The sequence below is a fragment of the Rhizobium sp. P43 genome (assembly GCF_056730705.1).
Genome location: NZ_CM161539.1, coordinates 844,927 through 955,630 on the forward strand (window position 1 = coordinate 844,927; position 110,704 = coordinate 955,630).

Sequence of the window (110,704 nt, forward strand, 5' to 3'; positions counted from 1 at the left end):
GGTCGTCGGCGACGCGGACTTCGCCGCGCACGGGCAGGATATCTGGAATGCGGACGGAGCTGTCGCCGTCGTCGAGGCGGGCGGTGAGGCCACGGGTTTCCTCGCTGATGGGGACAAGCGTGTCCGTGGTCGAGATCATCGCGCGGAATTCGGGGGCGTCGACGGCGCCGACATGGACGAGGGTCGAGAAGTCGCCGTTGGTGACGGTGAAGAGGCCGGTCTCGGTCATCCGGCGCTCGCCGCGATAGAGGCCGGGCTGGATCTCATTCAGGTTCAGCGCAATGGTTTCGCCCGAGGGTGTGGTGATCGTGGCGGGGCCTGGGGCTTCGCCGATGGTCTGGCGCGTGACTTCCAGCGTGCGGCCGGTGGCGCGGGCCTTCAGTGCCTCTTCCTCGAGTTCCGGCTCCTTCATCAGCCAGTGGGCGATGCGGCGATAGAGCGAGACATGCGGCCCGCCGCCTTCAAAACCGCGCGCCCAGAGCCAGCCCTGGTCGGAGAGCAGCATGGCAACGCGGCCTTCATTGGCGCGGTTCAGCACGAGCAGCGGACGGTCGCCATCAGCGGTCATCACGGTTTCGCCGTCGGTCCGGCCCACTTCGACGCTGCGGAACCAGCGGCCCCATTGCGGCGGCTCGACGGTCGAGCCATCGAGGCCACGGGTGACCGGGTGGCGCTTGCCCTGGTCGGAGAGGCGCGGATAAAAGCCCGCCTGGTGCACATCGCCGGTCGGTGTTGCCGGCAGGACCGAGGAGAGCGGGGTGAGTGCAATCGAGTCCTGGCCGGCATGTTCGGGGCCGGCTGCGATGAGCAGGGCGCCGCCATTCCTCACATATTCGGCGATGTAATCGTAATAGAGGATCGGCAGGACGCCGCGATGCTGGTAGCGGTCGAAGATGATCAGGTCGAAATCATTGATCTTTTCGACGAAAAGCTCGCGGGTCGGGAAGGCGATCAGCGACAACTCGTTGATCGGCGTGCCGTCCTGCTTTTCCGGCGGGCGCAGGATGGTGAAATGCACGAGGTCGACGGAGGCATCCGATTTCAAGAGGTTGCGCCAGGCGCGCTCACCGGCATGCGGCTCGCCCGAGACGAGCAGCACGCGCAGGTTCTGGCGGATGCCCTCGATCAGATGGATGGCACGGTTGTTGACGTCGGTGACTTCGCCAGGAGTCGCGGCGACCGAGAACTCCAGCACATTGTTGCCGCCGCGCGGAACGCGGAAGGCAAACGAGGTCTCGGCGCCGGGGACGGCCGGGACGATGCCGAGGTCTTCGCCGTTGATCTTGACCGAAACATCTGCCGGCTGGTCGGAGGCTTCGCCGTCGTCGAAGACGCGGAAGGTGAGTTCCTGTTCCTCATCGACGATGCCGAAGCGCGGGGCGCGCAGGATTTCGATACGGCGGTCGAACTCGTCGGCCTTGCCGGTAACTAGGGAATGCACCGGTGCGTTGAAGGGCAGGGGCTGATTTTCGCCGGGGATGTCATGTACCTGACCGTCGGTTACGAAGATCGCACCGCCGACGCGGGCCGGGGGAACGTCCGTGGTCGCGGCGGCAAGGGCTTCGAAGAGCTTGGTGGAGGGCGCGTCGCTGTCGCCGGGGTCGGTGACTTCAACGATGCGCGGCTCGATATTGGCGAAACGACCGAGGCGGTCGCGGATGCCCTGCAGCGCCTCATCGGTCTGTTCGGCGCGGCCGGCGATCTGCTGGCTCTGGCTGCGGTCGACGATGACGGGCACGACGGTGGTCAGCGGATCGCGCTCTTCCTGCAGGAGGAGCGGGTTGGCAAGGGCTGCGAGTACGGCAATCGATGCGGCAAGACGGATGGCCGTGCCGCGCACGCCACGCAGGAAGCCGAGGGTGGAAAGACCGACTGCGAGCACAGCGAGAGCGGCGATAGCAATCCAGGGAATGAAGGGGGCGAATTCGAGCGTCATGGTCTCACTGCCCCAGTCTTTCGAGCAAAGCAGGCACATGGACCTGGTCTGCTTTGTAGTTGCCGGTCAGCATATACATCATGATGTTGACGCCGGAGCGGAAGGACATTTCGCGCTGCATCTCGTCGGCGGGCACGACGGGCAACACGCTTGCGCCATTGGCATCGATCGCCCAGGCACCCATCAGGTCGTTGCCGGTGATCATGATCGGGGTCACGCCATCGCCCGAAGAGGCGACACCGCTGTTGCTGTTGAGCGCTTCCTGGCGGGCTTCGACCCAGAGCGGGCTGCCGCTGTAGCGGCCGGGGAAGCCCTGCAGCAGGTAGAAAGCACGCGTCAGTACGTGATCGGAAGGGACGGGCTCCAGCGGCGGGATGTCGATATTGGCAAGGATCGCCTGCAGGCGTTCGCCGTTCGGTGAGGCGCCCACCTCATTTCCCAGCGTCGAGCCCTGGTCACGCGTGTCGAAGAGCACGGTGCCGCCTGATCGCATATAGGCGTCGATGCGGCTGATCGCGGCAGCCGAGGGCATCGGCGCGGAGGCAGAGATCGGCCAGAAGATGATCGGGTAGAAGGACAATTCGTCCTTGGAGATGTCGACCCCCACCGGCGGCTCCGGTTCGAGCGTCGTGCGATAAGTGAGGAAATCGGTGAGGCCGGTGAGGCCCTGTTCCGACAGGCGATCGACCTCAGGCTCGCCGGTGATGACATAGGCGAGATGGGTGTTGTCGAGGCGTTCGAGGATCTGCTCGTCGCCGGGCTTGGCATCCCGCGACTGGGCAAGCGCCTGACCCGGCGGTGCCACGCCGGCAAGGGCGACGATGAGCGCCAGGATGGAGGCGGCAGCAGCCGGCGCGCGCTTTGGCAGGCGGGAGAAGGCGCCGCCCATGAAGAGCACGATCAGGCTGTCGATCACCAGAAGCAGGAAGGCGATGGTCAGAAGGCTCGGCTTCAGCGGGGTCGCCGCCGTGCCGGCCATAGGGTCGCGGGCGACGGTGAGGCCTGCCGGCGAGGGAAGCGGACGAAGCGTGGCTTCCGCCGGCAGGAGGTTGAGTGCCGTGAAGCCGTCTTCGGTGCCGTAAAGTCCGGGCGGGTTGTCGAACGTCGCTGCTTCCGGACGATCCGGACCAAGCGACAGTGGCTTCGCCGCGCCGGCTTCGGCGGTGAGCGCGCCACGTTCTGTCAACAGGCGGAAGGGCGGCAGCGATGGCGCGGTCGCCTGGCCGGCCTGGGCGTCGGCTGCTCCGACGCGGGTCAGCTGGACGACGCGGCGGAGCATTTCAACGAAGGTGCCCGAGATCGGCAGGTCCGACCAGGTGGCCTCTGCGCTGACATGGAAGAGCACAATGCGGCCGGCGCCGGTTTCCTCGACCGTGACCAGCGGCGTGCCGTCGGCAAGGCTTGCCCATGTGCGGGCGGCGAGATCGGGTGTCGGTTCGGCGAGCACCTGGCGCTTGACGAGGATGCCTTCGGGGCGCGGCATGCCGGCGAACGGGCCAAAGCTCGGGAAATCGGCAAGCGGCTGCGGCTCGGCCCAGGATAGCGCACCGCCGAGAGCGCGTTCGCCCTGACGCAGGATGACCGGCACGAGCGGGTCGTCCGCTGGGGCGGCGGCGAGGCGCGGGCCGGCAAAGCGGATCAGCGTGCCGCCCCTGGCAATCCAGGCCTGCAGCGGATCATAGACATCGGCCGGCAGGCGGCCGACATCGGCTAGCACAAGCGCGGACGGGTTCTGGTTCAGTATTTCCGGGATCGCGACGGCAAGATCCGTCTGGCCTGGCTTGACCACGTCGGCATAGGGGCCGAGGGCGCGCTCGATGTAATAGAGCGGCGAGAGCAGCGGCTGGAAACCGTCGCCGCTGTCGCCGGAGACAAGCGCCACCTTGCGGCGACGGAAACCGTCGTCGAGCAGGTGCGTGGCGCCCGCCGAGGCGACGCCGGCAATCGAGAGGCGGGCGAAATCATTGCGCAGCTCGAAGGGCGCGGCGATCTCACCAGAGGCCTCGGTGCTGCCGGGGGCGAAATCGACCTGGCCGGAGGCGATCACACGGCCCTGACGGTCTTGGGCATCAACGATCAGGCTGCGGGCTTCGGATGCATTGAGGCGCGAGAGGGTGACCGTCAGCGCATCGGAGCCATTGTTGGCCCCGGTGATGGCGACGCTCGTTGCGCCATCGCCTTCGACGATGCGGAATTCGGCGGGCGAGAGGCTGGCGAGATCGGACAGGAACGGATCCTCCGGGTCGCGGGCGATGCCATCTGAGATATAGGCGAGCGTGCCGGGGCGTTCCGACGAAAAGGTGGTGCGCAGCGCTTCGATGGTGCGCGCACGATCCGGGCGCTGCGGATGGGGTGTGGCGGCGGCGAGCTTTTCGAGCGCGACGGCTGGCGTGCCGGGGATCGCGTCATGGGTCGGATCGGCGGTGAAGATGATCGAGACGGGCAGGCTGCGGTCAGCGGCATCGCCGATCAGCGCGGTCGCGGTCTCGACGCGGCGGTCCCAGTCGCCGACGGTTGCCCAGCCGTTGTCGACGACGAGCAGCAGCGGGCCATCGCCGGAGAGGGTGGCGTTGCGTGGGTTGAGCACGGGGTCGGCCAGCGCGAAGATGACGATCGCGGCCATCAGCATGCGCAGAAGCGTCAGCCACCAGGGGCTCTTCGAGGGCGTTTCCTCGCGCTTCAAGACGCCGGCCAGGATCTTCAGCGGCGGGAAGACCTCTGCCTTGGGGCGTGGTGGTGTGAGTTTCAGAAGCCACCAGATCAGCGGCAGCGCGAGCAGGGCACCGAGAATGGCGGGAGCACCGAAGGCCAGGGGTATACCGAACATCAGCCCGCACTCCTGTTGACGGCGGGCGGCATGCCCGACAGGTGCATGTGGACGGCGACGAGGGCCTCGGAAGCGAGGCGATCGGTGCGGTTGTGGGTGAAGCTCCAGCCCATGCGGCGGAGCTGATCCGACATCGAGTCACGCCTCGCGAGATAGGCCTGTTGGTAGTCGTCGCGCAGCGTCTCGGCGCGGCCGGAGGTGAGCTTTTCGCCGGTTTCGGGATCGGTGAACTCGGTGCGGCCGGTGTAGGGGAAGGTTTCCTCGGCGGGATCGGCGACTTCGACCACATGACCGCGCAGGCCGCGACGGGCAAGCGGCGTGATGCGCTCCATCACCCGGTCGGCATCATCGAGGAAATCGCCGATCAGGACGATGTCGCTCGATCCCCGGATCATGCGGGTGTCGGGCAGGCCTTCGGTGATGGGGGCATGCATGATGGCCGTTGCCAGCCGTTCGGCAGCGTTGCGGGCCGAGATCGGTTCCATGATGCCGGGGCAGCCGATGCGTTCGCCGGAGCGGGCGAGAATTTCGGCGAGCGCCAGCATCAGGACGAGGGCGCGGCTTTCCTTGGAGACTGAGGCGAGCGTCGACTTGTACATCATCGACGGCGACATGTCGGCCCAGAGCCAGACGGTGTGGGCCGCCTCCCATTCGCGGTCACGGATATACATGTGGTCGTCGCGGGCCGAGCGGCGCCAGTCGATGCGCGAGAAGCTCTCACCATCGGCATAGGGGCGGAACTGCCAGAAGTTCTCGCCGATGCCGCGCTTGCGGCGGCCATGCCAGCCGGCGATCACGGTGTTGGCGATGCGCTTTGCCTCGACCATGCAGTCCGGCACGAGCACGGCGCGCTGGCGGGCGCGCTTCAGCACTTCGCTTCCGGGTGTCTGCTCGACGATCTGGCCGATCGATGCCACGCGGTTAAAGCCTCCGTTACTTGCGCAGGTCGGAAACGAGGCCCGCGATCACGTCGCGGACGGTCATGCCCTCGGCGCGGGCCGGGAAGGTCAGCGCCATGCGGTGCTCGAGCACCGGTTCGGCGAGCGCATGCACGTCGTCGATTGAGGGAGCAAGGCGGCCTTCGTAGAGTGCGCGGGCACGGGCGCAGAGCATCAGGGCCTGGCCGGCGCGGGGGCCGGGCCCCCAGGCGACGTTCTTGTCGGTCGACGCATTGCCATGGCCGGGACGTGCGGAGCGGACGAGCGAGAGGATTGCGTCGACGACGGTGTCGGAGACCGGCATCTGGCGGATCAGCTTCTGGATTTCCATCAGCCGCTCGCTGTTGATGACGGCACTGGCGCGGCGGTCGCTGACCCCGGTGGTTTCCAGAAGGATCTGCCGCTCGGCGGCGAGTTCCGGATAGAGAACGTCAACCTGCAGCAGGAAGCGGTCGAGCTGGGCTTCCGGAAGCGGATAGGTGCCTTCCTGCTCCAGCGGGTTCTGGGTCGCGAGCACGTGGAAGGGGGCCGGCAGCTGGTAGGGCTGGCCGGCGATGGTGACGTGATATTCCTGCATAGACTGCAGAAGCGCCGACTGGGTGCGCGGGCTGGCGCGGTTGATCTCGTCGGCCATCAGCAGCTGGGCGAAGACGGGGCCCTTGACGAAGCGGAAGGAGCGGCGGCCGGTGTCGTCCTGATTCATGACTTCGGTGCCGAGAATATCCGAGGGCATAAGGTCGGGGGTAAACTGGATGCGGTTGGCATCAAGGCCGAGAACCGTGCCAAGGGTCGTAACGAGCTTGGTCTTGGCGAGACCCGGGACACCGACGAGCAGCGCATGGCCGCCGGAGAGGATTGCGAGCAGGGTGTTCTCGACGACCTTTTCCTGGCCGAAGATCACCTTGGCCACTTCCTGGCGGATCGTTGCGATATCGGCGAGCGCCTTTTCGGCCTGCTCAACGATCGCCTTCTCATCCAGTGCGACATCGGGATTTGGCATCATGCCCATGGTCTGCTCCAATTGGTGTTGGCCTGGTCCGGCGAATCGAACGGACGCGCGAGGGTGCATGTTACTGAAACTAACTTATTGGCGAGAGGACGGCTGACAAGGACGTTTCGAATGACTATCTCGTGACTGTTATGAACTAAAGACAAAACCGGGACGCAAAGATGACGGGTGAGACGCTGAAGGCGACGACAGATGCGGCAGGGCTTGCCGCGCTGATTTCGCGTGCGTCAGCGCAAACATCGGGTGGAAAGTCCTCGCTGCCGCCGGTGGAACGCTGGGAACCGCCGTTCTGCGGGGATCTCGACATGGAAATCAGGTCTGACGGTACCTGGTTCTACATGGGCACGCCTATCGGCCGGGCTCCCCTTGTCAGGCTGTTTTCGACCGTTTTGCGCAAGGACGAGGACGGCAAGACCTATCTCGTCACACCTGTGGAAAAGGTCGGCATCCGGGTTCAGGACGCGCATTTCGTCGCCGTCGAGATGAGCGTGACGGAAAATGCAGGTGAGTCGCTGCTGACGTTTCGCACCAATGTCGGCGATGTCGTCGAGGCGGGACCGGATCATCCGCTCAGATTCGAAATCGTCGGGGAAAACCACGAGCTGAAGCCCTATCTTGCGGTTCGCGGCCGGCTTGAGGCTCTCGTGTCGCGCGCTGTCATGTATGATCTCGTCGAACGCGGGGAGATCGTCGATATCGATGGCAGGGTCATGTTTGCCGTGCGGTCGGGCGGTGCGGTCTTTCCGATCATGCCCGCCGATGAACTCGACCGACTGTCGCGATGAACCGCATGAATTTTACCGCCGATGATTTCCGTCGCCGCGCGCTCGAACAGGTCGGCGCGCCGCTGGAACACGCCTGGCGCGACCATGGCGACCATGTGTTGAACCGCGACAGCATTCTGCAGATCGAGCAGTTGAAGCTGAGGGATGCGGCCGTTCTGATCGGCGTGATCGACGATTGCGAGGATGCGCGGATCATTCTCACGCAGCGTACCGACAAGCTGCGCAAGCATGCGGGCCAGATCGCCTTTCCCGGCGGCGGCATCGATGCGACGGATGCCTCGCCCGAAGAAGCGGCGCTGCGCGAGGCGGAAGAGGAGATCGGTCTGGACCGCCGCTTCGTCGAAACGGTCGGGCGGCTGCCGCAATATCTCTCGGGAACGGGTTTCCGCATCCAGCCGGTGCTGGCGGTGGTGCAGCCCGGTTTCTCACTGACGCTCAATCCGGACGAGGTGGACAGCGTCTTCGAGGTGCCCTTGTCCTTCCTGATGGACCCCGCCAATCATCGGCAGGACAGCCGGATGTGGCAGGGGACTGTCCGGCATTTCTACGTGATGCCCTATCGCGAGCGGCATATCTGGGGCATTACCGCCGGCATCATCCGGACGCTTTATGAAAGGCTCTATGCATGACCAATGTGGGCATGACCAATCTGGCCGATCGCGACTGGTTCCAGGCGCCCGCGCTTCAGCGGGTGATGACGCTCTTGAACAGCGGCGGGGCGGAAACGCGGGTGGTCGGCGGCGCGGTGCGCAACAGCCTGATGGGGCTTCCCGTGGGCGATATCGATCTTGCGACGACGCTTCTTCCGGAAGAGGTGAGCGGGCGGGCGGCGGCCAAGGGCATCAAGGCGGTGCCGACCGGGATCGAGCATGGCACGGTGACGTTGGTCGTCGACGGCAAGGGTTATGAGGTGACGACGCTGCGGCGTGATGTCGAAACCAACGGGCGGCATGCGCAGGTCTCCTTCGGCGCCACCTGGCAGGAGGATGCCGATCGGCGGGATCTGACGATCAATGCGCTTTATGCCAGGGCGGATGGCGAGGTGGTGGATCTGGTCGGCGGCTTGCCTGATATCGAGACCAAGACCGTGCGCTTCATCGGCAGTGCCGAGCAGCGGATCGCCGAGGATTATCTGAGGGTGCTGCGCTTCTTCCGCTTCTTTGCACATTATGGCAGCGGTCGGCCCGATGCCGAGGGGCTGAAAGCATGCGCCCGGGCGCGGACGCAACTGAAGACGCTCTCGGCCGAGCGGGTCTGGGCGGAAATGAAGAAGCTTCTGTCCGCGCGCGACCCGGGACGGGCGCTTCTATGGATGCGGCAGTCGGCCGTGCTCACAGAGATCCTGCCGGAGACGGAGAAATGGGGCATTGATGCGATCCCGGGGCTGATCGCGACCGAGCAGGCGCTCGGCTGGGAGCCGGATCCTCTCTTGAGGCTCTCGGCGATCGTGCCGAAGGATGCGGCGCGGCTGGTGACGCTGTCGGAACGGCTTCGGCTTTCGAATGCGGAAGCGCTGGCGCTCGACCGCTTTGCCCGGGCACCAAAGCCGCAGGAGACGGTGACCGATGTTGCCTTCGACCGCGATCTCTACCGCTTCGGCAAGGACGGGATGATTGCCATGCTGAAGCTTGAGCTTGCTGCGGCGCGGGCGCGCGCCGAGGGGGATCAGAAGGCGATGGCCCGCAGCGCCCGGCTGTTTTCGCTGCTCAGGCGGGCGGAAGGTTTCGTGCGGCCGGTGCTGCCGATCAAGGGGGCTGACGTGCTGGCTGCCGGCATTCGGGCAGGGCCGAAGGTCGGGGAGATCCTCGGCAAGCTGGAGGAGGGTTGGATCGCCTCGCAGTTCAATCTGAGCCGCGAGGATCTGCTTAATCGGTTGGAGACGCTGGCGAAGGCCTGACGTTTCTGCAGATCAAGGCAAGGCAATACGCCGGAATGCGGTTCCGGTTCATCCGATGTTCCTCAACAAAGAGTGTCCGTGCGGCTGCGATCCGGCAGGCGTTTCGCCAGCGTATCCCTTGCGGCTTCACTGGATCGACATGACGTCGTTCAGGCCTTTCCGAGGAGGGATTTTCATGAACCGCATCGCTCTTGCCTTCGCCGCCGCCGGCATCACGCTTGCTGCTTCTTCCGCCAATGCCAATAACATCGTCGAAACGGCCCAGCAGGCCGGCAGCTTCAAGACGCTGCTTGCCGCCGCAGAGGCTGCCGGTCTCGTCGACGCGCTGTCGGGCGGCGGGCCGCTGACCGTCTTCGCACCGACCGACGAAGCCTTTGCCGCATTGCCGGCCGGCACGGTCGAGAACCTGCTGAAGCCGGAGAACAAGGACCAGCTCGCGGCGATCCTGAGCTACCATGTGGTGGGTCGCGAACTGACCTCGACCATGCTGCCGGGCCGCACGATCCATGTCCGCACCATCAAGAGTGGTGGAGACCGGACGCTCGCCGTGTCGAAGTCCGGTGCCGGCGTGACCGTCGACGGCGCGAATGTCGTGAGCGCCGATATCCGCACGGACAATGGCGTCATTCATGTCATCGACAAGGTCATGCTGCCGAGCAGCTGAGCTTTTTCACCGCCACAGACGGAGCCCGCTCGTCGGGCTCCGTTTTCATGATCTGCGAGTGCGTTTTCTCAGGCCTTCGTGGGCTGATCGTCGCGGATCCGCTCCTTGATGTGATCGACCGTTGCCGGGCGGATCAGGTCTTCGCCATGGGTGACGCGCATGTGGTCGATGACGCGTCTGACCACCTCGGCTTCTTCTTCGGCGCGGGTGTGCCAATCGCAGCCGGGGACCAGGCTTCCACACTCGAAATGCTTCACGTCGTTCTCCTCCGTAGTCTGCTTCGACCGTACAAACGCATCGGGACGCGTCTTGTTCTCCAGGGTCGAAAAAAATGCCCGCACCAGGTGCGGGCAAGGGGACAATCGACGCGGTGGATTGTGTTCAATCGGGCATAGCCCAGGCGTGGAAAACCGAACGAGCCGGCTGGCGCTTGCCTCGATGGGCGCCACTTTCGATATCGTTGGCGGCGAGCCGGTCGGCGAGATCCTTGCCGGCCAGACCGAGCCGAACCTGTTCAACGAAGTAGGAATGGGGCAGGTCGACGTCACTCGACTGACGTAACTGCTCGGCCAGGCGATCGATCAGTTCTGGCGCTTCGATCGCACGGTCGATGGGCTGACTCACGCTGGACACGGATACTGTGCTGGACGGGGTCATCGCAATCTCCTCCTCGATACTGCGTGCGAGGGGGAGAATGAGCCGCGTCAATGCGGAGCGCAATGCAAACTGTCAAGTTTCCGACACACTTTGCCGTAACCAGCGGAAATCGCCGCCCATTCTTTTTTGTGAACGAGCGGGACATATCGGATGTCAGCGTTAACCTGATGGATCAGGGATAACGGACCAGCGGAGGCAGCGATGAGAGGATTGATTCGACGTTGCCGCCGGTCTTCAGACCGAAGATCGTTCCGCGGTCGTAGAGCAGGTTAAACTCGACATAACGGCCGCGTCTGACGAGCTGTTCCTCGCGGTCTTCCTCCGTCCAGGGATTGTTGAAATTGGCCCGGACGATCTTCGGATAGACCAGATTGAAGGCGCGACCGACATCCTGGACGAAGGCGAAATTGGCGGCCCAGCCGCCTTTTTCCTCGTCCGCCGTCAGCCAGTCGAAGAAGATGCCGCCGATCCCGCGCGGCTCGTTGCGGTGGGGCAGGAAGAAGTATTCGTCGCACCACTTCTTGTAGGTGGGATAATCCGCGACGCTCGTATGGCGCTCGCAGGTGACTTCCATGGCCCGATGGAAGAGGCGGGTGTCGGGGTCGTCCTGGGTGCGCCTGCGGTCGAGCACGGGGGTGAGGTCTGCGCCGCCACCAAACCACTGGCTGGAGGTGACGACCATGCGGGTGTTCATGTGCACGGTGGGGACGTTGGGATTGACCGGATGGGCGATCAGCGAAATGCCGGAGGCCCAGAAGCGCGGGTCTTCCTCGGCGCCCGGCATCTGTTTGCGGAACTCGGGTGAAAACTCGCCGTGGACGGTCGAGGTGTGCACGCCGACCTTCTCGAAGACGCGGCCATACATCATCGACATGCGGCCGCCGCCACCCTTGCCCTCTTCGCGCTGCCAGTCCTTGGCGGTGAAGCGGCCGGGCTCGCGGTCGGCCATGGGGCCGGTTACCTCGTCTTCCAAGGCCTCGAAGGAGGCGCAGATCATGTCGCGCAGGCTCTCGAACCAGGCGCGCGCCGCTTCCTTCTTCTCCTCGATATCCGCAGGCAGGCCTTTGGCCAGAACCGGTCGCTCCATGTCGTCCCCCTTTAACTCTCTCAGGGCAAACGAATATCAGGTGAAATCGCAGGCGACCATACGGGTATGGGGGTGTCCCCTTAAAATCGACTCGCCTTCCGGTTTTGGCTGGATTAAACTCTTGGGTATGCGAGGGATTTCATGATGAAGATGCCCGGGCCGCCGCCGTTTACAGGTCTCAAGAAGCGGATCGCCGACCACCGCGCCGGAACGGCCGGACGTGTGGGCGGGCAATTCGTGCGGGAAACCTATTGCCTGACACGTGAGGAAGCGCGGGCAAAGGCGCGTGAGTGGTTCGACGCCTTCCCCAAGGCTGCCTACTGGACAGAGGTAGAAAGCTGGCGGCAGCTCGATGGCGATCAGATCGAATTCACCATGCGGCGTCTGCCGTCTGCGGACTGATGCGTCCGGCCGCGTGGCAGCATCCGCTCAAATCGAAGCATTGCTAAAATTCTAGCGATCGCGGAAAGCCAAAAACAAAACCTGCTCGCTAATCTTGCCGATACACAGCTGGAATGATGCCGGCTTCGGATCGACATGACATGCGACACAAGGTTTTCTCATGAGTTCAGTCTGGCTCAACCCGTCCGTTGCCAATGCAGCGTCGATGGCCAGCGCGTCGACGTCCGCGCTTGATCGGGTGACCAAGCAGGCGGCGCCTGTTCCTGCCGCCGAAGCGGATCAGAACGCTTCCAGCTATTGGTCGATCTCCACCACGATGCGGGCCGGCAGTCTGTCTGCCAGCAGCGTGCAGGAGGCGAATGAAATTGCTGCGGCCGCAACCGACACGGCGGCGCTGGGGCTTGAGCAGGCAACTGACATCGTCGCGCGGATCCAGCAGAAACTCGTGCTTGCCAAGGCTGTTGGCGCAGATCGCAACGCGATCAACGCCGATATCACGCAGATGAAGGCCGAACTCGGGGCCATCGTCGGGGATAGTAGCTTCAATGGCGACAACTGGTTGCAGGTCGAGGCTGGAGGGCGACCCAAGGTCACCTCACTGCTGGCCTCCGTGACCACTGGCCGTGACGGCAGCCTTTCGATCAACATGGTGGATTTCGATACGGCGAAATCGACACTGGTGTCTCGCCAGGATGCGCGCGACGGCATGCTGACGCGTGCCTATGCGGGGACCAGCCTCGGCGGTACGCCCTACAACTACTACCTGATGGATGCCCAGTCCCGTGAGCCGGTTGAGGCCGGGGCCCGCGAGATCAGGATTGATGGACATACCGGGAGTGACGAGATCGACGGGATGATCTCCACCCTCAACCGTGTGCTGATCGATATGGTCGGCGCCGGCGCCGAGTTAAGTGCAACCCGTGGGCAGGTGACGGGCGGTGTCGTGCTTGCCCAGGGGCTGGACGGCGCGGCAGAACTGGGTGTGAGCCGCCTGGTGGACACCGAGTTGAACGAGCAAAGGGTGCGCCTGACGGCGGAAAAGGTGCAGGAGCAGCTGCAGTCGTCGGCGTTGAACATGGCCAATGTGTCCATGACGTCCTGGTTGAGGCTCTGACGGCAACTATCTGTTGTTAAAACGATAAAGGCCCGCTTAGTGCGGGCCTTTGTCGTGTTTTCAGCCAGATTTCCGCTCGTCGTCAGGTCTTGGCGCGGGTGCGTTTCGTCTTGCCGCGCGGCAGCGGAACCATGATCGGCGTGGCGGCCGTTTCCGTCAGCGGGGCCGATGCAGAGGCAGTCTCAGACACTGTCTCCACAGTTTCCGGCGCGGCGATTTCAGCTGTCGTCACGTCCGGCGGCAATGGCTCGGACAGGGCTTCGGCGGGTGGCGAAGTGTCGGCTTCGATCTCCGCCGGGTGGGGCAATTCCGCGACCTGCACGGGAAGGGCTGAAGTTTCCTCGGATGCGACCAGCGCGGCCGGCTCTGTCACCGTCTCGCCGATTTCGGGCAGGTTTGGTGACATTGTCGCCTGACCGCTCAGGATGTCGGCGAGGATCTTGGTGACCTTCAGGGCGCCCGGCATGTCGGTGTTGGTGGAGTGGCCGCAGAAGGGGACCTTGATGTCTGTGGCGATCTTGGGACGCGAGTTCAGCTCGCCGAACCAGTCGAGTTCCCCGACGACATCGATGACCTCCGTGAAGGCCTCCGGCATCTTGATGCGGCCGCCGAAGGTCACGATGCGGGCGGTGTTGGCCAAGGTCTCGATGCGGCCCGGGTCGCGCGCCTTCAAGGTATAGAGAGCGTCAGCGATCACCCGATTGCCGCGCGAATGGCCCGTGATCAGGGTGAAGGACAGGCTCGGATCCGCAAGCAGGGTGGAGACCGTGTCCGCGTCGAGACCGGTCTTGCGGTTGGCATCGGTCTCTTCGTCTCGGTTGCCATAGGCGCCGAGCTTTGGACGGCCGACGACATCGTCGATCACTTCGAGATTACTTCTGATATGGCCAAGCCATCCGAAGAGGAAGGCGCCGCCGATGGCTTCGTTGACGATATCGCCGAGACCATAGCCCGAGACGACGGCTGCGACCGGTGCGCCGATCGCGTCAGCCACGTTGCGGGCGAAGGCGGCGGCACCGATTGCCGAACCGCCGATCCCGGCCACCGCCATGGCGCGCACATCCCGGCCACCGCGCAGGCAGAACTCTTCAACGCTTTCGCAAAGGGTGAGCATGGGGCCGCCCGTTGGCGGAACGATCATGATCAGACCCTGCGAGGCAAGGCTGTCGCTGATGTAGAAGGTTTCCTCAGGCGTCAGCGCTTTGACGTCGTAGTAAAGGGCGTCCATGCCTGTGTTGCGGAGCCGCCAGGGCTCCAGGGCTGCATTGCGCATCGTGCGGTGCCGGACGCGCTCGGGGAAGCTCAAGGATCTTGCGAATTGCGTGAGACCCAGGGTGAATGCTGTCTCGAACATGACTCCATCTCCCGTTTGCTGCGATGCAACATAATGCTTTTCGGATGAATAGGCAATGCGCGAAAGACGCGCTCTTTGCGCGTTTGCGGCGAGGCAGAGGGTCGCTGAGCCACAACTTTGGTTGGAGTTGCAGGCTGTTTCTTCCCTCGCAGCAAGGAGGGGACGGTGCCCAAGGCTATCGATTTTCTAGGATGAAAAGCCGGTCTGGCGTAGTGCTTCGCCGGCAATCATGGCGGCTGACATGGCCACATTGATCGAACGCTGCCCTTCGACCATTGGGATGATCACGCGATGATCGGCACGATCATGCACATGGTCCGGCACGCCGGCGCTTTCCCGCCCGAAGAGGAGGATGTCATTCCTGGCGTAGTCGAAGGTGGTGTAGGGCAGGGCGGCTTTGGTGGAGGCGAGCACGAGGCGGCGGCCTTCCGCAACGCGCAAGGCGTCGAACTGCTCCCAGTTGACGTGGCGGGTCATCGCGACGCTGGCGAGATAATCCATGCCGGCACGCTTCAGGTTCTTGTCCGACAAAACGAAACCGGCGGGCTCGATGATATCGACCTTCATGCCAAGGCAGGCGGCGAGCCGGAGAATGGTGCCGGTATTGCCGGGGATGTCGGGTTGGTAAAGGGCGATGCGCAGGTCGGTCATCCAGGGGTGATAGGCGATGCCGTGTCGGCGCTCAAGCCACACCACGCTGGCGGGCGACGGCCTGTGGTCGCTCTGCAACAGTTGCGGCAGAATGTCTCGATCACGAGAAATGCCGGCTGGAAAATTCGAGCGCGCGCCGATAGAACATGGGTCTCCTGAAACACGTTAAGGGGAGGCCATCGATGGATCTATTCGGTATTTCGCGCCAGCCCCGATTTATGGCTGCCGCCTGAGCGCGTCACGCCCCGTGTCTTTTCCAAGCTGATTCATCCTGCGGCCACAAGTGGCCTCAATCATTGAATATTCGCGCGTTCGCGTCACCTTTTGTCCGGTGCCGTCCGCGCGTCATTTCTGGAGATTATCCATGTTCTCGTGGTTCGAAAACCGCCTGAATCCGTATCCGGCCGGTGAGCCGACCCTGCCGCCGAAGGGGCTCGTCGCCTTCTGCTGGCACTATACCAAGCCGGCAGGTTGGTGGCTGGTGCTGCTTGGCCTGTGCTCGGGGCTGATCGCGGTCGCCGAAGTGTTCCTTTATCAGTTCCTCGGCAATATCGTTGACTGGCTATCGACGGCCGAGCGTTCGACCTTCCTTCAGACGGAAGGTGGCACGCTTGCCTGGATGGCGGCCTTGCTGCTGATCGGTCTGCCGGTGCTCGGTGTGATGCATACGATCACCATGCATCAGGTTCTGGCCGGCAATTTCCCGATGATTGCCCGCTGGCAGATGCATCGCTTCCTGCTGCGTCACTCGATGACCTTCTTCGCCAACGAGTTCGCCGGTCGCGTCTCGACCAAGGTGATGCAGACGGCGCTGTCGATCCGCGAAAGCGTGATGAAGATCATCGACGTCTTCATCTATGCGACGACTTTCTTCGTCTCGATGCTGGCGCTGGTCGCGGCGGTCGATTGGCGTCTCGGCGTTCCGCTGGTGCTCTGGCTCGCCATCTATGCGCTGATCCTCAGGCACTTCATTCCGAAACTGCGGAAGCTTTCGAGCGAACAGGCCGATGCCCGTTCGATGATGACCGGCCGGATCGTCGACAGCTATACCAATATCGCGACGGTGAAGCTGTTCTCGCATGCGGGACGAGAAGAGGTCTATGCGCGTGAGGGCATGGATGCCTTCCTTGGCACGGTTCACCGGCAGATGCGGCAGATCTCGCTGCTCAACATCTGCGTCGACATCAACAACGTGCTCGTCCAGTTCTTCGTCGCCGGTCTCGGGATCTGGTTCTGGCTGAACGGCACGGTGACGGTCGGCGCGATTGCGGTTGCGATCGGGCTGTCGATGCGCATCAACGGCATGTCGCAATGGATCATGTGGGAAGTGGCAGCCCTCTTCGAAAACATCGGCACCGTCTATGACGGCATGGGCATGATGACCAAGCCGCATGACATCGTCGACAAGCCGGCTGCCAGGCAGCTTGCCGCGCCGAAGGGCGAGATCGTCTATGACGGCGTGCGCTTCCACTATGGCAAGCAGAAGGGCGTGATCGAGGACTTCTCGCTGACTATCAAGGCGGGTGAAAAGGTCGGTCTGGTCGGACGCTCGGGTGCGGGCAAGACGACGCTGATGAACCTGCTATTGCGCTTCTACGATCTTGAGAAGGGCACGATCCTTGTCGATGGCCAGGACATCTCGGCCGTCAGCCAGGACAGTCTGCGGGCTCTCGTCGGCGTCGTGACCCAGGATACTTCGCTGCTGCATCGTTCGATCCGCGACAACATCGCTTATGGCCGGCCGGATGCAACCGATGCCGAGGTGATCGAGGCGGCGAAGCGGGCCAATGCCTGGGACTTCATCCAGGGGCTTTCCGACATGCAGGGACGGACCGGGCTCGACGCGCATGTCGGTGAGCGTGGGGTGAAGCTGTCGGGTGGCCAGCGGCAGCGTATCGCGATCGCCCGCGTCTTCCTGAAGGACGCGCCGATCCTGATCCTCGACGAGGCGACCTCGGCGCTCGACTCGGAAGTCGAGGCGGCGATCCAGGAGAGCCTGTTCAAGCTCATCGAGGACAAGACGGTGATTGCAATCGCGCACCGGCTGTCGACCCTGACGCAGATGGACCGGCTGATCGTGCTCGACAAAGGTCGGATCGTCGAGGAAGGCACGCATCAGCAGCTGGTGGCCAATGGCGGCATCTATGCGGATCTGTGGAACCGCCAGTCGGGTGGCTTTCTGCCGGATCAGACAGATCCGGAGCAGGAGCAGGAAAAGAAGCGTCGCGCGGATGAAGAGGCCAAGGCGCTCGAAGAGTCGGCCGAAGAAGCCGCGGAGTGATGCCCCATAGGGTATCTCAATCGTTCGCATGTTAGCGGAGCGGGGCCCTGGAGCCCCGCTCTTCGTTTCCGCAGGGGAGGCGCATTCGCGGCACTGATTGGTGCATCAGCCGAATTGGCTTGTTCATGAAAGACGGTGGGGTTTATGCGCAGACCCGAAGCGTTCACATTTTGAAACGCCATCATCGCGCAGTGTCAGGAGTGATATGCTGAAATACATCGACTGGATCTGGGCGGTTCTCGCCGGGGCTCTGCTCGCCGTGATGGTGACCATCAACAGCGGGCTTGCGGCGCTGACGACACCGTTTACCGCCTCCTGGGTGGTGCATGGCGTGGGCGGCGTCGTGGCGTTTCTGCTGCTGATCGCCAACGGTGCGGTGGCGCGCCGGACCGGGCGTCTGCCGGCCCATGGAAAGGCGCCGCTCTGGTCCTATCTCGGCGGCGCGCCCGGTGCTTTTGCCGTGGCTCTCAGCTCGATTGCTGTGAACTCCGAGCTTGCTTTGGCCGGTGGTTTGTCGCTGCTGCTCGTCGGCCAGATCCTGTTCGGGCTTCTCTCCGACCAGTTCGGCCTGTTTGGCACGCCCAAGAGAATGCTCAACCGTTTCGATTTTCTCGCGACGATCTGCGTGATCAGCGGGAGTGCGCTTCTCATCTTCTCGAAGGGGGCGTGAATGCTGGGTGCTGTCTTGATCGCTCTCGCCGGCGGCGCGGCCGTCGGCATGAGCCGCTCGATCAACGGTCGTCTGACCATGGACCGCGGAGCCTTTGCGGCGTCGGCCTGGAACCACTGGATCGGCTTCCTGCTGTTGACCGTCTATGTGCTTCTCTTCCATCGGATCGGGTTGCCACTGATTGCGGATGTGCCGTTTTTCTACTTCACGGGCGGCGTGATCGGTGCCTTGTTCGTGGTGATCAGCTCCTATGTCTTCCCGAGGATCGGTGCGGCCCGCTCGGGCCTGCTGATCATCGGGGGGCAGATGATCACGGGGCTGCTCATTGATCTCGCGCGCGGCACTGCGGAATTCCACATCGGCCAGCCGGCCGGGGTGGCGCTGATTCTGCTCGGCATCTATCTGACCCGATATACGCGTTGAAGCATGAAGGTCTGGCTCTATGGTCCTGACATCCATCGCATTTTAGTGTTTTCCGAAATCATCGGTTTTGATTTCAGGCGTAGCGTGTTGGGATAGGAACACCCTCTGGAGGTGCATTCCATGACCCAATCGCTTCAGCATCCGGCTATTCATGCAAAAGAGGCGGATATCGTTGGTCGCAAGGCCTTCGATTTCCTGAGCAAGAACCACCTCGACCTCACACCCGGAAATTTCGAACTCATCCATGCGGTCCTGACCGGCCGCGACAAGGCGCTGCGGGAGGCCTTTCTCGCTTTGCAAAAGCCGATCGGTCAGCCAGCGCTCTCCCTGCTGTCGCATCGGTTCTTCGCCGGACGGGCGCAGCTCTCGACGCTGAAGAGGACCAGCGAGGAGACGCTCGGTCTGCTTGAGACGTTTCGCGCATCTCTGGAAGCCGGCACGGTCACCATCACGGCCTCTCCGACATCTCCAGAGGATCCGCTGACGGGGATGCAAACGCAGCTGCGCGCCTGCATTGATGCGCTCCAGGCCGTCTGCAAGCTGGTGACGACGGAGCCTGTCGAGGTTGTCGGGCAGGAGCATCTGACGGCACAGCTCAGTTTCGGTCTGCCCGGTTATGAAGGGCTTGAACAGCGCGTCGACGATATCTGCAGACAAGGGCTGCCGGAGGAGGGGCTCAGTTTGCTGCTCTGTCGTATCCAGGGACTGGAGCCGCTCAGCAGAAGCGGCCTCGCCAAAGTGGGTGACTATATGAAAAACACCCTGGCGCGCTTCACCCATCGCCTGATCGACAGAAACGATGCGGCCTTTTGGACCGCGCCGGATGAGCTCGGGCTGCTGGTTGGCGCCAGCAGCGAGACTTATCTTACGCAGCTTGGCGAGAAGGTGGGCCGTGTGGTGCTCGATGCCGAGACTATTGTGCGGAAATCGATCCCGTCGATGCCGAAGCTCACCTGTCGCTTTGGCTGTGCGCGAACCTACAGGCCGATTGCGGCGGCACAGCTCTGCGGCGCCGCGCGGCAGTCGCTGCAAAGGGCCGAACTGACGGAAAGCGTCGTTCCGGTCTTTACCGAAGTATCAGCAGACCCCGGGGCGCTGCGGCGTTACGAGGCGCTGTACGGGCGCGGCCGTCATGCCTGATAGAATTGCGGGACGACCGACCGGGGGCATCATGCGTCTGGGTAGCGTGACGAAAATGTAATGCGCCATGGTCACGTTTAAGCCTTTGCCGTCTCCGGCAATCGGCCTATATCGCTTGTCATGTTCCAAGCTGTTGCCCGCCTTTTCGAGAACTGGCTCGATCCTTTCGCCCGATCGGACAATCTGCGTCCGCCGGAAAACACCTGGGGTTTCGTCTGGTTCTATGTCAGCCAGGCGAAGATGGCCTTCTTCCTCATGGCGATCTTCGGCGGGGCGGTGGCGATGCTCGAAGCGGGCCTTTTCTGGTTCGTCGGGCGGCTGGTCGATTTGCTCGACACCGTGCCGAAGGAGGCGGGCTGGGATGGTCTGATCGCCGCCCATGGCGGTGAACTGCTGGCGATGGCGCTGATCGTGCTGATCGGTCGTTTCATCGTCGTGACGATCGGTGCGCTGGTCGAAGAACAGGTCATCGTTCTCAACTTCTTCAACCTTGTCCGCTGGCAGGCGCATGCGCATGTGGCGCGTCAATCGCTCTCCTTCTTCCAGAATGATTTCGCTGGCCGCATCGTGACCAAGGTCTGGTCCGCAGGGCAATCCACGGGTGACCTCTTGACCTCGCTCCTGCAGGTCGTCTGGTTCATGGTGATCTATACGATCTCGACAATGACTCTGGTCGCTCAGCTCGACTGGCGGCTCGCGGCCATCATCGGCGCCTGGGTGGCGATCTTCCTGATGCTGGCGCGCTATTTCGTGCCGAAGATCCGTTATCATGCCAGGCAGACGGCCGAAGCATCATCGATGCTGAACGGGCGGCTGGTCGACAGCTATTCGAACATCCAGACGCTCAAGCTCTTTGCCCGCGAGCGGCAGAACGATCATTATATCCGCGCGGGTTTTGACCGGTTTCAGGAGACGCTTCGTCCCTTTGCACGGCTTCTGACCGGTGTGCGCGCCTCGCTCGCCATCCTCTCCGGCGTAATGATCCTGATGGTGGCCCTGCTTTCCGTCGAACTCTGGTTTGCCGGGGCGGTCACGGCCGGTGGCGTGGCCTTCACGCTCGGCCTTGTCCTGCGTCTCAACATGCTGCTCGGCCGCATGATGACCCAGCTCAACGGCATCATGCGCAATATCGGCACGATCCAGAACTCCGCCGAATTGGTGGCCAAGCCGATCGGGCTCACGGATCGGCCGGACGCGGCGAAGCTTCAGGTCAATTCGCCGGAGATCCGCTTCGAGGATGTCACCTTTCACTACGGGCGCAAGAAAGGCGCGATCGATCACCTGTCGCTGACCATCGAGCCGGGTGAAAAGGTGGGCATTGTCGGGCGGTCGGGGGCCGGCAAGTCAACGCTCGTCAATTTGCTGTTGCGCTTCTACGACCTTGAAGGCGGGAAGATCCTGATCGATGGCCAGGACATATCGACCGTCACCCAGGAAAGCTTGAGATCGCAGATCGGCATGGTGACGCAGGATACGGCACTTCTGCACCGGTCCATTCGCGACAACATCCTCTTTGGTCGCGAGGATGCCAGCGAGGAGATGCTGCTGAAGGCTGCCGAACGGGCGGAAGCACTCGATTTCATCCAGCGTCTGGAGGACCAGCGCGGCCGCAAGGGTTTCGAAGCGCATGTTGGCGAGCGGGGCGTGAAGCTTTCCGGCGGGCAGCGGCAGCGCATCGCCATCGCACGCGTGATGCTCAAGGATGCCCCGATCCTGGTGCTCGACGAGGCGACTTCGGCACTCGACTCGGAAGTCGAGGCCGCGATCCAGTCGAATCTCGATCGGCTGATGCAGGGCAAGACGGTGCTCGCTATCGCGCATCGACTTTCGACGATCGCCGCCCTCGACCGTCTCGTGGTCATGGACAAGGGCCGCATCATTGAGCAGGGGACGCATCAGGAATTGGTGGCTCTGGGCGGGCTTTACTCGGAATTGTGGGCGCGCCAGTCGGGCGGTTTCCTGGATACACGCAGCGAGCTGGTCTCAGCATGACCCGCCGCAGCTTCGTATCTCGTGGCGAAGCGACTGCAATGCTTGATAAACTGCCTGTCACTCTTGCGTTAAATCAAGCAATTGGGGATGCTGTCCGGTAAATCCGCGACATCGTGGCTCCTTGCCTGCGGAAGACTGGACAGAATAGATTATCGGGCTTAGAACGCGCCAATCTGGCGGGGAATCTATGGCTGCTCAGTGGCCGAATTGTGATTCCCGCTGCGGGGGCAAATGCGGTGTGTCGCAGGATTGCGAGAGGAAAAGTGACCGTGAGCGAACACGAGACAACAACAAACCAAGCGGGCGAGCCGACGCGCCGCGACTTTCTCTACATGGTGACCGGCGTGGCCGGTGCGGTTGGTGCGGCTTCGTTCGCCTGGCCCTTCATCGACCAGATGCGCCCGGACGCATCGACGCTGGCGCTCGCTTCGATCGAAGTGGACGTGTCTGCGGTTGAGCCGGGCATGTCGCTGACCGTCAAATGGCGTGGCAAGCCGGTCTTCATCCGCAACCGTACCGACCAGGAAGTCCAGGAAGCACAGGCCGTTCAGCTGGCTGAGCTGAAGGACCCGGTCGCACGCAACGCCAATGTCGATGCGACAGCCGAGGCGACCGACCTGGCGCGTTCGGCCGGCGAGGGCAAGGAAAACTGGATCGTGATGATCGGCTCCTGCACCCATCTGGGCTGCGTGCCGCTCGGTCAGGCCGGTGATTTCGGTGGCTGGTTCTGTCCCTGCCATGGCTCGCACTACGATACGGCGGGCCGTATCCGCAAGGGTCCTGCGCCGACGAACCTGCCGGTGCCGACCTTCGCATTCACATCCGACACTGTCATCAAGATCGGCTGAGGGGATAAGACACAATGAGTGGCCAATCGAGTTACCAGCCGTCCACTGGCGTCGAGAAGTGGATCGATCAGCGTCTTCCGCTGCCGCGTCTGATGTATGACAGCTTCGTCGCGTATCCGGTTCCCCGCAACCTGAACTACGCTTACACCTTCGGTGGCATCCTGACTGTGATGCTGCTGGTGCAGATCCTGACCGGTGTCGTGCTTGCCATGCACTATGCGGCACACACGTCCGTCGCGTTCAATTCGGTCGAAAAGATCATGCGTGACGTGAACAATGGCTGGCTGCTGCGCTACATGCACCAGAACGGCGCGTCGTTCTTCTTCATCGCCGTCTATCTGCATATCGCCCGCGGTCTCTACTACGGCTCCTACAAGGCGCCGCGCGAAATCCTCTGGATCCTCGGCGTTGTAATCTTCCTGCTGATGATGGCGACCGCCTTCATGGGCTATGTTCTGCCCTGGGGCCAGATGTCCTTCTGGGGTGCGACCGTTATCACCGGCTTCTTCACTGCCTTCCCGTTCGTCGGTGAAACCATCCAGCAGTTCCTGCTCGGTGGCTTTGCGGTCGACAATCCGACGCTGAACCGCTTCTTCGCTCTGCACTACCTGCTGCCCTTCATGATCGCCGGTGTTGTCATCCTGCACATCTGGGCGCTGCATGTGACCGGTCAGACCAACCCGACCGGCGTTGAAGTGAAGTCGAAGACCGATACCGTTCCCTTCACGCCCTATGCGACGCTGAAGGATGCTCTTGGCCTTTCCGTCTTCCTGATGGTTTTCGCCTACTTCATCTTCTATATGCCGAACTATCTTGGCCACCCGGACAACTACATCCCGGCTGACTCCCTGAAGACGCCGGCTCACATCGTTCCGGAATGGTACTTCCTGCCGTTCTACGCGATGCTGCGTGCGATCACCTTCGACGTCCTGTTCATCGACTCCAAGCTCGGCGGCGTCCTCGTGATGTTCGGCGCGATCATCGTGCTGTTCTTCCTGCCGTGGCTCGACACCTCGAAGGTCCGTTCTGCCGTATACCGTCCGTGGTACAAGCTGTTCTTCTGGATCTTCGTTGCCAACTCGATCCTTCTTGGCTGGCTGGGATCGAAGCCGGCAGAAGGCGTGTACGTTATTCTCTCGCAGATCGGTACCGCCTACTACTTCGGTTTCTTCCTTGTGATCATGCCACTTCTCGGTCTGTTCGAAACGCCAAAGCGTGTGCCGAATTCGATTACGGAAGCCGTCCTCGAAAAGAGCGGCAAGTCAGCACCAGCGGCCGCCTAACGGACTGCGAGAGAGGGAATACGAACATGAAAAAGCTTGTTGCAAGCATCCTGTCGCTCGCAGTGGTTACAGGATTGGGACTGGGTTCGGCGGCCGTTGCCGCCGAATACCCGATCAACAAACCACGCAATATCGATTGGTCTTTCGCTGGCCCCTTCGGAACCTATGACAAGGCGCAGCTCCAGCGCGGTCTCAAGGTCTACACGGAAGCCTGCTCCGTCTGTCACTCGATGAAGCTGGTGGCTTTCCGTACGCTGACGGATCTTGGCTACACGGAAGCACAGGTTCGCGCCTTTGCGGCGAATTACGAAGTGCAGGACGGACCGAATGCTGACGGTGAAATGTTCACCCGTACGGCCGTACCGTCCGATCACTTCCCGCCGCCCTTCCCGAACCAGGAGGCCGCTGCTGCTGCCAATAACGGCGCGGCCCCTCCGGACTTTTCGCTGATTGCGAAGGCCCGTGGTGTCATCCGTGGCTTCCCGACATTCGTGTTTGATATCTTCACCCAGTATCAGCAGAGCGGCCCCGATTATATCTACTCGCTGCTCACCGGATATCAGGACCCGCCGGAAGGTCACGAAGTGACCGAAGGTACCTATTACAACCCTTACTTCATCTCCGGTTCTGCGCTTGCCATGTCACCGCCGCTCAGCGATGGCGTCGTGACCTATGACGACGGCTCGCCGGAAACCGTGGATCAGTATGCTCAGGACGTTGCCGCATTCCTGATGTGGGCCGCTGAGCCGCATCTGGAAGACCGCAAGCGTATGGGCTTCATGGTCATGGTCTTCCTCGCGATCTTCACCGCGCTGATCTACCTGACGAAGAAGTCGGTCTACGCGAACAAGGAACACTGATCGATCCGATCACGTTCTGCGAAAAGGCGGTCTTCGGGCCGCCTTTTTTTGTTGGGGGACCATACCAATCTTGGTACAGTCCCGCGCAACTTCCTTCCGCTCTCAATCGGATGATACATGACCAAGATTGCCCACGAACTCGCCGCTGCCATCCGCTCCATTCCCGACTATCCGAAGCCCGGCATCATCTTCCGCGACATCACCACGCTGCTCGGCGACGCGCGCGCCTTTCGTCGGGCGGTCGACGAGCTGGTGCAGCCCTATGTGGGGCTGAAGGTCGACAAGATCGCCGGCATGGAAGCCCGCGGCTTCATCCTGGGCGGCGCCGTCGCGCATCAGCTCTCTGCCGGCTTCGTGCCGATCCGCAAGAAGGGCAAGCTGCCGCATGAGACCGTGCGGATCGCCTATAGCCTCGAATACGGCGTGGACGAGATGGAAATCCACATGGATGCGGTGAAGCCCGGCGAGAAGGTAATCCTGGTCGACGACCTGATCGCCACCGGCGGCACGGCTGTCGGTGCGGTCCAGCTGCTGCGCCAGATCGGCGCTGACGTTGTATCTGCCTGCTTCGTCATCGACTTGCCGGAGCTTGGCGGGCGCAAGAAGCTCGAAGCGCTCGGCGTCGAGGTGCGCACGCTCGTTGAATTCGAGGGCCACTGAGCCCCTCCCGGCGACCGGGGCGTGCCCCGGTCGACCCCTTTGCCGGCGTTCTATCTTTGCGCCAGCGCCAGTTTGCCCGCCATCAGCAGAAAGCCTGCCGAGAGCAGCCGGTTAACGACACGCATCCTGTCCGGACGCGTGACGAGGCCCTGTCGCATGCTGGCGGCTGCAAGGCCGTAAAGTGCGAAGACGACGAACGTTACGGCCATGAAGACGAGGCTTAAGGCTGCCATTGTGGCGAGCGGACGGGCATCCGCCGGATCAACGAATTGCGGCAGGAAGGCCAGGAAGAAGAGCGAGAGCTTGGGGTTCAGAAGGTTGATCAGCACCGCCTTGCGGATGATGTGCGAAGCCCGCTGTTTCGGTTCGGTTGACGTATCCCCCGCCAGTCTGCTTCTCCAGAGGCCGATCGCCATCCAGACGAGATAGGCAATGCCGGCATAGCGGATCGCCTCGAAGAGGCGCGGCTCGGCGGCGACGAGCGCGGCGAGGCCGAGCGCTGCTGCCAGCATGTGAGGGATGATGCCGAGCGTGCAACCGAAGGCCGCGACAAGCGCATCACGCCGACCACCGCCGAGCGCTGCGGCCAGCGTGTAAAGCGCGCCGGTGCCCGGTGTGGCGACGATGATCAGGGTGGTCAGAAGGAAGTCGAGGGTCATGAGAGGTCTCCTGCGTTGGCAGGGTGACCATGGGCGGCTCAGGCGCGTCCGTCTTGTACAGGATTGCAGATGATCCGGGCGCTTCGGTAGGCACCGGGTGTCAGGCCAAAGCGGCGGCGGAATTCGCGGTGCATATGGCTCTGGTCGACATAACCGCAGGCGGCGGCCACCTCGGCCGGTGCAAGGCCGGTCGAAAGCAGGCTGCGGCTGAGAAGTGCCCGGCGCTGCATCAGATAGGCGTGCGGCGTCAGGCCGGTATGGCGCAGGAAAGCGCGGATCAACTGGAAGCGACTGAGACCGGCGTCGCGGGCGAGGTCCTTCAGGTCCGCCGGGCTTGCCGGGTCATCGTCGAGGCGCTGGCGCACCCGTTGAAGCGAGGCGGGCAGGGGAGCCGGCGCAACGGTACTGTGAGTGAGTGTCCTGCCGAGGAGGAGGATCAGGACCTCGCGGAAGCGTTCCGCATCCCGGTGCCCCTCAGCGGTCTCCAGACAACGGTGTAGCGATCCCAGCAGAGTCCGGACAGTGGGATCGCCGAAGACCGGGTGTTCGAATTCGAGATCGCCAACGGTCGAGACGAGATCACTCAGGCTCTCTGAAACGAGGGCCGGCGTCAGGTAGAGCATGTGCCAGCTGCGGGCTGTGCGACCGAGCGGCGCGCCGTCATGCACTTCGCCGGGATTGACGGTGATCAGCTGGCCGGCTTCGGCTTCCACCTGGCCACGGCCGGAGGCGGAGATCTGCCCGCCGGCGGAGAGAAAGCCGATGCCATAGGTGTCGTGCGTGTGTTTGGGAAAGACGTGGGCGCTTGTCGCGGAGACCGCTTCCAGGCCGGACAGGGGTGTCGGATGGAAGCGGAAGCCGGTCATGGTCGGTCAGCGGCCAAGCGCTGTGGTGATATCGGCCTCGAGATCGGCGGGAGCCGTTCGGGGCGAGTAACGGGCAATCGGCTTGCCGTCGCGGCCGACCAGGAACTTGGCGAAGTTCCAGCCGATCTCCTGACCCTTTTCGGCGCCGGGCGTCTCGGCCTTCAGATAGGCATAGAGTGGGTGGGTGCCGTCACCGTTGACCTCGATCTTCGAGAACATCGGGAAGGTCACGGCGAAGCGGGTTTCGCAGAAGAGTGCGATCTCCTTTTCCGTGCCCGGCTCCTGGGCGCCGAACTGATTGCAGGGGAAGCCGAGAACGACGAGATCGGCATGGGTCTCGTGCAGCTTTTCGAGGCCCGCATACTGGGGTGTCAGGCCGCAGGCGCTCGCGGTGTTGACGATCAGCAGGACCTTGCCGGCATAGTCCTTCAGGCTGCGCTCGGAGCCGTCTATCGCCGTCAGGGTGAAGTCGTGGACGCTCATGCGGACTGCTCCTCGTCAGGGAAGAATTCAATCATGTTGCTGTTGAACCGCAACACGGTTTCGCCGTGCTGGTTGACGCCTTCCGATATTGCCGAGTTCAGCATGTAGCGGCGCTTGCCGTTGACGACGCGGCTGTCGACGGGGGTCATGAAGTAGGTGATCGTGTCGCCGGCAAAGACTGGTTTGAGCCATTGCAGCTCGGAGAACCCGGGCGATGGGCCGATCCTGGGGGGCTCGATGCCCTCGGCCTTCAGGCGCTTCATTTCGCGACCGATGAAGGCGATGAAGCTCTTCATCCAGTTGGCGCAGGTGTGCCAGCCCGAGGCGCAGAGCGCGCCAAAGACGTAATGCCTGGCCGCTTCCGGATCGACGTGGAAGGGCTGGGGATCGAATTTCTCGGCAAAGCGGACGATGTCTTCGGCAGTGAAGGTGACGCTGCCGAGTTCAAGGCGGGTGCCTGCGGGATAGAGGTCGAACATCTTCATGCCGGGACCTCCGCAGTCTGGCGGCGGCGGATCATCACCGCGTTTCGAGCTTTCATGATCGTTTCGCCGCGCTGATTGCGGAGTTCATGGCGGAAGGTGACAATGCCGAGATGGGGGCGCGAGCGCATGGGACGGGCTTCCTCGACGACGGACTGGCCGGAGAGCGTATCACCTGCCAGCACCGGTTTGCGCCACTGCATGAATTCGATCCCGGGCGCGCCCTCGGAGGCTGCCTTCAGCACATAGGCATCGATCATCAGGCGCATGAAGAGGCTGGACGTATGCCAGCCGGAGGCGGACAGACCGCCGAGAATGCTGGCCTTGCCGGCTTCCTCCGAGAGATGCATGGGCTGGGGATCAAATTCCCGGGCGAATTCGATGATTTCCTCTGATGTCACCAGGCGCGGCCCGAGCGCAAAGCTTAGCCCCTCCGTGAAGTCCTCGTAGTGGAGCTTGTCATGCTGCATGCGGTCTGTTCTCCGAAGTCTCTTCTGCCGCTATGGTCATAAGCGGGAATCACGAGGTGGTCCATGGCGGGTTGGGCAGATCAGGCCGGCTTTCTGGCTGACATCGATGAGGGGGCGCGGCGGGAGCTGGAAGCCCTGAAGCCTGTGCATGTTCCTGCCCGCAGCACGCTGTTTCGCCCGGGCGATGCGGCCCAGAGTTTTGTCATTCTGCTGGCCGGACGGATCGGGGTTTACCTGACGGGCCGAAACGGCCGCGAATTGCTGCTTTATTCCGTCACGCCTGGCGAGACTTGTGTGCAGACAACGCTCGGCGTGCTCGGCGGGGCGCCCTATTCGGGCGAAGCAATTGCGGAAAGCGATCTGGTGGCGGTCATGGTGCCGCCTCCCGTCTTCGAACGGTTGATGGCCCATTCGCCGGCCTTTCGCAGCTTTGTCTTCAAGGCCTTTGCCGACCGTCTGACAGATTTGATGTTCGTACTCGAACAGGTCGCTTTCGTGAAAGTGGAGGAGCGGCTCGCCCATGCGCTTCTGGAGCGGATGGACGGGGAGGGGATCGTCGAACTCACCCATCAGGAACTCTCGGTGATCATCGGGACTGCCCGCGAGGTCGTTTCCCGCCGGCTGGAGGCTCTGGCTTCCAAAGGGCTGATCGAGAACGAGCGTGGGCATATCCGGCTTGTGCAGATCGATCAGCTCAAGCTCATGGCGGCGAGCCGCTAGATTCTGCCCAAACCTGTGACTTAGTCACGGAAGGATGATGCAGCCGGCGCTATTGTTGGTCATGCTCAATCCTGAGCCGTGAGGGAGATAAGCCATGTTTGCCAAGAATGTCGGATCTGTTGACCGCCTGTTGCGTATCGTTGCCGGTCTGGTTCTGCTGTCGCTGTTCTTCATCTATCCGGACGCCTCGTGGCGCTATTTTGCCCTGATCGGCATCGTGCCTCTGGCGACGGGACTGCTGTCGACCTGCCCGCTGTATTCGATCATCGGCATCAATACCTGCCCTGCGAAGAAGGCGTGACCCGACAACCACTGATGATGCGGGGTCGGCAGGTGCCGGCCCCTTTTTCTCGTTCTCCAATGCCGGATGAAGACAGATGACTGTGATTGAACCCACCCGTTCCGAAGCTGCCGTCAAAGAGGATGCGGGCTTGCATCACCTGCCGCTGCCGCTTTTCGCCGTGCCGATGGGTGTCGGCGGGCTGGGTATGGCGTGGCGCGAGGCTGCGGTTGTTCTCAGCGCACCGGCTCTCGTCGGTGAAGTGTTGATGGCGCTTGCCGCTGTCTTCTGGCTGATGATCACGGTGGCCCATCTGGTGCGCCTTATTCGCCATCCGGATGCGCTTGCCGGCGACCTTTCCCATCCGATCCGGGGCGCCTTTGCCGGTGCCATCTCGATCGGACTGATGATTGTTGCGGGAGGCCTTGTTCCTTACTCGGTTCAGACGGCCTCAGCGATCTGGCTTTTTGCCGTGGTGCTGCATCTGGCGATCGGGGTGTTCATCGTGCGTAGCCTGCTGCTTAGTCCGCGCGAGGCTGCGACCCTGACGCCGCCGCTGCTGATCCCGCTGGTCGGCAATATCCTTGCACCGGTTGTCGGAGCAAAGCTCGGCTTCATGACGCTGTCGTGGATGCTGTTCGGTCTTGGCGGCTTGCTCTGGATCCTCGTCCAGCCGCTGATCCTTTACCGGATTGCGACAGGACCGATCTTGCCGCAGCGCATGTGGCCGACGCTGGTCATCCTACTCGCCCCGCCTGCGGTCGGAAGCCTGGCTCTCTCGTTGCTGACTGCAGGCTTCGGGCCCGGGCCCCTTGCCATCTACGGGTTTGCGGTTCTGACGGCTGCCGTGCTTTTGAGCCTCATTCCGCGGTTTCGCAGTGTGCCCTTTGCCATGTCCTGGTGGGGCTACACCTTCCCGGGTGCTGCCTTCACAGCCGTAACGCTGAAGTTTGCCCATGCGCATCCCTTCGCGGGGGAGACTGTCTTGCTCTGGGCGCTCCTGATCGGAGTAACCGGGATTATTCTCACGGTGCTGGCCGCGACGCTGAAGGCCCTGTTTGCCGGCCATCTTTTCCGACCGGAGTGACATGACAAGAGAATGGCCGCGTCTGCCCGGGGCAGCGCGTCCTCTCCGTCCGGATATGATCCGGGATGATCAGGTGTTGAAACGGAAGTGGATGACGTCGCCGTCGTGCACGACGTATTCCTTGCCTTCGTCGCGGCCCTTGCCGGCTTCCTTGGCGCCGACTTCGCCCTTGTAGGCGATGTAGTCGTCATAGGCGATGGTGAAGGCGCGAATGAAACCGCGTTCGAAATCGGTGTGGATGACGCCGGCGGCCTGCGGGGCCTTGGTGCCTCGCACGATGGTCCAGGCGCGGGTCTCCTTCGGGCCGACGGTGAAGTAGGTGATCAGGTCGAGCAGGTGGTAACCGGCGCGGATCAGGCGGTCGAGGCCGGCTTCATCAAGGCCGAGTGCCGAGAGGAATTCGGTCGCTTCCTCTTCCGGCAGCTGGGCGACCTCGGCTTCGATCGCAGCCGAGATCACGACGCATTCGGCCCCCTGTTCGGCGGCCATCTTGGCCACGGCTTCGGTGTATTTGTTGCCGGTTGCGGCGTCACCTTCGGCGACGTTGCAGACATAGAGAACCGGATGCGAGGTCAGAAGGTTCAGCTGCTTGAGGATGACGATCTCGTCGGCTGCCAGCGTCTTTAGAAGAAGGCGGGCCGGCTTGCCGTCCTGCAGGAGCTTGACGACCTGCTCCATGATCGGCAGCTGGGCGCTGGCTTCCTTGTCCTTGCCGGTGGCGCGCTTGCGGGTCTGCTCGAGGCGGCGCTCCAGGCTTTCGAGGTCGGCGAGCATCAGCTCGGTCTCGATCGTGTCGGCGTCGCCGACCGGGTCGATACGGCCTTCGACATGGGTGATGTCGGTGTCTTCGAAGCAACGCAGGACGTGGACGATGGCGTCGACTTCGCGGATATTGGCGAGGAACTTGTTGCCGAGGCCTTCGCCCTTCGACGCGCCGCGCACGAGGCCGGCGATGTCGACGAAGGAGATGCGGGTCGGGATGATTTCCTTGGAGCCGGCGATGTCCGCGAGCTTCTTCATGCGCGGATCGGGAACGGCCACTTCACCGGTGTTCGGCTCGATCGTGCAGAAGGGATAGTTGGCTGCCTGGGCGGCGGCCGTCTTGGTCAGCGCGTTGAAGAGGGTGGACTTGCCGACATTCGGAAGCCCGACGATACCGCATTTGAAGCCCATGGCTCTGAATACCTGCTCGGGATGGATTTTCGTTGCCCCCGCCTATGGGGTATAGGAGGGTCATGGTCAAGTGTTGCGGCCCCTCTAGGGTCCGAAGTTGCCGGAGGAATGATGGCGAAGGATACGGTGCTGACGCCGAAGACGGTGACCAAGCCGAAGGTGGAGAAACCGCGACTCTACAAGGTGCTCCTGCACAATGACGATTACACGCCGCGCGAGTTCGTCACGATCGTGCTGAGGGTCGTCTTCCGGATGAGCGAGGAGACCGGTTACCGGGTGATGATGACCGCGCACAAGTTCGGCTCGGCAGTGGTCGTCGTCTGCACGCGTGAGATTGCGGAGACAAAGGTGACGGAAGCGATGGATCTGGCCAAGGAGGCGGGCATGCCGCTGCTCTTTACGGCAGAACCGGAGGAGTGAGGACCCTCGGGTTTGAAAACCAATTGATTACGTCTGCGGGCATAGACTTCGGCCATGAACCCTGACCTGCAGACACTCCCCGAAGCAGCTACCTGGCACTATGTCGTGGCGGTCGGGCTCTTTGCGATCATGGGCGCAATCGGCCATGTGCTGCGCGCCGTCTTCAATATCCTGCCCGATCGTCTGTCGGATCGGCCGATGATGGATCTTGCCATCAGCGACGGCTTCAGTTGGCACGACCTGATCTTCAAGACCGAATATGACGAAGCAGGCTACTATCGTCTCGACAGCCTGCACAATCTGCGGCTCGCGGTTGGCTGGGCTATGTTTAGCGGCTTTCTCATCCTGCTTTTGGGGCAGGATGCATCACGGATTGCGGCCTATTTCATAGACTGGGGGCTTGCCGCGCTCGTCGATCTCTTCTGGTATCGGGTCGAAACCTTCACCTGGTGAGGCTTGTGCCTCACTTGCCCTTCTTCGCCTTCACGCCGAGCGCTTCCGCCGAGATCCAGAACACCGCGTCCTCTTCCTCTGTCGTCTCGACCCAGAGGAAGTCGAGGTCGGGGAATTCGGCTTCGAGGATGTCGCGGCCGCGGCCGATTTCGCAGAGCATGCCGCCGCCGGGATTGAGGTGTTTTGGTGCTTCGGCGAGCAGCGTGCGCACGAGGTCGAGGCCGTCTTCGCCGCCGTCATGGGCCATGGCCGGTTCGGCGCGGTATTCGGCCGGGAAGGCGTCCAGGGCTTCGTGGTCGACATAGGGCGGATTGGTGATGATCAGGTCGAACTTGCGGCCAGCAAGCGGCGTGAAGAGGTCGCCCTGATGCAGCGTCAGCTGGTCTTCGAGGCCATAGGCCTGACGGTTCTTCTCGGCGACTTCAAGCGCATCGGTGGAGAGATCGACGGCGTCGACGGAGGCCAGCGGGAAGAACTTTGCGGCGAGGATCGCCAGGCAGCCGGATCCGGTGCAGATATCGACGACGCTTTCCACCGCGAAGGGATCGGGCAGGAAGGTCGAACCGAATTCGCCGCCATATTCGTTGAACAGGATCTCGCCGATATGCGAGCGCGGTACGATCACGCGCTCATCGACGAAGAAGCGCATGCCCTGGATATAGGAGCGGCCGGTGAGATAGGCCGAGGGCTTGCGGGTCGCCACGCGCGTCTCGATACGCTCGGCCAGAAGGTGGCGCTCTGATGGCAGCAGCTTTGCGTCGAGGAAGGGGTCGAGCGTGTCGATCGGCAGGTCGAGGCTGTCGAGTATGAGGAAGGCGGCATCGTCGACGGCGGTATGGGTGCCGTGGCCGTAGCTGAGTTCGGCGGCGTTGAAGCGGGAGATGGCATAACGCCAGTAGTCGCGCAGGGTGACGAGGTCGGTGGTGATGTCGTGGCTCATGGTCGTCTTCCGGTCGTTTCTGCGGCTATCGGTTTAAGGCGGGGCAGGGCGGTCGCCCGCCCGGATCCAGTCAGTCGCCCTTGGGGCCAAACATCTTCTTCAGCATCTCGGCCATGGGGCCGGTCTCGGGAAGCTTCTTCGGCTGGGCGGAATTGCGGGCCTGATGGATATGGGATTGGGCTGGCTTGGGAGGCTTCGGCGCTTTGGCGGGTTTGTCGTCCTCGACCTTGGCTCCGGTGGCCAATGCCAGCTTGTTCATCAGCTGCGAATCCTCACCACGCACCAGCATGTCGGCATTGTCGGCGAGTGCTTCGAGGAGCGGATCGAGCCATTCGGCATCCGCCTTGGCGAAGTCGCCGAGCACGTGGTTGTGAACCTTGGACTTGTCGCCGGGATGGCCGATGCCGAGGCGGAGCCGCCGGTAGTTCAGGCCGCAATGGGCGTCGAGCGACTTGATGCCGTTGTGGCCACCATGGCCGCCGCCGGTCTTGATGCGCGCCTTGCCTGGCAGGAGGTCGAGTTCGTCATAGATGGCGACGATGTCCTCGGGGCCCAGCTTGTAGAAGCGCATGGCCTCGCCGACGCTTTCGCCTGACAGGTTCATATAGGTCTGCGGCTTGATCAGCATGACCTTTTCGCCGGCCAGCGTGCCTTCGGCGATTTCCGCCTTGAACTTCTTCGACCATGGCGAAAAGCCGTGGCGGCGCTGGATCGCGTCGACAGCCATGAAGCCGATATTGTGCCGGTTCTTCTGGTATTGTGCACCGGGATTGCCGAGGCCGGCCAGGATGATCATGGGAGCTCCCGTCTATTCGTCCGGGTTCTCCCAACGCGAATTGACGGCGATGTCAAGGGTTGGCTGCGAGTTCCGGCAGTTCCGCCTTGTCGAGACCATAGCTTTTCAGGATCTCCGCCTGGGTGCCGTCGGCGATCAGCTTGTCGAGCGCGGCCTGCATCTTGAGCCTGATGTCCTCGGGGAAATTCTTGTTGCAGGCGATCGAGAAGGTCTGCTCGGTGAAGACGAACTTGACTTCGATCGGTTGGCCTTCCCGCTTCAGCGTCACGTAATGCTGTTCGTCGATCGGCATCAGGTCGATGCGGCCGCTTTCAAGCTTCTTCAGGGTGAGCTTCAGGTCGGTCGCCAGGTCGATTTTTGTGAAGCCTTCCTTTTCAAGGATCGTCTGGGTGTAGTCGTCGCGTTGCGTGCCGACAGTGAAGGCACGGGCCTCCTCGATGCTGCGCGCCGTGATATCGCCGCCCTTGCGCCCGATCATCAGGTTGCGGCCGATGGCCAGCGGCTCGACCCAGGTAAAGATTTTGTCACGCTCCGGAATATGGGCGGCGGTGAAGACGCAATGCATCGGTTCGCTTTCTGCCAATGCAATTGCGCGCGCCCAGGGCATCATCTCGATGGTGTAGGGGACATTGATCTCCTTCATCATCAGAAGGACCTGATCGTATCCGGCCCCACGGATCTCGCTCCCGACCCTATAGTTATAGGGTGGATAGTCTTCCGTGGTAAAACGGACGACATCTGCGGCGGCGACCGGGGCCGCCGCGAGTGAAAGCATGATGGTAAGTACTTTCATTGCGGTTCCCTCCTTCAAGAGCTGTCAGCCGGCGGAGACTTTCGGCATCCGGACCGACTGGCTGCTGGATTTCTCGATCAGTGCAGAAAGCGGCTGTGGGCGGGCAAAGTGGTAGCCCTGGCCATAGTCCACACCGAATTCTTCCAGAATCTGACGCTGCTCTTCCGTCTCGATGCCTTCAGCGACGACGGTGCACTCCATCTTGTGCGAGATCGCGGTGATGCCTTCGACCAGCATGCGGCTCTTGTGGCTCAGTTCCGGCTCGTCTTCGGTCAGCGAGCGGATGAAGGACTGGTCAATCTTAACAATATGGACGGGGAAGCGGTTCAGGTAACTCAGGGAAGAATAACCTGTGCCGAAATCGTCCAGCGCGATGCGATAGCCGTAGCGATTGAATTCGTCGAGGATCGTTCGGATCTGCGGATTGTCATGCAGCAGCGTCGCTTCGGTGATCTCGATCACGATGCGGTGCGGCGCGATGTCGTAATGGGCTGTCAGGGCGGCGAGGCGAACCGGCAGGGACGCATCAAACTGCAGAGGCGAGAAGTTGACCGCCAGATAGGCGTCGCCATCGCCCGTGGCGGCACTGAGGCGGGCCAGATTGGACAGCGCCTTCTCGAGAACCTGACCGCCCAAGCGATTGATGGCACCGGTTTCTTCGGCGACGCCGATCATCTCTGCCGGGGAGACGACTCCGCGATGCGGATGGACCAAGCGCATCAAGGCTTCGTAGCCGACCGTGCGACCGCTCGCAACCTCGACGATCGGCTGGAAGAAGGCGTCGAACCAGTCTTCCGCCAGGCCTTCCTCAATGTCGTGCTCGATTTCGGCGCGGCGGCGGGTGTGATCCTGGATCTCAGGATTGTAGAGCTGCGCGCCATTCTTGCCGTCGCGCTTCTTGCTGTACATGGCCATATCGGACTTTTGCAGCAGTTCGGCTGCATTGGTCGCATGGGTGGGATAAATGGCAATGCCGATGCTTGCGCTCAGCCGCACGGTCGAATCCTCGATCGTCATCGGATTGACGAAGATGTCGCAGAGCGCGTGACTGATCCTTTTCGCCAGCGGTTCGATCGATTGCCCACGCAGAAGAACTGCGAATTCGTCGCCGCCGAGGCGTGCGGCTATGGCACCCTTCGGAAGCTCATCCTGCATACGATCAACGAAACGGCGCAGGACGAGGTCGCCCGCCTGATGGCCCAGATTGTCGTTGATCCATTTGAAGCGGTCGAGGTCGACAAAGATACAGGCGAGTTCCTCGCCCGCCGCATCGGTGGCGGCAATCTCGCTGTCGAGGGCGGTCTCGAAGCCCTGTCGGTTGCGAAGCCCGGTCAGATGGTCGGTGATCGCCTGGCGGTGGTTGCGCTCTTCCGACTGTTTGAGGGCGGTCACATCCGTCATGACCGACAGCGACAGATCCTCATCCGCGCCCTCGATCTTGCGGTTGGCTTCGGCGATCAGGACATCCATGATGGTTCCGTCGGCGCAGACGAATTGCGTCGTCGCCTCCAGGACATCGGCGATGGAGCGGGTTTTCTTGCGGTCGTGATAGGTGGCCCGTGCCTCGGCGGGGACGAGTTCGATAAACTGGCGGCCAACGATCTGATGACGCTGGTAGCCGGTGGCCAACAGCCAGTAATCGCTGACGCCGGTAATCCGGTCTTCTTCGTCGAGCGAAAACAGCATGGCCGGGGTGGTGTTGTAGATATCTGTCGCGCGGCGGTGCGCAAGGCGAAGCTCGCCTTCCTCCTGCTCCAGCTTGATCTGCATGGCGTTGAAACTGCGCGCCAATCGCCCGATCTCGTCGTTCGACTGCCAGTCCACATGGTGGCGGGAACCGAGCCGGCGTGTGGCCTCGATGGCGGCCGTGAGCTTGAGGAGCGGCTTCATCACCATCAACCGGTTGCCGATGACGGCGGCGCCCACGACGCCCATGACCGCCAGCATGAAGATGCCGATCAGCATCACTTCTGCCTGGCGCAGAGATGAGAATATGTCGATCCGGCTGTAGTAAATGGTGATGGTGCCGACCAGTTTCGGGCCTTCGACGGCACGATAGAAGATTTCGCGCGTGATCGATTCCAGACCGTTTTTCGGCCATTTCGGTAGCGCGGGCATGGCGACGGAAATGCCGCCCGAGACATCTTTGACGCTGACGCGGCTTACCGGCCCGTTGGAGATGATCGTTGCCGTGATCTGTTCAACACTTTCCTCGTCGAAGTCCCAGAGAGGCTTGGCAAGCGCCTGGGCGTTGGCCGCGAGCAGGATATCGAGGTTCTGCTGAAGTTCATTGGAGGCGCGCTCGGTCGCGAGCGACAGGAAAAGCGCGAAGAGCGGCACGACCAGGATGAAGATCGTGATCCCCACGATGGCAAGGAAGCGGCTCTCGACCGAACGAGTCATCGGCGGGCCGCCTCTGGCAGGGCGGGATCATGCGGCATGATGCTTCGGGCTCCCTCACGCAGTCACTGAGAGCGGGAGGTTTTCACGAAATACTTTAAATCTAACTAAAGGAAGATGATTGGTTTCGACCTTCCGGCGCAGGCCGTGTCACGAAAAAACCCACCCTTTGCGGGGTGGGTTTCAATTGTTGGCGTGATCAGAGCGATCAGGCTTCGGCTTCTGCTTCCATGCCGCCGGCCGGAGCAACGATCGTGGCGATCGTGAAGTCGCGGTCGGTGATGACGGGGCTGGTGCCAGCCGGGAGCTTGACGGCCGAGATATGAACGCTGTCGCCGACCTTCAGGCCAGCCAGGTCAACCGTCAGGAATTCCGGAATGTCGGAAGCCGGGCAGTGCAGTTCAACTTCGTGACGAACGATGTTGAGAACGGCGCCGGTCTTGATGGCCGACTTCTCTTCGTTGATGAAGTGAACCGGAACTTCAACCGTGACCTTGCTGTCGGCCGAGATACGCAGGAAGTCGACATGCATCGTGAAGTCACGAACGACGTCGAGCTGGTAGTCCTTCGGCAGAACGCTGATCTTCTGGCCATCGATGTCGATGATGGCGACGGTGGTCATGAAACCGCCGGCGTGGATGCGCTTGGTGATCTCGTTGGTGTTGATCGAGATCGAAATCGGGGCCTGCTTGTCACCATAGATGACAGCCGGGATGAAACCGTTGCGGCGAAGTTCGCGGGAGGACCCCTTACCTACCCGTTCGCGTGCTACGGCCTTGAGCTCGTAAGAAGCGTGGCTCATGGCTTTACCTTTCAAGTTACTGGAGAGCCCTGGCGACGCATCTTGGTCATGCCAGAACCGGAGACCGTTGCCGGTCCCATCCACATTGCCTCCAAGGGTGTCTGTGCGGATCGGGCGCCTATAGACCAGATGATGCGGAATAGCAAGGTTCTCCGGGGCATCCCGTCCGATTACGCGTTTGTGATTGCAGGCCTCGCGTTTCAGTCGCCGATATCGATTTGCTAACCATTCCTTTCAAGCTCTTTGAAATTGACGACTGCTAAATGAGATCTCTCTTTATCAAGTGGTCTCATTCATGCTCGAAGTCCTTTCCTGCTTAGTTGTCGAACACGACCCGCTCTCTCTGATCGCTGCCGTGACCATCTGCGTCTTCGGGTCGCTTTTGACGATGCGGCTCTTCGGCAGGGTCCGCAACACGCGTGGGGTGGCCCGGTTGAGCTGGATCTCGCTGACCAGCGTGATTGGGGGCGCTGCGATCTGGACCACGCACTTCGTCGCGATGATGGGCTATGAGGCGGAAGTTCTTGCGGGTTACGAACCCACGGCGACCTTGATTTCACTCGTGCTCGCGATCACCGTCACCGGTATCGGCTTCATGATCGCCGCGGCGACCCAACGCAGTCTGCTGATCGAGGCAGGTGGTGCGATCGTCGGGGCAGGCATCGCCGCCATGCATTATGTCGGGATGTCCGGCTATCAGGTGCAGGGCCATATTGAGTGGAACTCGTCCTATGTCGGTGCCTCGCTGATTGCAGGTGCCATGTTCGGGGCGGTGGCGACAAGCCGCGTCGCTCGGCCTGTCACCCGCTTCTGCCGCTATGGCGGCGGTGTTGCGCTGGTGCTCGCGATTGCGCTCACCCATTTCATTGGCATGACCGCCGTCACGGTCGTGCCGGATGCGCAGGCGGCGTTGCCGGCGGACATGCTGCCGGAAAGCGTTCTGACCGTCGTGCTGATGCTGGTCACGGTGCTGATCCTGTCGATCGGATCGATGACCTATGTGATCGATCGCCAATCGACGAAATCCGCCGTGGAACGCTACCGCCAGCTGTCGCTGCATGATGCCCTTACAGGGCTGCCGAACCGTGCGGCCTTCGTCGAACGTCTCGGCCACATGATGGAGACGCTTACTGCGGCCTCCGGGCGTATCTACCTCCTGTCTTTCGACCTTGATCGCTTCAAGGAAATCAACGACGTGCATGGTCACGCCGCAGGCGATCACGTCTTGCGGGTTGCCGCCGAGCGCATGGGTCTGAGGTTGCGGGAAGGGGAATTCGTCGCCCGCATCGGCGGCGACGAGTTCATTGCCGTGACCTCGCGTGTGTTCACCCATTCCGAGGCTCAGCAAATGGCGGAGCGGATCATCGGCGATCTCGGCCAGCCGATCGCCTGGGAGGAGATGACGCTCAGCATCGGCACCAGCATCGGCATCTCGGTGTTTCCGGATGGCGCCGATACGATCGACGATCTGCTAGCGCAGGCTGACACGGCCATGTATCGCGCCAAATCCGCAGGCAGCAACCAGATCTGTTTCTATGACCAGTCGATGGACCAGGCGGCGCGCGAGCGCAGTGCGCTTGCCATGGACATGCGCTCCGGCCTGGAGCGAGGCGAATTCGAGCTGTATTTCCAGCGGCAGAACAACACCCAGAGCGGGCAGATCGTCGGCTTCGAGGTGCTGCTGCGCTGGCGCCATCCGAAGCGCGGCATGGTCTCGCCGATGGAGTTCATCCCGATCGCTGAGCGCACAGGCTTCATCATGGAACTGGGTGACTGGGTTCTGCGCCAGTCCTGTGTCGAGGCGGTGCAGTGGCGCAATCCCTTGCGGATTGCGGTCAATGTCGCGCCGAAGCAATTGGCCAATGCCAATTTCCCGCAGCGGGTGCGTGACATCCTGAAGGAAACCGGCCTGCCGCCCGAGCGGCTGGAGCTGGAAATCACCGAGTCCGGCATTATCGCGGACCAGCAGAACGCGCTGTCGATTATCCGCCAGCTCAAGGCGATCGGCGTCAAGATCGCGATGGACGATTACGGCACGGGTTACAGCTCGCTGTCGACACTGCAGCTCTTCCCCTTCGACAAGATCAAGATCGATCGCGGCTTCATCGACAGCGTGGCGGAGAACCGTCAGTCTGCCGCCATCGTGCGCTCAACGCTGATCTTGGCCCAGAGCCTCGATATTCCGGTTCTGGCGGAGGGCGTTGAGAATGCCGAGCATCTCCGCTTCCTGCAGGACGAGGGCTGCGAGCAGGTTCAGGGCTACTTCTATGGCAAGCCCCAGCCGCTGTCGGAATTACAGGACATCGTCAATCCGGTGATGGATGGCGAGACCGCGTCCTCCGACACTCGCAAGGCGACGGGCCTCGCGGCCTAAGCGGCTGCGGGGACTTTGGGCAGAAGTGTCGCAGTTTTGCGCCATTTTGGAGCCGGAAATGACAGGTGTTAATTTGCTGCATTGATGAGCGATTGCCACCCGGCTGAGAAGGCGCATACTGGTGCCCGTGCTTTGGGAGGAGCCGATGCGTGAGGACACCAGACATTCCGAACTTGTCTATTCGACGGCGCAAAAAGCGTCTGCGGCGGTGACCTCGCCGGTTGCTGCCTCCTGGAGCCGCTGCCTCAACCTCTATCATTTGCAGCCCGAACAGGCGCGCAAGCCCATCCAGGTGGATGAAGCTCTCTACCGCGAGGCGCGTGAACGCATGGAGCGGCTGATCGGCAGTTCGGCGGATGAGGTCGATCGCCTCTACCAGATGGTCGGACGATCCGGCTGCTGTATCATTCTGGCCGATCAGAATGGCATCGTCGTCGATAGGCGAGGGGCTGCAGGCGATGATGTCGAGTTTCGCTCACTCGGCCTTTGGGAGCAGACACTTTGGAGTGAGGCGAGTGTCGGTACCAACGGGATCGGGACGGCGCTGGCCGATGAAAGGGCCGTGGTCATTCATCGCGATCAGCATTTCATGAGTGCCAATATCGGCCTGTCCTGCGCAACGGCGCCGATTCGCGACCATCTCGGTCGCCTGACGGCAGCGCTTGATGTCTCCACCTGCCGCAACGACGTGTCCGACATGACGCTTGCGGTTCTTTCCCAGGCCGTTCGAGATGCTGCGGCTCGCGTCGAGAGTAACCTCTTCCGCCAAGCCTTTGCCGGTGCCCGCATCGTGGTGGTGCCGCAGGCCAATTCACTTTCGGCGCTGATTGCCGTCGATGGCGATGATCTCATCCTTGGCGCAACCAAGGCGGCTCGGATCGCCCTCAAGCTCGATGACGGCCTGATCGCCCAGGGCATGCCGGCTGCCGATGCGCTGCGCGAGACGCGCGGCGAAAAGACTGGTGATCTCGACGATGCCGAACGGGCGGCGCTGCGCCGCGTGCTGTCACGCGCCAATGGCAACGTCTCGCTGGCGGCGCAGATGCTCGGTATCAGCCGCGCGACGCTGCATCGGAAGATGAAGCGCTTCCAGCTGCACTAGAACTCCCATCGTGGCCTGTATTTTTCGGACCAGCGCCATGGCTCTCAAGGCGCTCTCAGCAGTGTTTATCCAAGATCTGATAGTTTATCTTGGTTTCTTCAGCCGCCCTTCGATGAGGCGGCTTTTTTATGCGCCAACCACTGCTGCAAGTGTCGCAAGACTGACACACTGTGCGATGCGGTACTGTTTCATGGGGCTATCCGCGAAAGAAGAACACGGCAATCATCCTGCCATCGGGACCCGAGGAGGGGTCCCTTCACAGGGAGGATGACAGATGAACATTCAGGTCCAGACCATCGCTGCTTCGCCGTTCAAGCTGAGATACGGCAACTTTATCGGCGGTGAATTCCGCGAGCCGGTCAATGGTCGCTATTTCTCGAACACGACGCCAGTCACCGGCGGCAAGCTCTGCGACATCGCCCGTTCGGATGAAGCCGACGTCAATCTGGCGCTCGATGCAGCGCATGCCGCAAAGGACAAGTGGGGCCGCACATCGACCACCGAGCGCGCCAATATCCTGAACCGGATCGCCGACCGCATGGAGGCCAATCTTGAGCTCCTGGCGCGTGCCGAGACCTGGGACAATGGCAAGCCGCTGCGCGAGACCATGGTTGCCGATATTCCGCTCGCCATCGACCACTTCCGTTATTTCGCCGCCTGCGTTCGCTCGCAGGAAGGCACGATCGGCGAAGTCGACCATGACACGATCGCCTATCACTTCCACGAGCCGCTCGGCGTCGTGGGCCAGATCATTCCGTGGAACTTCCCGATCCTGATGGCCGCCTGGAAGGTGGCGCCGGCGCTGGCTGCCGGCAACTGCGTGGTGCTGAAGCCGGCCGAGCAGACGCCGGCCTCGATCCTGGTGCTGGCCGAACTGATCGCCGATCTGCTTCCGCCTGGTGTGCTCAACATCGTCAACGGCTTTGGGCTTGAAGCCGGCAAGCCGCTTGCGACCAGCCCGAGGATCGCCAAGATCGCCTTTACCGGCGAGACCTCGACCGGCCGGTTGATCATGCAGTATGCCAGCCAGAACCTGATCCCGGTGACGCTCGAACTGGGCGGCAAATCGCCGAACATCTTCTTTGAAGACGTGATGCGCGAGGATGACGACTATCTCGACAAGGCGCTCGAAGGCTTTGCGATGTTCGCCCTCAATCAGGGCGAGGTCTGCACCTGCCCGAGCCGCGCGCTGGTGCATGAGAAGATCTATGATCGCTTCATGGAAAAGGCGATCAAGCGCGTCGAGGCCGTCATCCAGGGCGATCCGCTTGCCATGTCGACGATGATCGGGGCGCAGGCCTCTTCCGAACAGCTCGAAAAGATCCTGTCCTATATCGACATCGGCAAACAGGAAGGTGCCGAGGTTCTTACGGGCGGCTATCGTAACCAGCTGCCGGGCGAATTGTCGGGCGGCTATTACGTCAAGCCGACCGTGTTCCGTGGCCACAACAAGATGCGCATCTTCCAGGAAGAGATCTTCGGACCCGTCGTCTCGGTCACGACCTTCAAGGACGAGGCGGAAGCGCTGGAAATCGCCAATGACACGCTCTATGGCCTCGGTGCCGGCGTGTGGAGCCGCGATGCCAATACTTGCTACCACTTCGGCCGCAGCATCCAGGCCGGTCGCGTCTGGACCAATTGCTACCACGCCTATCCGGCGCATGCGGCCTTCGGTGGCTACAAGCAGTCGGGTATCGGTCGCGAGACGCACAAGATGATGCTCGACCACTATCAGCAGACCAAGAACATGCTGGTGTCCTATAGCCCTAAGGCCTTGGGTTTCTTCTGAGAGCCTCCCCAGGGGCGGTGTTCCGCCAATGCCGCCCCTCGATGCCCCCTCTTCCTGTTCTTGACCAGGAGGAGGGGTTCTTTCGTTCTGAAACCAGGAGGGCAGACAATGACCAGCGGAGATCAGCCGCGCGTGGTGGCGACCGAGGCCGCACTCGCGTTTCTCGCCGAGATCAGACAAGATCACCCCGACATCCTCTTCCATCAGTCCGGCGGATGCTGCGATGGGTCTTCGCCGATGTGTTATCCGGCGAGCGAATACCGGGTGGGCGAGACGGATGTGAAGCTAGGCGAGATCGGCGGCGTGCCGTTCTATATCAGCGGCAGTCAGTATGCCGTCTGGGCGCATACGCAGCTGATCATCGACGTTGTGCCCGGCAGGGGCGGGATGTTCTCGCTCGACAATGGCCGCGAGCGGCGGTTCCTCACGCGGTCACGACTGTTTTCGGGTGGCGAGGCCTGCAGTCTTCCCGCTTGAGGTGACCGTGAACGCAAGACCCGCCGGCTGGAGCCGGCGGGCTTTGTCTTCGCGAGGATTGTATTTGCGGCTTTTCAGGCGGCGCGACGGGCAGATCCGCTGTGCTGGCCAATCGTGAAGCGCGCGACCTGCTCGGTCAGTCCATCCGCTTCCTGGGCCAGCGCGAAGGCTGCTGCCGTCGTTTCCTCGACCATGGCCGCATTCTGCTGGGTCATCTGGTCGAGTTCATTGACCGAGGCATTGATCTCGGAGAGACGCGCGGACTGTTCTCTTGAGGCACCGGCGATGGCGCCGATCTGATCGTTGATGGCGGCGATGTTGTCTTCGATCGTGTGCAGGCGATCTCCGGTCTGCAGCACCAGAGTGACGCCATCCGAGACATTGCTCGTCGAAGCATTGATCAAAGCGTTGATGTCGCGCGCTGCTGCCGAGGAACGCTGCGCAAGCTCTCGCACTTCCTGGGCAACGACTGCAAAACCCTTGCCAGCTTCACCCGCACGCGCGGCCTCGACACCGGCGTTGAGCGCCAGAAGATTGGTCTGGAAGGCGATCTGGTCGATGACGTCGATGATCTGCTGGATCTTTGAGGAGGATTCCTCGATCCGCTGCATCGCGGCGATGGCCTGGTTGACGACGTCCGACGATGCCTTGGCGCCCTTCAGAGCATCTGCCGAAACCTGGACTGCGGTCTCGCAGCGGCGCAGGGCATCGTGGACGCTGCCGGTCATCTCGCCAAGGGCGGCGGCGGCTTCCTCCAGCGAGGATGCCTGGCGTTCCGTCCGATGCGCGAGGTTGGCCGAGGCGCCCTTGAGGTCGTTCGAGCCGCCGCGAATGGTGTCGGCGCTGGCCATGATGGCGCGGATCGTTTCCTCAAGCTTGTCGAGAGATTCATTGAAATCGACGCGCAGATGGTCGAGTTCCGGCACGAAGCGGGTTTCGATGCGCAGGTGCAGCTTGTCGTTGGAGAGGTTCTTCAGGCCGGCAGCCAGGGCGTTGACGGCTTCCTGAAGCTCCTGGGCGCTGCGCTGCTTTTCTGCCTCGCGCTCGCGCCGCTCGGCATTCATCTGAAGATCACGGCTTTCCGCTTCCTTCTCGATGCGCTCCTTTTCGAGGGCGTTCGTGCGGAAACTGTCGAGTGCCCGGGCCATCAAGCCGATCTCATCACGGCGTCCTGTGCCGTCGATTTCAATCGCCGTGTCGCCGTTGTTCAGGCGGTTCATTAAGCTGGCGAGCTGGCTCAACGGGCGTGTGAGGCTGGAGGACACGGCGACACCTACTCCGCCCATGACGACGAGGACAGCGACAGTGGCCAGCAAGGCCCATTTTGCCAGGTCGTCAGAGGAGGCGAGGATACCGCGTTCATTCTGGCCGATCGCCAAGAGGTTCTTCTGGCCGAAGAGCGTGACCGGCATGAAACTGTAAAAGAGGTTTCGATCGCCGGAGGCGGCGAAGTCCGATCCCTTGCTGCCGCTACGCGCTGCCGCTACGAGGGCTTCCGCTACAGTCGCATTGGCGCCACCCGAGATGGTTCCTGCGCGCAGGCTGCCGTCCTCGGCAAGCAGGAAGCTGTCGTCAATGCTCTGTCCCAATCCGTCCGGTGCTAGCGAAGCCGCGAGGCGGTTCGCGCCCACGCGGATGACGATGACGCCCTTGCGGACGATTTCGCCCCAGACCGAAACCGCGAGGGGTTGCGCGACCAGTGCCGAATGCGTGTCGTCGGCAGCCCGCATTTCGCTGAAGCCGATGGAATGCACCTGGGTCACATCGCCAGCCTGGGCGGCATCGAATGCCGCCTTCAGCGCCGCATTGGCGGGATCGGCGACATTGGTGAGGAAAGCTTCGCCCTTGGTGACGGAATAGATGATCTGCCCACTGTTATCGATGACATAGATGTCGCTGACATTGGTGTTCTGCCGCGTGCTGGCGATGGTGCCGTGAACGGCGGCGTGGCGTACGCCGTAGAGCAGTTTCAGGCCGGATCCATCAATCGACGCCCGTTCCTCCGGGCTCTTGGCTGGATCCTGGAAAACCTCGCGGATTTTCGCTTCCTCGATTTTGATAACAGCTGCCACTGTTTCGGCCGCTTCGCCAAGCGCCGAATTCTGGGCGAGTTCGCCGAGCGCCTGCTGAATGCGGATTTCATAGGCGCTCAAAGCCTTTGCCTGGGTTGAGGCGACGCTTTCCAGACGCAACTTGCTGGCCTCGATCAACCCGTTCTTGCCGACCTGGTAACTCAGGAGCCCGACTGCCATGCAGGAGACGAGGGTCGCGCCGACCACCAGTCCTGCGAATTTTGCCTTTACCGACAAGAGCGCGCTCGAACGCGCAAGCGTTTCCTTGGAACCAACCACAATCATCCCCCCGACCAGATCCTGGCGGGAAAATTAGTCTGATTTATTTACCGTTGGGTTAAGGTCGGAAGGCGCTATGTCGCTCATCAACGCAGTCCCACTTTCTCGCAGGCGGCGTCGATGATCGACAGTTTGTGGGCTTGGGTGGTGTGATATTCGCGCAGGAATTGCTGCGTAATCCACATGGTCGAACGGCCCCTGCTGCCTTCCCAGCCGATGCTGCCGATCAATTCGGCCTCGCGTAGCTTTCGGTTCAGGTGCGTGCGCGAGAGGCGGAAGCTTTCGGCCAGTTCCGGGACGGACCGCAATTGCGTCGGGACGCGCTGGACGGATGGATCGACCGGATCAACGCCGACCATCAACCAGTCCATGACGATGCCGCCATTGTTCAGCCAGGTGAAGAGAGACCAGGTCTTTGGCGGGCTTCGCAGATGCGGCGAAATCATCGACCGGGTGGAAATTTCAGGATGCAGGTATGCCATGACGTTTTCATCGGCCTCGAAGGCATCGAGGCGATGCCCACCATCCAGACGGTCCAGACTGGACAGGTGGATGGAGACCCACCGCCTTGTGGCGGCAATGGTTTGCGGAGCTGGGAGGACCGGGCGATTGCGTCGGTCAGAGGTTTGACCAGCTTGCGCGACGCCGTAGACCAGCATTTCCTTCATAAAGGCATCCGCTGTGTTCACAGAGGAGATGCCGAGCGTTTTCACCTGTTCCAGGTAGCGTGCCATCAGCACCACGGGTTCGGGATTGCCGCGCGCGACTTCCGAGAAATAAATGCCCATTGCCAGATGCCCGAGCAACCAGCGCTGTTGTGTCCCGAAGACAGCCGCCAGGCGCGGGCTCTCCTCATGCACGCGCAGCAGCGCTCTTGACTGGTCGCGGATCGTTTCGTGAAAATCAAAATGAGCAAGCAAGTGTTCGACGGTGAGCGACATTAAATCACACGTGTCTAACTGGAAATTATCTTAAAACGAAAATACCGGACGAACATCTATGCAAAGTAAAATGAGGGCGCAAGGGGTTGTGACGTCGCTCACAAAGGATTGCGTCGCCTTATCCCAAATCGATCGAGGTTGAGGTCAGTCGAACAGGCTGGAGACCGATTCTTCCTGGCTGGTGCGGTTGATCGCCTCGCCGAGCAGCGTCGCTGTCGACAGAACGCGGATATTGTGGGCCGACTGTACCGCCGTTGTCGGCTGGATCGAGTCGGTGATCACGAGTTCGCGCAGCTTCGAGGAGGAGACGCGGGTGACCGCGCCGCCCGACAGGACGCCATGGGTGATATAGGCGGTGACGCTGGTGGCGCCGTTCTTCAGCAGGGCTTCGGCCGCGTTGCAGAGCGTGCCGCCGGAATCGACGATGTCGTCGATCAGAATGCAGTCCTTGCCGGCGACTTCACCGATGACGTTCATGACTTCGGACTCGCCCGGACGGTCGCGACGCTTGTCGACGATGGCGAGAAGACAGTCGAGGCGCTTGGCGAGCGAACGGGCGCGCACGACGCCGCCGACGTCGGGGGACACGACCATGACGTTGTTGGTGTCATAGTGTTCCTTGATGTCGCGCGCCAGAAGCGGTACCGCATAAAGGTTGTCCGTGGGTATGTCGAAGAAGCCCTGAATCTGGCCTGCATGCAGGTCGAGCGTCAGCACGCGGTCGGCGCCGGCTTCGGTGATCAGGTTGGCAACGAGCTTGGCCGAGATCGGCGTGCGGGGGCCAGGTTTACGGTCCTGGCGGGCATAGCCGAAATAGGGAAGGACGGCCGTGATGCGGCGAGCAGAGGATCGACGGAAGGCGTCGATCATGATCAGCAGTTCCATCAGGTGGTCATTCGTCGGGAAGGACGTCGACTGAACGACGAACACGTCTTCACCACGAACGTTTTCCTGGATCTCTACGAAGATTTCCTGGTCTGCGAAACGGCGGACGCTGGCCTTGCCGAGTGGTACGTTGAGATAGGAGCAGATCGCTTCGGCCAGTTGCCGGTTCGAATTACCTGCGAAAACCTTCATCTTGGCCCGCCTGTTACCATGCTGAGATGCGGGCTTTTTAGCGCCCTTCCCCCTGAATGCAAGAGGTTTGGACAGCTCGGCCCATATTTTCGGTTGATGCGCCAAATGGGGCGCAGGATTTGCGGTTTTCGAAGGCGGATGTCGCGCACCGGTCAACCGCCGCGACTGTTCCGCCATGATACATATTCGGCCATGCTCTTGGTGGCGATCTGCTGCATCACCGAGGCCGGAACGGCGGCCCACGGATCCTGGGCGCCTGAGGGCACGACTTCCTGGCCCTGGATACGGTGCAGGCGTCCGCCGCTGCCATCCAGGATGTCCCAGACATAGGTGATCGTCACATTGCCTCCATCGGAAAAGGCGGAGAAATAGCCTTTGAGGATATGCTCGCTCGATGCGTCACTGGCACTCTTGATGGTGAGGCCGCGGGCGCGGGCCTCGGCGCCTAGCTGCCGGGAGAGAGGCGTAACGGCTTGCACCGGTGCGCCGATGATCGGCAGGAAGCGGATGCTGCCGGTGGTTTGTGCGGCAGGGGGAAGGGCGGCCTGCTGTGCCGCTGGCGGCGGGCTCGTCTGTGCGGCGGTCTGCGCCACCTGCCTTGCCGGCTGCTGCTGCTGCGGGGTCTCGGGGAACGACTGGCCTTCCATGCCATCGAGCGGTGCGGAGGCGACGGGATTGCTGCCGCCCTGTGCGAGGGCCGCCGCCTGGGCCTCCAGCGTGTTCTGGGGGCCGCGCGCGGTATCTGCAAAGCCGGGCTCCGCAAGCGGTGCGCTCTCGACAGGCTGGCGTGCGGATGCGGGCGCTGCAAGTTCCTGCTGGTAGGCGGGGGGAAGGCTTCCCATGCCGCTGCCGACATCTGCGCGTGGCGTCAAGACATCGGGGCTGTTGCATCCCGAAAGAAGCAGCAACAGGCCGACGGTTCCGGCCAGTGTCCTGGTCATCATGCGGGAACGTCTCACCACGGCCGGTCCTTCCGCTTCGATCCTGTCACAATTAATGTGACTAGCATGCTTAACCTGTCAATTGGCTGAATGGACAGGCAAAACCGCGTTACCTCTGCCCTATACTGCCCAAGAGCTGGTCTCAGACACTGATCAGATCGAGCGGGTGACGTGACAGAGTCTGCGGGGCGGTCTCTGTCGTGAGGTATGTGTGGCCAATGGTCATCGCCGCCTCGCGGTCACTGTCCATGATGATCATGTGCACGAAGAGGCTCATGTCCGCCGCGATTTCCTGTGGGTTCCCGGCATGGAACATCTGGTGCTCCATCCAGGACGGGGCGAAGCGGGCGCCGACGGAGTAGCCGCAGGCATTGAAACGATGGCGGGTCAGCCCGCGTTCGTCCATGACCTTGGCATGGGCGTCGAAGACCTCGCCGAAGCTATGCCCCGGGCGCAGCACGTGTTCGACCGCCCGCATGCCCTCAAGCGCTGCCGTATAGAGTTCGCGGTGGCGGGGCGAGGGGTCGCCGATCAGCACCGTGCGCAGCATCGGCGCATGGTAGTGGGCCACAACGCCAGCCCATTCGAGTGTCAGCTGATCCGTGGCTGACAGCTTGCGGCGGCCGGATTTGTAGCGGCAGAGCAGGGCGTCCGCCGCAGACCCGATGACAAAGGGATTGGCCGGATAATCGCCGCCGCCTGCAAGTACGGCCGACTGCATGGCGGCCAGGATTTCCGCTTCATCGGCATCGGGACCAATCAAGGGCAGGGCAGCGTCGAAGGCGAGGTCTGCAAGCTCCGCAGCCTCCTTGATCTTGGTGATTTCGGCCGGCGATTTCACCAGCCTGAGATTGCTCACGAGATAGGAGGCATCGACGGCCTCACAGAAATTGGTGAGCTGATTGTCGACAAGACGGGCGACGCGGCCGGTCATGCCGTGGGTGTCGTATTCTACGCCGACGCGCATGCCGAGCAGATCGAGATCGCTCAGGAGATTGCGCAGATCAACGGCGGGATCGGCATTCAGGCGGTCGACCCAGACGACGATGTTCTCAATGGTCGAGGTGTGCTTGGCCTGGCGCAGGTCGGGTGTGCGTGTCAGCAGGGTCTGGCTGCCGTCAGCCTTCACGACGAGTGTCTGGAAAAAGCAGTAGCCGAAGCTGTCGAAGCCGGTCAGCCAGTACATGCTTTCTTGGGCAAAGAGCAGGACCGCGTCGAGCTTTTCCTCGGCCATGCGCGCCATGAGGCGGGCGCGGCGGGCGGAATACTCGCTTGCTGTAAAATGCAGGGCCATGTCATTCCTCCTTGATCGCGATCGCGGAAATCTGCCGCCCATAGTCGGGCTCGCCCGCATGGGTGGTCCGGCGATAGGAAAAGAACGTCTGAGGCGCCGCATAGGTGCATTGGTCGAGGCTGTCAGCGGTGACGCCGGCCTCTGTCAAAAGCTTTACGGTAAGCCCGGGAAGGTCGAACATGGCGTGGCCGGGCTTCGAAGACGGCGTGAAGAAGGCTGCAAATTCGGGATTGACGGCGATGAAGCGGTCAACGAATTCCGGGCCGACTTCGTAATTGGCGCGGGAGATCGACGGCCCGAGCGTCGCGTGGATCCTGTCGCGGCGCGCACCGAGTCTGACCATCGCGTCGATGGTGTTTTCCAGGACGCCACCAAGGGCGCCCTTCCAGCCTGCATGCGCCGCACCGATCACACGGTTTTCCGGATCGGCGAAGAGGATGGGCCCGCAATCGGCGGTGAGGACGCCCAGGATGATCCCCGGACTTGCGGTCACCTGCGCATCGGCCTGCGGACGGCTGCCGTCATAGTCTGCGCTGACGACAACGACGTCGGGAGAGTGGACCTGGTGCGCCGTTGCCAGACGCTCGAGCGGCAGGCCGAACCAGGCGCTGACGCGGCGACGATTTTCGCGGACCTTGTCCTGGTCGTCATGCGAGCCGAGGCCGACATTGAGGCCCTGGTAGATGCCTTCGGAGATGCCGCCGTCGCGGGTGAAGAAGCCATGGCGAATGCCCGAAGGGGCCATGGTGGCGAGGCTGTCTGCCAAGATGGGGCGTGGCTGGTCGGCTGTGCTCATGATCGGGTCTCCTGAGCCCTGGCAAATCACGCGTATGCTATGCGGATCTTGCGAAGCTATTGAATTGCATCGGCTTTCTTCGATTTTGAGCCGGTAGGGAGCGGGGCGATCGTGCAGATCACGCCGCTCTCTGTCAATGCTTGGACTTGAAAGGCAGCAATTGCACCGAGGGCATGGAGACCGCCATGACCTTGAAGAGTTCGCCCATATTGCCATCGCCGGAGCCGGCCAGGCGATGCACGGCCTCGACGATTTCCGTTTGCGTTTTTTCGTCCTTGTCGCGGCCGAGAGAGGCGGCGCGCTGCTCGATGCCCAGGCCGACAAGGAAGTCTCCCTGGTGCATGCAGCCGTTCAGATGGACGCCGGCGGCGAGCGCCGTGCGGGCGAGGTTTTCGAAGTCGACATGGCTGGTCAGATCCGCAAGGCCTGGATGGGCCAGCGGCGGATCATATTGGTGGGCGCGTACCGCCTGCAGCGTGTCGCCGAAATTGCTGACCATATGCCCGTAATCGATGATCAGGGCGGTGCCGTGATGGGCGATCAGCCGTTCGCAGATGGTCAGCATGACCGATTGGCGCGCCGGAGCCACTTCGAAGATCTCGCCGTCGGCGGGCTGGCTGATACCCTGGGGCAGCATGGACGGGTCGAGTTTGGCGACCCCCAGCGTGAAGCAGAGCTCGTCATTCTCATCAATGCCGACCATGCGCTCGCGGAAGCCGTCCGGTGTGCTGACGAACTGGCGGATCGGGATGGCATCGAAGAGTTCGTTGGCCGCCAGCAGCGTGAAGCCTTCCGGCAAGCCATCGAAACTGTCGTGCCAGGACACCTTGTCGCCATGGGCCGAAAGCGTTTCCATCTGGGTGAGCTTGAGGAGCGCACTCGTCTCGACGAGATGAACGGTCGCCGTCTCGTAGAGCTCGGGCGCGGCGCGCGAGATCACGCGCAGCATGTCGGACATCATCGTCCCGCGGCCGGGGCCGATTTCCACCAGGCGGACGTCACGCGGTTCACCGTGGCGCTGCCAGGTGTTGATCATGAAGATGCCCAGCATCTCGCCGAAGAGCTGGCTGATCTCGGGTGCCGTGACGAAGTCGCCTGCGCGTCCGAAGGGATGGCGCGTACGGTAGTAGCCGTGCTCGGGGTCGGCCAGGCAAAGTGCAAAATAGTCGGTCACGCTGATCGGACCATTGGCCGATATCAGCGACTTGATCTTTTCGGCAAGCGGCGTGGCCATCGGCGCTCCTCAGCCTTCGGTAACAGGAGCAGTCGACCGCGACCGCAAAAAGATCCAGAGCCCGATCAGGAGCATGGGCAGCGACAGCACCATGCCCATGGTCAGCCAGCCACCGAAGAGGTAGCCGATCTGCACGTCTGGCTCGCGGAAGAACTCGACGAAGATGCGGGCTGCCGCATAGCCAGCTACGAAAATGCCGGTGATGCGGCCGGGCGCTCTCAGGGCTCCAAAGGCACGGGCGAGGATCTGCAGGACGATCAGCAGGACCAGGCCTTCCAGCACGGCTTCGTAGAGCTGGCTCGGATGACGCGGGAAGGGGCCCCCGGTCGGGAAGGCCATGGCCCATGGCACATCGGCGGGGCGGCCCCAGAGCTCACCATTGATGAAGTTGGCGATACGGCCGAAGAACAGGCCGAGTGGTACGACGCTGGCGACGAGATCGAAGAGGCTCCACAGGCGGATCTGGTGCTTGCGGGCGAAGAAGACCATGGCGAGCGTTGCGCCGATGAAGCCGCCATGGAAGGACATGCCGCCATTCCAGACTTCGATCGCGCGCATGGGATTGGCGGCGATCGAGGCGAAATCATAGAAGAAGATATAGCCGATGCGGCCGCCTGCGACGACGCCGATCGCCACCCAGAGGATGAAGTCGTCGATCTGCTGCAAGGTGGCGGGTGCCTGACCGTTCGGCCATAGATGCGGGCGTTTCAGCAGGTCGCGGGCGATCGTCCAGCCGAGCAGGATGCCAGCCACATAGGCCAGCCCATACCAATGGACCGCCAGCGGGCCGATCGAGAAGGCGACCGGATCGATCGCGGGAAAGGATACGGCGGCGAAAAGGTCCAGGACTGACAACAATGGAGTACTTTCGTTAATGCTGGAGGAAAATGGCGTTGCACATTGACCCGGTCAAGATGGAATCGGGGCGTCTGCGACACCGTCAACCACCTTTATATTGCTGTTCTGTCTTGCATGGCGGCGGATGAGGTCCTACCTCGTTCTCAAGGGCTCTTTGTCCAACTGCTGTCCGCTTCCAGAGGAGTTACCCATGACAACCGGACCAAACCGTATTCTTGATGATTTCGCCAAGTTGATGACGGACGCCGCCGGCGCTGCACAGGGTGTGCGAAAGGAAGTTGAGACGGCGTTTCACGCGCAGATGGAGCGCTGGATGAACAGCATGGATCTCGTCAAGCGGGAAGAATTCGACGTGGTCCGCGAAATGGCGATCAAGGCACGGGAAGAGAACGAGGCCCTGCAGAAGCGGCTTGATGAACTCGAAGCCAAGCTCTCGGCCCAGGGCAAGTAACACCTTACGCCATTCTGTTTTTCTGCTGTCGAAGACCCATTGCCATCGGCTTTGGGTCTTTTTGTATTTTCAGGATCTTGACGGCTGTTTTCGACGCTCTTCCCACGAAAATTTTGCAGCTTGTGGACAGGTGGCAAAAAGCCAATCGGCAGAGTCGCTTAAGGGGTGATGCAAAGGCGATTCTGAAAGCGCCATCCACAGGCCTCTGAGCCAAATATGGCGAAGGGGGCTGGTGCTGGCTCCGCACGATTATACACTGATTTTCAACGATGATTCTGAGCGGGGGCCGCGTAAGTTTCGGGCAGGGTGCGTGTTTTACCCTGGGGTCCTTCGGAATCGTTTTCAGTAGTTTCCGGTTCAGGTGTCCGAGTGGCCCGGCGGTTCGCCGGGTGCCCGTATTCATTCCGGTCAAGAAGGTGATGCATGAGCCTCATGGAAATCGAAATCGAACGCCAGTCCAACCCGGTCGACATGATCGAGTTTGTGGCGGCGACCAATGACTGGTCGTTCGAGCGTTCGGGCGAAGACGAAATTGCAATGACCGTCGAGGGGCGCTGGGCCGACTATCATGTCTCCTTCTCCTGGATGGAAGAATTCGAAGCCCTGCATCTTGCCTCAGCCTTCGATCTCAAGATCCCCGAAAACCGTCTGAACGAAGTCATCAAGCTGCTTTCCTACGTGAATGGCCAGGTGCTGATGGGTCACTTCGATCTCTGGCGAAACGAGGATGTGGTGATCTTCCGCCAGTCGCTGCTGCTCGCCGGTGGGGCTGAGCCCACGAACCGTCAGGTCGAGGTGCTTCTCTCTTCTGCCGTCGATGCATGTGAAGCCTATTACCAGGCCTTCCAGTTCGTCGTGTGGTCCGGCATGGACGCCAAGAGCGCCATGGACGCCGTTCTGTTCGAGACGGTCGGGGAAGCCTGAGTATGACGACTGCTGCATTCGGACACATCGTCCTCGTCGGGGCCGGCAATATGGGCGGCGCGATGCTGGCCGGTTGGCTGAAGAGCGGCGTTCCCGGTTCGTCGGTCACGGTGCTTGATCCGGCGCCTTCCAACACAATGATGGCCCTGATCACCGAGGCGGGGGCACGGCATTGCGTGGCTGCGCCGGACGGTCTCGTCGCCGCTATCCTCTTTCTCGCGGTCAAACCGCAGGTGATGGATGCGGTTCTGCCCGCCCTCAAGTCTCTGTTGGGGCCGCAGACGACAGTCGTTTCCGTCGCTGCCGGCAAGACTATTTGCTCGATGGAAAGCCATCTCGGCAAGGCAGCCATGGTGCGGGCCATGCCGAACACGCCGGCGATGGTCGGCCGCGGGATCACCGGCGCTTATGCCAATGCAGCCGTATCGGCAGCACAGCGCGACATCGTCCACAAGCTGCTTCAGGTCTCCGGCCCGGTCGAATGGGTCGAGACCGAAGCCGATATCAATGCGGTCACCGCTCTCTCCGGCAGCGGTCCGGCCTATGTCTTTTATCTCGTCGAATGCATGGCGGAGGCGGGCCGTAAGGCCGGTCTGCCGGCGGACCTCGCCATGCGTCTCGCACGAGAAACGGTCGCGGGGGCTGGTGAATTGTTGCACCAGTCCCCCGACCCGGCGTCCATTCTGCGCAGGAATGTGACCTCTCCCGGTGGGACGACCGCAGCGGCGCTTTCCGTGCTGATGGCTGAAGATGCCATGCAGCCGCTCTTCGACCAGGCGATTGAGGCGGCGCGCAAACGGGCCGAGGAACTGGCACTGTGAGCGGATCCGAGATCAGTTTCGCCGACTTCGAGAAGGTCGATATCCGTGTCGGCACGATCGTCGAGGTCGAGAGTTTTCCCGAGGCGCGCAAGCCGGCCTACAAGCTGAAGATCGATTTCGGTCCCGAGATCGGTATCAAGAAGTCCTCGGCGCAGATCACCGTTCACTACACGCCGGAAACGCTTGTCGGACGCCAGGTGCTCGGTGTCGTGAATTTCCCGCCGCGCCAGATCGGGCCGTTCCGCTCGGAGGTTCTCACACTCGGCTTCGAGGATCAAAACGGTGCGATCGTTCTGGCGGCGGTCGAGCAGGCCGTGCCGAATGGCAAGAAGCTGATGTGAGATCCTGAGATCGCCGGAATGTCGAATGAGGGGCCTGCGTGGCCCCTTATTTTTTTCAATGTCAGACCGGTACGCGGATCGTCGCCCTCAGGCCGCCAAGCGGGCTGTCGTCGAGCGTTACATTGCCGCCGTGGCTGCGGGCTATGTCACGGGCGATGGCAAGCCCAAGGCCGGTGCCGGAGGCATCAAGATTGCGGGCTTCATCGAGCCGATAGAAGGGCTTGAAGACATCGTCGCGTGATTCCTTCGGGATGCCCGGGCCGTCGTCATCGAAGACGATGACCAGCCATTTTGCCGTGTGCCGGGCATCAATATCGAGGCGTTTGGCATAGCGGCGGGCATTGGATGCGAGGTTTGTCACCAGGCGCGTAAAGGCGTTCGGGCGGACATGCACGAAGGGATCGCCATCGAGCTTCCAGGTCAGGTCGCGCTCGTGCAGCGCAAAATCGGAAGCCACACGTCCGAAGAGGTCGCGGAGATCGAGTGTGCCGACATCCTCTTCGACTTCGCCCTTGGCGAAATCAAGATAGCCTTCGAGCATGCTCTGCATGTCGTCGATGTCATGGTTGAGACTGTCAATCTCCGGCCCGTCGCCGGCGAGTGCCAGTTGCAGCCGGAATCGGGTGAGGATGGTACGCAGATCATGGCTGACGCCGGCGAGCATGGCGGTCCGCTGTTCCATCTGTCGCTCGATGCGCTCGCGCATCAGGATGAAGGCGAGGCCGGCACGGCGCACTTCATCGGCGCCCCGGGGGGAGAAATCCTCGGGCGGCCGCTGGCCCTTGCCGAAGCTTTCGGCCGCCGTCGCCAACGCCAGGATCGGGCGTATCTGGCCGCGCAGGAACAGGATCGAAATCGCGATCAGAACCAGGGCGGTCGAGACCATCCAGACCAGGAAGATGTGGGTGTTGGATGCATAGGCGGAATTGCGCGGCGCGAAGATCCGCAGCGTCTTGTCGTCGAGCACGATGCGGATCTCGACCAGGCGTGAGGTTCCCACTGTATCGATCCAGAACGGACGGCGGATCTGCTCTGCAATTTCGTCTGAGAGGATCTGATCGAGGATGGAGAAGAAGGGCCGCGGCTGGGGAGAGGGCAGTTCGGTGCCGGGATCGATCGATACCATCAGGTTCAGCCTGTTGGTTGCGACCTCAGAGATCTTGGCGAAATCCTCCTCGCTCGGATAGCGCTGCAGGAGCTCAATGACGGCCGCGATGTCGCGCGTGACGGCCTCCGAGAGGCGCTCCGTCACCAGCTGCCAGTGGCGCTCCATGAAGACGAAGGCAACGACGGTCTGGAGGATCAGCATCGGGAGGATGATGATCAACAGTGAGCGCGCGTAGAGACCTGTCGGCAGTCGGTATCGCAACCAGCGGAACAGGCCCTTGAGGCCTGTCGCCGGGCTGCGGTCTTGATCCCGCCGGATCTGATCGTACAGCGTCATCTGCTCATGCTTCCTCGACGCTTCTTGCGCCCTTGTTCTCAGTCCATGCTCAGCCGATACCCGAAGCCACGTACTGTCTGCAACCAGACGGGGTTGGCCGGGTCGTCCTCGATCTTGCGTCTCAGACGGTTGATCTGGACGTCGATGGTGCGTTCGCCGACCTCCGCATCATTGCCGACCAGTTCGTGGCGCGGGATCGTGTCACCGGCGCGGGTGGCGAAGAGATACATGATGTCCTGTTCGCGATCGGTGAGGCGGATGATCTCGGCTCCCTTGCGCAATTCCTTGCGCAGGACCGAGAAAGTGAAGGGGCCGAACATCACCTGCTCGATCTTCGGCGCGTCCGGGTTCATGTTGCGCTTCAGGATGTTGTTGATCCTGAGCACCAGTTCGCGCGGGTCGAAGGGTTTGGCAAGATAATCGTCCGCACCGGCTTCGAGACCGGCAATCCGGCTGTCAGCCTCGGAGCGGGCGGTCAAAAGGATGATCGGCACGCGCTTTTCGTCAGACAGGCTCTGGGTCAGCGACAGGCCGGATTCGCCGGGCATCATCACGTCGAGCACGAGCAGGTCGAAGCTCAGGCCTTCGAGCTTGCGACGTCCTTCGGCGGCGTCTGCCGCGACGGAGACGCGAAACCCCTTTTCGGTGAGGAAGCGGTGCAGCAGGTCGCGAATACGTGTGTCGTCGTCGACCACGAGAAGGTGCGGAGCATCATCTGTCAGCTCGATCTTCTTCGACATTTCAGTCGGCTCCATCGGTTTCGAGAGGCTGGGTCACGGTCTGCTTCTGCATGCCTTCGAGAAAACGGCGCACGGTGGCGCGCTCGTCTGTCGTCATGCCTTCCATGGCGTGGGCGATGCGGCGTGACTGCGGTTCGGAGAGGGCGAGCGACAGTTCGCGGCCGGCAAGCGTCGGGTAGAGGCGGCGCTGGCGGCGGTCGGCGGGGCCTGCCATCTGGCGGATATAGCCGCTGTCGATCAGTTCCTTCAGGACCCGGGCGAGGCTCTGCTTGGTGATCTGCAGGATGCCGAGGAGATCAGCGACCGTCATGCCGGGCCGGCGGTTGACGAAATGCACGACGCGGTGATGGGCGCGGCCATAGCCGAGCTTGGCAAGAATGGCATCGGGATCGGACACGAAATCTCGATAGGCGAAAAACAGGTTCTCTATGGTCTCGAAATCGATCGTCTTGTCATCGACCACCGGCAAATCCGGCAGGGTTTTCTTGGCAGTCTTCGTCGCAGACTGTCGGGCCACGCGCGTCATTCCTTTCCTCCGATGCGGGCGCGCTGAAGCTGCGCCATCACCGGTTTCACATTCATCGCCCGGGAGCGATGCTTCCCCCTCGACCGGTCCATTTGAGCAGCCAGCCGTTTATCCTCGCCTCCCTGGCGGGACATGCCGGCGAAACTATGCGCAAGTGTAGCAGATTTCCAACAAATTTACTGAGATCGCACAGCTTAGGACGGCGTCAGGAAACCTCTTGCGGCCAGGATCGTTACGCTTTCACTGATCAATCACAAGCCCCAGACAAGCCGCTTCGGCGTAGCTTCGCCGCAGGAGAGAGGATTCGTGCCATGATGGACCGTGATCACACCGCGCAGATTTCCAAGAGCCCCAGCCTTCGTCCCGTCGCGATTGTCGTCTTTACCGCCAAGCTGGTGGTTGCGAGCTTTCTCGTTGCGCAGGCTTCGCTTCTTCCGGCCTCGCCCGTATCCCAGGTCTACGGACTTTCCCGCTGACCGAGGGTCTCTCGGTTTCTCTCGTTGTTGCGACATGCTAAGGCGCTTGGCATAGACGACAGAAGGACAGCGAGCCGATGGGCCAGATTCAAGCGGGCATCATTCCCGTCACCCCGTTCCAGCAGAATTGCACCATCCTTTTCGATGACGAGACGCGGGAAGGCGTGATCGTCGATCCCGGCGGCGATGTCGATGTTATCCTGCAGGTGATTGCGGAGAATAACCTTACCTTGAAGGCCATCTGGCTGACGCATGGTCATCTCGACCATGCCGGTGGTGCGGCCGAACTGAAGGAAAAGACCGGGCTCACCATCATCGGTCCGCAGAAGGACGACCTGCCGCTGTTGCAGCGGATCGAGACCCAGGCGGCCAGCTATGGCATTACCGGCCTGCGCAGCGTCGTTCCGGACCAATGGCTGGAAGATGGCGATACGGTCGGTTTCGGCGACCATACTTTCGAGGTCTATCACTGCCCGGGCCACGCGCCGGGACATGTCATCTATTTCAATCGGGGCCAGAAGTTCGCCCATCTCGGCGACGTGCTGTTCAGCGGATCTGTCGGGCGCACCGATCTGCCGGGCGGCGATCACCAGACGCTGATGAATTCGATCCGCGACAAGGTGCTGCCCCTCGGGGACGATGTGGGTTTCATCTGCGGCCATGGGCCCGGCAGTCGCATCGGCGACGAGAGGCGATCCAATCCGTTTATCCAGGGTCTCTAACGACAAAAGCGCCGGAGGCCGGCGCTTTTGTTCATGCTTGTCGATGTCTGCTCAGCCGGCGGTGCAGAAATGCGTGCGGCCGTCATAGCCGACAAAGGTGCCGGTGCGCGGGTTGAAGCTGCGATAGCGCTGCGAGCAGTAGTCATACCAGGCGCCGGTCCAGGGTTCGATCCCGTAGGACTGATAGACCGGGCGCGGCTTCTGGTAGACGGGGCGCGGGCGATAGGCATGACGCGGCGGGGGCGGCGGGAAATCATCGACGTAATAGCCGGGTTCGTCATAGACCGAGACGGGGCGGTCGATATAGACGCGGCGCTGCGGCGGCGGGCTTGCGAGGGCAGACCCAACGATCACGCCGGCAGCGAGACCGATCACACCAAGGGCGAGGGCGTCATCGCCGCTGTGATGATGGCGATAGTAACGGTCGCCGGCCTCAGCCTGCGTTGCGGCGGCCATGGGCGTCAGGGTCACTGCAGCCGCGAGAAGAGCGTGTTGCGCGAATTTCATCATGACGTCGTTCCTCGACCTAGCGAAATCTTCCGTGCCGGTGCTGGCTGTTCGGGCCATCGGCGATGATTGCAATCTAGGGAGCCGTGCCTGAACGGAGGCTGAACGAAAAAACCCGGCAATGATGCCGGGCCGCAATTCGTAGAAAACCGGGTGAAATCAGCCGGAGATCTGCAGGTTTACGGCCTTAGGGCCCTTGCCACGGCGATCGGGTTCGGTGTCGAAGCTGACCTTCTGGTTTTCGGTCAGACCCGACAGGCCCGATGCCTGGACAGCGGAGATGTGGACGAAGATGTCCGCGCCGCCGTTGTCGGGCTTGATGAAGCCAAAGCCCTTGTCGGTATTGAAAAATTTAACAGTGCCAGTCTCGGCCATGCGTCAGGTCCTTTTCTCTCTGCCCGTATTCGGCGGGGCAGCATTGCAATGTACCCGCGAGCGGGTGAGCGACAGGCATTTGTCGATATTGGAGGAAAGGGGCCCTGTTACCGCAGACTAACTTCAGACGATGTTACCAGCGTTTCAAGTTTGACTGCCCGGGGTTGTTATAGCGTCCCCGGCGCGCACTCATTTATAGGTCTTCCCATGCTCGCAAAATTGCCCGAACACGCGAAGAGTGCTTGGTTTGTCGAAAATTGGCAAGCGAAAGTTTTAACCTTCTTGCCGGCGAGAGTCCTTTGTTTTCAGTGCAAACGACCTGATTCGGGGCCTCTGCAAGACCCCGCAGCCCCGTTTTGGCGAAAAATTGCATCGCTTGCGATGGAGATTGAAGTAAAAGCCTGCGCGAACACGGAAATTTGCGGGTTAAAATTTTTCGTGTTCGATTGCTGACGCAGGGCAAAAATGTCTCTCGGGCGCCTCTGAATCGTGACTGGTCTCGTCCGGTTGGGTCCAAAAAACCCTGCCGTCATAGGGGGTCAACTGTCGCCGCCCCGGGTAATGCGCAGCAGCTGACCATCTTCTTCATCCGTGACCAGGAGGATCGAGCCATCGGGGGCCACTTTCACGTCGCGAATACGACCATACTCGCCTTCCAGCATCCGTTCTTCAGAGCCGATCGAGCCACCGGCACCGCGCTCTATGCGAGCCACGAGCTGGTACTTGAGGGCCGCGACCAGGAAATCGCCTTCCCACTCGGGGAACATGGCACCGCGGTAGACGGCCAGCGCACCAGGCGCGATCGAGGGATCCCAGTAGTGGAGCGGCTGCTCATAGCCGTCGGCCGATTGGCCGATGCCGATTTCGGCGCCGGAGTAGTGCTTGCCATAAGAGATGACCGGCCAGCCGTAATTGTTGCCCGCCTCGGGGGCGTTGATCTCGTCGCCGCCACGCGCTCCATGCTCCACGGTGTAGAGCCTGTCGTCTGCGGGGTCGATGACGATGCCCTGGGGATTGCGATGGCCGCTCGACCAGACTTCCGGTAGGGGCTGTCCTTTGGGGTTCGCCGATGACGGCATGCCGTCTGCATTGATGCGCATGATCTTACCGGCATGGTCGCCGGGATCCTGGGCGCGGTCTTCATCGCCCCGGTCGCCAATGCCGAAGAACAGGCTGCCATCGGCGGCAATTGCGATGCGAGACCCGAAATGCTGACCAGCACCCGTGAGCTTGTTCATCAGAAAGATGCGGCGGACATCTTCAATGCGCCGCTCGTTCGGGCTGAGACGGGCGGAGAACACGCCGGTGCCCTGGCCACCAGGACCGGGCACCGCCGCGGTAAAGAACAGGCGGCGGGTTTCGGCAAAGTCTGGGGCGAGGGCGATGTCGAGCAAGCCACCCTGTCCGACGGCAGCGATCCGTGGCAGACCGCCCAACGGACGGCTCACCTCGCCATCACGAATGATACGGATACGGCCCGGCCGTTCGGTGACGATATAGGCGCCATCGGGGAGAACCTCGACGGACCATGGGTGCTCCAGGCCGCTTGCGACGCTCGTGACTGCGAGGGTTACGTCTCGGGCTCGGTGCTCTCGGGTTTCCTGAGCGTTGACGGGGAGGGCGAGCGAGGCTGCCAGCAGCGGTACGATCAAGGATGCGGTCTTTTGTGGCAGTATCGGCATGGTCGCTCCTTCGTCATTACACGGCTCATGTCGTGAAGATGGGGGGCGACCTTGCCGCGACAAGATCAATGTTCAGAAGACAGCGCCTCTTGACGAAGTTTTGAAGAGGCGCCGCTGTCTTTAGCCGTCGAAGCTGACAGCCTTGAGCTTGTCGATACCCAAAGCCTGGAGTGCCAGTTTTTCGTAGAAAGGCTCGGATTTGCCGAGTTTGACCTTGTAGAGGAAGTATTTCTCGAAGCCGATCTTGGCAGCATGTACCCACTTGCCTTGAGAGGACCAGTTCACGTTGCGCGGCGGCAATTGCGGCTGGGCGACGAATGCGATCCCGCCATCGCCGAAGTCGGCGAGGCAGACGGCATTCCATGTGCCCTGGGCATTCGCCTCTTCACCCGTGATCAGATTGGCGATGTTGTGGGCGGTGGCCGTTACCATGGATTCGATCATGAAGCCGGTTTTGGGGACGCCCACCGGGACGGGCGTCTTGCCCATCGGCGGGATTGCGACGCAGACACCGACGGAGAAGACGTTTCTATAGGTCGGGTTCTGCTGGTGTTTATCGACGAGCACGAAGCCGCGCGGGTTGGTGAGGCCCTCGATGCCCTTGATGGCCTCCACGCCCCGGAAGGCGGGCAGCATCATCGTGTAGACCGAGGGGATCTCGTGGGTCGTCTTGATCGAGCCGTCTTCGTTGATCTCCTCGGCAACGACCTTGTCGCCCTCGAAGCGGCTGACCCGGGCATTGGTCACCCATTTGATGTGTTTGGAGCGCAGCGCGCTTTCGAGCAGGCCTTTGGTGTCGCCGACACCGTCGAGGCCGAGATGGCCGATATAGGGTTCCGAGGTGACAAAGGTCATCGGCACGCGGTCGCGGATCTTTGCGTCACGCAGGGCTTTGTCGAGAATGAAGGCGAATTCATAGGCCGGACCGAAGCAGGAGGCGCCCTGCACGGCGCCGATTACCACGGGCCCCGGATTGGCGACGAGCCTGTCGAAGGCTTCTTTCGCTGCCAGCGCGTGATCGATGTGGCACACGGACTGGGTGTGATGATGCGGGCCGAAGCCTTCGATTTCGTCGAAAGCGAGGTCAGGGCCCGTTGCGATCACGAGATAGTCGTAGTCGAGTGAGCTGCCGTCGAGCATTTCCACCCTGTTCTCGCCGGGATGGACACGAGCCGCACCCTGCGGATGCAGGGTGATGTTGCGCTTGGCGCAGGCGGGTCTCAGATCGACTTCGATCTCTTCGCGTCCTCGCCAGCCGACGGCCACCCAAGGATTTGAGGGAACGAAGGAATAGGTCGCTCCCTTGCTCAGGAGATGGATCTCGACTTCGCGGCCGAGGCGGTCTCTCAATTCATAGGCCATGATCGTGCCGCCAAGACCGGCACCCAGGACTGCAATGCGTTTCATGATGGCTCCTCCCAATCAGATGGAGCCATTATCTACGAAACTACATAGATATCAAGTCTACTATTTTATGGAGCGTTTCTGATTGACTTCCTGCTGGATCAGGTCCTGCCAGCCGCGCTTCAACAGGGCAAAGCCGCCGGCCGCCATCACCATGAAGCAGAGGGAGAGAAGGATCATCAGCAGGTGGCGTTCGCTCTCCGGAATTGTGAGGGTCCGTCCTGAGCCTGCCGTCGATAGATCGCCGCGCACCACAGGCGCCGGCAGGATGCTTGCCGTTGTGATCGCATCCTGCGCAGAAGAGGGCAGGCTCGAATGTGCGGCGGCCGGCGTCTGCTCCGGTGACGAGGCGGTGCCTGGGCTGCCAAACAGGAAGAGCGCCAGAGCCAGTCCGCTGGCAGCACCCAGCCAGGCGAGCGAGCGGCTGGGACGGGAAGGGGGCGTGACGGCTTCCAGTTCGAAGTCCATGGGGGCTCTCTCCTCTCTGTTTGACGTGGCCGGATAAAAGCCCGTGATCGCGTCTGCAGAGCGACGGAAATGTGGCGTTTCCCATGCCAAATTGTGATTTTCCCGGGTCTCATGGTGTCACGCGCATCCGACCATTGGCACGGGGACACAAATCTATCGATTCTGCAGAGGTTTTGGCTTGAAAGGCAGGGGCTCTTTCGCCATAGAGCTTGGACCTGAGGCCCCGGGGAGCGGGGTCGATGTTCAATCAGCTCAGGACACGCACAATGGCTTTCCTTGCCGACGCCCTTTCCCGCATCAAGCCTTCAGCGACCATCGCCGTTACGCAGATGGCCCGGGAGCTCAAAGCGCAGGGGAAAGACGTCATTTCGCTCTCCGTCGGCGAGCCCGACTTCGACACGCCGCAGAACATCAAGGATGCGGCTGTTGCCGCCATTGCCCGCGGCGAGACGAAGTACACGCCAGTTGCCGGCATTCCGGAGCTGCGGAAGGCGATCGCTGACAAGTTCAAGCGCGAGAACGGTCTCGACTACAAGCCCGAGCAGGTGATTGTCGGCACCGGCGGAAAACAGATTCTTTTCAATGCCTTCATGGCAACGATCAATCCGGGAGATGAAGTCGTGATCCCGGCGCCGTTCTGGGTCTCCTATCCGGAAATGATTGCGCTTTGCGGTGGCACGCCCGTCTTCGTCGAAACGACGATCGAGAACAATTTCAAGCTGACGGCCGAGCAGCTGGACAAGGCGATCACGCCGAAGACCAAGTGGTTCATGTTCAACTCGCCGTCCAACCCGTCGGGTGCCGCCTACAGCAAGGAAGAGCTCAAGGCGCTGACGGACGTGCTGATGAAGCATCCGCATGTTTGGGTTCTGACCGACGACATGTATGAACATCTCGTCTTCGGCGATTTCGTCTACTACACGCCTGCTCAGGTGGAGCCGGCGCTCTATGAACGTACGCTGACGATGAACGGCGTGTCCAAGGCCTATGCCATGACCGGCTGGCGTATCGGTTATGCGGCCGGCCCGCTGCCGCTGATCAAGGCGATGGACATGATCCAGGGCCAGCAGACCTCAGGTGCCTGCTCGGTTGCCCAGTGGGCGGCCGTCGAGGCGCTGAATGGTCCGCAGGACTTCATCACGGAATCGAAGAAGGCTTTCGAAGAGCGCCGCGACCTCGTGGTCTCCATGCTGAACCAGGCATCCGGCATCGTTTGCCCCAAGCCGGAAGGCGCCTTCTATGTCTATCCGTCCTGCGCAGCGCTCATCGGCAAGACCGCGCCGTCGGGCAAGGTCATCGAGACGGACGAAGACTTCGTCATGGAACTGCTGGCGACCGAAGGGGTTGCCACCGTTCACGGCTCGTCTTTCGGCCTCGGTCCGAACTTCCGCGTGTCCTACGCCACCTCGAATGCCAAGCTCGAAGAGGCCTGCAGCCGTATCCAGCGCTTCTGCGCCTCGCTGAAGTAAGCGCGGACACATAGCAGCTTAGGTAAGGGCTCGCTGAAAGGCGGGCCCTTTCTGCTTTTGGGATTTGTTGAGGACAGGGCGCGCCCGTGTTATCTTCGCTTACATGAAAACCGTCAGCCTGCAGGAAGCCACACGTCATCTGGAAGCGCTCGCCGATGCCGTCGAGCGGGGCGAGGTCGTGACCGTGACACGCGATGGGAAGCCGGTTCTGGATCTCGTGCCGCATGCGGCGGCCGAGGTGGGAGTGGCGAAGCCGAAGAAGGGTGGGATCGATTGGGAGGCCGGTCAGGCTTACCTGCGGTCGAAGGGGATTGAGAATGCCGTTCCCTATATCGCCGAAGATTTTGATGATCCGCTTCCGGAAGATTTCCTCTTAAGGCCGCTCCCGTAGTGTCGTCGGTCCTGCTGGATACGCACATTGCGCTTGCCTTTTTCGGGCGCTCATTTCGGTAGCACTTTCCTTTGATACACGAACTGCTTGAAGTTGGAGACGTCGATGGGTTCGTCAGTGCTGCAACTCTTTGGGAAATCGCCATAAAAACCAGGCTTGGCAAGCTGGACATCGGTATGCCACTGACTGACTTACCAGAAGCAATAGCGTCAGTTGGCCTGCATATACTCGGGATTGAAGTCTCTCACGTCCTCCACACTGTCGATCCAGAGCCGCCCACCCGGGATCCCTTTGACCGACTGCTCCTCGCCCAGTGCCATGTCGAAGGCCTTCAGCTTGTTACGGTCGATCGTGCGCTTGTCGACCATCCGCTGGCATTCCGCCCCTGATCACATGGATCAGAGGCGGAGATTTCGTTTCAACCCTTGGTCAGCCTGACAATAGTCGAGTTGCCGCCGCCGCGTTGTTCTGTGACGGCATAGACAGCGCCGTCCGGGCCGACCTTCACGTCGCGGATGCGGGCGCCGAGATCGACGCGTTCCTCATACTTGACCCGGTCGTTTTCCATGTGCAGCACCACGACGCCCCGGCTGACGAGGCCGCCGACGAGGAAGGCGCCCTTCCATTCGGGGATGGCGTTGGCATCGTAATAGGCCATGCCCGAGGGCGCGATGACCGGATCCCAGTAATAGACGGGCTGTTCGGTGTTTGCCATCTGGGTAATGCCTTCGCCGACCTTGGCGCCGCTATACTCCACGCCATAGGTGACCTCCGGCCAGCCGTAGTTCTTGCCCGCCTCGGGAAGGTTCAATTCGTCACCACCGCGTGGGCCATGTTCGACCGTCCAGAGGCGGCCCTGACCGTCGATCGTGGCGGATTGCAGATTGCGGTGGCCGAGTGACCAGATCTCCGGCAGCGCACCCGCCTCACCGGCAAACGGATTGTCTGCCCATGCTTCGCCGGTCTGGGTAATCCGGAAAATTTTGCCGAGGCCGCTCTGCAGATCCTGGGCCTGGACGCGCGGCTCGCGATCGGAGCGTTCGCCGACCGTCACGTAGAGTTCGCCCTGCGGACCAAAGGCAAGGCGGGAGCCGAAATGCTTGTTGCCGTCATAGCTCGGGGTCTGGCGGAAGATGACAGCTACGTCTTCCAGTGTGCCGCCGCCCTGACCGTCAGTGACGAGACGTGCGGAGGCCACGGACGTGCCGTTTCCGTCGTCACGCTGTTCGGAAAAGGAGAAGAAGATCTTGCCCGAAGTTTCATGGTCGGGGGCGAGTGCCACGTCGAGAAGGCCGCCCTGGCCGTTCGCCAACACCTCGGGAACGTTGGCAATCTCGGGACCAGCCTTGCCGTCGGCGCCGATGATGTGCATGGCGCCCTGCTTGGCCGTGACAAGCATACGTCCGTCGGGCAGGAATTCCATCGACCACAGATGCGGCAGCCCCTCCGCGACGACTTCCGTCTTGATGTTCGCCACCGCAGCTGGCTGCGGCGCGCGCGTCTGGCCGGCAAAGGCCGGCTGCTGGTCGGGGGCGTTCGCAGCCTTGGTTTCCACCGGAGCGCCGCCTTGTTGCGCAAATGCGGGCAAGGTGGACAAGCTGAAACTCAGCATGGTTCCGGCGAGTATCTTGGACAGTCGGCTCATCAATTCCTCCTGGTCTGGCTGTTGGACCCGATCAACGCCTCATTTGGTGTAAATGCTCCCGAACAGCAGCCCTGATGTGATCAACAATGCTTTATTGCTCGGTGAGACGGCCATCCGCAGCTGCGCGGCGGTTGAAAGACCTGGAAAGGCCGGCGTGATGATTTTGGCAAAGAAGGCGAATTGGCTCCTGCCTTCGATTGCATTGGTCTCGCCGTCATCCGGATTGATGGCGGTTGCGATCAGCGTGACGGCGATGATGGTGGTCTCAGCGGGTGTCATTGCCATCACAACGGGCTGAACGGTGCCTCTCTCTGACTGCCGCGTGACATCGTGTTTTTCTGCCGCTGATCCTTGTTGCGCACGTGCTGCGCGGCCCCCGCTGTTCCGCGACGCCGACGACGCGTTTGCGCCGGGCCTTGTTTGGTGGAATACTGTTGCCTAGCCTAGGAGGAGAAGGCGATGGTCAAGATCACATACGAGATCGTTCCGCACGACGGCGGTTGGGCCTATCGGCTCGGTGGCGTCTATTCGGAGGCATTTCCGACCCATGACCAGGCGCTGGAAGCCGTGCGTATCGTCATGGAAGAGCAGCAGGTCGGCGATGAGCCGGTGACGATCAGCTACCAGGACGAGGACGGGCGCTGGCGCGAGGAATATAGTGACGGTGGCGACCGACCGGAAGTAGAAGTCATCGATGCATTCGCCGGCGATGACAGACCGCCGGTCTGACGGCAGGTGAAAGCTCAACTTGCTGAACCTGTTGCGACCGGTTCTTCATGTGCCGATTCCGTTTCGGCGTCGGGTTTCCTGGCAAGTCGAACCCATGCCGTGAGCCCCCTGACCAGAGCGTCAAAGGTTGTCCGAAAGCGCGGGACGGTTTTCAGTGTTTCGTGCATGACCACGAAGGTTTCCAGCGCGACATCAAGCGTGCCCGGCAGAATTTCGATCAGGTCCTGATTGCGCGCTGCAAAGGCATGCTGGCACATTCCTATGCCGAGGCCTGCGCGGATGGCGGCAAGCTGCACGAGGTTGCTGTCGGCACGGAAATCAAAACCGATGCCGGCGAGGTCTGGCCGGTGTTTGAGGATCTCCCTGATATAGGCGAGCTGGCGGTCAAAGCCGATCAGCCGGTGCTGCGAGAGTGCTTCAAGCGTTTCGGGCACTCCGTGGCGCGCGACATAACTGCGATGGGCATGGAAGCCGAGAGTGATCCTGCCGACGCGGCGGCTGAGTAGGGCGGACTGGCTCGGCTGCACCATGCGGATTGCGATATCGGCTTCCTGCTGCAGCAGGTCCTCGACAGTATCCGAGGCCGATAGCTCGATTTCCAGCGCCGGATGTTCCTCCTGCAGCAGTGCCAGGACCGGCGGCAGAACCTCCACCGCGATGACCTCGCTCGCGCTGATGCGCACTGTGCCGCGCACCTCCAGCATGTCGCCCGAGGCGATGCGGGCCAGTGCCGCGGACATGGCGGCCATGCTGCGGGCATGGGTTTTCATGGCCAAGGCTTTTTCCGTCGGCAGGAGACCCTGGGGTGTGCGCAGGAAGAGGGGCGCGCCGAAGGCCAGCTCCAGCGCCTCGATGTGGCGCCCGGCCGTCGGCTGCGTCAGGCCGAGCTGACGGGCGGCTGCAGAAAGGGAGCCCGTTTCGACAACGGCGAGGAAGGTCCGGTAAAGGTCCCAGCTGATCTGATCCATGGTCATGCATTTTTGTATATCGATTGTACGATTTATGGCAATTCTGAATATCCATGCGGCGTGGGAAGATCAGTCCAGTTCCAAACCAGGAGATGGACATGACCGAATTCTCGAAAACTGCTTTGCAGCCGCCGCTCGCGCTGGTCCTCGGCGCAACGGGTGGCATTGGCGGAGCGCTTGCCAAGGCCCTGCAGAAGCGCGGCTACCGGGTGCGCGCCATGCACCGCCGTCCCGAAGAGCAGATGTCGTCGCGAGCCGAATATGAATGGGTTGCCGGCGACGCGATGCGGGCCTCGGATGTGCTGGCCGCCGCTCAGGATGCCAGCGTCATCGTGCACGGGGTCAACCCGCCGGGCTACCAGAACTGGGGCAAACTCGTTCTGCCGATGATCGACAACACGATTGCGGCCGCGCGGGCGGTCGGCGCCCGCATCCTGATGCCGGGCACGATCTACAATTTCGGCCCCGACAGCTTTCCGATGCTTGCCGAGGATAGTCCGCAGAGACCGGTGACCGTGAAAGGAAAGATCCGCGTCGAACTTGAGCAACGGCTGGAGCAGGCGGCCGATGAAGGCGTTTCGGTGATCATCGTCCGGGCAGGGGACTTCTTCGGGCCCGACGCGGGTAACAATTGGTTCGCCCAGGGACTGGTACAGCCGGGCAAGCCGGTGCGCTTCGTCATCAATCCCGGTCGAAAGGGCGTCGGTCATGCCTGGGCCTATCTGCCTGACGTCGCCGAGACCTTCATGCGTCTGCTCGATCGCGCAGACGAGTTGCCGCGCTTCTCGCGTTTTCACATGAACGGGTTCTTTGACCATGACGGGGTGCAGATGGCCCAGGCTATCGGTCGGGTCGTGGGCCGCCCGGGAATTCTGACCTTTGGCTTCCCCTGGAGGCTTGCGGGACTGCTGCGTCCCTTCATGCCCTTGCTCAAGGAGCTGCATGAGATGCGTTATCTGTGGCGGGAAACGATCCGCCTCGACAACCGCCATCTCGTGGAGGTCCTCGGTGAGGAACCGCAGACCCCGATCGATATAGCGGTGCGCGCGACGCTGCGGAGCCTCGGCTGCCTTCCGGAAGGTCCTGTTGTCACCGACCAGGTGCCGGCACCCGTCGCGATGGGGCGCAGGCCATGATGCGGTCTTCCATCGGTGCATCGAGCGGGTTTTTCGCCTTCAGGGCTCTGGTCTGGCTCACCCTTTTGGGCATCGCGGTACAATTCTTTCTGGCCGGCCTCACGGTGTTTGGGGGCGGGGCAGGCTGGGAGACGCATGCTGCGACGGGCGGCGCGCTTGCGATGCCGATCCTCGTCGTCTTCGCGATGACTTTGAGAGGTCCGCTGTCTGGGTTCCGAGGGTTCACCTCGCTGCTTCTGGCGGGATATCTGCTGCAGGTGACGCTGGCCGCACTCGGAGATCGGCTGCCCATGCTCGGCGCACTGCATCCGGTCAACGGGCTCGCTATGGGGCTTGTCGCCTTTGTGCTTGTCGCGCGGATCCGTGAGGCCCGCACCTGATCCCCAGGTCATAAAGAGAAAGGGCCCCCGCTTCCGGGAGCCCTTCGCAGTTTATGCCAGAGCGGGGTAGCTGGTATAGCCTTCTGCGCCACCGCCATAGAGCGTGGCTGCGTCAAGCGGGTTCAGCGCTGCATCTTCCTTCAGGCGGCGGACGAGGTCCGGGTTCGAAATGAAGGGGCGACCGAAGGCGACCAGATCAGCATAACCGCTCTCGACGGCCTCGATTGCGGAGGCGCGGTCATAGCCGTTGTTGGCGATCCAGGCACCCTTGCCACCGGCTGCGCGGTAGGCCGCCTTCAAAGCCTTCCAGTCGAAGGGCAGAACGTTACGCGGGCCACCGGTCGCGCCTTCGATGACGTGGACGAAGGCAAGTTCGTGCTCCGCGAGGGCATCGACCAGGGCTGTGTAGACAGCCTTCGGATCGGGATCGGAGACATCATTGGCCGGGGTCGTCGGCGAGATACGGATGCCGGTCCTCTCGGCGCCGATTTCCTTGGTTACCGCTTCGACGACTTCAAGCGTCAGGCGGATGCGGTTCTCGATTGAAGCGCCGTATTGGTCGGTGCGCTCATTGCTGTTCGAGCGCATGAACTGCTCAAGCAGATAACCGTTCGCAGCATGGATTTCGACGCCGTCAAAGCCTGCATCGATGGCCGCGCGAGCCGCTTTGCGATAGTCTTCGAGGATGCCGGGGATCTCCGCGGTTTCGAGTGCACGCGGTTGCGACGTCTCGACGAAGCTGCCGGTACCATCGGCGTTCAGCACGTAGGTCTTCGACTTGGCTGCAATCGGCGACGGGGCAACCGGCTTTCCGCCCTCCGGCTGCAGGCTGGTGTGGGAGATGCGGCCGACATGCCAGAGCTGGGTGACGATCTTGCCGCCGGCTGCATGCACGGCATCGGTCACCTTCTTCCAGCCTTCGATGGCTTCGGGCTTGTAGAGACCGGGCACATCCGCATAACCCTGCGCCTGATGGGTGATGGCCGTGCCTTCACTGATGATCAGGCCGGCGCTTGCGCGCTGGCGATAGTACTCGACGTTCAGATCGTTCGGCATGGCGCCCGGGGACCGGTTGCGCGTCAGCGGCGCCATGGCGATACGATTGGAAACGGGGATGGTGCCGACGGATGTCGGTTCAAAAAGCTTGGACATGAAACCTCTCGGGAGTTTCCGGCGGCGGGATATGTGTCGCCGGCACCCCCGATGTGGGGCATCATAGGGTATTGTTCAAGGACTTGATGAATTCGGCAATCGTGTCTTCGTTGCGGCGATAGAGCACCCTTTGGCCGACACGCTTGGAGCTGATCAGGCCCGCGCGCTGGAGTGTCGCCAGATGCGCCGATACAGCGGACTGCGAAAGCCCTGAGCGTTCGAATTGCCCCGCACTGATACCGTCAACGGCTTCTTCCTTCGGCACCCCGAAATACTCTTTGGGCTCCTTCAACCAGATCAGCATTTCCATGCGCGCCGGGTGTGCCAGCGCTTTCATCACGTCCTCAAGGAACATGTTCCCTCCAGTAACAGCATGTCAGTCCTAGACAGATCAATCGTTGGTGCCGAGCACCTAAGTGCGCGCGCGGCGAAGGCTCCGCCAGACGCTGTAACGCGTGACTGGGTCTATTGTTCCAACAAAATAACAAAAAAAGAGGGCCACCGGAAAACCAGGGCCCTTTAAATTGTGAAGGTCAAAAACCTCCAGAGGGGAACAGCTGCTGCGGTGGAACTGGGAGGAAAAAGCCACCATGTGCATCAGCTGTGTGCGATATGGTAGTTTTTTGTGCAGTGAACAATGCTTTTTTATGCATGTCAGGCATGCGCGAGTTGCAAGTCTGTTTGCGGGAACAACAAAATCTGATCACCAGACTATCAGCTCAGAAATTCCAGTTGCGCGCCTTGGCGACGATGAAGTCCCTGAATGCCTTGAGCTTTGCGGCGTTCTTGATCTCGTCCGGATAGCAGAAATAGGTATCGAAGGACGGCACGTCTGCGCTTGTCACAAGCTGCAGCAGGCCCGGGTCGCGTCCCACGATGTAATCCGGCAGCATGGCGATGCCGATGCCGAGCAGGCAGGCGCGCTTGATCGAGGTCAGACTGTTGATCTGCAGATGCGGGATGCGCGGATTGTCGGACGAGCGTCCGGCGACTTCAAGCCAGTTGACGTCGAGCAGGTAGTTCGGGGCCGGCTCGCCGAAGGTGATGATCTTGTGATTGTCGAGATCCTCGATCGACTGCGGCTCGCCATAGCGGTTGATGTAGGAGGGCGCTGCATAGACATGCATATGCACCGTGAACAGCTTGCGCTGGATGAGGTCCGACTGCTGCGGCTGGCGTAGTCGGATGGCGCAGTCGGCATGACGCATGTTCACGTCCAGCTCCTCGTTGTCGAGGATCAGCTGGATCGACATCTCAGGATAAAGCTGCAGGAACTCCTGGACCTTGTCGGTCAACCAGCCCTGGCCCAGACCGACGGTGGTTGTGACGCGGAGCTTTCCGGAGGGCTTCTCGGTGGTCTCCGTCAGCTGCATCTTGACGGTCTGCAGCTTCAAGAGGACGTCATGGGCGGTGCGATAGAGCAGTTCGCCCTGTTCGGTCAGGATCAGGCCGCGGGCGTGGCGGTGGAAAAGCTTGACCCCGATGTCCTGCTCCAGCGAGGAGACCTGGCGGCTGATGGCCGACTGGGACAGATGCAGCTTGTCTGCGGCATGGGTGAAGGACCCGGCTTCCGCAGCGGCATGAAAAATGCGCAGTTTGTCCCAGTCCAGCGGCATGCCGCCCCCTCTCATGTCGCTTATTCCGCGGCTTGTTTCGTCTCGACGGGCTGGGCAGACAGGAAGCGCTCGGCCTCAAGTGCTGCCATGCAGCCCATGCCGGCGGCGGTGATTGCCTGGCGATAGACATCGTCGGTCACGTCACCGGCGGCAAAGATGCCGGGCACGTCGGTCGCAGTCGAATCCGGCGCTGTCCAGAGATATCCATTGGATTTCAGCTTCAGCTTGCCCTTGAACAGTTCGACGGCCGGCGCATGGCCGATGGCGACGAAGACGCCGTCGATCGGCATGTCTGTGACAGCGCCGGTCAGCGCGTCCTTGAGCTTGACGCCCGAAACGGACGGCGGCATCGGCGGCTTGGCCGGGGTGCCGGTGATTTCCTCGACGGTGGTGTTCCAGAGAACGCGGATATTCTCCTTGGCGAAGAGGCGTTCCTGCAGGATCTTTTCCGAACGGAAGCTATCACGGCGGTGCACGACGGTGACCGACTTGCAGATATGCGAGAGATAGAGCGCTTCCTCGACGGCAGAATTGCCGCCGCCAACGACGATGACGTCCTTGTTGCGATAGAAGAAGCCGTCGCAGGTGGCACAGGCAGACACGCCGAAGCCCTGGAAATGCTGCTCGCTTTCGATGCCGAGCCATTTTGCCTTGGCACCGGTGCAGATGATCAGGGTGTCTGATGTCCAGACCTGACCGCTGTCGGTCTTGATCGTGAAGGGGCGATGGCTGGTGTCGACTTCGGTGACGAGGTCGCTGACGATCTCGGTGCCGACATGCTTGGCCTGGTTCAGCATCTGCTCCATCAGCCAGGGGCCCTGGATGGGATCGGCAAAGCCCGGATAATTTTCCACGTCCGTGGTGATCATCAGCTGGCCACCCTGTTCCATGCCAGCGATCAGGACCGGCTTCAGCATGGCGCGGGCGGCGTAGATCGCAGCGGTGTAGCCGGCAGGGCCGGAGCCGATGATCAGCACCTTGGTGTGGCGGGCAGTCATTGTCGCTTCCTTTCAACGCGCGATGGGTAACATCGACTGGGGCCTCAATACGCGGCTGCCCCGATCCTCGCGCGACTGACGCTCATTTAGGATCGAAGCGAAGCGCAATTCAAGGCGTTGCTCTGCTTTAGCAACAGAGCTTTGCGCGTCCACGCAATAATTGTGCGTGAAGGCGGAGGATTCTTGCCAATTGTTCCTGATGGAGTAGATATCGCACACATCTTCAAAAGGAGCGACCGTGCTCAAGGTAGAACTCGACGCCATCGACCTGCGCATTCTGAAAGAGTTGCAGCGGGATGGGCGGATGACCAATGTTGAACTCTCCGAACGCGTCGGCATCTCGGCGCCACCCTGCCTGCGGCGGGTGCGCAAGCTCGAAGAGGCCGGCATGATCGAGAGCTATCACGCTGTCTTGAATGCCAGCCGCCTCGGCTACGATCTCGTCGCTTTCTGTATGGTCGGCCTAAAGCACCAGTCGGAGGCCAATCTCAAGGCCTTTGCGGCGGCGACCGACAGCTGGCCGATCGTGCGCCAGGCCTGGATGGTCAATGGGGACAGCGATTTTCTGCTGCATTGCGTGGCCGAGAACCTGACGCGGTTCCAGGATTTCGTCATCGAGGTGCTGACGGCCAATGAACATGTGGACACCGTGCGGACGATGCTGACGATCCGGCAGGTGAAGAAGGGCGGATTGGTGGAGATCTGAGGCGCTGCCTCAGTACGGCTTCAGGGCCTCGGCCAGCCTCGCACGGAAACCGGCATCGATCTCCAGGAAGCGCTGGCGGGCGGCGGCTCCCAGCCGCTGCTTCTCCGAAGCATCCATGCGAAGCAGTGTCTCGACGACTTTTTCCATTGCAGAGAGATCCACGAGGTAGTTCGTCCCCAGGTGCCTGGGTTCGGTGCGCCTATAGGAAATGAGTAGGCCGCAATCGGCTGACACATGCTCGTTCATCGGCGGGCCGTCGGTGGTGACCGTGACCGCGCCGACCGACAGCGCTTCGACGAGGTGGTGACCCCAGCCTTCCGAACGGGACGGGCAGAGATGGATGCCGCAGCTGTTCTGCAGCTCTTTCAGTTGAGCATCCGTGATGTAGCCGCTGACCACCCGGATATTGGCAATGGCGGCCGCCTTCGGATGCGGATCACGCTGCACCAGCACCAGTTCCGGCCATTCGGGATGCCGTGACCACAATTCGATGACGTCTTCCGTGCCCTTCAGCGTGCTGCCGCCTGCGAGATGAAAGAAACGGTCCCAGTTCTTCGGCACCGTCTCGTCGAGACGGTCCTCTGAGGTGAAACCCACATAGACCGTGGGCACGCCGAGGCCGCGAAAGATTTCTTCGGCGTGGCGGCTCTTGGCCAGCACCAGGTCGATGCCTTTCAGTCTGCCGAGGTGGCGGCGGGGAAAGCGCTCCTGGTTCGGGCAGAGCAGATTGAACTTCGCAGCGCTGTACCAACGCGGAAAGGCACGTTCGACATGGATGATGGTCTGCGCCTGTCGGCGTCGGAACAGCCAATCGAGAAGCGACCGTGCCCTGATGCCTCTGGTCGCGACACCTTCTGATCGCCCGATCGAGGCCAGCGCTTCAATCAGGAGATTGGTGTCGCGGGTCAGCCCGAAGCTGTTGTCCTTGTTGACGATCAGGATATCGAGGAGATCGCGCGTCGCCATCGGTCAAGCATTTCCGGAGGTTGCGGGTCGGGATATTGCCGTCGCACGGGGCAGGGCAGCGCCGAGCAGACTTGCGTAAACCTCAGCCAACTGGTCCGCTTCGCGTTCGAGCCCGAAGGTTGCTTCGACGTGTTCACGACCCTTGCGGCCGGCCTGCATGGCCTTTTGCGGTTCCAGGAAGCCCGAGATTGCATCGCGCAGGCGCTCGTAGTCTCCTGCCGGCACGACCGATCCGGTCTCCCCCTCAACGATCATCTCGGCATAGGCGCCGGCGTCGCTGGCTATCACGGCGGTTCCGGAGGCCATTGCTTCGAGCGGCGTGAGGCCGAAGCCTTCGTTGCGGGACGGAGCGACGTAGAGCGTCAGGCGGCGATACCAGGGCTTGATGTCATCCACTTCTCCGAGAAAGCGGATGCGATCAGAAAGACCGGCCGTCGCGATATCGGCCTTAAGCTTGTCGGCAAAGGCAGTGTGTTCGGCTGTCACCCGGCCGGAAATGACGGCCGTCCATTCCGGGTTTTGCGGCAGAAGCTCGATCATTGCCCTGACGAAGAGATCGGTGCCCTTCTGATGGCGGACACGACCGAAGCAGCCGACGAGGTGACGGCCCTTCAGATCCTCGGGAAGGCCCTTGTCTATCTCTTCGGAGGGGTGGAACAGCTGCAAGTCCACGCCGTGGCGTATCACGGTATGCGGCACCTTCAAGAAGGAGCCGGATTTCGCATTGGTGGCAACGACCGCGTCCATCTTCGAGATCAGCCAGCGGGTATAGCGGCTGTGATGCCGTTGCGCTGCCGAGGTAAAGAGCAGCTTGAGCGGCATGCGGAACACGTCGCGGAGGATCAGGCCGGCCAGCATCTCATTGTTGCGACGCGCATGCCAGATGCGCGGCTTTCCGTTGGCCGGCTTCTTCCAGAGTGCCGGCAGGTCCGACCAGCGCATCTTTGGTAGATGGCCTGGCAGACCGGGCCCCAGGGTCACGATACCGAGACCCTGGCGCCGCTGTTCTGGGATGAGCTGAATGACTGTTGATGTTACGCCGGAGAGGCGCCGCTTGAAATGCGGCGCAACCACGGTGATATCGTCGAGGGACTGCGCCACAGAAAGGCCCTTTCGGACTTGGATCAACCCCACCTGACGGCGAGGATCTCGTAGGCCTTCGAGCCGCCGGGGGCGACAACTTCGATATTGTCGCCGACTTCCTTGCCGATCAGGGCGCGGGCAATCGGAGAGGATATCGAGATGCGGCCGGCCTTCACGTCGGCTTCCTGGTCGCCGACGATCTGGTAGGTCTTCTCTTCTTCGGTGTCCTCGTCGATGAGCTTCACCGTCGCACCGAACTTGATCTTGGAGCCGGACATCTTCGAGAGATCGATGACCTCTGCACGGGCGATCAGATCCTCGAGTTCGCCGATGCGGCCCTCGTTGTGGCTCTGGGCTTCCTTAGCGGCATGATATTCCGCATTTTCGGAAAGGTCGCCATGAGCGCGCGCTTCGGCAATCGCCTCGATGATGCGCGGACGTTCTTCCTGCTGACGCCAGCGAAGCTCTTCGCTGAGCTTCTCGAAACCGTTCTGCGTCATCGGTACTTTGTCTACCATTTCCTCTTCCTTCGTCTTCATGGCCGCGAGCGCGGGCACAAAAGAAAACAGGTTCCGAAGCAAAGCTGCGGAACCAGTCACAAATCAGGTTGGGACTGACTATAGCAGAATGGTCGGCGCAATTTCCAGAGTTTTCGTGAGGCGGTTCGGGGGACGTCTCTGTCCGTTCAAAAGCGCAATGAAATCAACCAGGAGGAAGCCCGGAGGACGGAATGCCGCAGGAGAGATTCTTGACGGTCGTCATGCGAACGTATAGTGAACATTCTCATGAAGAAGTCGCTCAAAGAACGTCTCGCCATCCTCTCCGATGCTGCCAAATACGATGCCTCCTGCGCGTCGAGTGGCACGACCAAACGGGACTCGTCGGCGTCGGGCGGGCTGGGTTCGACCGAGGGGTCGGGCATCTGTCACGCCTATGCGCCGGACGGGCGCTGCATCTCGCTTCTGAAGATCCTGCTCACCAATTTCTGCATCTATGACTGCGCCTATTGCATCAACCGCTCCTCGAGCAATGTCGAGCGGGCCCGGTTCACGCCGGAAGAGGTCGTCTGGCTGACGATCGAATTCTATCGGCGCAACTATATCGAAGGGCTGTTTCTCTCTTCCGGCATCATCAAGTCCTCGGACGATACCATGGCCGAGATGGTCAAGATCGCGAGGGATCTGCGCACGAAACATGATTTTCGCGGCTATATTCATCTGAAGACGATCCCTGAGGCCTCAGCGCATCTGGTGGAGGAGGCGGGGCTTTATGCCGATCGCCTGTCGATCAATATCGAACTGCCGACCGACCACGGGCTGGAGCGCTATGCGCCGGAGAAGCGCCCGGTCAACATTCGCCGCTCGATGGCGGATCTGAGGCTCAAGATCGACGAGGCGCGCGAGCCGACGCTGACCGGGCGGCGCAAGAAGTTTGTGCCCGGCGGACAGAGCACACAGATGATCGTCGGCGCCGATGGCGCGAGCGACGCGACGATCCTCGGCTCCAGCGCGCGGCTCTACAGCAGCTATGGGCTGAAGCGCGTCTACTACTCGGCCTTCAGCCCGATCCCTGACAGTTCGCGCCATCTGCCGCTGATCAAGCCGCCGCTGATGCGCGAGCACCGGCTCTATCAGGCCGACTGGCTCTACCGCTTCTATGGCTTCTCCGTGGAAGAGATCGCCTCGATCGGCCAGGACGGCATGCTCGATCTTGACCTGGATCCGAAGCTTGCCTGGGCGCTTGCCAATCGCGACCGCTTCCCTGTCGACGTGAACAAGGCCGATCGCGAGACGCTTCTGCGCGTGCCGGGCTTTGGAACGAAGACGGTGAACGGTCTTCTCTCCGCCCGCCGCCACCGCCGGGTTCGGCTGGAAGACCTGACGCGTCTCGGCGTGTCGCTCAAGAAGGTGCGGCCCTTTATCATCGCTGAAGGCTGGTCGCCCAATCGCAGCCTTGACCGGTCGGATCTGCGGTCGGTGTTTGCGCCGCCGGCCGAGCAGCTGTCGCTTTTCTGATGCGGACGGTCACGCTCGAAGGGCGAGGGGCGTTCGACGAGTGGCGCGATGCTGCACGAGCGCTTCTGGGGGACGGGGTCGCGCCAGATCAGGTGCGCTGGCAGTTGGCGGGGCAAGGCGGCGATCTCTTCGATGCCACCGCTGCACCCGATTTGACCGCGCGCTCTTGCGAGATTTCCGTTTCGAAAAGCTTCATTGAGGCTGCGGAGGCCGCGATCTGTCATTCCGATTCGGAGCGCTTTTCACTGCTCTATCGGATCCTGTGGCGGTTGCAGCACGAGCGCAGCCTGTTGCAGGTCACGTCTGATGCCGACGTCGCGCAACTCACGCGGCTGATCAAGAATGTCCGCCGAGACAGCCACAAGATGAAGGCCTTTGTTCGGTTCCGCGAGGTGGATGCGGTTCAGGCGGGTCGGCGGCGGTTCGTCGCCTGGTTCGAGCCCGAACATTTCATCGTCTCTCGCACCGCCGGTTTCTTCCAGCGGCGCTTCACCGACATGGACTGGCTGATCGCGACGCCAAAGGGCTCGGCCGCCTGGAACGGGCAGGAACTCAAGACATCACTCGAGCCTGCAGCCCGGCCGGAAGCAGAGGATGAGACCGACGAGCTGTGGCGGACCTATTTCGCCAATATCTTCAATCCGGCGCGGGTGAAGATCAGGGCCATGCAGTCGGAGATGCCAAAGAAATACTGGAAGAACATGCCGGAGGCCTCGCTCATTCCGGACCTGATTGCCGGTGCGGAGCGGCGGGTTGCCGAGATGGCAGCGCGCGAGGCGAGCCAGCCGCCGGCCTTTCACGAGCGCCTGCAGGCGCAGTGGCGCGGGCGGGAGGAGGAAGGCTCGTCGGTCGACCTGCCGCCGCTTGAAAGGCTCCGACAGGAGGCAGCCGGCTGCACGCGCTGTCCGCTCCACTGCCATGCGACGCAGACGGTGTTCGGCGAGGGACCCGTTGATGCCGAGATCATGTTCGTCGGCGAACAGCCTGGCGATACCGAGGATCTTGCGGGGCGGCCGTTCATCGGTCCGGCGGGTCAGGTCTTCGATGAGGCTGTTGCGGCTGCGGGGATCGATCGATCGCTGGTCTATGTCACCAATGCGGTCAAGCATTTCAAATATGAGCGGCGCGGCAAGCGGCGCATCCACATGCGCCCCGATGCCGACGAGGTGGCGCATTGTCGCTGGTGGGTCTCAAAGGAGATCGAGATCATCCGGCCGCGCATCGTCGTGGCGCTGGGCGCGACCGCCTATCTGTCGCTGACGGGCGAGAGCCGGCCGATCGCGGAAGTGCGCGGCATGCCAATCCCCCTGCAGGACAACCGCATGCTGCTGGTGACGACGCATCCGTCGGCGATCCTCAGGATGCCGGATCCGGATCTGAAGGCGCGTAGCCTTGAAGCGTTCCGGTCGGACCTTCTGGGTGTACGGCGGCTTTTCGACACGCTGCCAGCCCTTTAAGGGGCTGCTTCTGTGGCCGCCGACGCGGCATTCTTCGATTGCCGGTTTTGGCAGCTGCTTGAAATCTCTCCTTTTAATCTTCGGTTCATGTTCGGCTCATGCAGCAGTCAGCTTCGCTGCCCATCTTCATGTCAACGCACTGGGATGGTCCCAGCGTCTCCAACGAGGTTCAGAAATGTTCAGATTTGCCGTTTCCACATTTGCAGCTGTTATGATTGCCTTCTCCGCCCAGGCCGAAATGCCGGTCAAGGCAACGATCATCGACAGCACCATCACCCAGGCGCAGGTCGAAGCCGCCCAGGTTGCATGGGGCGATGCGCTCGTGAAGATTGCCACGGACTACAAGGAGGGCGGCATCGACAAGGCCAAGGCAACAGCCAAGGCGGTGATTGATGGAGCCTATGGCTATAATCTCGGCCCGGTGCTGTTCAAGCCGACGCTGACCGTCGAGCCGCAGACCTTCCGCCCGACAGCGGAAGGCGCACTCGCCTATTTCGTCGGCCATGACCCGAACTTCCCGGCCGATACCGGTTTTGCGCTGAAGGGCTGGACCTCGGTCAAGATCGAGAATTCGGCGATCTTCATCAGCGGCAAGACTGCCCAGACGATGGGCAAGGTCCATATCACTGATGGCGAAGGCAAAGTTACCACGGTCGACAAGACCTGGGGCTATCAGCTTGACGATGCCGGCAATCTGCGGATCGTCCTGCATCACTCCTCGCTGCCCTATACCGTCAACTAACGCTTCCGATCAGCAAACCTCAGCCTGTCTGGTCTGTTGCGCGCCCCTGAGCACTCCTCAGGGGCGCGTTACCGTCAGGCGATAACCGAGGCCCCGGATGGCCGTGATCTTCACATCGGGGTCCAGACTGGCAAGCTTGCGCCGCAGCCGGCTGACATAGACATCAACGACATTGGTCAGCGGATCACGATCGGCCGCCCAGACCCGCGCCAGAATGCGCTCGCGGCTGACCGTTGCCCCGGCCTGTGCAGCCAGCAGTTCGATCATTGCCATTTCCAGGGCACTGAGCAGGACCTCGCCGGTTGCGCTGCGCAAACCCGGCACTTGTCGATCCAGGGTAATCTGTCCGATCTGTAGTAGCTTGGGCGCAGTGGTGGGCTTTGCACGGCGCATCAGCGCTTCAATTCGGGCCAGCAATTCGTCGAAATCAAAGGGTTTTGCCAGATAATCATCGGCCCCGCGTCGCAAGCCATCGGCGCGCTCCTGGCTTTCGCCCATCGCGCTCAACATCAGCACCGGGACCTGGTGATTGCGCTGGCGCAGCATCTGGCAGAGGCTCAATCCATCGAGTTCCGGCAACATGACATCAAGAATGACGACGCCGGCCAGGTTCTCGGTCGCGCAGGTGCGGGCAAAGGTCTCGGCGGCGGCCAGGCCCTCGCGCCCGTTGCGGATCCAGGTGACGGTGTAGCCCTCGGCCTGCAGGCCGCGCTGCAGAAAATCGGCAACCCGGACATCGTCCTCGATCAGCAGAATGTTCATTGAGGCTCCTCATCCGTCAATGGCGGCGACAGCGGCAGGGTCAGGCGTGCAAGGGTGCCGGTACCCTGTGGCGATTCCAAGATGATCAGGCGGCCGCCCTGGGCCTCGGTCAATTGCCGGGCGATGGCCAGACCAAGTCCGAGACCATCGGGTCTGTGCGTGCGGGCCTTGCTGGAGCGCCAGCCGCGATCAAAAACATGGGGCAGGTCTTCGGCGCTGATGCCGATGCCCTGGTCGATGATGTCGATCTCAATACGCTCAGCTGCGGCTTTCGTGACGCTAACCTGGACCTCGCCACCGGGATGCGAATAGCGGATGGCATTGTCGATGAGGCAGACCAGAACCTGGCGGAGCCGGTTGGGATCGACCTCGACCACATCCTTTGGCAAGGGATCCGGCCCCTTGAGCTGAACGGCCCGTTCGGCCGCGATGGTGCCGGCAGTCTCCAGAGCCGCGCGGATCACCTCACCAAGCACCAGTTCTGAACACTCGATCACCGGCGGGGCCTTTGGATCGCGGACCAGCACAAGCAAGTCCTCGATCAGGTGGCCCATCTGGCGCGAAACCGTGACGATCCGTTCCAAGGTTGCCCGATAGGCGCTGCTGTCGGAATCTTTCTGTCGAAGGGCCACCTGAGCTTCACCGCGGATCACGGTGACCGGGGTGCGCAGTTCATGGCCGATATCGGCAAGCAATTGGGCGCGTGACCCTTCCGAGGCCGCAAGCTCATCCACGGTGCGGCTGAGTTCGGCGGTACGTGTGGCTACCTGCCTTTCAAGCTCAATCCGGTCTTCGGTGGCGCGGTTGCGGGACTGTTCGACCTCACCCGCCATGCTGTTCAGCTGGTCGCCGAGATGACGGAATTCCAGATCGCGAAAGCGCTGAAAACGATAGGAGAAATTACCCTTTTGATAGGCGCTCAAACCCTGTTCCAGCTGCTCCAGCGGTTGGCGGAAGCGGCTGACCAGAAAGGTTGCGAGGACAAAGGTGGCAAACAACCCGAAGCCGCCGGCGAGCAGAAACAGCCGGCGTGCGGTTGCCAGTCCGGCATCGGCCCGCGCCCGCTCGGCCTCCAGCGCCATTTGTTCGGCGACAAGCGCCTTTTTCAGGGCCTCGGCCGGCGAGATTCCTTGTACCTGGCCGAACTGGGTATCGACCTCCTCCATTCGCGAGACCGTGGGTGAGGGGGATAAAAGCAGGGAGGCTGTCTCCAGCTTAAGGCTGGCGACGACATCCTTCAGAAAGGCAAGAAGATTCGTTCTTTCTTCATGCTCCGCGAGGTTCTTGTTGCGGGCGCGATCCATGTCACGCGCCAGGCTGGCCTTCTCCGCCACCTGCGCTATCAGGCCATCCAAACGCTCGAGGATTGCGCTGCGCTGGGCAGGGTCTCCGGGCTTATTCAGCAATCTGCGGAAGCTCCAGTTGCGAAGGGCCGCCTTTTCCAGATCGAAACTGAGGAGTGCTGAATAAATGTCGTGGGCAATCCGCCCGCGCTCCACGCGGTACTGGGATTCGCTCAGCACATACCAGCCGGCGAAAGCAAGGATGACGGTCGGGATGGCCAGACCCAGAAAGGCCAGCCGCAACTGGGTCACATAACGCAGGGATAGGTCGAGTGGTGTGCGTTTCATGGTCCGCTGCCGTCATGATTTGAGACGAGGTCTTTCCTCTCTAACCGCGCCGCGCGCCGCCGGCATCCTTTTTCTGTGCTGCCGAGAGCGGTTGGAGGTGGCTTTGATTGCCGCAAGAAGCCACCGCCCAGCGAGCAAGTCGCGCCGACCGAAGTCGCCACCCACCTTGCCCATGGTGGAGAGCAAGCCAGCGACCATGAAGCCGGAGATATCGTTGATCCATAAAGCTCAGTGGCCGACGGGGCGAGGCCCGCCATGATCGCCGGGATGGCCCAAAACAGCACCGAGAGATGTATGGGATCGATCAGGCATGAAATGGACAGGATAAAGAGGTCGATCCGACGTTGGTTGGTTGCGAACGGGACCTCGCTAGCGACCGAGGACCGCCTCCAGCCTGTCGAAATTCTGCTCGTTGGCAGCGGCAATGAAGCGTTCGATCTCGCGGTTTTCCGGGGTGTCGTCGAACTGCATGTGCCAGGTGAGGCGGGTGCCGCCGTCATCAGGTTCGAGGCTGATGTCGAGCGTGAAGACATGCATCGGTTCATGATGAAGCGCGAGGATGCGGTGCGGGCGCTCGATCGCCTGGAAGGTCCAGCGGTTGTCGAAGTCGGTCTCGTCGGAGGAGGTCATGGTCACACGCCAGTCGCCACCGGGGACGAAATCGAACTCGGTGATGCGGTTGGTGAAGCCATGCGGCCCCCACCAGATGGCGAGGATTTCCGGTTTGGCGAAGGCGTCAAACAGCGTTTCCGCATCGGTCCGGAACACGCGTTCGGTGACGATATCCAGGCGATCCATGTGCGCTTTCCCCGATCGGTGCTTGTCAAGGCGATGTTGGTGGCGTTTAACACGCGCCGGTGGCCGACTGAAGAGGCCAGAGCCGCCCGGCCGCGGCGAGGAGAGCCGCTTTGCAATCGACCGTCCTGCTGACGAGCCTGGCCATGCTGGCCTTTGCCGCAAATTCGCTGTTTGCGCGTGAAGCGCTGGGCACACTGTCGATCGGCCCCGCAGCCTATACGGCGATCCGGATCCTGTCCGGGGCGATCGTGCTGTTCCTGCTGTTGCAGCGGGGCAAAGGCAATGGCGCACGGGCTGAGAATGTCCTGCCCGGCTCCTGGGTCTCGGCTGCCGCGCTCTTCACTTACGCGCTGGCTTTCTCGGCTGCCTATCTGTCGCTCGGGGCGGCGACCGGGGCGCTCATTCTGTTTACATCGGTTCAGGCGAGCATGGTGGGTTATGGGCTCTTTCGCGGCGACAGGCCGAGCGTAAGGGAACTCGTCGGTTTCGTGATTGCCTTCTCCGCCTTCGTCTACCTGATCCTGCCGGGGGCAGGGCGTCCCGATCCCCTGGGCAGCGCGCTGATGATCGTATCAGGGATTGCCTGGGCGGCCTATACGATCAACGGACGCGGTTCGCGCGATCCGATGGGCGATACGGCCGGGAATTTTCTGCGGGCCTGTGTCTTCTGTCTGCCGCTGATCGGCTTTGCGGTCGTCAGGGAGAGCGTTTCGGGGTCCGGCGTGCTGCTGGCGCTCGCCTCCGGGATCGTCGCTTCCGGCATCGGCTACTCGATCTGGTACAAGGCCCTGCCGCGGCTCAGCACCTTCCGGGCCGCGCTGATCCAGCTGTCGGTGCCGGTCATCGCAGCGGCCGGGGCGATATTGTTTCTCGGGGAAATGCTGACGCTGCATTTTGTTGTATCAGCAGCGGCCGTCATCGGGGGCATCGCCCTTGCCATCCTCGCCAAGCAGAAGCGGACGGCGTGACGATCTGAGCATCGGCTGTGGCTAGTCAAACAGCGCTATCAAGCCGGAAATCACCGTTGCGCCACCAATGGGCGCGATGATGAGCAGCACGAGGTTCACACCGACGATCCAGGCGAACGCCTTCTTTTGTTTCGGCGTCAGCGGCTCTGGCCCCCGGTTCGCAGGGGGCTCTGGCGGTGGCGTGTAGTTCTTGAGATCGAGAAACATGACGGAAGCCTGCCTCCGGTGCCGGACCACTATCATCGACCCGATGATAGATAGGCAGCGACGCCGCTTTTCCAGCGTTGTCTTCGTCCGGGTAGAAAGATTATCCTGAGATCTTCAAGGGCTCAGGCAGCATCGTCGAGTGCCGCGGCCGGCAGATTGGCGCGTGCATTGAGCACTTCGAGACCGACGATACGACCATCGCGGTCGTAATCAAGCATGATGCCTTCGGAGACCTCTTCGCTCTCCAGGACCGGTTCCGTGGAAAAACGAATATAGGCAGCATTGGTAGCTGCATCATATTCCAGCCTGGGCTTCATCTCGGCATCCGTGCGTTGCGATTGATAGAAGCCGTCAGGATAGGCGATCTTTGCCTAAGTCACAAAAAACTTCGCGCAAAACGCAAGATCGCCGCATCCACAAATGCGGCGATCTTGTCGTTTCAATACTTTGTCAAGCTGCTTACGTGCGTCCGCCTCAGAAGTAGCTCTGAAGCGGGCGAACCTCGAGCTGGCCGCCCTTCAGTGCCCGGATGGCTTCGGCAGCGGCAAGCGCTCCGGCCATGGTCGTGTAGTAGGGCACCTTCTGCATCAGGGCCGCACGGCGCAGCGACTTGGAGTCCGAGATCGCCTTGTTGCCGTCGGTCGTGTTGATGACCAGCTGGACCTGACGGTTGCGGATCGCGTCCTCGATGTGCGGACGGCCTTCCAGAACCTTGTTGATCTTCACGGCCGGAATGTCGTTTTCGGCGAGGAAGCGCTGGGTGCCGCCGGTCGCCAGAACCTTGAAGCCGATCTGGGTAAGGATCAGGATTGCGGGCAGGACGCGGGCCTTGTCCTCGTCGCGGACCGAGACGAAGACGGTTCCGTCACGCGGCAGTTCGACACCGGCGCCGAGCTGGCTCTTTGCAAAGGCCAGTGCAAAGTCTGTGTCGAGGCCGATGACTTCGCCGGTCGAGCGCATTTCCGGGCCGAGCAGCGTGTCGACGCCGGGGAAGCGGGCAAACGGGAAGACGGCTTCCTTGACGGCGATGTGGTTCAGGTTGCGCGGGTCCGGCTTCTTGCCATAGGCGGCGATCGCCTGGTCGAGCTTCTCGCCGGTCATGACGCGGGCGGCGATCTTGGCGATCGGGGCGCCGATGGTCTTGGCGACGAAGGGCACCGTGCGCGAGGCGCGCGGATTGACTTCGAGCACGTAGATCACGTCGTCCTTGATGGCATACTGGACGTTCATCAGGCCGCCGACATTGAGCGCCTTGGCAAGCGCCGTCGTCTGGCGTTCCAGTTCGTCGACGATGTCCTTGGAGAGCGAACGGGTCGGCAGCGAGCAGGCACTGTCGCCCGAGTGAATGCCGGCTTCCTCGATATGCTCCATGATGCCGGAGACGAAGACGTTTTCGCCGTCGCAGAGGGCGTCGACATCGACTTCAATCGCATTGGTCAGGTAGCTGTCGAAGAGCAGCGGGTTCTTGCCGAGCAGGGTGTTGATCTGGCCGGTCTTGTCGTTTGGGTAGCGCTGCTTGATGTCCTCAGGCACAAGTTCCGGCACCGTGTCGAGCAGGTAGTTCTGCAGCATGCCCTCGTTATGGATGATCTGCATGGCGCGGCCACCCAGCACGTAGGAGGGGCGCACGACGAGCGGGAAGCCGATTTCGCCGGCAACGAGGCGGGCCTGCTCAACGGAGTAGGCGATCCCATTGTTCGGCTGCGTCAGGTCGAGCTTCATCAGGAGCTTCTGGAAGCGGTCGCGGTCTTCGGCCAGATCGATCATGTCGGGTGCAGTGCCGAGGATCGGTATACCGTTCTTTTCCAGCGCTTCAGCGAGCTTCAGCGGGGTCTGGCCGCCGAACTGGACGATGACGCCGACCACTTCGCCCTTTTCCTGTTCGGCGCGCAGGATCTCGATCACGTCTTCGGCCGTCAGCGGCTCGAAATAGAGGCGGTCGGAGGTGTCGTAGTCGGTCGATACGGTTTCTGGGTTGCAGTTGACCATGATGGCTTCGAAGCCTGCATCCTTCAGCGCGAAGGCGGCATGGCAGCAGCAATAGTCGAACTCGATGCCCTGGCCGATACGGTTCGGGCCGCCGCCGAGGATGACGACCTTCTTGCGGTCGGAGACCTGGGCTTCCGAACGCAGCGCACCGACGAAGGGCGTCTCATAGGTCGAGTACATGTAAGCGGTCGGCGAGGCGAATTCGGCAGCACAGGTGTCGATGCGCTTGAAGACCGGGCGCACGCCGAGACCGTTGCGGAGTTCGGCCACTTCCTTCGGGCGCTTGCCGGCGAGCGAGGCAAGGCGGGCGTCGGAAAAGCCCATGGCCTTCAGCATGCGCAGGTTTTCGGCATCCTGCGGCAGACCGTGCTCGCGGATGCGGGCTTCCATGTCGGTGATCGCCTTGAACTGGGCGATGAACCACGGGTCGATCTTGCAGCCTTCGTGGACTTCTTCCGGCGACATGCCGAGGCGCAGCGCTTGGGCGACCATGCGCAGCCGGTCCGGGGTCGGGGTGCCGATGGCGGCACGAATGGCGTTCTTGTCGTCGCCTTGTCCCAAGCCGGGAATTTCGATTTCGTCGAGGCCGGTCAAGCCGGTCTCGAGACCGCGGAGTGCCTTCTGCAGCGATTCGGCAAAGGTGCGGCCGATCGCCATGACTTCACCGACCGACTTCATGGCGGTGGTCAGCGTCGGCTCGGCGCCCGGGAACTTTTCGAAGGCGAAGCGCGGGATCTTCGTGACGACGTAGTCGATCGACGGCTCGAAGGAGGCGGGCGTTGCGCCGCCGGTGATGTCATTTTCGAGTTCGTCGAGCGTGTAGCCGATCGCGAGCTTGGCGGCGATCTTGGCGATCGGGAAGCCGGTTGCCTTCGAGGCCAGCGCCGACGAGCGTGAGACACGCGGGTTCATTTCGATGACGACGAGGCGGCCGTCCTTCGGGTTGACGGCGAACTGGACGTTCGAGCCGCCGGTCTCAACGCCGATCTCGCGCAAAACCGCGATCGAGGCGTTGCGCATGATCTGGTATTCCTTGTCCGTCAGCGTCAGTGCCGGCGCGACCGTGATGCTATCACCGGTGTGGACGCCCATCGGATCGATATTTTCGATCGAGCAGACGATGATGCAGTTGTCCGCCTTGTCGCGGACGACCTCCATTTCATACTCCTTCCAGCCGAGGACCGATTCTTCGATGAGGACTTCGGTGGTAGGCGACGCGTCGAGGCCGGAATTGATGATTTCGTAGAATTCCGAGCGGTTGTAGGCAATGCCGCCGCCGGTGCCGCCGAGCGTGAAGGATGGGCGGATGATGGCGGGCAGGCCGACATGGTCGAGCGCCTGGGCGGCGATTGCCATGGCGTGGGCCATGTAGCGCTGCTTGCGGTCGGTCTCGCCGAGATTCCACTGGTTCTCCAGCTCGTCGAGCGCCTTGTCGAGCGCGTCGCCTGAGAGCTTGGCGCGGAGTTCCGCGCGGGCGGCCTCGTGCGTCTTGCGGTCTGCGTCCTTGATTTCGGTGGCGTTCGCCAGCATCGACTTCGGCGTTTCAAGCCCGATGCGGGCCATGGCTTCGCGGAAGAGGGCGCGGTCTTCGGCCATGTCGATGGCAGCGGGCTTGGCGCCAATCATCTCGACATTGTAGCGGTCGAGCACGCCCATGCGCTTCAGGGAGAGCGCGGTGTTCAACGCCGTCTGGCCGCCCATGGTCGGCAAGAGCGCGTCGGGGCGTTCCTTGGCGATGATCTTGGCAACGACTTCGGGCGTGATCGGCTCGACGTAAGTGGCGTCGGCCAGACCCGGATCGGTCATGATCGTGGCCGGATTGGAATTGACCAGGATGACCCGGTAGCCTTCTTCCTTCAGCGCCTTGCAGGCCTGGGTGCCTGAATAGTCGAACTCACATGCCTGACCGATGACGATCGGCCCCGCGCCGATGATGAGGATGGACTTGATATCTTGGCGCTTGGGCATGGCTCTATCCGTTCTTGCGCCTGCGCGAAAAACCGGCCTGGGTGAGGGAGGTCACCGGCCGGGCGCAGGAAGATGGTCTTTTCAGGCTAGAAGCGGCTTATAGGGAAATGTCCCGACGGAAGGAACCCTGAATCGAATGGCTCCGACAGATTTTTCGCTATGCAGGGAAACACGATTGTTGGAGCGAAAACGCCTTGTTGAAACAGGGTGGATATTTCACATCGGACGCTAGCTGTTGGTTTACCGCATCACGCTAGCTTCCCGATCCATCGAACCCCATCGCCTCAAGGAAAGGCTGCAGAATCATGACGGAGCACCAGGGCATGCGTCTCAGGCCTCTCCATTGGCTCGGTGCATGCTGCGTGCTGCTGAGTTGCGTCGTTCTTGTGATGATCTGGAGCAATCCGGCGGACGTGAATACGCTGACTTGGTCGAACACCGATTTCTCCAATTATTGGATCGCATCCTTTCTCCTGCGTGAGGGCCGCGTGATCGATCTGTTCAGCGGGCAAGACATTTATTTCTCTCACCTGCAGGCGGTGTTCGGCGCCGATTACCCCTGGCGCAACTGGAGCTATCCCCCTTCCTATGCGCTGTTGATGTGGCCTCTTAGCCTTGCGCAGCTCGCGACTTCGCTTGTCATCTTCCAGCTGTTGACGGCGATGCTGTTTCTTCATGCCGTGTCGAAGATTGATGCAGATATCGCGCCCGGTGCGGCGGCATTGCTCGTCGCCTTTCTGATCTGCAACACACTGACCGCGCAGAACGGATTTCTGACAGCGGCCTTGATGCTTTACGGCCTGGCGCTGCGTGACAAGTTTCCGATCGTGGCGGGGATCGCCTTCGGCTTGCTGACGGTGAAACCGCAGCTTGGGCTGCTGGTGCCAATTCTCTTGCTCTACGAAAGGCGGTGGACGGTCATTATCGCAGCCGGCTTCACCAGCCTCGCCCTGATGGCTGCCTCAGGCATGATACTCGGCTGGGAGACATGGGCCGGTTACATCCGCCACAACATTCCTTATCAGAGCTATGTGATGACCGACATGGGCGGCATTTTCCTGCGCATGATGCCGTCCTTGTTCGGGTCTTTGCGCTTTGCAGAGATGTCTTCTGAGCAGGCGATTGTCATTCACGGCGTTCTGGCAATCGCCGGCCTCGCCTTGTTCCTGCTCGGACTGGTTCGGGCTCGAAGTGGTTCCGAACGCAGCCTTGTGCTGCTTTTGGCGAGCTTCATCGTTGCACCGTATTCCCTCGTCTATGACCTCGGGGCATTGTCTGCCGTTGCCGCCATCGCCGCGTTTCAAAAACAAGATGACGGCCGAGCGGTCTGGTGGAGGCCGTGCTTCGTCCTCGTTGCCTTGTTGCCGATCATCCACTTTTCCTTTGTCGGTCTCCTCCAGGTTCCAATCGCGCCTGTTGTCCTGAGCGTCGCTTTGCTGCTGTTGGTCACCCCTCCCAAACCGCAGTTCGAAACGACCTGATCGGCCGTCATGTCCCGTTCGCAGTGTGGGGCTAGAAGGCAATCTCGCATTTCATTGGAGGTTATCCATGACAGTTCCACACCAGCACTCTTTTCCTCAGCATCTTCAGTTCGCGTCGATCAGCCATAATCCTGGTCCGATCCCGCATTTCGGACGGCGTTACGACAGTTCAGGAACGTTCCTGATCGAGCGCGGCAATACGGTGGTCTGCCATCTCGCGGAAGGCTCGGAGACGGAGGCGGTGATCCGTGATGCGCGGGAGCGTTTCCGGGGGATGGTCGGCGCTGAGAAGCTAGCGTTTACGGCCGAGAGCAGCCTGCATATGACCCTCTTCCAGGGGATCATCGAGACGCGCCGGGCGCTGCCTTACTGGCCGTCCGACGTGCCCGTCGAGACTCCTGTCGATGATATGACGGCGATCTTCATGGACAGGCTGGCACGTTTCGAACCCGGAGAGGCCTTTGCCATGGAGGTTATCCATGCCACGCCGAACGGGCTGACACTCGACGGTGTAACGGAAAGGGATCGCGCGATCCTGAAAGACTGGCGCAACAGATTGGCTGATCTGCTCGGCTACCGGCACCCCGACCATGAGACCTATGTCTTTCATATCACCTTGGCCTACATGATCGAACGCTTCAACGACGAGACCATGGCAGCCTGGGTGCCCTTTCTCAAAGATGTCGCTTCCGAGATCCGTCGGCGTGCCCCTGTCATCGAGATGCGCGCGCCAGCCTTTTGTGCCTTCGACGACATGAACCATTTCGAAGAGCTTCTCGTTTTCGAACCGAAGTGAGGCAAAGTCCGGATACGAAAATGGCGGGCCTGAGCCCGCCATTTGCTATTGGGTCTTTTTGCCAGGGATATCAGAATTCTTCCCATTCCTGGCCGCTTGGGGCGGGCTTGGCGCCCATCGCCGAGGCAATCTTGCCGGCCAATGCGCGGGCGGGTGAGGCGACCGGACGGGCGGCCTCGCTGGCGGGGGCCGGTCTCGCCACGGGGGCCGTCGGGCGGGTGGGCGTCTGCGCCGGAGCAGCATAGGCGCGCGACGAATGGGTCGCGGCAGCCGTCGGCGCGGTCGAGCCGAGGTTGAACTGGGCGAGGCGGGCCGAAAGGGCCTGCACTTCCGAGGCGAGTGTATGGGAGGCGGCGTTGGTTTCTTCGACCATGGCGGCGTTCTTCTGCGTCCCCTGGTCCATGATGTTGACGGCCGAGTTGATCTCGTGAAGGCCAGTCGATTGCTCGCGAGCGGCATCGACAATCGCGTGGACATTGGTGTTGATCTGCTGGACCTCGGCGACGATGGCCGAAAGCGCTTCGCCGGTCTGGTCGACGAGCGAGACGCCGTGCTTGACCTGTTCGCCGGACGCGCTGATCAGCGCCTTGATTTCCTTGGCCGCGTTGGCGGAGCGTTGCGCGAGTTCGCGGACTTCCTGGGCGACGACGGCAAAGCCCTTGCCGGCTTCGCCCGCACGGGCGGCCTCGACGCCGGCATTCAGCGCCAGCAGGTTGGTCTGGAACGCGATTTCGTCGATCACGCCGATGATGTTCGAGATCGACTGCGAGGACTGCTCGATTGCGCTCATCGCATCGATCGCGGAGCGGACGACCTCGCCGGAACGCTCGGCGCTTTCCTTGGTGCGGCTGACCTGCTGGCCGGCCTCTTCGGCGCGCTGGGTGGATTCCTTGACGGAGCGGGTGATCTGCGAGAGCGCAGCGGAGGTCTGTTCGACCGATGCGGCCTGCTGTTCGGTGCGGCGGGCAAGGTCGTCGGCGGCCGAGCGGATCTCGTTCGAGCCGTTTTCGATCGTCGTCGCGTTGTCGCGGAAGGAGATCATGGCGGCGCGGAGCTTCTCGATCGAATCGTTGAAGTTGCCGCGAATTTCGTCGAGCTGGGGGGAGAAGGGCTTTTCGAGCCGGACCGTCATGTCGCCGTCCGACAGGCGGGCAAGGCCAGCGCGCAATTCGTCGACGACGAAGCGGATTTCTTCTTCGCGCGCCTTGTGGCCCTTCGAGCGCTCGACACGTTCGATCTCTTCCTGCTCGTAACGGGCCTCGGCGGCCTTTTCGAGCTCGACCTTCTTGCGGTTGCTGTCGAGAAGCACGGCAAGCGAACGAGACAGGTCACCCAGTTCGTCGGACCGGTTCTGGTCGGTCAGCTCGACATCCAGCCGGCCGGAGGCGATCTGCGTAGTCTGGCCGATCACGCGGTTGATGCGGCCGATGAAGCGGCGTGCGAGAAGCCAGCCAACCACGATCAGAATGATGGTTGCGCCGGCGATGATCAGAGCGGAGGTCCAGACCGTCTCGGATACGGCGGCGAGCACGGTGGCGCTCGGGACGGCGACCACGACATTCCAGACGGCACCCGGGAAGGGTTCGATCGGCACGGCAATCGCCATGCGCTCGACGCCGTCCTTGTCGATCATGGTACCAACGGAGCCTGGAGACTTGATGAGGCCTTCCCATGCGGCCGCGTCGAGACCGCTGTCCTTCAAGCCCTTGCCCATGAGCGCCTTGTCGGGATGGCTGACAAAGGCATTGGCAGAGGAGAGAAGCGCCACGTAGCCATCTCCGAGCGGTCGCTTGGCGGCGAGGTCGGCTGCGGTCTTGTCAAGATCGATGTCGGCCCCGACATAGCCGAGCGCCTTGCCATTCCCCATCACGGGGATGGAGATCGTGGTCATCAGGACGTCCTTGCCGTCAACGGGATAGACATAAGGCTCAAGAAGAACCGTCTTTCCGGTCGTGACCGGCAGGATGTAATAGTCGCCGGCACCCGGCTTGTCATAATCGACCAGAACGTCGCTCTTGATGGCGCCACCGGACCGATAGATGTAGGGCATGAAGCGGCCGGTCTGGTCATGGGCCGGCTTGCCAACGAAGTCTGCATCCTTGCCGTCAAAGGCATTCGGCTCCCAGCCGCTGGAGACGCCGATCGCTCCGGGGAAACCCTCAAGGGTGGTGGTCATAACGGCCATCGCCATGTCACGGTCCGCCAGACCCTTGGCACGCAAGGCGGCAATCGAGGCCTCCATGCCTGCTACCATCTGGTGGGCGACACTGAGCGTTTGACTTACCTCTGCGGCGGCGTCTGAAGCTGCCGTCTGCATCTTGTCGATGCCGGCGCCGCGGATCGTGCCGTAGCTGATGCCAGTGATCGTTGCGGCAACGCCTATCGTCGTCACGACGCCAAGTGCGACCGTCGCGAAGATGTTCCGGCTGGTTGCTGATTTGAATAACATGGGCCGTTCCCTCATTAGCCTATGAACGCAGCGCGGCAGGCAGCCGCCGACACGCCGGAGTTTTTCCGGCCTTTGGTTTCACTCTAATCTCGCATGGTTAAGTAGGTGTTTATATTCGGGTGGAGCGTTTTTCGTGATGGTGCTTGATTGGTCGATGGATTGACCGGAAGGTTGCTCTCATTGAGCGAGTCGAGCTTTGGGAGTGATGATGTTCAAGGAGTATTCTGCCTTTGACGGCCTGGGTCTCGCCGATCTCATCAGGCGCGGTGAAGTCTCGGCTGCTGAGGTTCTCGAGGCGGCGATTTTTCGTATCGAGGCGGTCAATCCGAAGATCAACGCTGTCATCCGTCCGCTTTTCGATCGCGCCAGGCAGACGCTGGACAATGGTGTCCCGGACGGGGCCTTTTCCGGCGTTCCTTTTCTCGTCAAGGATTTGTTGGCGCAGATCGACGGCGTGTCGACTGGCAATGGCAATCGGCTCTGGGCGACGCGTGTGATGCAGGGCAGCAGCGAACTCGTGTGGCGCTGGGAGAATGCCGGTCTTGTTATCGCAGGACGAACGAATACGCCGGAATTCGGACTGACACCGTATACGGAGCCGCGCGCCTTTGGCCCGACCCGCAATCCCTGGGACTTAAACCGCACGCCGGGAGGTTCGTCCGGAGGTTCTGCGGCAGCGGTGGCGGCAGGCATGGTGCCGATTGCATCCGGTGGCGATGGCGGCGGCTCGATCCGCATTCCGGCTTCGGCTTGTGGCGTCTTCGGCATGAAGCCGACGCGCGGGCGAACACCGGCGGGTCCCTTTATTGGGGAAGCCTGGTCGGGCTTTGCGGGAGAGCACGTGCTGACGCGGTCGGTGCGCGACAGCGCGGCCGTTCTGGAAGCCACGCATGGAGCTGATCGCGGCTCGCCGCATCCGCTGCCACCGTATGAGGGCAGTTTTCTGGCGGCTGTCCACCGAGCGCCCGGGCGGTTGAGGATCGCGGTATCGCGAGAGCCGATGCTCGGCAAGGCTGTCGCACCCGAGGTTGTGGCCGCCTTCGACGCAACGGTAAAGCTTCTCGCCGAACTGGGACATGAGGTGATCGAGGCCGCCCCGCCTGTCGAGCGCGAGGCCTTTTCCATGGCCTTTCTTACGGCGCTGGCGGGGGAACTCCGGGCCGATATCGAGTTCACGGCGAAGATCTTCGGCGTGAAAATCCGTCCCGGCGATTACGATGCCTCGTCCTTCGGCATGGGCCTGCTGGGCGAGGGTTTTACCGCCGCAGACCTGATTGCCGCACATCGCTATCTGACACTGTCGGCGCGGTCGATCCTCGGCTTCTTCGACGAGATCGACGTGCTGATGACACCCGTGCTCTCGACCTTGCCGGTCAAGATCGGCGCCTTGCAGCCGAGTGCCGTCGAAAAGAAACTGCTGACGCTTCTGGGTTATGTCGGTGGCGGCAGGCTGCTCAAGAAACTCGGGATTGCCGAGCAGCTTGCCGCGCAGACGTTCGAGTTCATTCCGTGGACGCCGGTGTTCAACGTCACCGGCCAGCCGGCGATGTCGGTACCGATCGGCTGGTCGCCCGAGGGCATGCCGATCGGCATGCAGTTCGTCGGACGATTCGCCGATGAAGACACGCTGTTTTCGCTGGCGGGCCAGCTCGAGCAGGCGCGCCCCTGGAAGGATAGGCGCCCGCCGCTCTGACACTACGCCCTGCTCAGAGGCCGGGAACGACCAGCACCTTCACTTCGCCCGGCTGCGGCGGGTTGCTCACGACCTCGGGCGCCTCGTCGAGCGAGACCCGGCGCGAGATGAGCTTGCCGACCTCGATCTTTCCCGAGGCGATCAGGTCGGCTGCGCGGCGATGGGTAAAGGGATTGAGGAAGGAGGTGACCAGCTTGACCTCGCGGAAGAGCAGGTCGAAGGGTTCGATCGCGACCTTTTCGCCCTGAGCCATGACGCCGAGAATGACGGCCGTCCCGCCCGGACGGACGAGCTTGGTTGCCTGTACCACGGTTTCCCCGACGCCGGCGCATTCGAGCACGACATCGACGCCGCCAGGAACGAGACCTGTCTCGCCCGATATCTGCGCAATCACGTCTCCAAGAGCGGGATCGACACTGTGTGTCGCGCCGAGCTCCTCGGCAAGCCTGCGGCGGGCGGCCTGGCGGGTCACGAGGATGACCGTCGTTGCGCCGGCAAGCCTGGCAAGCTGCACGGTCAACAGGCCGATCACGCCGCCGCCGAGCACCACGACGGAGGAACCGGTCTTGATCTCGGCGAGATCGATGCCGTGGATGCAGCAGGCGAGCGGTTCGCAGAATGCGCCATGCATCGGGTCGAGATTGGCCGGCAGAAGAAAGGCCTGCTTGTGGGGAATGACCACATAATCGGCGAAGCCGCCATCCCGATGGATGCCGATGGCCCTCAGATTCCTGCAGAGATTGACCCGCCCGTTGACACAGTGGCTGCAGCGGCCGCAGGCGATGTTCGGGTCTCCGGTGATGCGGTCCCCGACCTTGAAACCTGTCACTGCGCTGCCGACCTCTTCGACGATACCGCTGAATTCGTGGCCGAGCGTCACCGGCGGGGTGCAGGGAAACTCGCCGTGGAAGAGATGTCTGTCGGTACCGCAGACACCGCAGGCTTCGACACGCACCAGGAGATCATCTGCTCCAGCCGCCGGTTTCTCAACCTCCCGGGTGAAAAGTTTGCCCGTGGCCTCCAGCCGCATTGCCTTCATCTGTCACTCCTCCCAAAGCACTGCGGTCAAACTTGCATGTGGGCGCGGGGCTGCCAAGCGGTTCGCACGTGCAGACCTCTGCATTCCCTTTCGAGAAAGTTGCAAGGGGCGGGTCGACGGAAGTGCGGGCTGCGGCTAGATAGTTCAAGCAACGACAATTGAAGGCAGTCTCCGATGATCACCGTGCACTATCTCGACAACTCGCGCGCCCACCGCATTCTCTGGCTGCTTGAGGAGCTCGGGCTGGATTATCAGGTGAAAATCTATCATCGCACCAAGGACTATCAGGCGCCCAAGGAGCTCAAGGCGGTGCATCGGCTCGGCAAATCTCCCGTGATCGAAGATCAGGGTCGCATGGTCGCCGAAAGCGGCGCGATCATGGAGTATCTGATCGAAACCTATGGCGGGGAGGGCTTAAGGCCTGCCGCAGGGACCGAGGAGCGGCTGCGCTACCGCTACTGGATGCATTATGCGGAGGGCTCGGCCATGCCGCTCCTGGTGATGAAGCTGATCTTTTCGCGCATCCCGGGGCAGGTGCCGTTCTTCATCCGGCCGGTGGCCCAGATGATCAGCCAGGGCGTCTCACGCAAGCTTCTCGATCCGCAGCTTTCCGACCATCTCGACATGTGGATCGATGAGGTTGGTAAGGACGGCTGGTTCGCGGGCCGTGATTTCTCGGCTGCCGATATTGCCATGAGCTTTCCGGTCGAAGCCGGCATGACGCGCATTGCCCAAGGCAAGGATCTGAGCGTTCTGCGGGCCTGGACGGAGCGGATCCGCGCACGGCCGGCCTATCAGCGGGCGCTGACCCGCGGCGGGGACTACGGTTACGCCAAAAGCTGAAGCCGCTTCAGCGGTCGCCAAAGCGGCTGCGGACGGCTTCGGCGAAGCTGCGGCTGACGGGGATCTCGGCTCCTGACTTGAGGCGCAGGATCATGCGGCTGCCGCTCCTTTCGAGCTTTGCCACATGGTCGGCTGCAACCCAATGGGAGCGATGGGTCTGCAGGCCATCGGTCGAACCGATCTCGCGCAGAGCATCGGAAAAACGAAGCAGAACGAGCTGGCGGCCCCGAGACGTTGTGACGACGGTGTAATGATCCTCCACGCTCAAGTGCAGCAGGGCGCCACGCAATTCGGGCTTGAGCCGGGCCATCAGGGGCGCCGGATCCGGGAGGTTGGCTGCTGGTTTCGGATCCGCCGATGCGCCATGGCCATTGGGAGGTTCAGACGCCCCGTTCGACATTGTCAGATGGGTGAGCAGGCTGAAGAGAACCGAAAGTGGCAGGCAGACAAGCAACTGCTGACCATAGGATGCCAGGGTCGGCGTCGCGCCGATCCACGACCAGCGGACCAGTTCCACCGCTGCCGAAACGAAGGGGGCGGCGATCAATGCATTGATCGTCAGGAGCAAGGGCGTGCTCGCCAGACGCCCTGCGAGCCAGATTTCCGCCAGGGTAATGATCAGGATCGCGACGGTCCAGGCCGCACCATGCAGGAGCGTCCAGAAGGCAGCCCGCTCGGCGAGGCCCATGTCGCGCATCGTGCCCGACGGGCCGACGGCGACAAAGACGGCAACCACGATGGCAAATGTTGCCCAGAGACGCGGTGAGCGTATCAGCCCTGTCCATTCACGAAGCGCAGACTGCAAGACGGTGCTGTTCACGAATATTTCTCGACATCGACGACAAGGCGTTTGCCACGCGGACCGCTCAGCGCGATCAGCACGACATCATCCATTGAAACCGTGCATCCGTTCAAGGCAAGTCCCATGTCGTTTTCTCTCCTCCTGCAGGCCGCCCCCGCCATCCAGATCCACGTCGCCACCGCTCTCCTGGCCCTCTTGCTTGGAACCTATCTGCTGATCGCTCCCAAGGGGACAGGAACCCACAGGATGCTCGGGCGCATCTGGATCGGCGTCATGGTGGTGACCTCACTCTCAAGCTTCTTCATTCATTCGCTTCGTCTCTACTTTGGTTTCAGTCCCATCCATATCCTTTCGGTGCTGACCCTGATCGGCAGCTGGCAGGCAGTCGTTGCCGCGCGGGCTGGTCGGATTGCCGAGCATCGACGGCATGTCGGCAATCTCTATTCGCTGGCGTTGCTGACGGCCGGCGCCTTCACGCTTCTGCCCGGACGCCTGATGCATAAGCTGCTGTTTGGTGAAGGGCAGGGGCAGGTCCACCTTCTGGCGATCGGCATGCTGCTCGTTGTCGTCGTGCTGTTCCAGTGGTGGGTCAGGCAAGGAGACACGCGTCACAAGTCCTGATGGCTCTTGAATATGCATCATCGCTGGTGTTGCGGAACAGTTCGGCTATCTTCTCATTGTCAGGGGCAGATGTGAGAGGGACAGCAGCATGGAATGGCGAGGTCGTCGACAATCCGACAATATCGAGGACCGGCGTGGACAATCTTCCGGAGGCGGATTGGGTCGCAATCCGTTCGGCCGTTCCGGAATCCAGATCCCGATGGGCGGACGGCGTGGTGGGGGCTTAAGCTTCGGAACGATCATCTTCCTCGTCGTCATTTATTTCGTGCTGAAGGCCATGGGCATCGACATGCTGCAGGTCCTGGGCGAGGGCAATGTCGGCGGCGCGGGCTCTGGCTACGAACAGTCGATCGGCCAAGGCCCGACGGGCCAGGCGAGCGATGAAACCACGGCCTTTGTCCGCACCGTGCTTGCCGAAACGGAGACAACCTGGAACGCGATCTTTGCGGCTTCCGGCGAGCGCTACCGCGAGCCGACGCTGGTGCTTTTCGCGGGTTCGACATCCTCACCCTGCGGGCAGGCATCGTCCGCGACCGGCCCCTTCTATTGCCCCGCCGACAGCAAGGTCTATCTCGATACCGAGTTCTTCGACCAGCTTGAGCGGCAGTTCGATGCCGCCGGTGACTTCGCCCAGGCCTATGTGATTGCCCATGAGGTCGGGCATCACGTGCAGAACCTGACGGGCGTGCTGCCTGAGTTCAACCGGCAGCGGCGCTCCCTGGGGCAGCGAGAAGCGAACCAGCTGTCGGTGCGCGTCGAATTGCAGGCGGATTGTTATGCCGGCATCTGGGCGAGGTCGGCGGACAAGGAGGGCATCCTCTCCGACGGTGACCTCGAGGAGGCGCTGAATGCCGCGCAGCAGATCGGCGATGACACGCTGCAGAAGCGCAGCCAGGGTTATGTCGTGCCCGATGCCTTCAATCACGGAACGTCGGCGCAGCGCATGAAATGGTTCAAGCGTGGCTATGAAAGCGGCGATGTCGGCGCCTGCGATACGTTTTCGGGTGCCATCTGACGGGGCGCTTCGGTTATCCGATGAGGAGCGCCGTGGCCCAGAGGCCGAGACCGAAGACGGTATGTGCCGCAAGATTGAGGGCCCGGACCTTGTTCGGGTTTGGCGTCTTTGACGCTGCCCAGCCGAGCCCAAGCCCCGGCTGGAGCAGGAACCAGCCCGCTGCGACCGTGACAATTGCCCAGATCCAGGCCGGCAGCAGGGTGGGGGACGCCAACCAGGGCGGGCCGAGCATCAGCGCGAGCATGATGCCATAGGCGATGGCGACGGCGTAATGGGCGATCCAGCCGAGCGCCAGTTCCTGGCCGTAGGGTTCGGCATCGGCGATGCTGTGGTGAAAGACCCGCCCGTTCTTCAGGTGATAGAACCACCGGCCGACGGGTGCCCAATTTGCCTTGGGCTGCTTGAAGACGGTTGTCAGGACGACGGCCCAAAGGTCCATGGCAAGCGTTGCGCCGGCGCCGATCAGCGCGCCCTTCCAGATCAATTCCAGCATGCTTTGGCCTTCTCCTGCTGCCGCTTGGAGAATGACCATAGAACGGGAGCAAGGCGCACGGAAAGGCCGGTTCGGGGGCAAGGCGTCGGCTCGTCGCCTTGTTTTTCATCAATTTCAGTGATGTCATGACCAATAATTCTGCAGTTTGCTGATTTGATATTGCCCGATCGTGGCTGGCGACTTATCCATCTGCGACATGCCGCTCGCCAGTTCCTGGAAGCGGCTTTTTTCGTTGAGATTGAAGCCATGCATACCGATGTCGCCCCGCTTGAAACACACAGTCCCGCACCTGTCGGCGCCGGCAGCTGGATGTCGCATATCCGCGCAACGCTCTCGCTTGGCATTCCACTGATCGGTGCGCAGCTGGCGCAGCTCGGCATCCACACCACCGACGTGGTGATCGTCGGTCAGCTCGGCGCCGTCCAGCTGGCGGCGATGGTGCTCGCCGGGCAGTTCTTCTTTACGATCTTCATTTTTGGATCGGGCTTCTCCATGGCGGTCATGCCGATGGTGGCGCAGGCCTATGGACGTGGGGATGTGGTGTCAGTGCGGCGGTCGATCCGCATGGGCATGTGGGTGTCCATTCTTTATGTGCTTCTGACCATGCCGCTATTCTTCCATGCCGAGGCGATCCTCTTGTCGCTTGGGCAGAAGCCGGAAGTGGCGAAGCTTGCGGCGGATTATGTCTTCATCGTCCAGCTTGGTCTGTTGCCGGCCCTGCTGTTTGCCGTGCTGCGCGCGCTTGTCAGCGCAACGGGACGGGCGCGGATCGTGCTTTGGGTCACGATCGGCATTCTGATCCTGAATGCCATCCTCGCCTACACGCTTGTATTCGGTCATTTCGGAATGCCGGCACTCGGGATGACGGGAGCTGCGATCGTGGCCGTCATCGTGCAGTGGGTGAGCGTGATTGCGATGGTCATCTACATCCAGACACGCGATGAGACACGCCGCTACGAGCTTTTCGTCCGGTTCTGGCGGCCGGACTGGCATGCCTTCCGCGAAGTGCTGATGCTCGGCCTGCCGATCAGCGTCACCGTTCTGGCGGAAGTGAGCCTGTTCAGTGCCGCCTCGCTGCTGATGGGGCGGATCGGCACGATCGAACTTGCCGCCCATGGCATTGCTCTGCAACTCGCCTCGATCGCCTTCATGCTGCCGCTTGGCCTGTCACAGGCTGCGACCGTGCGTGTCGGACTGGCGCATGGGCGCAAGAACTATCCCGAGCTGGTGCGGGCCTCGATCACGGTTGTGTCGATTGCCGGACTGATTTCCTTTGCCGGCGGTATCCTGTTCCTGATCGTGCCAGGGCCGCTCGCCTCGCTGTTCCTGAACGAGAACACGCCGGATGCCGCCGCCGTGCTTGCCTATGCGGGGCCGCTCGTCATCGTCGCGGGTCTGTTCCAGCTGGTCGACGGGCTGCAGGCGATCGCCGCCGGGCTGTTGCGCGGGCTGAAGGATGCGCGGGTGCCGATGATCCTGGCGCTCGTTTCCTACTGGCCGATCGGCTTTTTCCTCGCCTGGCTCATGGCGTTTCCGCTCGGCGTCGGCGGTATCGGCATCTGGTATGGCTTCTGCCTCGGGCTTGCGAGTGCGGCCGTCATGCTCAGCCTTCGCTTTTACCTGAAGGTCAGGCGGGAAATGCAAACGGCCCGGGTTTGATCCCGGGCCGCGTCGTCTCATTCGTCTGACTGATTTCAGCGCTCTGCCAAGGCTGGCTCACCCTTGGTCTCACGCACCATGTTGATGAAGCGGCGGAACAGGTAGTGGCTGTCCTGCGGGCCGGGCGAGGCTTCTGGGTGGTGCTGGACGGAGAAGACCGGCTTGCCCTTCAGGCGCAGGCCGCAATTCGTGCCGTCGAAGAGGGAAATGTGAGTCTCTTCAACGCTTTCCGGCAGCGACTTGGAGTCGACTGCGAAGCCGTGGTTCATCGAAACGATCTCGACCTTACCCGTGGTGAAGTCCTTCACGGGATGGTTTGCGCCGTGATGGCCCTGGTGCATCTTCTCGGTCTTGCCGCCAAGCGCCAGGCCCAGCATCTGGTGGCCGAGGCAGATGCCGAAGACCGGCTTGTCGCTCTTCACCAGGGTCTGGATGACGGGAACGGCGTATTCGCCGGTGGCGGCCGGATCTCCCGGGCCGTTCGACAGGAAGACGCCATCCGGGGCGAGCGCCAGGATGTCTTCGGCCGAGGTGGTCGCGGGTACAACGGTGACCTTGCAGTCGAGGCCGGCAAACAGGCGCAGGATGTTGCGCTTCACGCCGAAGTCGACGCAGACGATGTGATACTTCGCGTCAGAGGCGCCGAGCGTCGTGTGGCCTTCGGTCCAGGACCAGTCCTTTTCGTTCCAGACGGACGACTGGCCGGAGGAGGCGACCTTGGCGAGGTCGAGGCCGACGAGGCCGCTCCAGGCCTTGGCTTCGGCTTTCAGCGCCTCGATGTCGAAGACACCGTTCGGGTCGTGGGCGATGACCGCGTTCGGTGCGCCGTTTTCGCGGATCCAGGCGGTGAGCGCGCGGGTGTCGATGCCGGAGAGGCCGATGATGCCGCGGCTCTTCAGCCAAGCGTCGAGATGGCTTGCGGCACGATAATTTGAAGGCTCCGTGATGTCGGCCTTGAAGATGGTGCCGACCGCACCGTGGCCGGCTGCCGGCGTCAAATCTTCGATATCTTCGTCATTGGTGCCGACATTGCCGATATGGGGGAAGGTAAAGGTGACGATCTGGCCGAGATAGGACGGATCTGTCAGGATTTCCTCGTATCCGGTGAGCGCCGTGTTGAAGCAGACCTCGGCCTGGACCTTGCCGGTCGCGCCGATGCCGTGGCCTTCGATGACGGTGCCATCGGCGAGAACGAGGAGGGCGGTCGGCTTGCGGGTCGTCCAGGGGGCTGTCGCGGTCATGGTCATTCCTTGTTCGCCCGCGTGCCGGCCCCTTGTCGGAGCGGTTTCGCAGGACCATTTATGTTGCAGATCGAGGGCGCGCGAAGTCGCGCGTTTTCAGCCCTGATGACAATTTGCGTGCAGGTGCCGAGCAATAGACGCATGTTACGGAGAGGTCAATTCCGGAGTTGGTTCCGGCCCGGATTTCTCCCAAGCCATTTCAATGGTTTGCTCAATTCGTTTGCACTGCAGCAGATGTCTGGCTATGAGGACCACTTAACGAACACGGAAAAGCCACAATCACCGAAGGTGAACGGGCGCTTCCCCGGAGAAGAAAATGATACGCGACACGCTCGCCAACTCGCTGAAAGAGGCCCTGAAGGCCAAGGATGTCCGTCGGACGTCCACCGTGCGTCTGATCCAGACGGCGATCAAGGATCGGGACATTGCTCATCGTGGTACCGGCAAGGACCCGGTCACCGATGACGAGATCATGCAGATCCTGATGAAGATGATCAAGCAGCGGGACGAATCGGCCAAGATCTATGCCGACAACGACCGCCCGGAACTCGCCGCACAGGAGCGCGAGGAAATCGTCATCATCAAGTCCTTCATGCCCGAGCAGCTTTCGGAAGAGAAGGTGCGCGAGCTCTGCGCTGCGGTCATCAGCGAAACGGGTGCGCAAGGGTTGCGCGACATGGGCAAGTGCATCAGTGCGCTGAAGGAGCGCTATCCTGGTCAGATGGACTTCGGTAAGGCTTCCGGCGTGGTCAAGGACCTGCTTAAGTAGACCTTCACACTGTTTCGTCGCCTTCGACGCCGCCCTCGGGCGGCGTCTTGCGTTTCAGGGTTTGGAGCGCTTCTGCTCATCGACGAAATGGCGCAGCACTGCATTGATACGGGTCTGGTAGCCTTTGCCGGTTGCCTGGAAGAAATCGATGATGTCGGGATCGAGACGGATCGAGATTGCCTTCTTCTTGTCCGGGATCACCATCGTCGCCTTGGACCAGTCGATGTCCATGAAGTCCTTCCAGTCGGGATCGTCGCGCATGGCGCGCTCGATATCCTCGTCGGTCATGGCATCGACGCGGGCCCAGTCGGTCTTGTCTTCCCCGCGAGCGATCATCGCTTCGATCTCTTCAATTGTATATCTGACGATATTTTCTTTGCTCATTTTCGTGCGCCGTTCTTGCTGAAATGATGCGGCATTTGTCGCCGCGCATAGTGAACACAACTGCCAGAAGCTTTAGAGTGTCCGGACAAATCGACAGAGCGCGAGTTTCGCCGTTCCGCTCGCTGCGCATGTCCATTCGCGGGCCACGCAAGGCATTTGCCGCACGTGGAAAGTCGACACCGTGCTTTTCTAGATTGGCCAGACGCTTCGCCTCGTCCCACTCGAAGGCCCATTCTTCTTGCGGAATATCGTCCAGGCTACGCATCATGGCGGCTCTCAAAGGATCTGGTTGTCATTGTATATACAGATGTCATCGCAATCAAGCGCTGTGAATAACGGGCACTCCGCGCGAAAGCCTTGGCGCTGCGCTGCTGCGGCGCCTATATGAAGGATCAGCTGCCCAGGGATACAGATGCGTTTTTCCAGCGACTTCCTCGACGAGATCCGTGACCGCGTGCCGATTTCGGCCGTGGTGGGCCGTCGTGTGACCTGGGATCGCAAGAAGACCAATGTGTCGCGGCAGGACTATTGGGCATGCTGCCCGTTCCATGGCGAGAAGAGCCCGAGCTTTCATTGCGAGGATCGCAAGGGGCGATATCACTGCTTCGGCTGCGGCGTTTCCGGCGACCATTTTCGTTTCCTGACCGACCTCGAAGGCTTGAGCTTTGTCGAGGCGGTGCAGCAGGTGGCCGATATGGCCGGTATCGCCATGCCGCAGCCGGATCCGCAGGCAGAGCGGCGCGAGAAGGAGCGCACCAGCCTGCAGGACGTCATGGAGATGGCGACGCAGTTCTTTCAGGACCAGTTGCAGACGGCGAGCGGGGCGCGGGCCCGGGCTTACTTGCGCGAGCGTGGTCTCTCCGGGCGCACGATCGAGACGTTCCGGCTGGGTTATGCGCCTGAAAGTCGGAATGCGCTTAAGGAATATCTTGCTTCCAAGGGCGTGGCCAAGGAGCAGATCGAGGCCTGCGGGCTTGTCGTGCACGGGCCGGACATTCCCGTCTCCTATGACCGCTTTCGCGATCGCATCATGTTCCCGATCCTGTCGTCCCGCGACAAGGTGATCGCCTTCGGTGGGCGCGCCATGGCGGCGGATGCCATGGCGAAATATCTGAATTCCAACGAGACGGAGCTCTTTCACAAGGGCAATGTCCTCTACAATTTCTCCCGCGCCCGACGCGCGATGCAGGGTGCTGATGGCGCCGAGACACTGATTGCTGTCGAAGGCTATATGGACGTGATCGCGCTCTACCAGGCGGGGATCGAGAATGCGGTGGCGCCACTCGGCACGGCGCTGACCGAAAACCAGCTGCAACTGATGTGGAAGACGACGCCGGTCCCGGTGCTCTGCTTCGACGGCGATGGGGCGGGGCAGCGGGCAGCGTTTCGTGCCGTCGATCTTGCTTTGCCGCATATCAAGCCGGGCCAGTCGCTTCGCTTTGCCATGCTGCCGGATGGCAAGGACCCGGATGATCTCGTCAAGCACGACGGCCGCCAGCCCTTTGATCGAGTGATGGCGGAGGCGCGACCGCTTGCCGAGATGGTTTGGATGCGGGAGACCCAAGCCGGTGGCTTTGATACGCCTGAGAAGCGTGCAGAGCTTGAGGCGAAGCTCCGGCAGGTCGTGAATATGATTGCCGACGAAAGCGTCCGGAGACACTACCAGCAGGATGTGCGCGACAGGCTCTACGCTTTTTTCCAGAGCAGTCAGCCGGGAAGGGGAGAGCGCGGCAGTTTTCAGGGGGGACGCGGACAGGGGCAGGGTGCCCGTTACGGCGGACGTCCGCCCGGCCCGGTGGCGTCGAGCCGAGGCGCGATCTCGGATCGATTGGCGCGATCAGGCCTTGTGCGCGGAGCGCTCGAACAGGCGACATTGCGGGAAAGCGTGTTGGCGCTGACCATCGTCAATCATCCGCAGCTGCTCGACGACGAGTATGATGAGATTGCCGCGATCGATTATGAACATGCAGGGCTCCAGAAGCTCTGGTCCTCGCTTCTGACGGCAGTTGCCGAAGCCGGCTCGACGCTCAGCCGCGAAACCTTGATCCAGAAGCTTGAGGCGCACGGCCATGGGACGCTGTTGCGTGGTCTTGATCAGCAGATCCGCAATGCAAGGCTGTGGATTGCCACAGAGATCGCAGCGCCTGAAGATGCGCGTGAGGGCTATCGGCAGGCGCTTGCGCTCTACAAGCGGGCGCGGGCGCTGAAGCGGCAGCGCATGGAACTGGAGCGGGAAATCGCCGAGGCGACCGAGACCGATGATGCCAGTCGGATCGAGCAGGTGATCAGCGCCTTGCACGAGGTCCAGCTTGAAGTTGCCCGTATGGAAAACCAGGAAGCCATCATTGATGGCTTCGGTGTGATGTCCGGTCGGGTGAAGGGCGCAGCCACCGGACATGGCTAATGTAATCGTTTGCATAAATCTGTTGCGCTGCCGCGACAAATAGGGGATTCAAGTCTTGTTCCCCTGTCAGCGGAAGCAAGAGTGTCGCAGTACGAGTTGGACTTCATAGCCCGTAACGGGCACAGATTGCGCTCATTCTGGCGTCTGCCGAATGCCGTCTGGTGGGTGGCCCGCATCGGGACTTCCGGTTATCCACCGCGCATACGCCGGCGGCTGGCGGTCACCAATCTGATTGCGGCCATGGTCAGCCTGATGACCATCCCTTACATCGTGATGTTCGTCGCTTATGACAGCTACGGTCTGCTGCCTGCCATAATCGCATTTGCGCCGCAGGTGATCATCTATGCGTTGACCCCTTATTTTCACCGCTATGGAGAGATTTCGGCTGGGCTTTATCTCTGTGCGATGTGGCTGATATTCGGTATCAGTTTCTGCATGTTTTTCGGGCGGGACTCTGGGCTGCAATTCTACTTCCTGCCGGGAGCCGCCGCATCCTTGCTGGTCTTCGGTTCCGAGCGGCTGCTTCTCTCGGCCTTCGTTACCGTCTGCGGTCTTGCTGCATTTCTCGCGACAGAGATCCTGTTTGTCGTTCCGCTCGATTTCATTCGGGTTGATCCTGTCTTCCTGAACACGCTCTATTACGTGACCGTTCCGTTCGCCTTTCTGCTGATCTTCACCACCTCTTACTTTGCGTTCAAGGAAGCGGCGCAGGCGGAGATGGCGCTGGAGTCCGAACATCAGTTTTCCGAGCGGCTGCTTCTCAACATCCTGCCGCAGGCGGTGGCGAGCAGGCTTCGGGAGAATGGGACCCAGGTGGTCGCCGATCAGATCCCATCTGCAACAATCCTGTTTGCCGACATCGTCGATTTCACCCCACGGGCGGCACGCTGGCAGCCGCAGCAGGTGATTGCCTTTCTCGGGCGCGTCTTCAGCCAGTTTGATGCGATCGCCAGTGCCCATGGCCTGGAGAAGATCAAGACGATCGGCGACGCCTATATGGTGGCTGGAGGGCTGCCGGAGCCAAAACCGGATCATGAAGCCGCCGTCGCACAGATGGCGCTCGATCTGATTGCCTGCTGTCGGCGCATTTCGGAACAGGTGGGCGAAGCGGTCGAGGTGCGCATCGGTCTGGACACCGGCCCCGTGGTTGCGGGTGTCATCGGTTCGAACAAGCTTCTCTACGATGTCTGGGGCGACACGGTGAACACCGCCGCGCATATGGAATCGCATGGTCTTGCCGGTCGCATTCAGGTCAGCGACTGCCTCAAGCAGCGGCTTGAAAGCCGCTTTGACTTCGAGTTGCGTGGTGACATCGACATCAAGGGCAAGGGGCTGATGCGAACCTGGTTCTTAACAGGGGTCAAGTCCGATGTGTCGCCGGTTGCGCCGCCGATGGGGAACGGGTCTCACCCCCTTGTTTCCCCGTGATGACGACCTACATCAGCGAAGATCGGTGATAAAGACGCCGTTGAACGGCTTGTTTTGTTGATTTTCCTTGTCCAGCCTGCAGAAAGGCTTGACGTCAGGAAAAATTGTGGGAATCACCAATTCAAGCAGACAAGGGTGAAGTGGGTTCGGACGGATCTCTGGTATGATGACCGGTCATGCAGATAAACGAGGTTTCGGCGCTGCGGCCGCATTGCCCATAGTTAATCAGGAATTAAGCAACACTCCGTTAGGTCAGTGACAGCTATCCGCCCGGGTGAGTGGTCCGTCTCCCATTCCTCCGGCGATGAGCCGCATGATCAGACGTCAGGGAAAGCGACAAGATAAATGGCATCGAAAGTCAAAGAAAACGAAGAAGCCGACAGCGAACGCGACGGCGCGACGGACGGTCCGCTTCTCGATCTTTCCGATGACGCGGTCAAAAAGATGATCAAGGCCGCCAAGAAGCGCGGCTATGTGACTATGGACGAGTTGAATTCGGTTCTGCCGTCGGAGGAGGTGACCTCCGAGCAGATCGAAGACACCATGGCCATGCTTTCCGACATGGGCATCAACGTCATCGAAGACGAAGACGTCGACGAGGCCCAGGGCGGCGACGACGAGGCTGAGGAAGACGGCGACAGCGAAGGCGGCGAACTGGCGCCGACCGCAGGCACCGCCGTTGCGACCGCCAAGAAGAAAGAGCCGACCGACCGCACAGACGATCCGGTGCGCATGTATCTGCGCGAGATGGGCTCGGTCGAGCTTCTGTCGCGCGAAGGCGAAATTGCGATTGCCAAGCGCATCGAGGCTGGCCGCGAGACGATGATCTCGGGTCTCTGTGAGAGCCCGCTGACCTTTCAGGCGCTGATCATCTGGCGCGATGAGCTCAACGAAGGCACGACACTGCTGCGCGAGATCATCGATCTGGAAACGACCTATTCGGGCCCGGAAGCCAAGGCTGCTCCGCAGTTCCAGAGCCCAGAGAAGATTGAAGCCGACCGCAAGGCAGCCGAAGAGAAGGAAAAGGAGCGCGCCAAGCGCCGTCCGCAGGCCGCCGCTGGCGATGATGACGACATCACCGCCATCGGTGGTGAAGGCATGCCGCCGGAGGAAGAAGAAGAGGACGAGGACGAATCGAACCTGTCGCTGGCTGCGATGGAATCGGAGCTCCGTCCTCAGGTCATGGAAACCCTCGACGTTATCGCCGACACCTACAAGAAGCTGCGCAAGCTGCAGGATCAGCAGGTCGAGGCGCGTCTTGCCTGTGCTGGCACGCTGTCATCCGGTCAGGAGCGTCGCTACAAGGAGCTGAAGGATCAGCTGGTGACGGCGGTCAAGTCGCTGTCGCTCAACCAGAACCGCATCGACAGCCTTGTCGAGCAGCTCTATGACAT

Annotated in this window: 110 protein-coding genes and 1 pseudogene (2 of these 111 running past the window's edge); 52 read left to right on the forward strand and 59 right to left on the reverse strand. The window is 61.7% G+C overall.

Translation table 11 applies throughout. From position 1 onward, the window contains the following. The 4 genes in view from AC1PUL_RS04040 to AC1PUL_RS04055 are tightly spaced (at most 16 nt apart) and all read right to left on the reverse strand, a layout consistent with a single transcriptional unit that may run on beyond the window. Positions 1-1,936: the 5' portion of a hypothetical protein gene (locus AC1PUL_RS04040; protein ID WP_480466743.1), read on the reverse strand. 134 nt of this gene lie to the left of the window's left edge; the window shows 1,936 of its 2,070 coding nt (coding positions 1-1,936); its start codon is at positions 1,934-1,936; its stop codon lies beyond the left edge, outside the window. 4 nt (positions 1,937-1,940) lie between these two features. Then, positions 1,941-4,763, reverse strand: a complete 2,823-nt coding sequence (locus tag AC1PUL_RS04045) for a DUF4159 domain-containing protein (protein ID WP_480466744.1) — start codon at positions 4,761-4,763, stop codon at positions 1,941-1,943. Continuing rightward, positions 4,763-5,680 carry a DUF58 domain-containing protein gene (locus tag AC1PUL_RS04050; protein WP_298469631.1) on the reverse strand — a complete coding sequence of 306 codons (918 nt, stop codon included), beginning with the start codon at positions 5,678-5,680 and terminating at the stop codon, positions 4,763-4,765. Before AC1PUL_RS04050 ends, AC1PUL_RS04045 begins: the two co-directional genes overlap by 1 nt. A gap of 16 nt (positions 5,681-5,696) precedes the next feature. Next, positions 5,697-6,710: an AAA family ATPase gene (locus AC1PUL_RS04055; protein ID WP_480466745.1), complete on the reverse strand. Its 1,014-nt coding sequence runs from the start codon at positions 6,708-6,710 to the stop codon at positions 5,697-5,699. A gap of 161 nt (positions 6,711-6,871) precedes the next feature. On the opposite strand from AC1PUL_RS04055, the gene AC1PUL_RS04060 reads away from it, so the two are divergent. The 4 genes from AC1PUL_RS04060 (at position 6,872) to AC1PUL_RS04075 (ending at position 10,056) form a co-directional block, all read left to right on the forward strand. Beyond that, the gene (locus AC1PUL_RS04060; RefSeq protein ID WP_298469626.1) at positions 6,872-7,495 is read left to right on the forward strand and encodes a DUF1285 domain-containing protein; all 624 of its coding nucleotides are present in this window, start codon (positions 6,872-6,874) and stop codon (positions 7,493-7,495) included. Beyond that, positions 7,492-8,124: a CoA pyrophosphatase gene (locus AC1PUL_RS04065; RefSeq protein ID WP_298469622.1), complete on the forward strand. Its 633-nt coding sequence runs from the start codon at positions 7,492-7,494 to the stop codon at positions 8,122-8,124. Before AC1PUL_RS04060 ends, AC1PUL_RS04065 begins: the two co-directional genes overlap by 4 nt. Before the next feature lie 11 nt (positions 8,125-8,135). Beyond that, positions 8,136-9,392, forward strand: coding sequence for a CCA tRNA nucleotidyltransferase (locus AC1PUL_RS04070; RefSeq protein WP_480468481.1), 1,257 nt, complete (start codon positions 8,136-8,138; stop codon positions 9,390-9,392). 175 nt (positions 9,393-9,567) lie between these two features. Then, entirely contained in the window at positions 9,568-10,056 is a 489-nt protein-coding gene (locus AC1PUL_RS04075; RefSeq protein WP_298469619.1) for a fasciclin domain-containing protein, read from the forward strand. A gap of 68 nt (positions 10,057-10,124) precedes the next feature. On the opposite strand, the gene AC1PUL_RS04080 is transcribed toward AC1PUL_RS04075, so the two are convergent. The 3 genes from AC1PUL_RS04080 to hemF form a co-directional block, all read right to left on the reverse strand. After that, entirely contained in the window at positions 10,125-10,313 is a 189-nt protein-coding gene (locus tag AC1PUL_RS04080) for a DUF1059 domain-containing protein (RefSeq protein ID WP_298469617.1), read from the reverse strand. 124 nt (positions 10,314-10,437) lie between these two features. After that, positions 10,438-10,713 (reverse strand): hypothetical protein, encoded by a 276-nt coding sequence (locus AC1PUL_RS04085; RefSeq protein WP_298469615.1) that lies wholly within the window; start codon positions 10,711-10,713, stop codon positions 10,438-10,440. A 172-nt stretch (positions 10,714-10,885) separates the two neighbouring features. Beyond that, positions 10,886-11,800, reverse strand: coding sequence for an oxygen-dependent coproporphyrinogen oxidase (hemF, locus tag AC1PUL_RS04090; protein ID WP_480466746.1), 915 nt, complete (start codon positions 11,798-11,800; stop codon positions 10,886-10,888). A 141-nt stretch (positions 11,801-11,941) separates the two neighbouring features. Between hemF and AC1PUL_RS04095 the strand changes: the two genes are divergently transcribed. Further along, a complete protein-coding gene (locus AC1PUL_RS04095) occupies positions 11,942-12,202 on the forward strand; it encodes a hypothetical protein (RefSeq protein WP_480466747.1) in 261 nt (86 codons plus the stop codon). 160 nt (positions 12,203-12,362) lie between these two features. Further along, positions 12,363-13,316 carry a flagellin N-terminal helical domain-containing protein gene (locus AC1PUL_RS04100; protein WP_480466748.1) on the forward strand — a complete coding sequence of 318 codons (954 nt, stop codon included), beginning with the start codon at positions 12,363-12,365 and terminating at the stop codon, positions 13,314-13,316. Positions 13,317-13,398: 82 nt separating this feature from the next. Here the strand turns inward: AC1PUL_RS04100 and AC1PUL_RS04105 are convergent, their stop codons facing one another. After that, entirely contained in the window at positions 13,399-14,670 is a 1,272-nt protein-coding gene (locus AC1PUL_RS04105) for a cell envelope biogenesis protein OmpA (protein ID WP_480466749.1), read from the reverse strand. A gap of 186 nt (positions 14,671-14,856) precedes the next feature. Continuing rightward, positions 14,857-15,321, reverse strand: a complete 465-nt coding sequence (locus AC1PUL_RS04110) for a tRNA (cytidine(34)-2'-O)-methyltransferase (protein ID WP_480468483.1) — start codon at positions 15,319-15,321, stop codon at positions 14,857-14,859. Positions 15,322-15,685: 364 nt separating this feature from the next. On the opposite strand from AC1PUL_RS04110, the gene AC1PUL_RS04115 reads away from it, so the two are divergent. From AC1PUL_RS04115 to AC1PUL_RS04155, 9 genes are all read left to right on the forward strand, one after another. Beyond that, positions 15,686-17,602, forward strand: a complete 1,917-nt coding sequence (locus tag AC1PUL_RS04115) for an ABC transporter ATP-binding protein (protein ID WP_480466750.1) — start codon at positions 15,686-15,688, stop codon at positions 17,600-17,602. Positions 17,603-17,807: 205 nt separating this feature from the next. Then, positions 17,808-18,272, forward strand: a complete 465-nt coding sequence (locus tag AC1PUL_RS04120; RefSeq protein ID WP_480466751.1) for a DMT family transporter — start codon at positions 17,808-17,810, stop codon at positions 18,270-18,272. Then, positions 18,273-18,695 (forward strand): DMT family transporter, encoded by a 423-nt coding sequence (locus tag AC1PUL_RS04125; RefSeq protein WP_480466752.1) that lies wholly within the window; start codon positions 18,273-18,275, stop codon positions 18,693-18,695. It begins immediately after the preceding gene. Positions 18,696-18,815: 120 nt separating this feature from the next. Next, positions 18,816-19,835, forward strand: coding sequence for a hypothetical protein (locus tag AC1PUL_RS04130; RefSeq protein ID WP_480466753.1), 1,020 nt, complete (start codon positions 18,816-18,818; stop codon positions 19,833-19,835). A gap of 120 nt (positions 19,836-19,955) precedes the next feature. Beyond that, positions 19,956-21,827: an ABC transporter ATP-binding protein gene (locus tag AC1PUL_RS04135; protein ID WP_480466754.1), complete on the forward strand. Its 1,872-nt coding sequence runs from the start codon at positions 19,956-19,958 to the stop codon at positions 21,825-21,827. A 269-nt stretch (positions 21,828-22,096) separates the two neighbouring features. Then, the gene (gene petA, locus AC1PUL_RS04140) at positions 22,097-22,675 is read left to right on the forward strand and encodes a ubiquinol-cytochrome c reductase iron-sulfur subunit (RefSeq protein WP_480466755.1); all 579 of its coding nucleotides are present in this window, start codon (positions 22,097-22,099) and stop codon (positions 22,673-22,675) included. 14 nt (positions 22,676-22,689) lie between these two features. Further along, positions 22,690-23,958, forward strand: coding sequence for a cytochrome b (locus AC1PUL_RS04145; RefSeq protein WP_480466756.1), 1,269 nt, complete (start codon positions 22,690-22,692; stop codon positions 23,956-23,958). A 26-nt stretch (positions 23,959-23,984) separates the two neighbouring features. Beyond that, complete coding sequence (locus AC1PUL_RS04150) at positions 23,985-24,818, forward strand: cytochrome c1 (protein ID WP_480466757.1); 834 nt, start codon at positions 23,985-23,987, stop codon at positions 24,816-24,818. A gap of 117 nt (positions 24,819-24,935) precedes the next feature. After that, entirely contained in the window at positions 24,936-25,478 is a 543-nt protein-coding gene (locus AC1PUL_RS04155; RefSeq protein WP_006725613.1) for an adenine phosphoribosyltransferase, read from the forward strand. Between the two features lie 50 nt (positions 25,479-25,528). Here AC1PUL_RS04155 and AC1PUL_RS04160 read toward each other — a convergent pair whose 3' ends face one another. From AC1PUL_RS04160 to AC1PUL_RS04180, 5 genes are read right to left on the reverse strand one after another with little or no spacing between them, the layout of a single operon-like run. Next, on the reverse strand, positions 25,529-26,137 hold the full coding sequence (locus tag AC1PUL_RS04160; RefSeq protein ID WP_480466758.1) for a LysE family translocator: 609 nt from the start codon (positions 26,135-26,137) through the stop codon (positions 25,529-25,531). 38 nt (positions 26,138-26,175) lie between these two features. After that, positions 26,176-27,003, reverse strand: coding sequence for a helix-turn-helix transcriptional regulator (locus AC1PUL_RS04165; RefSeq protein WP_480466759.1), 828 nt, complete (start codon positions 27,001-27,003; stop codon positions 26,176-26,178). A 6-nt stretch (positions 27,004-27,009) separates the two neighbouring features. Further along, entirely contained in the window at positions 27,010-27,486 is a 477-nt protein-coding gene (locus AC1PUL_RS04170) for a glutathione peroxidase (protein WP_480466760.1), read from the reverse strand. Continuing rightward, positions 27,483-27,971: a MaoC/PaaZ C-terminal domain-containing protein gene (locus tag AC1PUL_RS04175; RefSeq protein ID WP_480466761.1), complete on the reverse strand. Its 489-nt coding sequence runs from the start codon at positions 27,969-27,971 to the stop codon at positions 27,483-27,485. Before AC1PUL_RS04175 ends, AC1PUL_RS04170 begins: the two co-directional genes overlap by 4 nt. Next, positions 27,968-28,438: a MaoC family dehydratase gene (locus AC1PUL_RS04180; protein ID WP_480466762.1), complete on the reverse strand. Its 471-nt coding sequence runs from the start codon at positions 28,436-28,438 to the stop codon at positions 27,968-27,970. The genes AC1PUL_RS04175 and AC1PUL_RS04180 overlap by 4 nt, the downstream gene beginning before the upstream one ends. 63 nt (positions 28,439-28,501) lie before the next feature. On the opposite strand from AC1PUL_RS04180, the gene AC1PUL_RS04185 reads away from it, so the two are divergent. The 3 genes from AC1PUL_RS04185 (at position 28,502) to AC1PUL_RS04195 (ending at position 30,525) form a co-directional block, all read left to right on the forward strand. Then, a complete protein-coding gene (locus AC1PUL_RS04185) occupies positions 28,502-29,158 on the forward strand; it encodes a Crp/Fnr family transcriptional regulator (protein WP_480466763.1) in 657 nt (218 codons plus the stop codon). A gap of 94 nt (positions 29,159-29,252) precedes the next feature. Further along, positions 29,253-29,459: a YgaP family membrane protein gene (locus AC1PUL_RS04190; RefSeq protein WP_138286583.1), complete on the forward strand. Its 207-nt coding sequence runs from the start codon at positions 29,253-29,255 to the stop codon at positions 29,457-29,459. Positions 29,460-29,535: 76 nt separating this feature from the next. Next, a complete protein-coding gene (locus AC1PUL_RS04195) occupies positions 29,536-30,525 on the forward strand; it encodes an SLAC1 anion channel family protein (RefSeq protein WP_480466764.1) in 990 nt (329 codons plus the stop codon). A gap of 69 nt (positions 30,526-30,594) precedes the next feature. Here the strand turns inward: AC1PUL_RS04195 and ychF are convergent, their stop codons facing one another. Continuing rightward, a complete protein-coding gene (gene ychF / locus AC1PUL_RS04200; protein ID WP_480466765.1) occupies positions 30,595-31,698 on the reverse strand; it encodes a redox-regulated ATPase YchF in 1,104 nt (367 codons plus the stop codon). A 108-nt stretch (positions 31,699-31,806) separates the two neighbouring features. Here ychF and clpS point away from each other — a divergent pair, with 108 nt between their 5' ends. Beyond that, positions 31,807-32,118 carry an ATP-dependent Clp protease adapter ClpS gene (clpS, locus tag AC1PUL_RS04205; RefSeq protein ID WP_298469565.1) on the forward strand — a complete coding sequence of 104 codons (312 nt, stop codon included), beginning with the start codon at positions 31,807-31,809 and terminating at the stop codon, positions 32,116-32,118. Positions 32,119-32,172: 54 nt separating this feature from the next. Further along, positions 32,173-32,571 (forward strand): hypothetical protein, encoded by a 399-nt coding sequence (locus AC1PUL_RS04210; RefSeq protein ID WP_480466766.1) that lies wholly within the window; start codon positions 32,173-32,175, stop codon positions 32,569-32,571. A gap of 10 nt (positions 32,572-32,581) precedes the next feature. Here AC1PUL_RS04210 and prmB read toward each other — a convergent pair whose 3' ends face one another. The 5 genes from prmB to AC1PUL_RS04235 all read right to left on the reverse strand — a co-directional run bounded on the left by prmB (position 32,582) and on the right by AC1PUL_RS04235 (position 38,302). Then, positions 32,582-33,511, reverse strand: coding sequence for a 50S ribosomal protein L3 N(5)-glutamine methyltransferase (prmB, locus tag AC1PUL_RS04215; RefSeq protein WP_480466767.1), 930 nt, complete (start codon positions 33,509-33,511; stop codon positions 32,582-32,584). A gap of 70 nt (positions 33,512-33,581) precedes the next feature. Beyond that, positions 33,582-34,307: an aminoacyl-tRNA hydrolase gene (gene pth, locus AC1PUL_RS04220; protein ID WP_480466768.1), complete on the reverse strand. Its 726-nt coding sequence runs from the start codon at positions 34,305-34,307 to the stop codon at positions 33,582-33,584. A 52-nt stretch (positions 34,308-34,359) separates the two neighbouring features. After that, entirely contained in the window at positions 34,360-35,100 is a 741-nt protein-coding gene (locus AC1PUL_RS04225) for a substrate-binding periplasmic protein (RefSeq protein WP_480466769.1), read from the reverse strand. Positions 35,101-35,124: 24 nt separating this feature from the next. Further along, positions 35,125-37,503 carry an EAL domain-containing protein gene (locus AC1PUL_RS04230; RefSeq protein ID WP_480466770.1) on the reverse strand — a complete coding sequence of 793 codons (2,379 nt, stop codon included), beginning with the start codon at positions 37,501-37,503 and terminating at the stop codon, positions 35,125-35,127. A gap of 205 nt (positions 37,504-37,708) precedes the next feature. After that, a complete protein-coding gene (locus AC1PUL_RS04235; RefSeq protein WP_480466771.1) occupies positions 37,709-38,302 on the reverse strand; it encodes a 50S ribosomal protein L25/general stress protein Ctc in 594 nt (197 codons plus the stop codon). Between the two features lie 295 nt (positions 38,303-38,597). On the opposite strand from AC1PUL_RS04235, the gene AC1PUL_RS04240 reads away from it, so the two are divergent. From AC1PUL_RS04240 to AC1PUL_RS04255, 4 genes are all read left to right on the forward strand, one after another. Then, complete coding sequence (locus AC1PUL_RS04240) at positions 38,598-40,676, forward strand: putative bifunctional diguanylate cyclase/phosphodiesterase (RefSeq protein WP_480466772.1); 2,079 nt, start codon at positions 38,598-38,600, stop codon at positions 40,674-40,676. A 145-nt stretch (positions 40,677-40,821) separates the two neighbouring features. Beyond that, positions 40,822-41,778 carry a helix-turn-helix domain-containing protein gene (locus tag AC1PUL_RS04245; RefSeq protein WP_480466773.1) on the forward strand — a complete coding sequence of 319 codons (957 nt, stop codon included), beginning with the start codon at positions 40,822-40,824 and terminating at the stop codon, positions 41,776-41,778. 274 nt (positions 41,779-42,052) lie between these two features. Beyond that, the gene (gene adh / locus AC1PUL_RS04250) at positions 42,053-43,567 is read left to right on the forward strand and encodes an aldehyde dehydrogenase (protein WP_480466774.1); all 1,515 of its coding nucleotides are present in this window, start codon (positions 42,053-42,055) and stop codon (positions 43,565-43,567) included. A gap of 108 nt (positions 43,568-43,675) precedes the next feature. Beyond that, the gene (locus AC1PUL_RS04255) at positions 43,676-44,044 is read left to right on the forward strand and encodes a DUF779 domain-containing protein (RefSeq protein ID WP_480466775.1); all 369 of its coding nucleotides are present in this window, start codon (positions 43,676-43,678) and stop codon (positions 44,042-44,044) included. A 74-nt stretch (positions 44,045-44,118) separates the two neighbouring features. Here AC1PUL_RS04255 and AC1PUL_RS04260 read toward each other — a convergent pair whose 3' ends face one another. From AC1PUL_RS04260 to lgt, 8 genes are all read right to left on the reverse strand, one after another. Continuing rightward, positions 44,119-46,401 (reverse strand): methyl-accepting chemotaxis protein, encoded by a 2,283-nt coding sequence (locus AC1PUL_RS04260; RefSeq protein ID WP_480466776.1) that lies wholly within the window; start codon positions 46,399-46,401, stop codon positions 44,119-44,121. Positions 46,402-46,481: 80 nt separating this feature from the next. Then, positions 46,482-47,336 (reverse strand): hypothetical protein, encoded by an 855-nt coding sequence (locus tag AC1PUL_RS04265; protein WP_480466777.1) that lies wholly within the window; start codon positions 47,334-47,336, stop codon positions 46,482-46,484. A gap of 144 nt (positions 47,337-47,480) precedes the next feature. Continuing rightward, the gene (locus tag AC1PUL_RS04270; protein ID WP_480466778.1) at positions 47,481-48,413 is read right to left on the reverse strand and encodes a ribose-phosphate pyrophosphokinase; all 933 of its coding nucleotides are present in this window, start codon (positions 48,411-48,413) and stop codon (positions 47,481-47,483) included. A gap of 152 nt (positions 48,414-48,565) precedes the next feature. Continuing rightward, positions 48,566-49,354 carry a hypothetical protein gene (locus AC1PUL_RS04275; RefSeq protein ID WP_480468485.1) on the reverse strand — a complete coding sequence of 263 codons (789 nt, stop codon included), beginning with the start codon at positions 49,352-49,354 and terminating at the stop codon, positions 48,566-48,568. 142 nt (positions 49,355-49,496) lie between these two features. Continuing rightward, complete coding sequence (locus AC1PUL_RS04280; RefSeq protein WP_480466779.1) at positions 49,497-50,648, reverse strand: M24 family metallopeptidase; 1,152 nt, start codon at positions 50,646-50,648, stop codon at positions 49,497-49,499. 1 nt (position 50,649) lies between these two features. Further along, positions 50,650-51,444: a peptidoglycan editing factor PgeF gene (gene pgeF / locus AC1PUL_RS04285; protein ID WP_480466780.1), complete on the reverse strand. Its 795-nt coding sequence runs from the start codon at positions 51,442-51,444 to the stop codon at positions 50,650-50,652. A gap of 133 nt (positions 51,445-51,577) precedes the next feature. After that, positions 51,578-52,678: a class I SAM-dependent methyltransferase gene (locus tag AC1PUL_RS04290; RefSeq protein ID WP_480466781.1), complete on the reverse strand. Its 1,101-nt coding sequence runs from the start codon at positions 52,676-52,678 to the stop codon at positions 51,578-51,580. A 9-nt stretch (positions 52,679-52,687) separates the two neighbouring features. Next, on the reverse strand, positions 52,688-53,536 hold the full coding sequence (gene lgt, locus AC1PUL_RS04295; protein ID WP_480466782.1) for a prolipoprotein diacylglyceryl transferase: 849 nt from the start codon (positions 53,534-53,536) through the stop codon (positions 52,688-52,690). A gap of 190 nt (positions 53,537-53,726) precedes the next feature. Here lgt and AC1PUL_RS04300 point away from each other — a divergent pair, with 190 nt between their 5' ends. The 4 genes from AC1PUL_RS04300 (at position 53,727) to AC1PUL_RS04315 (ending at position 56,073) form a co-directional block, all read left to right on the forward strand. Further along, positions 53,727-53,987 carry an accessory factor UbiK family protein gene (locus AC1PUL_RS04300; RefSeq protein ID WP_480466783.1) on the forward strand — a complete coding sequence of 87 codons (261 nt, stop codon included), beginning with the start codon at positions 53,727-53,729 and terminating at the stop codon, positions 53,985-53,987. A 423-nt stretch (positions 53,988-54,410) separates the two neighbouring features. After that, a complete protein-coding gene (locus AC1PUL_RS04305) occupies positions 54,411-54,911 on the forward strand; it encodes a type III secretion system chaperone family protein (protein WP_102018032.1) in 501 nt (166 codons plus the stop codon). A gap of 2 nt (positions 54,912-54,913) precedes the next feature. Continuing rightward, complete coding sequence (gene proC, locus AC1PUL_RS04310; RefSeq protein ID WP_480466784.1) at positions 54,914-55,732, forward strand: pyrroline-5-carboxylate reductase; 819 nt, start codon at positions 54,914-54,916, stop codon at positions 55,730-55,732. Further along, complete coding sequence (locus AC1PUL_RS04315; protein WP_480466785.1) at positions 55,729-56,073, forward strand: tRNA-binding protein; 345 nt, start codon at positions 55,729-55,731, stop codon at positions 56,071-56,073. The genes proC and AC1PUL_RS04315 overlap by 4 nt, the downstream gene beginning before the upstream one ends. Positions 56,074-56,134: 61 nt before the next feature. Here the strand turns inward: AC1PUL_RS04315 and AC1PUL_RS04320 are convergent, their stop codons facing one another. The 3 genes from AC1PUL_RS04320 to AC1PUL_RS04330 are packed head-to-tail and all read right to left on the reverse strand — an operon-like array spanning position 56,135 to position 58,783. Next, positions 56,135-57,517, reverse strand: a complete 1,383-nt coding sequence (locus tag AC1PUL_RS04320) for an ATP-binding protein (RefSeq protein WP_480466786.1) — start codon at positions 57,515-57,517, stop codon at positions 56,135-56,137. A gap of 38 nt (positions 57,518-57,555) precedes the next feature. Further along, a complete protein-coding gene (locus AC1PUL_RS04325; RefSeq protein ID WP_480466787.1) occupies positions 57,556-58,257 on the reverse strand; it encodes a response regulator in 702 nt (233 codons plus the stop codon). A gap of 1 nt (position 58,258) precedes the next feature. Next, positions 58,259-58,783, reverse strand: coding sequence for a MarR family winged helix-turn-helix transcriptional regulator (locus AC1PUL_RS04330; RefSeq protein ID WP_480466788.1), 525 nt, complete (start codon positions 58,781-58,783; stop codon positions 58,259-58,261). Positions 58,784-59,094: 311 nt separating this feature from the next. Between AC1PUL_RS04330 and AC1PUL_RS04335 the strand changes: the two genes are divergently transcribed. Beyond that, positions 59,095-59,259, forward strand: coding sequence for a hypothetical protein (locus AC1PUL_RS04335; RefSeq protein ID WP_480466789.1), 165 nt, complete (start codon positions 59,095-59,097; stop codon positions 59,257-59,259). 77 nt (positions 59,260-59,336) lie between these two features. Then, positions 59,337-59,981, forward strand: a complete 645-nt coding sequence (locus AC1PUL_RS04340) for an MBL fold metallo-hydrolase (RefSeq protein ID WP_480466790.1) — start codon at positions 59,337-59,339, stop codon at positions 59,979-59,981. A 51-nt stretch (positions 59,982-60,032) separates the two neighbouring features. Here the strand turns inward: AC1PUL_RS04340 and AC1PUL_RS04345 are convergent, their stop codons facing one another. From AC1PUL_RS04345 to AC1PUL_RS04365, 5 genes are all read right to left on the reverse strand, one after another. After that, complete coding sequence (locus tag AC1PUL_RS04345; protein WP_480466791.1) at positions 60,033-60,491, reverse strand: BA14K family protein; 459 nt, start codon at positions 60,489-60,491, stop codon at positions 60,033-60,035. Between the two features lie 156 nt (positions 60,492-60,647). Further along, positions 60,648-60,863: a cold-shock protein gene (locus tag AC1PUL_RS04350; protein ID WP_006725577.1), complete on the reverse strand. Its 216-nt coding sequence runs from the start codon at positions 60,861-60,863 to the stop codon at positions 60,648-60,650. Positions 60,864-61,402: 539 nt separating this feature from the next. Next, positions 61,403-62,545 (reverse strand): PQQ-dependent sugar dehydrogenase, encoded by a 1,143-nt coding sequence (locus AC1PUL_RS04355; protein WP_480466792.1) that lies wholly within the window; start codon positions 62,543-62,545, stop codon positions 61,403-61,405. A gap of 120 nt (positions 62,546-62,665) precedes the next feature. Continuing rightward, positions 62,666-63,952 carry an NAD(P)/FAD-dependent oxidoreductase gene (locus AC1PUL_RS04360; protein ID WP_480466793.1) on the reverse strand — a complete coding sequence of 429 codons (1,287 nt, stop codon included), beginning with the start codon at positions 63,950-63,952 and terminating at the stop codon, positions 62,666-62,668. A 60-nt stretch (positions 63,953-64,012) separates the two neighbouring features. Beyond that, positions 64,013-64,417, reverse strand: coding sequence for a hypothetical protein (locus AC1PUL_RS04365; RefSeq protein WP_480466794.1), 405 nt, complete (start codon positions 64,415-64,417; stop codon positions 64,013-64,015). A 266-nt stretch (positions 64,418-64,683) separates the two neighbouring features. Here AC1PUL_RS04365 and AC1PUL_RS04370 point away from each other — a divergent pair, with 266 nt between their 5' ends. The 3 genes and pseudogenes from AC1PUL_RS04370 to AC1PUL_RS04380 all read left to right on the forward strand — a co-directional run bounded on the left by AC1PUL_RS04370 (position 64,684) and on the right by AC1PUL_RS04380 (position 66,666). Next, positions 64,684-65,886, forward strand: coding sequence for a pyridoxal phosphate-dependent aminotransferase (locus tag AC1PUL_RS04370; RefSeq protein ID WP_480466795.1), 1,203 nt, complete (start codon positions 64,684-64,686; stop codon positions 65,884-65,886). Between the two features lie 103 nt (positions 65,887-65,989). After that, positions 65,990-66,277: a type II toxin-antitoxin system Phd/YefM family antitoxin gene (locus AC1PUL_RS04375; protein WP_480466796.1), complete on the forward strand. Its 288-nt coding sequence runs from the start codon at positions 65,990-65,992 to the stop codon at positions 66,275-66,277. After that, positions 66,277-66,666, forward strand: a pseudogene (locus tag AC1PUL_RS04380) (type II toxin-antitoxin system VapC family toxin). The gene AC1PUL_RS04375 and the pseudogene AC1PUL_RS04380 overlap by 1 nt, the downstream one beginning before the upstream one ends. A gap of 29 nt (positions 66,667-66,695) precedes the next feature. On the opposite strand, the gene AC1PUL_RS04385 reads toward AC1PUL_RS04380, so the two are convergent. Both AC1PUL_RS04385 and AC1PUL_RS04390 read right to left on the reverse strand, forming a co-directional pair. Then, complete coding sequence (locus AC1PUL_RS04385; RefSeq protein ID WP_480466797.1) at positions 66,696-67,922, reverse strand: PQQ-dependent sugar dehydrogenase; 1,227 nt, start codon at positions 67,920-67,922, stop codon at positions 66,696-66,698. Positions 67,923-67,961: 39 nt separating this feature from the next. Then, positions 67,962-68,210 (reverse strand): hypothetical protein, encoded by a 249-nt coding sequence (locus AC1PUL_RS04390; protein WP_480466798.1) that lies wholly within the window; start codon positions 68,208-68,210, stop codon positions 67,962-67,964. Between the two features lie 171 nt (positions 68,211-68,381). Between AC1PUL_RS04390 and AC1PUL_RS04395 the strand changes: the two genes are divergently transcribed. After that, entirely contained in the window at positions 68,382-68,651 is a 270-nt protein-coding gene (locus AC1PUL_RS04395; protein ID WP_480466799.1) for a DUF2188 domain-containing protein, read from the forward strand. Positions 68,652-68,665: 14 nt separating this feature from the next. Here the strand turns inward: AC1PUL_RS04395 and AC1PUL_RS04400 are convergent, their stop codons facing one another. Beyond that, complete coding sequence (locus AC1PUL_RS04400; RefSeq protein ID WP_480466800.1) at positions 68,666-69,625, reverse strand: LysR family transcriptional regulator; 960 nt, start codon at positions 69,623-69,625, stop codon at positions 68,666-68,668. A gap of 92 nt (positions 69,626-69,717) precedes the next feature. Between AC1PUL_RS04400 and AC1PUL_RS04405 the strand changes: the two genes are divergently transcribed. Then, positions 69,718-70,755, forward strand: coding sequence for an NAD-dependent epimerase/dehydratase family protein (locus AC1PUL_RS04405; protein ID WP_480466801.1), 1,038 nt, complete (start codon positions 69,718-69,720; stop codon positions 70,753-70,755). Further along, positions 70,752-71,135 (forward strand): DUF6220 domain-containing protein, encoded by a 384-nt coding sequence (locus AC1PUL_RS04410; RefSeq protein ID WP_480466802.1) that lies wholly within the window; start codon positions 70,752-70,754, stop codon positions 71,133-71,135. Before AC1PUL_RS04405 ends, AC1PUL_RS04410 begins: the two co-directional genes overlap by 4 nt. Positions 71,136-71,186: 51 nt before the next feature. Here the strand turns inward: AC1PUL_RS04410 and AC1PUL_RS04415 are convergent, their stop codons facing one another. The 4 genes from AC1PUL_RS04415 to trxB all read right to left on the reverse strand — a co-directional run bounded on the left by AC1PUL_RS04415 (position 71,187) and on the right by trxB (position 74,901). Next, positions 71,187-72,287: an alkene reductase gene (locus AC1PUL_RS04415; protein WP_480466803.1), complete on the reverse strand. Its 1,101-nt coding sequence runs from the start codon at positions 72,285-72,287 to the stop codon at positions 71,187-71,189. 61 nt (positions 72,288-72,348) lie between these two features. Then, positions 72,349-72,642, reverse strand: a complete 294-nt coding sequence (locus AC1PUL_RS04420; RefSeq protein WP_480466804.1) for an ArsR/SmtB family transcription factor — start codon at positions 72,640-72,642, stop codon at positions 72,349-72,351. 364 nt (positions 72,643-73,006) lie between these two features. Beyond that, positions 73,007-73,903, reverse strand: coding sequence for a LysR family transcriptional regulator VtlR (locus AC1PUL_RS04425; protein ID WP_480466805.1), 897 nt, complete (start codon positions 73,901-73,903; stop codon positions 73,007-73,009). 20 nt (positions 73,904-73,923) lie between these two features. Beyond that, the gene (gene trxB, locus AC1PUL_RS04430) at positions 73,924-74,901 is read right to left on the reverse strand and encodes a thioredoxin-disulfide reductase (protein WP_480466806.1); all 978 of its coding nucleotides are present in this window, start codon (positions 74,899-74,901) and stop codon (positions 73,924-73,926) included. Positions 74,902-75,139: 238 nt separating this feature from the next. Between trxB and AC1PUL_RS04435 the strand changes: the two genes are divergently transcribed. Beyond that, the gene (locus tag AC1PUL_RS04435) at positions 75,140-75,607 is read left to right on the forward strand and encodes an Lrp/AsnC family transcriptional regulator (RefSeq protein WP_480466807.1); all 468 of its coding nucleotides are present in this window, start codon (positions 75,140-75,142) and stop codon (positions 75,605-75,607) included. A gap of 9 nt (positions 75,608-75,616) precedes the next feature. On the opposite strand, the gene AC1PUL_RS04440 is transcribed toward AC1PUL_RS04435, so the two are convergent. Genes AC1PUL_RS04440 through greA form a run of 3 tightly spaced genes read right to left on the reverse strand, consistent with a single transcriptional unit; the run spans position 75,617 to position 78,174 of the window. Beyond that, positions 75,617-76,573, reverse strand: a complete 957-nt coding sequence (locus AC1PUL_RS04440; protein WP_480466808.1) for a glycosyltransferase — start codon at positions 76,571-76,573, stop codon at positions 75,617-75,619. Positions 76,574-76,576: 3 nt separating this feature from the next. After that, entirely contained in the window at positions 76,577-77,674 is a 1,098-nt protein-coding gene (locus tag AC1PUL_RS04445; RefSeq protein WP_480466809.1) for a glycosyltransferase family 4 protein, read from the reverse strand. 23 nt (positions 77,675-77,697) lie between these two features. Next, on the reverse strand, positions 77,698-78,174 hold the full coding sequence (greA, locus tag AC1PUL_RS04450) for a transcription elongation factor GreA (protein WP_298469454.1): 477 nt from the start codon (positions 78,172-78,174) through the stop codon (positions 77,698-77,700). Between the two features lie 267 nt (positions 78,175-78,441). Here greA and AC1PUL_RS04455 point away from each other — a divergent pair, with 267 nt between their 5' ends. From AC1PUL_RS04455 to AC1PUL_RS04465, 3 genes are all read left to right on the forward strand, one after another. Beyond that, positions 78,442-79,671 (forward strand): putative DNA modification/repair radical SAM protein, encoded by a 1,230-nt coding sequence (locus AC1PUL_RS04455; RefSeq protein WP_480466810.1) that lies wholly within the window; start codon positions 78,442-78,444, stop codon positions 79,669-79,671. Then, positions 79,671-81,128, forward strand: a complete 1,458-nt coding sequence (locus AC1PUL_RS04460; protein WP_480466811.1) for a UdgX family uracil-DNA binding protein — start codon at positions 79,671-79,673, stop codon at positions 81,126-81,128. The genes AC1PUL_RS04455 and AC1PUL_RS04460 overlap by 1 nt, the downstream gene beginning before the upstream one ends. A gap of 175 nt (positions 81,129-81,303) precedes the next feature. After that, entirely contained in the window at positions 81,304-81,870 is a 567-nt protein-coding gene (locus AC1PUL_RS04465) for a phosphoribosyl-AMP cyclohydrolase (RefSeq protein WP_480466812.1), read from the forward strand. Between the two features lie 57 nt (positions 81,871-81,927). On the opposite strand, the gene AC1PUL_RS04470 is transcribed toward AC1PUL_RS04465, so the two are convergent. The 3 genes from AC1PUL_RS04470 to AC1PUL_RS04480 form a co-directional block, all read right to left on the reverse strand. Next, positions 81,928-82,632 carry a response regulator transcription factor gene (locus AC1PUL_RS04470; RefSeq protein WP_480466813.1) on the reverse strand — a complete coding sequence of 235 codons (705 nt, stop codon included), beginning with the start codon at positions 82,630-82,632 and terminating at the stop codon, positions 81,928-81,930. Then, positions 82,629-84,263 (reverse strand): sensor histidine kinase, encoded by a 1,635-nt coding sequence (locus tag AC1PUL_RS04475; RefSeq protein ID WP_480466814.1) that lies wholly within the window; start codon positions 84,261-84,263, stop codon positions 82,629-82,631. The genes AC1PUL_RS04470 and AC1PUL_RS04475 overlap by 4 nt, the downstream gene beginning before the upstream one ends. 369 nt (positions 84,264-84,632) lie before the next feature. Beyond that, positions 84,633-85,061, reverse strand: coding sequence for an SRPBCC domain-containing protein (locus tag AC1PUL_RS04480; protein WP_480466815.1), 429 nt, complete (start codon positions 85,059-85,061; stop codon positions 84,633-84,635). A gap of 110 nt (positions 85,062-85,171) precedes the next feature. Between AC1PUL_RS04480 and AC1PUL_RS04485 the strand changes: the two genes are divergently transcribed. Further along, positions 85,172-86,029, forward strand: a complete 858-nt coding sequence (locus AC1PUL_RS04485) for a DMT family transporter (protein ID WP_480466816.1) — start codon at positions 85,172-85,174, stop codon at positions 86,027-86,029. A 21-nt stretch (positions 86,030-86,050) separates the two neighbouring features. Here the strand turns inward: AC1PUL_RS04485 and AC1PUL_RS04490 are convergent, their stop codons facing one another. The 3 genes from AC1PUL_RS04490 to carB form a co-directional block, all read right to left on the reverse strand. Continuing rightward, positions 86,051-86,236 carry a hypothetical protein gene (locus AC1PUL_RS04490; RefSeq protein ID WP_480466817.1) on the reverse strand — a complete coding sequence of 62 codons (186 nt, stop codon included), beginning with the start codon at positions 86,234-86,236 and terminating at the stop codon, positions 86,051-86,053. A 122-nt stretch (positions 86,237-86,358) separates the two neighbouring features. Further along, positions 86,359-86,553 carry a DUF2283 domain-containing protein gene (locus AC1PUL_RS04495; RefSeq protein ID WP_480466818.1) on the reverse strand — a complete coding sequence of 65 codons (195 nt, stop codon included), beginning with the start codon at positions 86,551-86,553 and terminating at the stop codon, positions 86,359-86,361. Between the two features lie 157 nt (positions 86,554-86,710). Continuing rightward, entirely contained in the window at positions 86,711-90,193 is a 3,483-nt protein-coding gene (gene carB / locus AC1PUL_RS04500; RefSeq protein WP_480466819.1) for a carbamoyl-phosphate synthase large subunit, read from the reverse strand. Between the two features lie 488 nt (positions 90,194-90,681). Here carB and AC1PUL_RS04505 point away from each other — a divergent pair, with 488 nt between their 5' ends. Continuing rightward, on the forward strand, positions 90,682-91,674 hold the full coding sequence (locus tag AC1PUL_RS04505; RefSeq protein ID WP_480466820.1) for a glycosyltransferase family 87 protein: 993 nt from the start codon (positions 90,682-90,684) through the stop codon (positions 91,672-91,674). Positions 91,675-91,741: 67 nt separating this feature from the next. Next, positions 91,742-92,470: a DUF1868 domain-containing protein gene (locus tag AC1PUL_RS04510; RefSeq protein ID WP_480466821.1), complete on the forward strand. Its 729-nt coding sequence runs from the start codon at positions 91,742-91,744 to the stop codon at positions 92,468-92,470. A 70-nt stretch (positions 92,471-92,540) separates the two neighbouring features. Here AC1PUL_RS04510 and AC1PUL_RS04515 read toward each other — a convergent pair whose 3' ends face one another. Further along, positions 92,541-94,919: a methyl-accepting chemotaxis protein gene (locus tag AC1PUL_RS04515; protein WP_480466822.1), complete on the reverse strand. Its 2,379-nt coding sequence runs from the start codon at positions 94,917-94,919 to the stop codon at positions 92,541-92,543. A gap of 208 nt (positions 94,920-95,127) precedes the next feature. Here AC1PUL_RS04515 and AC1PUL_RS04520 point away from each other — a divergent pair, with 208 nt between their 5' ends. Further along, positions 95,128-96,612, forward strand: coding sequence for an amidase (locus AC1PUL_RS04520; RefSeq protein WP_480466823.1), 1,485 nt, complete (start codon positions 95,128-95,130; stop codon positions 96,610-96,612). Between the two features lie 13 nt (positions 96,613-96,625). Here the strand turns inward: AC1PUL_RS04520 and AC1PUL_RS04525 are convergent, their stop codons facing one another. Then, on the reverse strand, positions 96,626-97,651 hold the full coding sequence (locus tag AC1PUL_RS04525; RefSeq protein ID WP_480466824.1) for a zinc-dependent alcohol dehydrogenase family protein: 1,026 nt from the start codon (positions 97,649-97,651) through the stop codon (positions 96,626-96,628). A 174-nt stretch (positions 97,652-97,825) separates the two neighbouring features. On the opposite strand from AC1PUL_RS04525, the gene AC1PUL_RS04530 reads away from it, so the two are divergent. Then, positions 97,826-98,494 (forward strand): glutathione S-transferase family protein, encoded by a 669-nt coding sequence (locus AC1PUL_RS04530; protein WP_480466825.1) that lies wholly within the window; start codon positions 97,826-97,828, stop codon positions 98,492-98,494. 7 nt (positions 98,495-98,501) lie between these two features. On the opposite strand, the gene AC1PUL_RS04535 is transcribed toward AC1PUL_RS04530, so the two are convergent. Beyond that, positions 98,502-99,314 (reverse strand): LytTR family DNA-binding domain-containing protein, encoded by an 813-nt coding sequence (locus tag AC1PUL_RS04535; RefSeq protein WP_480466826.1) that lies wholly within the window; start codon positions 99,312-99,314, stop codon positions 98,502-98,504. Between the two features lie 105 nt (positions 99,315-99,419). On the opposite strand from AC1PUL_RS04535, the gene AC1PUL_RS04540 reads away from it, so the two are divergent. Together AC1PUL_RS04540 and ypfJ are read left to right on the forward strand one after the other, a co-directional pair. Continuing rightward, the gene (locus AC1PUL_RS04540) at positions 99,420-99,917 is read left to right on the forward strand and encodes a DUF2306 domain-containing protein (protein ID WP_480466827.1); all 498 of its coding nucleotides are present in this window, start codon (positions 99,420-99,422) and stop codon (positions 99,915-99,917) included. A gap of 88 nt (positions 99,918-100,005) precedes the next feature. Continuing rightward, positions 100,006-100,932 carry a KPN_02809 family neutral zinc metallopeptidase gene (gene ypfJ / locus AC1PUL_RS04545; protein ID WP_480466828.1) on the forward strand — a complete coding sequence of 309 codons (927 nt, stop codon included), beginning with the start codon at positions 100,006-100,008 and terminating at the stop codon, positions 100,930-100,932. Positions 100,933-100,945: 13 nt separating this feature from the next. Here ypfJ and AC1PUL_RS04550 read toward each other — a convergent pair whose 3' ends face one another. After that, positions 100,946-101,425, reverse strand: coding sequence for a DUF2938 domain-containing protein (locus AC1PUL_RS04550; RefSeq protein WP_480466829.1), 480 nt, complete (start codon positions 101,423-101,425; stop codon positions 100,946-100,948). Positions 101,426-101,671: 246 nt separating this feature from the next. On the opposite strand from AC1PUL_RS04550, the gene AC1PUL_RS04555 reads away from it, so the two are divergent. Further along, entirely contained in the window at positions 101,672-103,084 is a 1,413-nt protein-coding gene (locus AC1PUL_RS04555) for an MATE family efflux transporter (protein WP_480466830.1), read from the forward strand. Between the two features lie 35 nt (positions 103,085-103,119). On the opposite strand, the gene carA is transcribed toward AC1PUL_RS04555, so the two are convergent. Further along, entirely contained in the window at positions 103,120-104,325 is a 1,206-nt protein-coding gene (gene carA, locus AC1PUL_RS04560; protein ID WP_480466831.1) for a glutamine-hydrolyzing carbamoyl-phosphate synthase small subunit, read from the reverse strand. Positions 104,326-104,641: 316 nt separating this feature from the next. On the opposite strand from carA, the gene AC1PUL_RS04565 reads away from it, so the two are divergent. After that, the gene (locus AC1PUL_RS04565; protein ID WP_480466832.1) at positions 104,642-105,094 is read left to right on the forward strand and encodes a GatB/YqeY domain-containing protein; all 453 of its coding nucleotides are present in this window, start codon (positions 104,642-104,644) and stop codon (positions 105,092-105,094) included. A gap of 54 nt (positions 105,095-105,148) precedes the next feature. On the opposite strand, the gene AC1PUL_RS04570 is transcribed toward AC1PUL_RS04565, so the two are convergent. Beyond that, the gene (locus AC1PUL_RS04570) at positions 105,149-105,430 is read right to left on the reverse strand and encodes a BrnA antitoxin family protein (protein ID WP_480466833.1); all 282 of its coding nucleotides are present in this window, start codon (positions 105,428-105,430) and stop codon (positions 105,149-105,151) included. Between the two features lie 13 nt (positions 105,431-105,443). Next, complete coding sequence (locus tag AC1PUL_RS04575) at positions 105,444-105,746, reverse strand: BrnT family toxin (RefSeq protein WP_480466834.1); 303 nt, start codon at positions 105,744-105,746, stop codon at positions 105,444-105,446. A 144-nt stretch (positions 105,747-105,890) separates the two neighbouring features. Between AC1PUL_RS04575 and dnaG the strand changes: the two genes are divergently transcribed. The 3 genes from dnaG to rpoD form a co-directional block, all read left to right on the forward strand. Beyond that, entirely contained in the window at positions 105,891-107,882 is a 1,992-nt protein-coding gene (dnaG, locus tag AC1PUL_RS04580) for a DNA primase (protein WP_480466835.1), read from the forward strand. Between the two features lie 126 nt (positions 107,883-108,008). Continuing rightward, the gene (locus AC1PUL_RS04585; RefSeq protein ID WP_480466836.1) at positions 108,009-109,310 is read left to right on the forward strand and encodes an adenylate/guanylate cyclase domain-containing protein; all 1,302 of its coding nucleotides are present in this window, start codon (positions 108,009-108,011) and stop codon (positions 109,308-109,310) included. A 345-nt stretch (positions 109,311-109,655) separates the two neighbouring features. Beyond that, a protein-coding gene (gene rpoD, locus AC1PUL_RS04590; protein ID WP_480466837.1) for an RNA polymerase sigma factor RpoD crosses the window boundary here: on the forward strand, positions 109,656-110,704 show its 5' portion. It continues 1,015 nt past the right edge of the window; 1,049 of the gene's 2,064 nt are visible here — the first part of the coding sequence; its start codon is at positions 109,656-109,658; its stop codon lies off the right edge, out of view.

Excerpts from the sequence above, each read along its gene's own strand:
- AC1PUL_RS04045 (WP_480466744.1), bottom strand. The coding sequence starts at position 4,763 with ATGTTCGGTATACCCCTGGCCTTCGGTGCTCCCGCCATTCTCGGTGCC.
- AC1PUL_RS04055 (WP_480466745.1), bottom strand. The coding sequence starts at position 6,710 with ATGGGCATGATGCCAAATCCCGATGTCGCACTGGATGAGAAGGCGATC.
- AC1PUL_RS04060 (WP_298469626.1), top strand. The coding sequence starts at position 6,872 with ATGACGGGTGAGACGCTGAAGGCGACGACAGATGCGGCAGGGCTTGCC.
- AC1PUL_RS04065 (WP_298469622.1), top strand. The coding sequence starts at position 7,492 with ATGAACCGCATGAATTTTACCGCCGATGATTTCCGTCGCCGCGCGCTC.
- AC1PUL_RS04070 (WP_480468481.1), top strand. The coding sequence starts at position 8,136 with ATGACCAATCTGGCCGATCGCGACTGGTTCCAGGCGCCCGCGCTTCAG.
- AC1PUL_RS04075 (WP_298469619.1), top strand. The coding sequence starts at position 9,568 with ATGAACCGCATCGCTCTTGCCTTCGCCGCCGCCGGCATCACGCTTGCT.
- AC1PUL_RS04085 (WP_298469615.1), bottom strand. The coding sequence starts at position 10,713 with ATGACCCCGTCCAGCACAGTATCCGTGTCCAGCGTGAGTCAGCCCATC.
- hemF (WP_480466746.1), bottom strand. The coding sequence starts at position 11,800 with ATGGAGCGACCGGTTCTGGCCAAAGGCCTGCCTGCGGATATCGAGGAG.
- AC1PUL_RS04095 (WP_480466747.1), top strand. The coding sequence starts at position 11,942 with ATGATGAAGATGCCCGGGCCGCCGCCGTTTACAGGTCTCAAGAAGCGG.
- AC1PUL_RS04100 (WP_480466748.1), top strand. The coding sequence starts at position 12,363 with ATGAGTTCAGTCTGGCTCAACCCGTCCGTTGCCAATGCAGCGTCGATG.
- AC1PUL_RS04105 (WP_480466749.1), bottom strand. The coding sequence starts at position 14,670 with ATGTTCGAGACAGCATTCACCCTGGGTCTCACGCAATTCGCAAGATCC.
- AC1PUL_RS04110 (WP_480468483.1), bottom strand. The coding sequence starts at position 15,321 with ATGACCGACCTGCGCATCGCCCTTTACCAACCCGACATCCCCGGCAAT.
- AC1PUL_RS04115 (WP_480466750.1), top strand. The coding sequence starts at position 15,686 with ATGTTCTCGTGGTTCGAAAACCGCCTGAATCCGTATCCGGCCGGTGAG.
- AC1PUL_RS04120 (WP_480466751.1), top strand. The coding sequence starts at position 17,808 with ATGCTGAAATACATCGACTGGATCTGGGCGGTTCTCGCCGGGGCTCTG.
- AC1PUL_RS04125 (WP_480466752.1), top strand. The coding sequence starts at position 18,273 with ATGCTGGGTGCTGTCTTGATCGCTCTCGCCGGCGGCGCGGCCGTCGGC.
- AC1PUL_RS04130 (WP_480466753.1), top strand. The coding sequence starts at position 18,816 with ATGACCCAATCGCTTCAGCATCCGGCTATTCATGCAAAAGAGGCGGAT.
- AC1PUL_RS04135 (WP_480466754.1), top strand. The coding sequence starts at position 19,956 with ATGTTCCAAGCTGTTGCCCGCCTTTTCGAGAACTGGCTCGATCCTTTC.
- AC1PUL_RS04145 (WP_480466756.1), top strand. The coding sequence starts at position 22,690 with ATGAGTGGCCAATCGAGTTACCAGCCGTCCACTGGCGTCGAGAAGTGG.
- AC1PUL_RS04150 (WP_480466757.1), top strand. The coding sequence starts at position 23,985 with ATGAAAAAGCTTGTTGCAAGCATCCTGTCGCTCGCAGTGGTTACAGGA.
- AC1PUL_RS04155 (WP_006725613.1), top strand. The coding sequence starts at position 24,936 with ATGACCAAGATTGCCCACGAACTCGCCGCTGCCATCCGCTCCATTCCC.
- AC1PUL_RS04160 (WP_480466758.1), bottom strand. The coding sequence starts at position 26,137 with ATGACCCTCGACTTCCTTCTGACCACCCTGATCATCGTCGCCACACCG.
- AC1PUL_RS04165 (WP_480466759.1), bottom strand. The coding sequence starts at position 27,003 with ATGACCGGCTTCCGCTTCCATCCGACACCCCTGTCCGGCCTGGAAGCG.
- AC1PUL_RS04170 (WP_480466760.1), bottom strand. The coding sequence starts at position 27,486 with ATGAGCGTCCACGACTTCACCCTGACGGCGATAGACGGCTCCGAGCGC.
- AC1PUL_RS04175 (WP_480466761.1), bottom strand. The coding sequence starts at position 27,971 with ATGAAGATGTTCGACCTCTATCCCGCAGGCACCCGCCTTGAACTCGGC.
- AC1PUL_RS04180 (WP_480466762.1), bottom strand. The coding sequence starts at position 28,438 with ATGCAGCATGACAAGCTCCACTACGAGGACTTCACGGAGGGGCTAAGC.
- AC1PUL_RS04185 (WP_480466763.1), top strand. The coding sequence starts at position 28,502 with ATGGCGGGTTGGGCAGATCAGGCCGGCTTTCTGGCTGACATCGATGAG.
- AC1PUL_RS04190 (WP_138286583.1), top strand. The coding sequence starts at position 29,253 with ATGTTTGCCAAGAATGTCGGATCTGTTGACCGCCTGTTGCGTATCGTT.
- AC1PUL_RS04195 (WP_480466764.1), top strand. The coding sequence starts at position 29,536 with ATGACTGTGATTGAACCCACCCGTTCCGAAGCTGCCGTCAAAGAGGAT.
- ychF (WP_480466765.1), bottom strand. The coding sequence starts at position 31,698 with ATGGGCTTCAAATGCGGTATCGTCGGGCTTCCGAATGTCGGCAAGTCC.
- clpS (WP_298469565.1), top strand. The coding sequence starts at position 31,807 with ATGATGGCGAAGGATACGGTGCTGACGCCGAAGACGGTGACCAAGCCG.
- AC1PUL_RS04210 (WP_480466766.1), top strand. The coding sequence starts at position 32,173 with ATGAACCCTGACCTGCAGACACTCCCCGAAGCAGCTACCTGGCACTAT.
- prmB (WP_480466767.1), bottom strand. The coding sequence starts at position 33,511 with ATGAGCCACGACATCACCACCGACCTCGTCACCCTGCGCGACTACTGG.
- pth (WP_480466768.1), bottom strand. The coding sequence starts at position 34,307 with ATGATCATCCTGGCCGGCCTCGGCAATCCCGGTGCACAATACCAGAAG.
- AC1PUL_RS04225 (WP_480466769.1), bottom strand. The coding sequence starts at position 35,100 with ATGAAAGTACTTACCATCATGCTTTCACTCGCGGCGGCCCCGGTCGCC.
- AC1PUL_RS04230 (WP_480466770.1), bottom strand. The coding sequence starts at position 37,503 with ATGACTCGTTCGGTCGAGAGCCGCTTCCTTGCCATCGTGGGGATCACG.
- AC1PUL_RS04235 (WP_480466771.1), bottom strand. The coding sequence starts at position 38,302 with ATGAGCCACGCTTCTTACGAGCTCAAGGCCGTAGCACGCGAACGGGTA.
- AC1PUL_RS04240 (WP_480466772.1), top strand. The coding sequence starts at position 38,598 with ATGCTCGAAGTCCTTTCCTGCTTAGTTGTCGAACACGACCCGCTCTCT.
- AC1PUL_RS04245 (WP_480466773.1), top strand. The coding sequence starts at position 40,822 with ATGCGTGAGGACACCAGACATTCCGAACTTGTCTATTCGACGGCGCAA.
- adh (WP_480466774.1), top strand. The coding sequence starts at position 42,053 with ATGAACATTCAGGTCCAGACCATCGCTGCTTCGCCGTTCAAGCTGAGA.
- AC1PUL_RS04255 (WP_480466775.1), top strand. The coding sequence starts at position 43,676 with ATGACCAGCGGAGATCAGCCGCGCGTGGTGGCGACCGAGGCCGCACTC.
- AC1PUL_RS04260 (WP_480466776.1), bottom strand. The coding sequence starts at position 46,401 with ATGATTGTGGTTGGTTCCAAGGAAACGCTTGCGCGTTCGAGCGCGCTC.
- AC1PUL_RS04265 (WP_480466777.1), bottom strand. The coding sequence starts at position 47,336 with ATGTCGCTCACCGTCGAACACTTGCTTGCTCATTTTGATTTTCACGAA.
- AC1PUL_RS04270 (WP_480466778.1), bottom strand. The coding sequence starts at position 48,413 with ATGAAGGTTTTCGCAGGTAATTCGAACCGGCAACTGGCCGAAGCGATC.
- AC1PUL_RS04275 (WP_480468485.1), bottom strand. The coding sequence starts at position 49,354 with ATGACCAGGACACTGGCCGGAACCGTCGGCCTGTTGCTGCTTCTTTCG.
- AC1PUL_RS04280 (WP_480466779.1), bottom strand. The coding sequence starts at position 50,648 with ATGGCCCTGCATTTTACAGCAAGCGAGTATTCCGCCCGCCGCGCCCGC.
- pgeF (WP_480466780.1), bottom strand. The coding sequence starts at position 51,444 with ATGAGCACAGCCGACCAGCCACGCCCCATCTTGGCAGACAGCCTCGCC.
- AC1PUL_RS04290 (WP_480466781.1), bottom strand. The coding sequence starts at position 52,678 with ATGGCCACGCCGCTTGCCGAAAAGATCAAGTCGCTGATATCGGCCAAT.
- AC1PUL_RS04300 (WP_480466783.1), top strand. The coding sequence starts at position 53,727 with ATGACAACCGGACCAAACCGTATTCTTGATGATTTCGCCAAGTTGATG.
- AC1PUL_RS04305 (WP_102018032.1), top strand. The coding sequence starts at position 54,411 with ATGAGCCTCATGGAAATCGAAATCGAACGCCAGTCCAACCCGGTCGAC.
- proC (WP_480466784.1), top strand. The coding sequence starts at position 54,914 with ATGACGACTGCTGCATTCGGACACATCGTCCTCGTCGGGGCCGGCAAT.
- AC1PUL_RS04320 (WP_480466786.1), bottom strand. The coding sequence starts at position 57,517 with ATGACGCTGTACGATCAGATCCGGCGGGATCAAGACCGCAGCCCGGCG.
- AC1PUL_RS04325 (WP_480466787.1), bottom strand. The coding sequence starts at position 58,257 with ATGTCGAAGAAGATCGAGCTGACAGATGATGCTCCGCACCTTCTCGTG.
- AC1PUL_RS04330 (WP_480466788.1), bottom strand. The coding sequence starts at position 58,783 with ATGACGCGCGTGGCCCGACAGTCTGCGACGAAGACTGCCAAGAAAACC.
- AC1PUL_RS04335 (WP_480466789.1), top strand. The coding sequence starts at position 59,095 with ATGATGGACCGTGATCACACCGCGCAGATTTCCAAGAGCCCCAGCCTT.
- AC1PUL_RS04340 (WP_480466790.1), top strand. The coding sequence starts at position 59,337 with ATGGGCCAGATTCAAGCGGGCATCATTCCCGTCACCCCGTTCCAGCAG.
- AC1PUL_RS04345 (WP_480466791.1), bottom strand. The coding sequence starts at position 60,491 with ATGATGAAATTCGCGCAACACGCTCTTCTCGCGGCTGCAGTGACCCTG.
- AC1PUL_RS04350 (WP_006725577.1), bottom strand. The coding sequence starts at position 60,863 with ATGGCCGAGACTGGCACTGTTAAATTTTTCAATACCGACAAGGGCTTT.
- AC1PUL_RS04355 (WP_480466792.1), bottom strand. The coding sequence starts at position 62,545 with ATGCCGATACTGCCACAAAAGACCGCATCCTTGATCGTACCGCTGCTG.
- AC1PUL_RS04360 (WP_480466793.1), bottom strand. The coding sequence starts at position 63,952 with ATGAAACGCATTGCAGTCCTGGGTGCCGGTCTTGGCGGCACGATCATG.
- AC1PUL_RS04365 (WP_480466794.1), bottom strand. The coding sequence starts at position 64,417 with ATGGACTTCGAACTGGAAGCCGTCACGCCCCCTTCCCGTCCCAGCCGC.
- AC1PUL_RS04370 (WP_480466795.1), top strand. The coding sequence starts at position 64,684 with ATGGCTTTCCTTGCCGACGCCCTTTCCCGCATCAAGCCTTCAGCGACC.
- AC1PUL_RS04375 (WP_480466796.1), top strand. The coding sequence starts at position 65,990 with ATGAAAACCGTCAGCCTGCAGGAAGCCACACGTCATCTGGAAGCGCTC.
- AC1PUL_RS04385 (WP_480466797.1), bottom strand. The coding sequence starts at position 67,922 with ATGAGCCGACTGTCCAAGATACTCGCCGGAACCATGCTGAGTTTCAGC.
- AC1PUL_RS04395 (WP_480466799.1), top strand. The coding sequence starts at position 68,382 with ATGGTCAAGATCACATACGAGATCGTTCCGCACGACGGCGGTTGGGCC.
- AC1PUL_RS04400 (WP_480466800.1), bottom strand. The coding sequence starts at position 69,625 with ATGACCATGGATCAGATCAGCTGGGACCTTTACCGGACCTTCCTCGCC.
- AC1PUL_RS04405 (WP_480466801.1), top strand. The coding sequence starts at position 69,718 with ATGACCGAATTCTCGAAAACTGCTTTGCAGCCGCCGCTCGCGCTGGTC.
- AC1PUL_RS04410 (WP_480466802.1), top strand. The coding sequence starts at position 70,752 with ATGATGCGGTCTTCCATCGGTGCATCGAGCGGGTTTTTCGCCTTCAGG.
- AC1PUL_RS04415 (WP_480466803.1), bottom strand. The coding sequence starts at position 72,287 with ATGTCCAAGCTTTTTGAACCGACATCCGTCGGCACCATCCCCGTTTCC.
- AC1PUL_RS04420 (WP_480466804.1), bottom strand. The coding sequence starts at position 72,642 with ATGTTCCTTGAGGACGTGATGAAAGCGCTGGCACACCCGGCGCGCATG.
- AC1PUL_RS04425 (WP_480466805.1), bottom strand. The coding sequence starts at position 73,903 with ATGCCGCTGGACTGGGACAAACTGCGCATTTTTCATGCCGCTGCGGAA.
- trxB (WP_480466806.1), bottom strand. The coding sequence starts at position 74,901 with ATGACTGCCCGCCACACCAAGGTGCTGATCATCGGCTCCGGCCCTGCC.
- AC1PUL_RS04440 (WP_480466808.1), bottom strand. The coding sequence starts at position 76,573 with ATGGCGACGCGCGATCTCCTCGATATCCTGATCGTCAACAAGGACAAC.
- greA (WP_298469454.1), bottom strand. The coding sequence starts at position 78,174 with ATGGTAGACAAAGTACCGATGACGCAGAACGGTTTCGAGAAGCTCAGC.
- AC1PUL_RS04455 (WP_480466810.1), top strand. The coding sequence starts at position 78,442 with ATGAAGAAGTCGCTCAAAGAACGTCTCGCCATCCTCTCCGATGCTGCC.
- AC1PUL_RS04460 (WP_480466811.1), top strand. The coding sequence starts at position 79,671 with ATGCGGACGGTCACGCTCGAAGGGCGAGGGGCGTTCGACGAGTGGCGC.
- AC1PUL_RS04465 (WP_480466812.1), top strand. The coding sequence starts at position 81,304 with ATGTTCAGATTTGCCGTTTCCACATTTGCAGCTGTTATGATTGCCTTC.
- AC1PUL_RS04470 (WP_480466813.1), bottom strand. The coding sequence starts at position 82,632 with ATGAACATTCTGCTGATCGAGGACGATGTCCGGGTTGCCGATTTTCTG.
- AC1PUL_RS04475 (WP_480466814.1), bottom strand. The coding sequence starts at position 84,263 with ATGAAACGCACACCACTCGACCTATCCCTGCGTTATGTGACCCAGTTG.
- AC1PUL_RS04480 (WP_480466815.1), bottom strand. The coding sequence starts at position 85,061 with ATGGATCGCCTGGATATCGTCACCGAACGCGTGTTCCGGACCGATGCG.
- AC1PUL_RS04490 (WP_480466817.1), bottom strand. The coding sequence starts at position 86,236 with ATGTTTCTCGATCTCAAGAACTACACGCCACCGCCAGAGCCCCCTGCG.
- AC1PUL_RS04495 (WP_480466818.1), bottom strand. The coding sequence starts at position 86,553 with ATGAAGCCCAGGCTGGAATATGATGCAGCTACCAATGCTGCCTATATT.
- carB (WP_480466819.1), bottom strand. The coding sequence starts at position 90,193 with ATGCCCAAGCGCCAAGATATCAAGTCCATCCTCATCATCGGCGCGGGG.
- AC1PUL_RS04510 (WP_480466821.1), top strand. The coding sequence starts at position 91,742 with ATGACAGTTCCACACCAGCACTCTTTTCCTCAGCATCTTCAGTTCGCG.
- AC1PUL_RS04515 (WP_480466822.1), bottom strand. The coding sequence starts at position 94,919 with ATGTTATTCAAATCAGCAACCAGCCGGAACATCTTCGCGACGGTCGCA.
- AC1PUL_RS04520 (WP_480466823.1), top strand. The coding sequence starts at position 95,128 with ATGTTCAAGGAGTATTCTGCCTTTGACGGCCTGGGTCTCGCCGATCTC.
- AC1PUL_RS04525 (WP_480466824.1), bottom strand. The coding sequence starts at position 97,651 with ATGAAGGCAATGCGGCTGGAGGCCACGGGCAAACTTTTCACCCGGGAG.
- AC1PUL_RS04530 (WP_480466825.1), top strand. The coding sequence starts at position 97,826 with ATGATCACCGTGCACTATCTCGACAACTCGCGCGCCCACCGCATTCTC.
- AC1PUL_RS04540 (WP_480466827.1), top strand. The coding sequence starts at position 99,420 with ATGTCGTTTTCTCTCCTCCTGCAGGCCGCCCCCGCCATCCAGATCCAC.
- ypfJ (WP_480466828.1), top strand. The coding sequence starts at position 100,006 with ATGGAATGGCGAGGTCGTCGACAATCCGACAATATCGAGGACCGGCGT.
- AC1PUL_RS04550 (WP_480466829.1), bottom strand. The coding sequence starts at position 101,425 with ATGCTGGAATTGATCTGGAAGGGCGCGCTGATCGGCGCCGGCGCAACG.
- AC1PUL_RS04555 (WP_480466830.1), top strand. The coding sequence starts at position 101,672 with ATGCATACCGATGTCGCCCCGCTTGAAACACACAGTCCCGCACCTGTC.
- carA (WP_480466831.1), bottom strand. The coding sequence starts at position 104,325 with ATGACCGCGACAGCCCCCTGGACGACCCGCAAGCCGACCGCCCTCCTC.
- AC1PUL_RS04565 (WP_480466832.1), top strand. The coding sequence starts at position 104,642 with ATGATACGCGACACGCTCGCCAACTCGCTGAAAGAGGCCCTGAAGGCC.
- AC1PUL_RS04570 (WP_480466833.1), bottom strand. The coding sequence starts at position 105,430 with ATGATCGCTCGCGGGGAAGACAAGACCGACTGGGCCCGCGTCGATGCC.
- AC1PUL_RS04575 (WP_480466834.1), bottom strand. The coding sequence starts at position 105,746 with ATGATGCGTAGCCTGGACGATATTCCGCAAGAAGAATGGGCCTTCGAG.
- dnaG (WP_480466835.1), top strand. The coding sequence starts at position 105,891 with ATGCGTTTTTCCAGCGACTTCCTCGACGAGATCCGTGACCGCGTGCCG.